This is a genomic window from Campylobacter concisus (genome assembly GCF_002092855.1).
Classification (GTDB): domain Bacteria; phylum Campylobacterota; class Campylobacteria; order Campylobacterales; family Campylobacteraceae; genus Campylobacter_A; species Campylobacter_A concisus_AI.
This window is the reverse complement of record NZ_LVLC01000030.1, coordinates 164,073-276,852: the sequence shown is the minus strand read 5'-3', so window position 1 is coordinate 276,852 and position 112,780 is coordinate 164,073. Positions and strand designations below refer to the sequence as shown.

The window sequence follows — 112,780 nt, the reverse complement described above, 5'->3', positions numbered from 1 at the left end:
TATATGTCTATTGTACCATGTGAAATATTTGTGTGACTATCTTTTATCGTAGCCCTAAAATTTAGCCTTTGCCTTTAAAATTCTTAGCATTAATTTTAGTAGAAATTGATTTTATTTAAAAATTTAAAGACCTACTAAAATAGAAAGTAAGTCTTTAAATATGATCTTATAAAGCCTTTATATCTCCACCGATAACTCTTAGCCCTCTACTATCAAATATTGCCTTTACGCCAGCTACTTCTATCACGACGCTTGATCCTTCTATCGTTACTTTTGTGCTACCTACTTGATGGATTATCTTATCTTTGGCATTTACCTCATAAGTCGTCTCTATATTGCTAAATTTTGAATCAGCAATCTCAGTGTACTGGGCAGCTGTTTTTGTTGTGAAATTTGACTTAGCATTTATATCAATGTAGCTATTTGCCTGAAGCACAATATGCTCGTTACTAAATTCATTTATGCCTTTTTGTGAATTTAGCTTATAGCCACCATCTATATTTTGCTCTTTTGTGCCTTTTACCTCTTTCATCTCATCATTATGTATGGTCGTATTAAGATTTGATTTTACTTCTACAAATTTATCATGTCCTACAAATTCATGACTATCTTGGCCTACTCTTGTATTGTTATCAACGGCTACATTTAGCGTATTTGAGACACCAACTACTGTATCTTTTGAAAGTCCAACTGTTGTTAGATACTCGCCTCCGACATTTACATTTTTTGCTAGATCTATCGTCTGAATGTGGGCTTTTTTTACTCGTTCAGTATAACTTCCATGCACTTGTGAGCTTTTGTCATTTAGTATTGTTTGAGAAAAGTCGTTATTTACAAGCTCGTCATAGTCCTTTTCTGCTTTTACATAAATTTGCTCTTTATTCTTTAAATTTGATAAAGTGATCTCGTTTATACCGGTCTCATTTGCGCCAATTGTTTTTGAGCTAAGAGATGTTTGGTGATAGTTACTATCTACATTTACAAGTGGCGTATTTGAAGCATTATATAGGCTGCCACTTACTACTGGGTTATCTATGTCATTTTGTAAAAAAGAGATGATAACCTCATCGCCGATCCTTGGTATGGCAAAAAATCCTGAGCTATTGCTAGCAATAGGCGTTATCACTCTTAGATAAGCACTCTTGTGATAGCTTGCGTTGATAGCGTCGTCTTTATCGATTATCTCTTGTGTGCTAAAAGCATTTAACCTCACCTTTACTCTACCATAGCTATCAGTATGGATCGTATTATTTTGGCTGTTTAGTCCATCTTGACCGACTACAAGACCTAGCGTAATATCTGGTGCTTTTGGCTTTTGCTTGTAGCTTGGGACAAATTTCACGCTACTTGGAATGATGCTTATCTCGTTTGTGTATGAGCTTATAAATTTTTTATCTTTAAATGGGACATTATCGCCCAAATTTAAGGTATTTTCTAAAACGCTCTCATCAATATAAGTATGCTTTAAAGCTATTATTTTAAACTCATATTCGCCCTTGCTAGCGTCAATGGCTACCGAGATATTGTCATTTAAATTTAGTGCAAATACATTTGAGCTAGCGGTAAATTCTTTTAAAAGCATATCGCTTCTTAGTTTCTTAAGGTAGGTGCTAACTTCAAGCAAGCTAGTATCACTAAATGAATACTCGTCCAAATTTATATGCTTATCATAGATATTTACCTGCTCGTCAAATATCTTTTCATTTTTACTCTCCAGCACATTTGGATAAGCTGTATTTTGAAAAGAGTGCGTAAAGCTATTTGCCTTTAGTGTTTCGCTCTTTGTTATTTTATTTATATGCTCGGTTGCTAGATTATTATTCAAATTTACATTAAAACTTACCTTTCTAGCTTCCTTGCCACTACTTGTATCGCTTGAAGTAAAATTTTCATTTTGATTGCTATAAGCTAGTATAAATGTATCATGAAAGTAAATTTTTTCATTATCTTCGTAAAAATATATACCGCTATCATGGCAAAGCCTTGTTATGAAAGCTAGATCACTCTCATTGTACTGGGCTATAAATTCTCTTTTGTTGTAGTTATTTTTGATATTTGAGAAGTCCAGCTCTTTGGTTAGTCTTTGTTTATTAAAAGCCAAAATATCCTTTACTACTTCTAAGATACTCTGGTCCGTATAAATTCTATTTGCTCTATTTATACTTAGCCTATATAGCGGTGAAGTTAGCTTAAATTTAAAGAAGTACTTTTTATCTATATTTGTACTAGTCTCATCATCTACGCCAAGATACTCTACATCGCTTACTATTCCACTAAAGTGCATATCGTTTGAGCTACCATCTGGAACGATGGTTTTATTTGTTGAAGAAGGCCTTTTTATGCTTAGCTTTATACTTTTATCAAGATATTTATATATGCTTGAGTAGCTTTTATCGTTATTGTAGATGGTGTCTAAATTTTCATAAAGCGGGTTTTTCACCAAATTTATATAGGCAAAGCACTCTATGCTAAATATACTTTCTAAATTTTCATAAATATCTGCACGTGTAACGATAAATTTATCGTTTGACTCGTTTGCTATCTGAAGAGTCGAGAAGGTATCGTTAGATACGCCGTAGTCCACAAAGCCGTCTGTTGCTACTGAATTACTAGATGCTAGCATGACAGGCTTGGCTAGTGATGATGTTGGTGATGTTAAATTTTTGTCCATTTGTTGCTCTTTCAATCTTTTTTCGTTTTCTTCTTCTTATTGTAATGCCTTTTCAAACATTTCAATATCGGTGTCAGTGAGATTACGCATAGTTTTTACACTTTCTTCTATTCCACCTCTTTTTGCTTCTTTGTATTCATTGTAAATTTTTTCTTTTTGGTTATCTATTCCAGTTTTTGCTACTTCAGCAACTGCTTCACATGTTTTGCAACCCAATACACCAAAAGTCTTACCAGTGCCATCAATGACTTCACTAAATTTTGTAAATGTATCTTGTTTTTCGTAATTCTTTATTTCTGAATTATTACTTTTTACATCTAGCTTTTTTTTATTCACGTTAAAGAAACCCACTATTTATTTCCACCATTTAATAATTTCTCTAAATCTTTTTCATCATTTATAATTTTCAAAATAACCTTTAAAACCTCATAGTCTTTTGGGTCTTGTCCGTGCAATAAAAGCTTTTTAATTAGCCTAAATTTATCGTCTTTAAATTCTTTATATTTTTGAGTTTTTATAAATTCCAATAGCTCAGGGCTAGCTTTTTTATTGTCTATACCGACACCATTTTCCCTAAAGAAAAATGCAAAGCTCATGCCTATGGATGTTGCTAAACTAGCATTAGCTGATGTTCCTTTTAACAAAAGAGTATCAAAAGTTTTTGTTTTATTTGCATCGTAAGCAAATTCCAATAAATTCGATCTAATCGTTAAATTATTTAATTTTACGCTAGCATTAGCATCGCATCCGAGATCATCTATGTAGTATTTTATATACTTAGCCGTTTCAGTGTCACTTAAATTTTTATTAAAAATAAGTCCAAACATATCCGTGCAGTTTGCTTCATGTGAATATAAAGATGTTATGAGAAATATGATTATTACCAATTGCTTCATTGCGCTAATTCCTTTTGAGTTCTGTTCTTTAATAAATTATCTAGATCTTTTTCATCATTTATGAGTGTCAAAATATATTTTAAATATTTGTAGTCTTTAGGATCTTGTCCGTATTGTAGTTGCTTTTTAATTAATTTAAATTTCTTTTCTTTAAATTCTTTATATTTTTGAGTTTTTATAAATTCTAGTAGCTCCTTGCTAGGTGTTTTACTCTCAAATCCAACTCCATTATCTTGAAAAAAGAATAAAAATTCTGATCCCATAGAAAAAGCTAATCTACCATTTGGCTTTGTGCCTTTATCTAAAAGGTCATCAAAAGTCTTAAATTTTTTCATTAGAAAGGCGATTTCTAATAAATTTGGCTCATATCTAAGTTCATTACTTTTAAAAGTTATATTCGCATCGCAATTAAACTTGTCTATATAGTAATCTATGATTTTAGTGGTATTTTCATCACTTACATTTTTATCAAATATAGCAGCGAACATATCCGTACAATTTGCTTCGTGTGAATATAAAGATGTTATGAGAAATATGACTATAACTAGGTGTTTCATATCGCATTTCACATATCATGTTAATTTAAAAGATAAAGATAAAAAGGGCTCATCTGTGTCCTTCTAGCTAGAAGATGATTTTATCAACCCTAGGGGTAACCCCTAGGTTGGTTTTAAGCTTTTTTAGTAGCTTCTCTCCAGTCGTCGCTTCCGCTTGTGCCTGCAGCTACGTGTTCCCAAACTATCTTTCTATAGTTCATTGAAACTTTGAAAAGCTCTGTTTTATCACTGTTTAGCTTGTCTTGAGCATTTGGACTTACTAGAGTAATATCTGTTATAGTTGCATCTTCTAGTTTTGTAGTAAAGAAATGCTCTGCACCACCACTAGTTGATGTTCTATACCAATAGATCTCAACCTCTGGAAGTCTTTCACCTTGTGTTAAAGCATTGTAAAGAAGTGGAACAGCTTTATTTAGTGATGTAGTAAAGCTAAATGGTTTATGAACTCTTTGGCCTGATGGTTGACCACTTTGTGGATCAGTTGGAACTGTTACTATATGAGAAACCTCTTGAGCCATGATCTCATCTTCGTGACCTGACTGATAGCGATTGCCTATACTAGCTTCTGTTGAAGCACCACTTGAAATAAGTCCTTGTGTAGAACCTTTCACTTTAATATACACTGGTTGTGACATATTTACTCCTATTAAAAAGTTTGGATTATTCTATCTTTTATTTACTTTCTGTTTTATTAAAAACATTACTTTTTTAACATATAGCTTTGAAGAGCTTTATGTAATAGATAATTAAACGCTTCCTTGTCTTCCTTAGTGCTTTTTAGTACGGCTCCTGAAAGATATTTAAAAAATGAGTTATTCTCGACTATATCATACATTTGGCTATATAGCTCTTTGCATATAAGCTTAACCAAAACAGTATTTATTAGTTCTGTCGAGTCACTAAGAGGAAGAGTTTTCATGATTGTTTCCATATCTTTTGTATTTAAAGTCCTAGTCTGCTCACTTATAGGGCTCATATTTGGTTGCAATTTTATACTCTCAACTATCTTTGTCAAAAGCTCATCCATGCTTTTTGCAGTTAGCATATTTTGATTATTTGCATTTTCTTCTTCATCAAAATTTTGAGCTATCTCATTTAAATTTAAAACTGCATCGTGCGCATTTTCATTTAAAGTGATATCTTTTTTATCATTTATTAATGAGTTTATCTTTGGCTCTTCTTTAAAATCAACATTTGAAATTTTACCAACTGGCTCAAAATGTTTATCATCGAGTTTGTCAAAATTTTTCGTATTTTCTATTATTTTATGGGCTTTCCCTATATATTCATCAATCCTAGAAGGGTCTATAAATATAAATTTTAACTCCCCTATTCTAAAGACATCGCCCAAATTTATGACGCTCTCATAGTCATCTGGAAGCTTTGAATATGAATCACTATAAAAAATTTCACAATCTTTATAGCCACAAATTGTGAAAACCCCCTCTTCAAATCCAACATGAGCGTGTTTTGGTGCGATTGAATCGCTCATATCATTACAAGAAAATTTTGTAGTGTCTAGTGAGCCTATATCACCACCATTTTCATCAAAAATGATAAATTGAGCTGAAAAGCTTGACGCTTTATCGTAATTTTGTATAACTGCTGCTATTTGTTGCATATTTTATCCTTAATAAAGCATCTTCTTTGGTAAATTTATCGTTGGTATGATATCCATAAGCTCTAAAAGCTCTCCTCCATTTGGCGTTACTTCAAAGCCAAAATAAGAATCTCTTCTACCATCAAAATTAAGCGTACTAACGCCAATGCTACTAAAATTTGAAGCTTTTAATATCTTATACCAGCCCCACTCTCCATCAAAGCTTAACTCTTTTCTCTCGCTTCCAGTACTTGAAACTGCATTGAATTTAAACTGCGTTGATATATCAAAATTTTTACTTGAAACTATCAAATTTGAGGCAATTGTATGATCATAAGTCAAAGAGTTATTAGAATAACCAATATTTATATGACTGAAATTTGCTGATAAGTCGACAGCTTTTAAATTATAATTTAATTTTAGCTCATCATTTGAATCAAGCATTAAATTTGAAATTCTGTCTATATAGGCAATATTTTTAAGGAAATCTCTGCTAAATCTTAGCTCTTTTGCATATTTTGGTCTTATTTTATAACCATCAGCGGTTTTACTCAAGATTTGTTTTAGATATCTATCATAAAAGCTATTCCAAGTTCCGTTTTTGCCAAAGAATCTTTTAAATTCTTCTATACTGACAGCCTTTGGAGATTGTTCGTTAAATGGATAAAATGGCTTGATAAGACTTTCAAAATCATCAAAAACATCATCTCTATATGCTGTTGATAAAAGCGCTGAAGCGCCATTTTCTACTTGTTTCCACGCAAGTGTCGATAACTTTTGATAATATTCATTTAACTCATCTGGAAGCTTCTTAGCATCATTATTTAAGACAACGAATGGGTCGTTTTCATTTTTTATACCATTTATTGCATAAACTATTTTATCATCGTTACTTTGAAGCATTTCGAAGTTATAGTCACTAACTTTTTTATAAACGCTTGTTACATCGTTGCTTATAATATCTAGCAAGTCATTAGAATTTAACGTATGGTAATTAGTAAATTTAGCACTAAAATCACTGAAAACACGTTTTATCTCACTTGAAGCAAATCCTAGAGAATAGATATATTTTAGTAAATTCTCATCATTTAAATTTGTATTTTGATTAGTTAATTTTATTAAAGAATTTAAAGGATTTTCTCTCTTTGACAAGATGTCGAGCTCTTCTATGACCTCTTTTTTTGTGGTAAATTCATTTGGTTCTATTTCTCTTAAAATTTGGCTCCACTTATCAGCATAATTTTGCAAATAAAGCTCTATTACAGCAATACTTAACTCTTTCTTATCATTTGAGCTAATATCTTTTAAAGAAGAATTTGTCTCCATTAGCCAAGATTCTATTCCAGCTGTTTGATCTATGTTTGAGCTAAGCTTTGATAAGAAATCTCTTAAATTTTCTTTTGTATAAATTTTATTAAATGGCTTAAATGCTTCTTTCTCTTGGACTACTGTGTATAAATTTTCAACATCTTTTTTAATATCATAAAAAGATTTATCGTCCTTGAACGAAATGAACTCAAGTATGTAGTAGAGTCTTTGTGCTCTTTGAACAGGTGATAGCCTCGTATTTGCTATACTTTGAGCAACTGTATCTGCAGTTATGTTTAAATTTTCTGCCTTTAAAATAGCCTCAATATGAGCTAAAAATTCATCTTTTGCAACGCCATATTTTTCAAATTTATCCCAGTTTGTACTAATCCAAATTTTAAATAAATCCACATTTGTGTAATCTTTGTCAAAGAGCGAATCATACATATAAAATGCTTTTATTAGCTTATCTGGATCGCTTTCATTTTTTAGTATATTTTCCATTTCAGTTAAAACTGTATTTTTGAAAAAATCAGCATTCAAATCATAGTAAAGCGCTTTAACTGGAGTGAAGCCTTTATACGAAGTATCTAGTGTTATATACTCAAATTTAGTATCGCCGCTAAAGATTCTTGGATAGTCATTTAGACTTTGTTTTAGTAAATTTAGAAGCTCAATCTTTTGTGTTGGAGAGAGATCCTTGTATTTTTTACCATCAAGGTATGAAGAAATTTTATTTGCATTATTTATAGCATTTTGCTCTTTTATGTTTTTGGTATCTAGAATAAAACTAGAACCCAAATATACTCCAGCACAAAGTATGGCTACTAAAACAAAATTTGCAAATTTTGTAAATCTATTTTGAGCACCAAATTTATTTAAGTTGGCTTTAAAAGCTATCTCTTTTAAAAATGATTTTACAAAATAGCTTTGTTTACTATAGTTATTTACTGCTCTTAAAAGTGGTTTTTTGATGTTATATCTATCGCAAATAGTATTTGTAAGGTAGTTTATAGGTATATTTTCTTGATAAGCACTGACGAAATAAATTCCATTTATGGTTGAGCTATTTTTAAGTGCATTTTGAGAGCTTAGCTTTGTTACAAAATCTTTCACTAAAGCAAAAAAATTATCAAGTTGTTTTAAAAATAGATATGAACGTTTTTTGTCTTCCAATAAATGCGAAATCGAGTTCTTACTCATGAGATGTTTAAATAATGACTCGCTTAGGCTTTTTAACTCAGTTTCTAGTGATTGTTTTGAGAAATTTGAATCCAGGTTTATTCCTAAAGCCTTATTTGCCACATCTTCATTGAAAAGCCTAAAATAATCTCCCATGCCATCTATTAAGTCAAGTTTGCTAAAAACAATATAAATAGGGAATTTAATGTTTAGATGCTTCTCACAGTCATTAACCCTTTTTACCATATATCTAATTAATTCATCAAAATATTCTTGAGTGCCTTCGAGAAATTTTTTAGTATCTATGATTAAAACTGCGCCACTTAATCTAGCGTTAAAATCATTTCGCTTTAAAAAGTGTAAAAATTCACTCCAGATACTTTTTTTAAGCAAGTAATCCCTATTTTTATCCACATCATCTTCAGGAAGCTCTTCAGTAGCTGTTGGCTGATACAAGCTCTCTTGTGCAAAATGTATACCCTCAGTATCTAAAAGTGCACCAAATTTTGAAATATAAAGATTAAAGTTTGTTGTACTTTTATGTATTTTTTTATAAGTATCTAAACTATCAGATAGTGGAAATTCGATATTTGAGTAGTTTATAAACGCGCTCTTTCCAGCACCCTCATTACCCATTATCATTATCAAAGGCAATTTTTTAAAATTTATATCTTTTTTCCATGTTGTTTTGGCATCTTTCAAAGAAAGCATAAAATTTCTTTTTGCCTTACCAAAGCTATCCATAGACTCTTTTTTTATCTCTTTTAGCTTATTATTTTTTTCATCTTTTTGAGATGCTAAATAGTGCATTAATGGTTTGATTAAAACAAAAAACAAAATAACTGCCCAAAATGCAATTAATATAGTGACTCTTGAACTTATACTAGCAAAGCTATATACATCGTTAAAAGCTATAAGTGGAGCGTAAAGCCAAAATAAGATGCTTAATGCAATAGAAGCTACCAAAATGGTACTGTGTTTAAATCTAAAAAAGACAAAAAACCTTCTTAGGTAATCGATAAATGCCATTGATGCACATCCTTTTACAAATAAATATATTTCTTTAATGTAATAATAACAAATATTTTAGATTTTATATCTAAAAATTTAAGAGCAAAGCCTAAATTTTATAAAATTTGACATATTTTTATTACTTTTGAGCCTTGCACCAAGGCCTATTTTACTATAATTTTCATCTGTCCCAAGCTTTAATTGCATCTTTGGAGAATAGTTTATTTTTATGTATAAATCGGCAACAAATTCATTGTTTGTAAAAAAAATAAGAGTATCTTGAAGCTCTTTAAATTTTCTTCTCTTTGGGAAAAAATCAATAGCTTCTTCATAATCTATGCCATTTATATAAACTGCTATCTTAGTTTGTTTCTCAAAAAGCTTTTTACCAAGTATAAAATTTCTGCCCAAAGTCCTATTTTTGATACCAAGCGAATTTAAATTTGAAGGCGCTATGAAAATTTGATTTGGTAGATTTTCTAGCAAAAATAGTTTATTTTTTAAATTAAAATGACGCTGCAAGGCAAACTCAATCTCTCTTTTAGGCCTTCTTTGGCTAATGATAAGCGGAGAAAATGGTAAGAATTTTTTTGCTAATTTTTTATTGCTTATGTTTAATATATCCAATAAAATCTTTGAAATTTTATCATCAAGCTCTTTTTCAAAGGATCTTGCATAATTTTTTAGGCTAATGCTATCAAAGAAAAGCCAAAGCAAGTAATTGTCAAAAAAATCAAAAAATTTCTCAAAATTATTATCGTTACTCTTTGAAATCTTCTCCAAAATATAACTTGTAAGATGCGAGCCACTTCCCAAAAGACCCATAAAATTTACGACGATTTTTATTGCATCCTCTTTATTTAAGCTCTCAAGCTCATTAATCGGATAGGCAAAACTTGGGCTATTTTTTAAAAAAATATCTCTTCTATCGTGATGTTTTAGGCAGTTCTTTACTAATTTAAAAAAAGAAGCTTGATTTAGTTCTTTGTTCATATTAATTTTTTTGTACCACCTAAAAAGTCATAATTAAGCAAAATTTTACTCTTTATACACTTTATTTTAAACTCGCAAAATGAATTAATTGAAGCAAATTTTGATAAAAATTTAGCCAAATTTATACCTAAAGCATAGACATTTCCAATACTCTCAAATTCACTTTCATCTATATAGAATATGCAGAGCAACCCTCTTTTTGCAAAGCCTTGATCAACTCTATAAATTTGCTTTGTTTTTATATCATAAAGCGAGTTAGCAAATTTTTTAAAAAACTCATCATCTGACGCGCTAAAGGTATTAAGAAGTGCTAAAAAAGAGCTCTTCTCTAGTATACTTTGATAGCTAAAAGATAATATGCTAACTAGTTTCCAAAGAAGATTTCCATCTATTTTTACTCGCTTTACACTAGTTGGAATGGTTAAATTTTTAGTTGTTACGCCTTGATGGGATAACACTCTATCTATCTCACCAAGTTTTAGTTTACGAGGCAAATCACCATTGCAACAAAGTGCATCTATGCTAATGGTTTGATCTTTAGAGTCACTTTTAAAAAAGGAAATTTCTTTATAAGAGTTTAGTTTTATATCTGTTTTATTGCTGACAAAATAATAATCTTTTGCTCGCTCATCATTTAAAAATTCGAATCTCTCAAAACTTTTATAGTTTTTTAACATCCTTTTTTCATTATTACTGCTATGGGCGACCACTTTATTGATTGAAACGATTTCATAAGCATCGATATTTGAGCGATCTAGAAAAATTCTATATTCGCTTCGTCTATTGTTATTCAAAATAGGCTCGGCACTCATTACAAATAAATTTATTGCAGGCGTAGCAAAAAGAGAAAAATACTCTAGCCTTGGCACATATCCACTTGGCATATCTTTTGAAAATATGAATTTAATATTAAAGCTTTTTGTAGAAAAATTTTTAAGAAAGCTAAGGCCGTTTAATCGCACAAAATTTAACTTTGAAGGAAAAAATGATAGCTCTTTTAAAAGCTCAAATGCTTCAAATCCAAACTCATCACTCTTTATCAAACGCTCATCAAACTCATCTAAACTCAGTTTATCAGGGCTTAACTTTATCTCTTGATCGCTATCTTCAAAACTTATTGTAATAAATTTTAAGTAATTTTTTAGCCACATTAAGAGCGTAGAAGAGAAGTAAACATTATCTCCAAGATATAAATTTAAAAAGTCTATATCAAGTTCTTTAGTGCTAAGCTCATCCTTTGTAACGCTTATATTTAAATTTAGAAGATAATCACTCTTATTGTTTGACATAAAAGCTTTTGTTATCTTTAATGGAAGCAAATTTATATCAAAGATTGTTTGAAATTTACACGTTATGCCGTTGATCTGCTTTGACTCAACTATACTTCCTTTTGGTATAAATTCTTTTGTCCCAGAGAAATCATCTCTTAAGGCAAATTCTTGCATACAAACTGATGGAAAAGGATTTGTATAGCTTGGCATTAATATATTTACTAAAGACTCAGCGATTAGCGGGATATTTTCATCTAGTTCTTGCCTGATCCTCGATGTTAAAATAGCCATATTTTCTATTATGCTCTCAACATCAGGATCTTTGCTTTTAGTATCTAAAAAGGGTGCTACTTTTGGAAAATTTTTAATAAAAAGGGCTCTTGTTTCATCAAGATATGCCATTTCTTTTTGAAAATAAGCTAGATTATTTTCATTATAATCCATTATAAAATCTCACAATATCTATTGTTTTTAAAAATAACTTTTAGCAAATACTCTTTGAAATTATCGTTTTTATGCTTGTAGTTTATATTAAAGATGATACGCCAAGGCTTTAGTGAGTCATCGTATCCGATAGATGTTACTTCTATTCTATTCTCATTTGAGCTGATTAGTTCATATATTGCCATGCCAAGTTTATGGCCAAGCTCATTTATTTCAACGCCCATCGACCAAAGATCAATAATACTATCATTTAATCGGCCGTAGTTACCAAGTCTAGAGTTTAAAATGGTATCAATGTGGTCTTTTATGTCGCTGTCTAGATCTTTAAAATATGGACGTAGCTTTGATTCATCACTAAATTCATATAAAATTTTATCTATCAGCGACATAGTAAGCTTACTCTTTGTCTAGTTTTCCGACCAAAGAAAGCTCGAAATTTGCTCCCATAAATTTAAAGTGAGGTCTAGCCAAAAGCTCTATTTTGTACCATCCAGGCTCGCCAGCTATATCACTGACGATTACTTTTGCGCTTCTAAATGGTCTTCTACTTCTAACATCTGCTGGTGGATTTTCCTGATCTGAGATGTATTGCCTTAGCCATTCATTTAAGCCGCGCTCAACATCACTACGCTCTTTCCATGTACCTATCTCTTCTCTTTGAAGTACTTTTAGATAATGAGCCAAACGAGAGATCAAGAACACATAAGGTAGTTGAGTTCCGAGCCTGAAATTTGTCTCAGCAGCTTTACCTTCTGGAGTATTTGGGAAAATTTTAGGCTTTAGTGCAGAGTTAGCAGAGAAAAATGCAGCGTTATTGCTATCTCTTCTTAAAGTAAGAGCGATAAATCCATTTTCTGAAAGTTCAAATTCTCTTCTATCTGTGATCAAAACTTCGGTTGGAATTTTTGTTTGAACGCTTCCATAATTTTCGTAAGTATAAGTTGGAAGATCCTTTACAGCACCGCCACCTTTTGGTCCAATGATATTGCCGCACCATCTATAATCAGCAAAACTATCTGTAAGCCTTGTAGCAAACGCATAAGCTCCATTGCCCCAAAGCATATCATCGTGATTATTTACAGTTTCTCTATAATTAAAGCTCTTTATAGGGTTATCTTCTGGCACATAAGGAGATCTTGTAAGAAATCTATTTACCATACATCCTGTGTATTTTGCATCTTCATTTTCTCTAAAAGTTCTCCACCTTGTATATTGTGGGCCTTCTAGCATGCTTTTTAGATCTTTTATATTTTCAAGCTCACCAAAATTATCAAGTCCGAAAAATTTAGCAGAAAGAGATGTAAGAAGCGGCGAATGGCTCATTGCAGCAATTGATGACATTTTATTTAAAAAAGTCATATCTTGATTTGATTTATCTAGCTCATAATCAGCCACTATCGCACCAACTGGCTCACCACCAAATTGTCCATATTCAGCTGAATAAATTTGTTTATAAAGTGTACTTTGAGTTATATCTAGATTATTTTCAAAATCATCTAAAATTTCTTCTTTTGTGGCGTCTAAAAGATCAATTTTTACATTTTCATTAAAATTTGTTCTCTCAACCAAAAATCTAATTCCACGCCAAGTTGATTCTAGCTCTTGAAAAGATTTATTGTGTAAAATTTCATCCATTTGAGCAGATAAAAGGGTATCAATGTGGGCTATCATCTCATCAAGTGCGAGCTTATTTATTTTATCTTCAGCATTATTTGTTGTTATTATATTTGAAATAAACTCAGCAACTCCTTGCTTTACAACACTATAACTCTCGTCATCTTTTGAATATTTACTCCTTTGCATTATGCTTTCAATGATAGGAGTTTTAACTTTAGTTTCAGACATTTTTATTCCTTATCTTGTTCGTCTTTAATCTCTAAAAGAAGTCGTTTTCTACTATCTTCATCTTTTATAGCTTCTAAAACCGCTTTTCTAAAATCAGGCATATTGCCCATAGGACCTTTTAGTGCAACTAAAGCTTTTCTAAGCTGTAAGAGTTTTTTTAGCTCAGGAATTTGATTTATAATATTGTCTGGATTAAAATCATGGATGCTCTCAAAATCAAGATCAATATTTAAATCTTCATTATTAGAATTTAGCTTATTTTTTACAGAGAAATTTGTATGAATATCTAAGCTTTTCATAACCTGATCAAAATTTATTTTATTGATAGAAATCACTTCACGATCTTCAAGTGGAGTTTGGTTTTCACCAGTTAAATTTGCAACTACCATAAGTTTTAATGGAAGCTCTACATCAGCCTCTTGGTCATTTGTCTTAGTTTTATAAACTATATTTATGCGTTCTTTTGGTGGGATTAGATTATCTGCCATAGTAACATCCTTTTTTTCGTAAATGATTTAAGAATTATATTTAAATAAAATTAAAGGTGATTTAAAAAAACATATTTTATCACACAAATGTTTTTGCCTTTATATATACGTCTGACAAATAATCTTTAAGCTCGGTATTTTCTATAAAATTAACTATTTGTGCATAGGTAGCTTTTGCATTATTATTCATACCTTGTGCGGTAAAAATTTTTGATAATTCAAGCATAAAATTAAGCTCACTTTGAGCGCTTGAAGCATGCTTGCTTTTGTCTAGTTCTTTTATTAGATCTTCAAAACTCATATCTTTTTTACTATCACTGCTGGAAGTAAATTCCAAAGAGTTACTTTTAATAAAAAATTTATTTATATCTTCACTAAAAAAAGCTTCTCCGCTTTGAAATTTGAGCTTTTTTATATCTGGAAATTTATCAATAAAATTTAAAACCATATCACAAATAAGATCGCTTTGCTTTACAAGCCCAGCACTATTTAAAAACTCGCAAAATATATTAATGCCTTCTATCCAAAATGGGTTAAGTGCTAAATTTCTTATAAATTTTTCTAAATTATCAAGATTTAGTTCGTTACTTTTTTTAAAAAGCATAATTAGATTTTCATCAGGATAACGTATCTGAGTTATTTGATCGCTACTTGATGGAAGCGCCTTTATTCTACCCCACATTGCTTCAAAAATTAAAGCATAAGCGTTAAAATTTTTAATATCACTCCTTAAAAGCATTAGTGATAAATTTATAAAATATTCTCTAAATTCTCTATCATTAAATGTACTAATATCATTACCACTAAATGAAATGCTTTGATGGTAAGTTGGCTCAGTTTTAGTAATGACTTTTGGCTCTTTAGCTTTTAAAATTTCTTCTTTTTTTTCTTCTATATGAAGCGTATCAAAATGTGTACTAAGCTCTTGCGAAAGCTCAGGTACAAGATCATTAAACGCTTTTGCGTCAGCTTGATCCAAAGCTTTATCATTAGCTTGCGTAAAAAGCTCTATTGTTTGAGCTATTATCTTTTTTTTAGCAGGTAGTTGTTTTTCATTTTTTGCAAGTAAATTTGGCTCTTTTTTCAAAATAGATAAAAAAAAGGCAAAAGCTTTTATAAGTGTTCTAAAAGCCTCTTTGTCGTTTAAATTTATAGCAGAAATCGCTAAAAAATTTAAAAGCTTGGCATCAAGACTAAACTCGCTTAAGGCTTTTAAAGATGAGCTAAATACATAATCCCACTTTATACTATCATGCATCAAAGTTTTATACTTTGACATTTCATCAGTTAAACTAATATAAAGCTCATTCTCTAAAAAATCTTCATTAAATTTATTACAAAAATTATCTTGCACTTACTTATTATCCATAAAATTCTCTATCTTATTATTTAGGATGCTATCGTTTCTGATATTGTTTTGATCCATAGAATATGTACTATATAAAAATGCAGCTGCAATCATGGCAATAGCTAGCAAAATGAAATAAAATTTTAAACGTTTTAGCGAAAATACCTCAAGAAAACTTTTCTTTGTCTGTTTTAAGTAACTCTTTTCAAATACATTTTCATCAGCTTTTATGAGCGGAGAAACAGCCGCAGCTATATTTTCGCAAAGATAAGAGATTTTTTCATTGCAATCTTCTTGGGTTTCATATTTTCCTTTATAACCAAGCACCAAACAAGCATATATAAATTCTAAGAAATCTTTATTTTTGCCAACATTTTCAAACCACTTATCCATAATGCCAAAGAATTTATTTCCACCTAGATTTTCATTAAAAAATCTTGTTGTCAGGGTATTATTAGCCCAAAAGCTGTTCATAAAAATTTCATTTTTTAGCAAGCTCTCATCTATAAAAACACAAAGGCAATATCTAAGTCTAATAATATCGTCTTCCTCGTAAATGCCTAGATTTGATATCTTTGAAGTAGTGCTTAAGATATCGTTTATCAATTTTTCACGTAAATTTGCCATTTCACTTTGTGAAAAATTTTGTAATTTTGAAACCCTATTTGCCAAAAGAAGCAATGGTAACACATGATCTAGTGCAAGATTTGTGCCAAGGCCTAAAAGATTTGTTTGACTTAAAACTGAGGTTTCATTTTGATTCTCGTTCATTTTTATCCTTATAATAAAGCCCACATTTTAATGTCAGCATTCGGTAAATTTGCCGTTATATAAACGCTAATCACATTTTGATTTGCAAAGCTTTTAAAAATTTCATCTTTTTTGTCTATCTTATAGTAGATATAATCGTTTAACTTCGGTAAAGTACTAGGAACAACAGAAATTTGCTCTACGTTTATACCTCTTAGCTGTGAAGATACTATTCCTTTTATATTTGATTGAGTATGGATCTTGCACTGCTCTTTAAAATTTTTAAGAAGATACTCATTTTTCGTATCACTGTGAATAGCAAAATAAATTTCTGAGTTTTCAATAATGCTTGGATTATCAAAAATACAGTCATAAAAGCCGTGATTATTTTTAACAATTTGCGCCATTATATATTTTGGAGATAAGATATGTGAGAATAAAAGTCTTAGATTATTTATCAAAGGTACAAAAGTTTGAGTTAGATTATTGTGATCGTAGGCGATAAATTCGCTAAAACTATTATCGTGACTAAGTGCCAACAGATCAGACTGAAAATCAACTAATTTTTCATACAAATACTCTGGGTGAAATTTATCTTTCTTTAGTAAATAAGAGAATATTAAATGCCATTTTTTTAGCATATTTAGTGTTAAATATGTTGAAAAATCAAGTCTATTTTTAGCTTGATCAACACCTCCTAGCAACCCAAAATAACTCTCTTGATGTTGCTTTGTAGCAAAGCTAAGCTCCTCTATAAAATTTGTTATGAAAGTGTTTTTACTGATGTCAATACAAGTTGGAATAAATTTTTCGTCAAGTGTTATTTGTTTATTTAGATCTATATTTTTTATTTTACAAATTGGTATGCTAAGCTCGTAAGGCATCTTTGAGCCAAATACCCCAAGAGACGATCTTTGGCTTGCTAGGATTAGATTTTCTTTATCTTGTGTAAAGGCCGAAGATAGTTCAAAATCATCTTTATCGTCTAGCTCGTTTAATATATCATTGCTAGCTTCATCATGCACTCTTGAGCTAATAAGTGCTTGCTTGGCTGTAAATTTTAAATTTGGTAAATTATTTTGCAAGCTAATATCGACCAAACCTGAGCTAATAGGTAGTTTTAACACTATAATGGCTGAGTTTAGTTCACTTGGGCTTATCTCAAGCGGTTCTGGTAATTCATCTTGATCTGGCGCGTTAAAAATCGTGCCATCTTGAGAGATACAAGAAATTTTAGTTAGCCCTATTTTGCCTTGAAGCAAAAGATCGCTTGAAATTTCTAAATCTAAAACACCGTATAAATTTGAAAAAGAAGAGATGGTTTTTAGGTTTAAATTTCTCTCAAAATATCTTTCTTGCTGCTCGAAATGAACCTTATCAACGTTCATTCCATTATACCAAACGACTTTTAGCTTTTCAGACATTTTATTTGCTTGCTTGTATTTTAGAGCTACTAGCGTCTAAAACATTTACGCCATTTTTTGTTATTTCAAAAACTATATTTTTTTCTTTTATCTCTTTTGTTGCTTTGTAAGCCTTGATATTTGTCTTGCTCTGATCAGCATAAAGTACCAAAATACCGACATACGGAACCTCGTCAGGATATACATTTGTAAAAGCATATCTATTTGTATTTGGCTGAATTTGTGTTTTTATAGAGTCAATCTTGTCATAACCTAGTATTTCACCATTTCTCTCGGCTAGATCGATAATGCTAGCTTCTTTAAATTTAGCCACATCTCTTAATTTATAAGCTATGATAGTTATAGGAACATTATCGCCATGATAGTTTAAATTTGAATTTGGCATATTGCTTATAATAAGATCTTTTGCACATCCTGTAAGAAATAGCATAAATACTAAAAAAGATAGAAATTTAAATATTTTTTTCATGAGTTCCTTTACCTGATTTTAATAATATTATTTTTGCGTAATTATATCTAAAAAATTTAGATGATGCTCATTTTAAAATTAATGTTCTTAAACAAAACTTTTATATCGGTTCTTATTCTTTTTTATCGTCTTTGTTGTTTTTATTATCTTTACTATTCATATTATCTGTAACTGCCTGTACTATTCCAGTAAATATACTTGCCCCAGCTTCAGCCCCAGTCCGTAAATCCTAATTGCCTGCTTTTTTATGTTTATCCTCTTGTGGCGTTGTAACCAATCCACATTATAAATACAAATATGGCCTGTATCAAAGAGACGCCGCCTATCGTGACGTCCATTTCTTTCAAATTCTTTTTCGAAAAGTCGCTCTTTTTTATGCCGTTTTTTATCATAAAATATACATTTGTAAGCATGATTAATGCGACTACGGCATCAACATAATATTCTCCGAAAAGAAGTTTTAGGATTATTATACAAATAGCACCTACTATAAAAAATGCTATTGACCCAAAAAATACAATCCAATTATTCTTCATTACTTATCTGCTTTTTTGTTTTATCTTTTTTACTTTCTACGCTATCTGCAATAGCTTGTCCGGCTGTAGTAATAAAATTTGTTCCTACTTCGGCCGCAGTCTTTAAATCCCCATTGCCTATTTTTATGTTTTTACCAAAATTTCATGCTATATTGCCGAATGCACCAAAAGTTCCACCGGCAAAACCTTTTCCAACCACTCTCTCTGCATCTAGATCTTTTGATCTATCTTTAAGCTGAGAGTATAGCTCGGTAGATGAGTTAACAAAAGCGCCTCTGACTATTGCTGAGAATAAACCGCTAGCAGCTCCACCATATGCACCGCCTAATGCATTTATTACTACTTCTGTATAGTCAATATTTTTAAAACTATAGCCGTTATTTTATACTGCGATCCAACATCTATACCTCCGCCTATGGTGGCGCCTGCTACTATACCCGGGGTTTTTGAGCTATCATAAAATTTAATATCTTTTGTTATATCTTTTATTAAAGTACTAGGACTGCTTTGCGAAGCAGATATCTTTGGCTTGCCGACTGCTACTAAATAACCTTTATCGTTAGTAATTTTATAAACCTCTACCGGTTTATTATTTTTATCTAATTGTTGATATATCACTTTATTTCCCGTTATATCCATACTATGAGCTACATACTCTTTGCCGTTATGTCTTAATATACCGTCGCTACCCAACTTTCCTCCTTTTGGAGTATTGGCTAATAGTTTTTCGTTTATTCTTGCTCGCATCTCTACAAATGGAGCTTTTATCGCATTCTTTGAGCCGGAGTATAGAGCCGACGATAGTTGCTTTGCGGCGCCGACGGCAGGTTTAGCAAACGGTACAAGTATATCGCTTGCATCTCCTAGTCCTATGGTATGGTCCGGGTCCCAATGCTGATCCTCATACTGCTCTTTAGTTGCGGTATATAAAGGATAACTCATCATACTCTCTTTATAAAAGTCGGTAAAGTATAGATTTCTATCTTTGGCAGCGGTTGTCAATATATTATACGCCTCATCTATTTTATCCCTATCAAACACCATACTATACCCGGGCGCCTCGCCTTCATCGGCGCTTTCTAGGGTAGATACGGTATGATCGAAGGCCTCTTTTTGAGATTTATCGACATTCGTTTTAGCTGCAAGCATAAAAAGGTTTATTGCCTGAGCATAAGGTACGTTATTTTCTTTACTATATCTATATGCTAATTCCATTGCAAGATCATGTTCATTGCTTGTTAGTATTCTATTCGCTCCCAAATTCTTATCTAGCTTTGCAAATTCTCTATTGTTATTTATCATGCTTGTTGTTACAGCTGTTGTTAAAGGTGTCTTAGAAAAACCTTTATCATTTAGCCATAGAGCGTGAGAGAAATATCTAGTTGTAAAGTTTGAGAAATTTGATGCGTATTTGGCATCATCGTCTCTATTCTTATTTATATCCCTATGATCTTGTATATCCATCGATCTTTGGTTTTCATGGGTTATGGTCTTTACTAGATCTTTCATATTGGTTATGTTTTTGAAATTTATATAGCTAGATCCGGTTTGTAAGCTTGTAAAACCTTGTATTTTTTCTTTATTATATCCTGTTTGATCTGTATATATAGACTTTATATCATTTGGTTGATATCCTAAATTCTTCATAACAGCAAGCATTATTAGTGTCATAGCAACTCTTTCTTTTTTGTATGTAAGACTCTTTGCATAGTCTTTTTCAAAGCTTCCTTGATAATCTTTAAGTAAATTTTTACAAAGGATCTATTTGTATAAATCATCATCTTTAGCATTAAAATTTGTAACGATTAGCAGTGATTGGGTGTTTAATGTATTTTATAGGCGACTTGAAATAAAAGCTAGAAGTAAAAATTTAAAACAAATCTATTTTTTATGGTATTAAAAGGGTTGTGGCTTTATAATCGTTGGAATTTTTTAAGAGGCTGTCCCACTTTAGTAACTAAGTGTTCCACTCTTAAAGGAAATTTTAAAGAAAGGGAAAGAACAAAAGCATCACTGCTAGTGCCTAAAATAGGGTGTTATGGTGTCACGGGGGAGACTTGAACTCCCGACCTCCGGCTTATGAGGGTTTAAAAATAAACTTTGTGTAAGCACCAAAAAGACGGCACACAGCCAGTTTCACACTAGGTATCTGCTACATTTTGCTACAAAGTTATATTGCATAGGTAACAAAGATGCAATATCTAGTCAAACGAAATGACATATACTACTTTAGAGTAGCTATCCCACTATATCTGAGGCCTTATTTTGGTAATAAAACCGAATATATAACCTCCTTCCTCACAAAACGCTTTGATACAGCAAAAAATCGTGCTAAGATCTACTCTATAATTTTTAACGCGATCAAAAAGGCATGGAAGATGAATTTGAGCAGCGAACTTATAGAGCACTTGGTGCTTATGCTTTTAAAAGCCAAGGAGGCCAAAAGTATCAAAGAGCATGATATGCTTGGCAGATATATAAATTTAGATGGACTACTATCACTAAATTTGTTTTTAAAACAGAGTTTAAAAGAAGATAGCTTGCCCAGTGTCATATCAAAAGAGGTTGATGATATCTGCAAAAAGCTATCTTGCGCCGATCCTCAAACCAAAAAGTTTCTTGGCAAAAGAGTGCTTGAGGCAACGATAGATAACATAAATCACATATCATATAAGATGTGCAAAAACCAAAAGCTACTAAATGATAAGCAACAAGCATTTGTGCCACTTAGCAAAAAGCATAAGAGCACAAATTTAGATGATGGCACCAAAGATGAGATAGCAAAGGGCATTAAAGAGGCTAACATAGATAGCTATCAAGACGACATAGAGGCTTTAAAAAAGCAGAATTTGGTGCTACCTTTTACTAAAAAGTCTTTAAAGCACTCTGTTTGTGAGCTAAGAGATGCTATAAATGAGCTAGCCAAGCAAAAAGGCGCACTCACACAAAACGATATCCTAAGAATATTTGGTTGTGAGCTATCGCCAGATGGAGATAACGAGCTAAGCGATGATCTAAAATTTGGATATGGAAATTTAAATGATCCTACCTTTGGTGGTCAGGTAAAGCTATATAAGGCAGATAAATATGAAGATAAAGGTATAGTTTTAAGTGATATTGAGGCTAAAGATCTTGCGATAGATGACACAAGTGATGCTAGTGGCATGACTTTCAATGAAGCTATAAATTTCTTTCAAAAGCTCTTCTCAAATAGAGCTAAAAGTCTTAGATACAAACTAGACTCTTCTACTAAAAATGAGAGTAAAGCTAACTTGGTCACGCTAAATAGCGCATTTAAAAACTATATATCAAACACAAGCATTTCAAATAACTGGAGTGATAGCACATTTGGCCTTGTTAGACATGTAGGGCGGTTAATGTCTATGAAATTTGGCGACGAGCTAGACATCAAAAAGATAAAAAGAGATGACTTACTAAATTTTAGAAATGTCTTACTACAACTACCAACCAAGCTCTCTCAAAATAGTCTCTATAAAGATAAAAGCTTAGATGAGATCATAGCTTTAGCAAAAGATAGACCAAAAATTTCTAAATCAACTATCAAGAAATATATTGTTAGAGTTAGTGAGTTTTTTAAATACTGCTACGATAGCGACTATATAGATAAGAATCCAGCTATAGATCTACAAATAAATTTAAACCAAGATGACGTTACAAATAAAAATCCTTACGAAGATAGTGACGTAAACGCACTTTTGGATATTGTGAACAAGATCAGATCAAGTGGTGATACTAAAAGTCAAAGAATTAGCAAAGATGAGCTATTTTTCGTTACCCATATAGCAGCTTATTCTGGCATGAGACTAAATGAGATAATCCAGTTAAACACAGATGACATAGTTGAAAAATATAACATAGTATGCTTTAGTTTAAATACAAAAATAGATGTAAAAACAGGCAAGAGCAAGACTTTAAAGACCAGAAACTCTGTAAGGATAGTTCCTATCCACTCTAAGTTAAGTAGCATTGGGCTATTTGAATTTATAGAGAATAAAAAGAAGCTAGCTAAGCAAAGTGGCAAAGCAGTTAGGCTATTTAGCTGTGACAATAAAGACTTTTCTGAGTATTTTAGAAAGAAGATCAATACTAAAGTTATAAAAGATGATGATAAGACAAGGACATTTCACTCATTTAGACACACTTTCATAAACAAGCTCATCCAAAGCGGCCAGAGGGTTGAACATATAGCTGCCCTTGTAGGGCATGAACAACAATACAAGATCACTATGAATACTTATGGCGAACCAATAACTCCTAAAATTTTAAAGGATCTAGTTGAAGAGGTAAATTTTGATCAAGAAGGAGAATAGTGAGTACTTTTTAATTGTAAATGCATATAGTCATTTACAATAAAATACGATTTTATTTAAAAAACAATCTTGTCTGTATCTTATTACACACATTTTTGTGCTATAATTGTATTGCATTACATAATTCAGGGATAAGCCATGTTAGATCAACTTTTTTTAAAGAGCAATGACCTTATAAGGTTAAATAATCATAAATTCAAAAGATATTTTATAGATTCCAAGGATTTATCTCATAGGCTTATTGTTATCCTTGGGCAAAGAGGTATAGGTAAAACAACTACTTTGGCTCAGCTTGCCAGTAAAAACAAAGATAGTCTTTACTTAAGCCTAGATGACATAGAGATATCAAACGATATAACCTCGATTATAAGAGAGTTTGTATTAAATGGTGGAAAGCATCTATACCTAGATGAAATTCATAAAAGCAAAGATATATCGGCCGTATTAAAATTTGCCTATGATAATTTTAAAGAGTTAAATATAGTAGCTACTGGCTCGTCTGCTCTTGAAGTGTTAAAAAGCTCTCATGATTTAAGTAGAAGAGCAATAGTGTATAAGATGAGCGGAATGAGCTTTAGGGAGTATCTAGGGCTAAGGTATGGTATAAATTTAGAAGCGGTTGAGCTTACAGATTTACTCGCAAATCATCAGGAGATAGCTGTTGATATTATTAATGCCTTAAAACAAAAAGATCTAGCAATCATTAAGCTTTTTAGAGAGTATCTGAAGGTAGGCTACTATCCATATTATAACGATATGCCAAATGATACTGCCTTTTATCAGACTCTAAAACAAAGTATAGAAGCTACGATAGATAGCGATCTTTTAAGCATATATCCAAATTTAAACGGCAACACGGCAAGAAAGCTAAAGATCTTAACTCATGCCATAAGCGCAAACGTCCCGTATCAGCCAAATTACTCAAGCCTAAAATCACTTGTAGACATAAGAGATGATAGGACACTAAAAGAGTACCTTGCTATGCTTGATAGTGCCGGGCTTATTAGGCTTCTCATGAAAAACGAGTTAGCTATAAAAAATATGGATAAGGCGGACAAAATTTACCTTGAAAATACAAATTTAATGTATCTAAATAATCCCGATATGGGCAATGTGAGAGAAACTTTCTTTGCCAATCAGCTTGGAAATATCACTGAAATTTACTCTGGTAAAAATGGAGATTTTATAGTGGGAGAGTTTGTCTTTGAAATAGGTGGAGCTAAAAAGAGCTTTGAACAGATAAAAGATATGCCAAATTCGTATATAGCAGCTGACGATATTGAAGTCGGGGTTGGAAATAAAATTCCACTTTGGCTGTTTGGGTTTTTATACTAGCACTACTTTGGCAATAAACTATTGCTAGTATAAAAAGCAATTGTGGAAAAATCACCTTGACTCAAGACAAATTAAGCGTTTAGTTATGACTTCATCTTACTGTTTGTTAAATCTCTTATTAATTTCAATTGCACAAACCTACAAGAGCAAAATCAAATTAACACTCCTGAAATAAGTTTAAAATAAGCTTTAATATAAAAAAATTATTAGTAATATATATTTTAATAGCATAAAAATATAACAAAAAAATATATTTATACTTGTAAAAATATATTTTTTAATGTATATTTAATAAATAAAAGCCTAATATTTTATGATATTAAATTTCAGCAAGAAAGGAGAAAACATGGAATTTTTAATGGTTCTTATGTTTTTCGTCGCAGCTCTTTTGCTGTGGCTCAAGCCTGAGAAAAAGCGCGCGGTTATGGGCTTTGGTATTGCAGGTGTCGCGATACTCGTCATCATGATGGCATGGGTAAATAAATTTGCCGTCGTGCCTATGGGAAATTTCTAGGAGCGAGCGATGGAAAGTATGCAAGATAAAATGTCTCAAAGCTTCACCCGCAGCACCGAAATTTCTGCGGGCTGGGGCGATGATGAGAAGCTATTTTTCAACCTTTTTGCCCTCGCGGCGCTCGCTCTCATCGCTTTGCCGGTAGGTATCGCATGCCTTGTTTTGGGCTTTGGTATGGGCGATAGTCCCTGCATTATGTGTTGGCATGAGAGATTTTGCATGGTAGCGATCTCGTTTATGGCGCTAGTTATCGTTAGATACGGCTTTAAGGTCAAATACCTCGCTGCAATCCTCTTTTTAGCGTGCCTTGGGCTTTACGACGGCTTTTTACACTATAGCCTTGACGGCACTGGCGGCGGCTACCTCGACATCAAGCAGGGCTTCGGGCTTGAAATTTTAGGCGCACACACGCAGTTTTGGGTCGTAGTGGTACATTTTTGCGTCATTATATTTTTGGGTGTGATTTTGCTGCTAGGCAAAAACGTAGGTAAAATAATGCAAAAAAGTGAAGAGGGCGCATACGGCGCGGTTTTACCCAAATTTGCGCTAGGCAAGATAGCCGTGGTGGCCTTTGCTATCATCATGGCTTTTAACTGCGTCCAGGCTTTCATCACGGCAGGCCCTCCGCCCTATCTAGCCTCCGCGACGCCTTCGCGCATGAGCATCGATCCGTCAAAGTGGTTTTGGGAGCTTGATCACTGGGAAGAAACCGAAATTGATTTTCGCGAAAGCTGGAATCCAAAACTACCGAATTTACCGAAGTGAGGTCGCGATATGAGAAAAATTTTAACCTTAACCCTTTTGTGCGCTGCACTGGCGCTGGGCGGCGAGTTTAATCTAAATCCTGCGGATGGCGCAGTGGTAAATTTAACGCCGCTACGCAAAATCGGCGAGATAACGCCAAATTTAAACAACAATAATCCCGTCACGGGGCTTGACTACGACGCAGCAAGCGGAAGCTTCTTGCTCGGTACGCTAAAATTCGAGCTCTACGAAATGGACGGCGAGCTAAAAACCGTAAAAAACTATCTACGAAGCACACCCGATTGGATAATCCAAATGGAGGAGACCGTCGCAGCAAGTTTTTTTAAAGGCTCGGTAGGGCTCATGAGCTATAATAAAACCTATGAGTTTTTCAAACCCGCACCGAATCAAAGTAAAGAGGAAGCGAACAAAGCGTGGCGCTATCTGCACGACGGATACGAAAATTTCACGCTCGATTTCAAGGACCGCTACTCCACTGTGCGCGCCAAACAACAGTTCATCCTTTCATGGGATCACTCGGATTTCTATGGTGAGTTTTTTGTCGCTAGCGTGCCCGATGACATCAAGCAAAGCTGGAGCGTGGCGAGCTTTAGTGACGCCGATAATCTGCTCTCGACCGAGTTCGTGCCGAGCTTCGATGAGGCTCTCGGCGTAAAGGACGGCAGGGATATAAACGACTACTATACCACGGGTATGGATGCGAGCGGCGAGTTTGTTTATCTACTCTCGAAGCAATACTCAAGCATCCTAAAGCTCGATCCGCGCAGCAGAAAGATCGTGGAGGTTTATAGCTTTGAAGGTACGAGCGATGCCCATGCACTCGCTATTAAAGAGGGCAAATTCTACGTCGCATCCAGAGAGAACGGCGTGAATAAAATTTTTATTTTCGAGAGATAAAATTTAAGCCGTCTTTTGGGCGGCTTATTTTAAAAATAATCTAGAACATAGTATTTAAGCTCTCGCTCATTGTCGAACTGATATCTGCCAAATAATTTTTACCAAGTTGCTTAAAGTCCATTTTGTTATAATGTTATTACCAGAAGGAGCAAAAATGAAAGAGTAAATTCTAAAACTGCCAGCATATTCTACACCGATTAAAGCAGGTAAGGTAGCCTAGTCGCAAAATGCAGACATAAAGAGACCGAAAAGGTTATAAAAACGATGATAAAATAAACTCATCAAAAAGACATCGGCACTCGGCATCGTAAATTTAGCAGACTCCGCAAAGCCTGATCACTGGTGAAGATTCTCTGGACGCAGGTTGCTATGGAGCCAGACGGAGCAGTGTAATATGCGGTAAGCTATTTTTCGGGGAAGAATTGGTATAAATTAATTAATATCTTCTTTAAAATGGACTGAATATGAAAATATCAAAGGTAAATATAAAAGATTTTAAAAGATTTAAGGATCTAACCTTAGATTTAGGCGATAAGCCAGCGAAAATAATCGCATTGGTTGGTACTAATGGATGCGGTAAAAGTAGTGTTTTGGATGCTTTTATTGCATGTGGAGGAGATTATAGCGGGCAAATTGGAAATGGTAATATACCGGAAATATTTTACAGAACAGGTAACAAATGGGCGCATAAACTAATATCGATTGAATATTTAGATGATGAGGGCAATATCATTGACAATAGCAAATTATATCATGATCATGATTTCTATAAGAACAATAGGAAAATTATTTTTTCATTCAGAAGTCCATATCGTTACAACACTAGTTTAAATATTAGCGAGATTAGAGCAACAGATCCTATTGAAAACAATTCTGATGGAGCGAGCTGTTCATTAAATTTAGACAGCAAAGTAGAGAATAATTATAGAAGATTATTGGGATTTTATAACAAAGTTATGGAAGAGGAAGATATTAAGCCATCTGAAGCTAAAATCAAAGTCATAGGCTTATTAAACCAATCTATAAAAAACTGTTTAGATTTAGAAATTGTTAGTTTGGGAAATGTGGCACAAAATGATGGTACGCTAAATTTTAAAAAATCAGATTCAGATATAACATTCTCATTTGATAGTCTCTCTGCCGGAGAAAAGGAAGTTGTTGATATTTTATTAGATTTATTTTTAAGAAGAGAGAAATATAAAAACTCTATCTTTCTATTAGATGAGCCTGAGTTACATATTAATACATCGATTCAAAAAAAATTAATGATTGAGATAGAAAAACTAATAGGCGATGAAGGGCAAATTTGGATTGCGACTCACAGTATCGGTTTTTTACGGGCATTTCAAGAAGAGCTATCTGGGAAATGCCAAGTTGTTCAATTTGAAGATAATATGAAATTTGCTTCAGAAGCTATAACATTGACCCCTGTTGCAAACAATAGAACAACATGGAAATCTATTTTCAGTACAGCTCTAGATGACTTAACTGGATTAATAGCTCCTAATAGAATTATTTATTGCGAAGGACGAGATGAACCCAGACCAGATGGCTCTGAAAGAGGGCTTGACGCTCAAGTTTTAAATAATATTTTTAATGCAGAGTATCCAGATACTGTTTTCGTCTCTAGCGGTGGAAATACAGAGTTGGATCAAAGAAGCAGCATTGCATTAGCGATATTAGGCAAGGTGTTTCCCAATATGGAAATTTGGGTTTTTAAAGATAGAGATATGGCATCAGGAAAGCTAGTATCAGAAAAAGAGAGGCAAGAGTATTTAGCTAATCAGGATGCAAGATTTAGAGTAATGAAAAGGTGGGAAATCGAAAACTACCTATTTGATGAAGAGGTATTGAGAAAATATTGTGCAGTAAATCAAAAAAACTTTGATGAAGTTAAATATAAACAAAATTTTACAGATTTAATAAACTCAGATGTTAAATCACAATTTTCGCTGATCAAAAGTATTTGCTCAATTTCAACTCATATAAATCCCGAGAATTTTAAAATAAATTTATCAAAGCTAGTGGCTTCAGATATGAATATTTATCAAGAATTAAAGTCTTGTATATTTGATAGAAAATAGCTATTTAACGAGCTATGATGTCTGCTACCAAATTTAATATCATAATCTATCAAATGTGGTTAAATTTTACCCACAATATTTAAAGTCAAGAGTTATGCAATGTTGTGTCTCTTTTGGTGGTCTATCGAAAAAATCACAATTTAAAGGTCGGACTTTCATCCGACCCAAGTATCAGAAAAAGGGAGAAACTAAAATATATATACCGCGCCGAGTACTATAAATGCTCTTAGGCAAAAGCCGCCTACAAGCACGCCGTATTCGTTATAAACACAGCTTTTTACCTCCTCGCCGCCGTGCGCACAGACGCTGCCGTCTGCGTTAACGCTGCAGCCGCGAAGCATAAATTTGCTTCCGCCTAACAGCGGCAGTGCAAGCCCAAACACGACAAAGCCTATCCAAAATATCGGCGCAAGCGAGCCGCTGACTATCTTAGTTACGCTAGCCATGCCTGCAGCCTCACTTCTCACGCTCGCAAACAGCGCTAGCACCGCAACAATCTCAAGCGCGACTAATACGACGTGAAATTTATGCGCGCAGTGGCTTAGCCCGTGCCCTGCATTTAGTGTAGCGGCGGCGTTTGCACTAAGCCCCGTAGAGATCGCGGAGATCGTAAATAAAATCGGCAGCCACACGCTAGCCCAAAGCGGGATCGCCTTTACGACGTAAAGTAGTAGCCCGGTATACCCCATCACTCCAAGCGCCAAAATAGCTCCGAGCGTGAGCATCATATCGCAAATTTTACCGCTCTTTTTGATCTGCAAAAGCACCAAAACGCTGACTACGATGAAAAACGTAAGTAGATACGTACCTATGCTCATCATCGAAACCGGGCGCGTATAGAGCTGTAAAATTTTAAGAGGATTTATCGCGGCGCTCGGTGCCAAGTCAAATAGCAAAAGCGCAGTTCCTATTATTACCGCAACGGGTGCTAGCAGAAAGCCGAATTTATAAAATCTCTCGTTTAACGAGCCCAAAAAGCCCTTATAAGCCAAAGCCGAGCACAAAAATGCCCCGGCGCCTAAACCGCCCAAAAATAGATAGATGACTATGAGCCATCCCCAAGTTGTTTGTTCCATTATCTATCCTTTAACTCTTAAAAGTTAGAAGAGCTCTTGATTGCTCTATCTCGTTTTCAAGATATAAATTTAAAAAATCAGCAAAGCTCACATAAGCTTCTAAATTTGTAGCTTCCTTACAGCGAGAGCTAAATTTATAAAACCACTCAAACGGATGAGTGCGGATGAAGTCATATTTTTTATGTAAAATTTCATCCATTTTCTCTTTTTCGTCTGCTTGTAAGGCATTGAAACTTAGAAAGTAAAGGTATTGCAGCTCGTATCCGATGAAGTCATCTGGAAATTTATCAAACTGCTCTTTACTAAGCTTTAGTCCAGAGCTTTCATAAAAGCTTCGCACCTGCATAGTCTTCTCGCCAAACATCGTTTTATAATCAAAATAAACCGACTCATATGGCTCAGCTTTTGGGTGTCTTGGCCCTACAAAAAGCCTGTTAAATTCATATCTTAGATCGTCTAGCAAATTTAGATCATCTTTGCACTTATTTAGCCAAAGTATGAAGTTGTGATTTTTAAATTTATCACTAAAATTAAGGCTTAGGCTTATGAGCTCATCTAAATTTTGCTCTCTAAGCTCTACTAAGAAAAATCGCCTTAAAAAGTCTTCAACACTAAGGCTAACGCTAAGCTTTTCTTTGATCTTACCCATCTTTTACTCTTTAGTGTATGAATTCGTTTCGCTTCATTCTTGGATAAAAGCGGATGTTTGGCTTGGTAAAGAAGTGCTTAAAGCCTGGCATCTCTTTTTGCATACCAGCGCTGTCGCTGACGTTGCTATCAACAAGTTTTAGTACTCCACACGGACAGCCTGCTACACAAGCTGGCTCTTCGCCACGCTCAAGTTTTTCAGCGCAGAGATTGCACTTTTGAGCTTTACCGTCCTTGCCTTTTGTGATAGAGCCATAAGGGCAAGCCATCAAGCAGTATCCACAGCCTATGCACTTATCATGAAGTGGCTGTACGACACCATTTTCTAGCTTGATATATGCTCCAACTGGGCAGACATCCATACAGGCTGGCTCATCGCAGTGATGGCAAGAGTGAGTTATAAAGATCTCTTTTTCTATGCCATCTTCGTGTATCATAAGGCCATCAACATGTCTCCAGTTGATATCTGGATCTTGGTTGTGATAGACTTGACATGAAATTTCACAAGCCTTGCAGCCTATACAAAAGTTATAATCAAATAAAAAACCTTGTTTTCTTTTCATCTTAGACCCCTTTACATCTCTTGTTTAGCTGCTTTTTTTACTTCACAAAAGCTAGCTGTATAGGTTGAGCCATTTCCTAGGTCACTAACGCCATCAGAGCAAAGTATATTTGCCCCAGTTCTTGATTTAGTCACTTTTACCCAGATGTTGTTCCACGCATAGACTATGCCTGGGTTCATTTGATTTGTCTCGACTGCTGTAAAGACGGCTGTTCCCTTTTCATTTGTTGCCTCAACTGTGTCTCCGTTTTTGATACCGCGAGCCTCCATATCTTCACGTGTCATAAATAACTCAGCATTGCCTTTAACGATAACCCTTTTTAGGATATAAGGCATATTGCCCCAGTTTGAGTTGTCTTGGAGCTGAGTACCTGGCGTCATGAAATAAAGCGGATATTTTTTGAGATAGTCTTTTCCAAATTTATTGCTCTTTTCATAGTAGTCCCAGTCAGTTTCAAGGTCTATTACTGGATGATATCCTGCGTCTTTAAAGGTTTGTGAGTAAAGCTCGCATTTTCCACTCTTTGTACCAAATATTAGTTTGTCTTTTGGCGTATAAGGGTAGTACGGGAACTGATCTTTCATCGTTTCAGGCGTTCTAAATGGCTTGATCCAGCCGACTGATTTTAGTTTTTCATAGGTGATGTTTTGTTTTTTGGCAAATTCTGTATCCAAAAAGCGTCTGCAAACTGTTTCGCTATCCCAGTTAAAGCACTCTTCTGTATAGCCCATCGCTTTTGCAAGAGCGTTGAAGAACTCTAAATTTGTCTTAGCTTCGCCAAGAGGTTTTACACTTTGAGCGTTATAACAAACATATCCAGAAATTTGGTCGTTTTGGATATCCTCACTCTCCATAAATGTAACACCAGGTAGCACATAGTCAGCATAGTCGCAAGTATCGATATCATATGGATCAAGGACAACTAAGAAGAAGTCATCGTCCATTATGCGTTTTTTGATCAAATTTGTATTTGGCGCTGTTACCATTAAATTTGAGTTGTAGTTGATACATGCTCTAATGACCGTGTTTATAGGCTTGTCAAGATATGTTGGATTTTCTTTTTGTATGCCTTTACCAAATTCTATATAGCTTACTTGCTGTCTTTCTATCTTTTTGCCATCTTTATCTTTTGGAGATAGGTCTGGCATACAGTTGTCGAAATTAAAGCAGCCTTTTACATGCACATATGCCCAAAATAGTCCGCCACCAAGCTTTGTCAAGGCGCCAGTTAAAACTGGTAAAAATGTAACCGCACGAACAAGTCTTGCTCCGTTAAAGTGTCTTTGTCCGCCGTCGCCGTGCATGATAGCTGGTGCTTTTGCGTGAGCGTACTCTCTAGCAAAGACTTTTATCTGATCCACACTTGCTCCGCACATCTCAGATAGCTCGCCATAGGTATAGAGTGAGCACTCGTGCACTAGATCTTCAAAGCCTGTTGTGTATTTTTCTACAAATTCATGATCATATAGATCTTCTTCTATTAAAAATTTACAGACCGCTAGACAAAATGCAGGGTCACTAGATGGTTTTAGCTGGATAAACATATCAGCTTGGTTTGCAAGAGGAATTCTTATCGTATTTATAACGATGATCTTTCCGCCTCTTTTTTTAACGCGGTGAGCAAATCTTATCCAGTGTACGGCTGTGTAAGCTTCGTTTGATCCCCAGCTAATGTACATATCACTCTCATCGATCTCAAGTGCATCTTTTGAGAAGTCAGTACCTATAACGCTAGGAGTACCCGCGTATCTTGGCCAGTCACAAGGGTTTCTAACAAGCCTTGTGGCTCCATATTTTTCAAAGAAATTTCCCGGTGCGATAGTTTTCGAGATATGTCCTTCGTTGCCAGAGTAGACAAACTCAGTCAAAGCCTCGCCGCCAAATTTCTCTTTTATCTCAGTTAGCTTTGCAGCTATCTCTTTTAAGGCTTGATCCCAGCTTATCTTTTCCCATTTTCCTTCGCCCTTTTTGCCGACTCTTTTCATAGGGTGCATGATGCGGTCGGCGTTATATAGGTGCATGGCGTAGGTGTGGCCCTTGACGCAGACTGTGCCTTGCGTTAGAGGGTGTTTTGGATCGCCTTTTATGCTTACCATTTTGCCGTCTTTGATCTCAGCGATCATCGAACAGGCATCACGGCAGTTTCTAGGACAGGTTAGGTAGTGGTACTCTACATTTTCCTCGTTCTTATAGGATTTTGGGTTAAAATCCACCTCAAATTGCTCCATACCAAATAGACTAGGAGCTGTTCCAGCTGCTGCTAGAGCTGCTCCGGTGCCTTTTAGGAAAGAACGTCTTTGCATGTTTTCTCCTTAAATTTGATGGCTATTTCATCTCAAAGATAAAAACTTTATTCTCTTTGCCTTCTCGTGAGAAGATGTAAAATTTATTATCTTTGATCGCTAATGCTCTTGGGTTATTTACCCCACTAAAACTAAATGCCTCGTCTATCTCTTTGGTGGTCAAATTTAACTTTAAAATAGTTGAGAAATTTTTGCTTAAAAGATAGAGCGCATCGGGCTCTACGTCGATGCCAGTAATGTAGTAGTTGTTTAAATTTCTACCCTCTTTTAGCTGTAAATTTGCTCCAGCTTTTGGTACAAATTCTTCTAAGATCATCTTATCGTCGCCGTCAAATATAGCGACACTCCAGTAGTCTCTAACGTCATTTGGCACGCTAGCTGTGAAAAATTTATTCTCACTTTCTAGGTAGTCCCAGCCTAAGATGTACTGCTGTTTTGATCTAATGGTAGAAAATCTGCCCTTGTTACCAAGGTCATTTAGCTTCCACGCGTCATATCCAGCCAATAGGTGCCTCCACTGGCTATTTTGCTCATCTTTACTAAGGTTGCTAGCTGGCTCATAGAAGACAAAAGTCTTGTTGTAACTTATCATGCCAAGCTCTTTTTTGTACCAAGTAGCTCCGACTGTTGCTTCCATCTCCATTATAAAATGGCGGTCGTGCTTAGCATAACTTAGAGGCTTTAAATTCTCATCTGCGATGTAAAATTCATTGTCGTTTGAGACAAGAGCGAACTGCTTTTTGCCTTCATCGTAGTCAGCTCCAGTTATTGCATTATCATTTTGCAAATTTAGAGTGAGCGTATCTTTAAGACCTAGCTCTTTTATGTTTTGGATAGCTCCATTTTTGCTATCCATGTCAAAGCTAAAACCAAAAGCAAGGCTTGCTAATGCGATAAAAAATATTATCTTTTTCATCTTTTACTCCTTACTTTACTAGGTCTGGAAGCTCAGGGTTCCAGTCAAATCTAAAGTCAAGTGAGCTATCCCAGTGGTCTTTTTCCCAGAACCATTTTGAAGGATCGATGCTCATTCTAGGTGGTGTGCTAGATCCTAGATATGGTGGTGGACCAGAAGCTATAAAGGCTTGAACACAGTTTGCAAGTATGATCACGATAAAGACCAAATTTGCAAATTTGCCAAGTGGCAAGTAGCTTAGAAAGTCGCCGTATTCGCCATTTGAGCTTTTTTGCATTATAAGGCCTAAGTTTTTGCTAAACAAAAATATAAGAGCCAAAAATATGATCACACAAAAATCAACAACCATAACCCAAAACTGAGTGTGGGCACCTAAAATTTCAAGGCCAAAACCTTGTTTGATGTCAAGATAGCCACCAAATGTTCCATCTAGGCTGTAGTGGATAAAGCCGTTAAATATGCCCCAGCAAGCCATTAGTAAAAGTGCTGCTAGATAGCCAGGCTTTAGTCCGTACCTGATGATGAAAAGCGCTATTAGGCTGATAGCTATCATCGTGATCCTCTCGGCCCAGCACATTATGCAAGGGTTATCACCTAGTCCAAAGCCAAGCACCAAGCAGGCGATACCAACTGGAAGTGCCACAAGAGCGGTGATGGCTAGTGACATAAGGTTGAAAAAGCCTTGTTCGTTTGCTGGGATTTCATTTTGTTTCGTTTGCATCTTGCCCTCCTAAAAGTTGCCTATTGGCAAGACTACCCATAAATTTACGTAAAACTCTAGTGCAACCAGTATTACGCACCCCAAAGCCAAGCAGGACGTTGCTATTTTTTTCATCTGCGGCTTTATATATAAGATAAGACCACTGATCAGAAATAGCGTCAAAATTAGAAATTCCATTTTGAGCTCCCAATTTGTAAATTTTAAAATCTAAGCATGCTTATCTGAGAAAAATAATATAACTATATTTATTAAATTTAGTTTAAAAAATATATTTTTATAGCTAATTTCTACTTTATAAAATAAAAATTTGTAAATAAAAATAGATTTATACAAAAATATTTTATATAATTAATCTATATTTAATTAAATTAATATTAATTTTTATAGAATTATTTTTATTAATTAGTTTGTAAATTCAAATTGGCTTAAAGAATAGTTATGTAATATTTTTGCATAAGGTAAAAAGGGGCGGTAATGGAAAATATATTTTTGGAATCATATGATGTTTTTAAGGTATGTAAATCCCCAAGCAAATTAAAAATTTATGATAAATTTTTGCAAAATAATAAAAGGTACTCTATAACACGTTGCTACTACGTCATCGTGGTGGATAATACATTTTTAACCTACTCACATCTCATGGTCTATGAGCAGCTACTCTATCTTTTGTACTCACAAAATAAACTAAAAAATGGCGACTTTTCACTTACCCTTAAAAAAGCAGAGCTTGCTAAGAAATTTAAAACAGATATCACAAAAAGTGCCACCGATACGATAAAGTGCTTTTATGAGATGCAGGACGTGAAAATTTCGATCTTTGTTAAAGACAAGATCGAAAAGCAGATGAATATAATCGAATTTATAGATGCAGAGCAAACCGACAAATATGGCGAGCTACAAGATGAGATAAATGTTAGGCTAAATCCAGAATTTGTAAAGCTTTACCGCTGCATCTATCTTGATAAGATCGAGTATTTAAATAGCTTTGATATAGAGCAAGGTAGCTTCATAAGATACTTCATGCAGCACGAGCTAGATGGTGGCGTAAGAAGCTCAGCTATTATCGATAAAATGGGCGTTTTAAACTATCTCTCTTTTGCTTATAAAAAGCGCTTTGAGCAAGAAGTGGCAAATGTTAGCTTTTATTATAAAAATGAAAAATACGAGATAAAAGATGGCTTTGTAGTAGTCACAAATCACGAAAATAGAGTGATGGATAATCAAAATGCCTCTATTGAGCTTTTTGGTCTTATTTACGAGCAGATCACTAAAAACTGCATCAAAAACATCGTACTAAATGACGCAAATTTGCAAAATTATTATGCTAGATTTGGTAAATTTGAGACAAATCAAACAATCTTTAAAATTTTTAGCAACATGGAGCTCATGCTAAATCACTCAATGCAAAAGGAAAATACCAAAATTTCTTTCTTCTCTCACTTTTTTGAAAGCATAGTCTGCAAAAGAGATACGGAGCTTGAAATTTTGATCGAGCTAAATCAAAAAGGCTTTGAATATATCATCTCACGAAGTGCAAATTTGGACTTTTATAACGTGGAGTCGGCTGACTACGGACTTACTTCATATCCAGCTAGCTCTTGTGCTGTGGGTGGAAATTTCTAAATTTAGTTGATTTTATCTTTTAGTTTAGCAATAATTTCGTCAAGCTTGCCGCCATCTTGAGCGTTTTTTAGGCACTCATTTATCTCGGTCATCTTTTTGGTAAATTCGTTTTTTATAATGCCAGCTACAAATTCCTCGCTGTTAGTCTCGTCTAAGATAGGATACATATCTCGCCAGATATCTTTGATCCACCAGCCGCATTTTGATATGCAAGGAAACTCTTTAAGCTCGCCAAGCTTTAGGGCCATCATAACTTCATCAGAGTGCTTGATATCGTCTGTGACAAAGTCTTTATGTATGCTATCAAAGCTCGTAAACATGCGGTAGCCAAGGCTTGATACGTTGTTTTCAGAGCAAATTCTAAACTGAAAAACATTATCTTCATAGTCTAAATTCGATATGCAAATTTGATGTTTTTGGGTGAAATTTGGAAACGAGTCAAACCTCTTGTCATCTATACTAAGCTGCCATTTGGAGCTGTTGTCGTTAGCTAAGAACTCTTCAAAGCTTAGTTTTACAAATTCTTTATGGCTCATCTCATCGGCTGTGAAAAAGTCATAGTTGCTACTGTTTTTTTCTTTAAAATCTTTAAATTTCATATTGTTTCCTATTAAATATCACCTCGAACTTATCCAAAACGATATTTCACTATTCTATGATAATTTATCTTATTGATCTTTAAAATTTTAATCAGATTTTCTAAAACTTATTCTATATTCTTTATCCTTTTTTGAGTGCTATAACGACCTTTGAGTCTATTTTAGTATATTAGAAACCACACGATTTATTAGTTACCTTATAATTAATAAGAGAATTGTTCACTGTGGATAAAAAAGTTAAAATTAATCTTGCTAATATGGATTATAAAACATGTAAGATAGAACTTAGAATTTAGAGATATCACCTGCTTTGAAAAAAATATTCATAGAGCAAGTAGATAAAATTATTTGGAGCAATAAAATCGCGTCCTCTACTACCAATCTTGCAGCTGGCGATCTCGCAAAAGAGTTCGAAGTCTTTGAGGTATCTTTAAAGAGCCCAAGCCTAGATGGTGAGCTATTGCGCCACATAGATAGGCTGGTGCCGTATCATATAGTTTTATCTTAGAGTACCAAGACAGATATAAAGTTTGCATTAGCTACAAAGAGGCCACTATATCTGGAAATATGGCTTTTAAAGTAAATTCTTACTACTATACCGACTGGAAAAACAAGCAAGATTTGCATTTAAAGCTAGAAAGCTTAAATCTTGACACAGCCTATGAAAATTTTATTCGTCAAATAGCTGGCGATAAATTACAAAATTTGATTTTAGGCGAAAGCCTCAAAGAGTCTGTAGCTAGGTTGGAGCAAAAGGAGCTTTTACAAAGACAAATTTTAGCGTTAGAGTCTAAAATTCTCAAAGAAAAGCAGCTGCTCTTAAGAATGATGAAAAAGCGACGGCGATTATACAGCATATTACTTATAATGCGCTAGATGAAAAATACGATACCGCGGTTTTTACGGATCCTACGATAAAAGGTCAGCTTGAAAAAAATGCGGTTAAAATAAAAAAACATCTTTACGATCATGTCGTATATGACTCGACGAATGAGAAGAATTTTGCAATGGAACTAGATGCAAGCAAGGACGTTGCGGTTTATGTTAAGCTTCCAAGTGGCTTTATATAAGCACGCCTGTGGGAAAATATAATCCAGACTGGGCGATTGCATTTTATGAGGGAGATATTAAGCATATTTATTTTGTCGCGGAGACTAAAGGGTCTATGAACTCTATGCAGCTTCGCCAAGTCGAAGAGTCCAAAATCCACTGCGCAAAGGAGCATTTTAAGGCTATAAGCAACGATAGCGTGGTCTATGACGTAGTGGATAGCTATAAATCACTACTGGATAAAGTTATGAGGTAAAAATTTATTGGGAAGTTAGGTCGCAGTATAAAAGAGCCTGTGCAATATTCCAAAAATGGTTATTGTGCTGCTCCTTTTGAGGGAAAATTTAACTGCCATTTGTCAATATTAAGATCTGAGGTGATATTGCTTAAAACCCTACCAATAAAATACTCAGTGTGATAAAAAATAACAGTGGCTGACTTAATCTTACCAGTTTTAGTTCGAATTAAATTTAAATATACAATTATCTTAACCAAACCATCCTTGTAAAATTTTATATATTATAGTATTATACTCCTAAATATTTAAGGATAAAATACTATGTACATCAAACGAGCCATAAGCGACGAAATAAAAGAGTATATGAAAAGCTTTCCTGTGCTTTTGATAAGCGGAGCTAGACAAGTTGGCAAATCAACCCTTGCTTTAAATTTAGATATACCAAATTACGTAACGCTTGACGATATTAATATATATGAATCCGCAAGAAACGATCCAAAAGGCTTTATAGAGCATTGCGAGAAGCCTATCGTGATAGATGAGATACAAAGAGTGCCTATACTGCTTTTAGCAATAAAAGAATTTGTAGATAAGGATAGAACAAATGGGCAGTTTATATTAACTGGCTCTGCAAATTTAAAGGGCTTTAAAGATATATCAGACTCTCTTGCTGGCAGGATAGGCATAGTAGAGCTTTATCCGCTTTCTCAAAAAGAGCTAAGCCATAGTGATGAAAATTTGATAGATATTTTAAGCGGCGATATAAGCCATCTTGTGCTAAAGAAGTATGACAACGACGGCTTATCTGAAAAGATCATAAACGGCGGCTACCCGGAGATCACAAAGATAGACTCAGAGAAATCAAAATATCTCTGGTTTAGCTCATATATAAGAACATATATAGAATCAGATGCCAAAGAGATAGGCAACATCAGAAATATGGATAAATTTATCACTATGTACCGCCTATGTATGCTAAGAAGCGGCAACATCTTTAACAAAAATGAGCTATGCCTAGAGTCTGGGCTTGATAATAAGACGTTTGACAGCTATTTTAGCGTGCTTGAGCATACTTATCAGATCCAAAAGCTTCAGCCGTATTTTAATAACGCTCTAAAAAGACTTATAAAAACTCCTAAAATTTTTGCTACTGACACAGGTGTGCTGGCACACTTACTTCAAATTTCATCAGTACAAGATCTTGCAAATTCTCCTTATAAAGGCGCCATATATGAGACATTTGTATTTGATGAGCTACTAAAGGCAAATACAAATAGCAAAAAAAGAGCAAACATATACTACTACAGAACTAGCGATCAAAAAGAGATAGACTTTATCCTTGAGATATCAGGCAAACTCATAGCCATAGAGGTCAAGTCCTCAAAAACTATCAGTAAAGATGACTTTAAGCATATCTACCATCTAAAAGAAAATTTACAAAGCAAATTTGATAAAGGCATAGTTTTTTATGCTGGAGATACGGCTATGAAGCTAGATGATGATATGTTTGCATTGCCGTTTGGTTTTATGGGATGAGAGAAGGACAAGAAGATACAATGCTAATAATTTGTCTTCTATAACAGCTTACGATAATCTACCTTCCCAAACCATCATACTCTGACTTCACATTTTGCTCTTTGCCCTCTATCTCATTTGATTGTTGTTTTGATTGCTCTACTCCAAAATTCTTATCAAGTCCTTGATCGTATAGCTCTTGCTTTGTTATTTTTAGTGAACCAAATAATATATGATCTTCTGTTAGATATATCTTATCTGTTCTATAACGCTCCTTTAGCTTATTAAAACCTTGCATATCTTGCCAATCTTTCATATATGTTTTTATATTATAAATTAAGCCTTTATAGTTAGTCTTAGCTATATTCGATAGATATTTTTTAAAGTTTTCAGTTCTATTTATAAAAGCTAAATAGTATCTATTTATATCTAGATGATCATCGATACCTTTTACAAAGCCTTTATATTCATTTTGTTTAAGTCCTATCTTTTTAATGAGATCATCATCATAAAATCCAGTTTTTATCTTTCTAGTTGCTTCATAAAATTTATCTCTAATGTAGATATATGGAGTATAGTGTCTATTTTGGTTAAAAGAGTAGGCTGTATTTTCTTCTGGCAAGTATAGGTATCTACTGTTATTATTAAAAAGCATTTGATAATCTTTATATTTTTTAACCATAGTACTCTCGTCAAAGTATTCTATTAACTCTTTTATCGGAATTTTTGATGATATAGCTTGGTAGCTTGTTCTTTTAATATGTGAGTTGGTATCTTTTGTTTCATAACCAAGCTCATATTTTCTTAGATTTTGTAAATCTTCATATATGGCTTTAATATCCATATTATTAATATCTGTTTTTAAGCCAGCATCTTCAATGGCTCTTGTATTATCAAAAGTTTTTCCACTAATGCTTACAAATTCAGATCCTGGCACTGGAGTGTAGTGAAATTTACTAGGATGCAAGCTGGAGTTATTTACTATGTTATATAACCCAAGCTCTCTTGTTATCTCTTTTATGTATTCATCATATTCATTTAAACTTGGAGCTCTTGTTGTGGGTATGATGAGTTTAAATTTCTCTACTTTTGTGTCTGGCGCTTGATAGGTGGTTGGGTATATGAAGCCTTTTATCCCTTTACTTTGTAGTAAATTTTGAGCATCATTTGCAGTAAATTTAGAGTTATCTATATCATATATAAGCGTAGGAGTTATGCTGTCAATACTGCTAGCTTCTTCACTTTTATCTTTAAAACCTGCCACTGATATAGCTGAATAGTTTTTAAGTATTGATTTTAGATTGTATGGCTCTATTTGTATCGTTTTCCAGCTATTTAACACTTGAGCCTTTGGGTCTTTATTTGGCGTGCCAAAGTCACTACTTACACTTAATGTTATCTTTGGCTCATTTTTATTAGCTTGAAGTTCTATAAGCATTTGCTCTAGCTCATTAACTACGTGAAATAACACTCCTTTTCTGCCATTATAGACTATCTTACACATTAGATCAGTTAGATTATAAGTTCCATTAAAACCATCCACTCTTACTTTATATTTGTCATTTACCATTTCAGGTTTTGCGGTGATGTTAAATTTTGCATTGATCATAGGCAAAAATTCTCTTATATCCACTGCGTTAAGTCTCTTTGCCCTATCATAATAGTCTTTTTTGAAACCCTCATCTTCTTCTATCATTCTTAATAGATAATCAGCTGTAGAATTTTTAGCATCGGCTAGTAGTTCTTCAACACTTATATTTTGCTCTTTTATATTGGCTTTTGGCTCGATCACAACATCTGTTTCTATCTTTATTAGCGTATCTTTTTCTTTGCCTTTCTTAACCTTTTGTGCTGCACTTTTAAAGCTTTCATATTGCTTTTCTAGTTGGTCTTCATCCATGCTTAAGGGCTCTATATTATTTAATCCATACTTGTTAGATAAGATGTCATTAACTACTCTTTTAAATTTCTCTGCTGATTTAGCCATAATAGCTTTTACTTGTTGCTTGGCTGCACCTTTTGTATATATTACTCCACCAGTTTTTACACTATGAGTAAATTTCATATTTTCAAAAGAGACTATTAGATGAATATGAGGCTCTCTTTTTAGCGGTTCGCCATTTTTATGTTTTTTATTTAATACTCTGTTTTCTAGCGTCCCTTCTGGACGAGGAATATATGGCTCTTCTTTTATTATAGGCAGATGAGCTTCAGCATAAAAAAGTAGCTCATCTATGTCGTGATTTGGGAAAGTGAGCCTCAAAAAATCTATTATAAGCTCATCTATATTGCCACTTTCATATAGCCTGCTCCACTCCTCTGAAGTAAATGACAAGGATATATGATAGTAGTTATGTTTCTTATTCTTTTTCTTGCTCTGGTACTTTTCAGACATCTCTATAAGATCTAAATTTCCAGCCAGTGGCAATCTATCATCTTTTTCATCTCTAGTTAGCTTTGAATCTCTTTTCTTGCCAGTTTTTAGATAATCAGCTATGCCCTTTTCTCCTTTTGAGATCTTAACTATCATATCTACTCCTTATTAGGCTTAAAATTTCAGTTAGCACTGATTGGATTTTGTACAAATCTTCTTGTGCTCGCAGTATCACTTCTAAAGCTATATTACCACTGGTCTTATAAGCTATATTTAGTTTCTTTGCTATTTGATTAATGTTATTAAAAGGTCTAGCAAAATTTGCAATGATTGCTGGATATAGCTCTTTCTTTTTTATGGATTCAGAATTTACAGTGCCATTATCTATAAGGTAGGAAATGATTTCTGATCTTGACATATCTAACTCTAGGGCTATTTTAGATAGCTTATCGTATTGTTGATAAGTGATCCTTGCGGAGAGCACCTTATCCTTGACATTTTTTGACATATGATATCCTTTCATAAAATGTGATAGCGAGAAGAAGCGTTTTAACGCTTCTTATATCTAGCATTGTAGCCCTCGGCAGAGCAAGATTATACAAAGTATGAAAACGAAGTGTCATACATTGTATGTGTCTTGCTATTAGAAAAATTTGCTTACTACTGAACACTGCTGTCACCATTTGTGTTTAGCCATTTAGTAAAATCTTCGCTAGCTTTTTGGCTATCTTGGTTGTAGATATGGATGATAAAGTCTTTAAGATTAGACACATCATAAAGTGCTTTATCTAGATTGCTTTGTAGTGCAGATTTGGTTTCATTCGTCTTATGACTATCATAAAACAAGTAGCCAAAAAAGAAGATTGCTTCTATAAATACAAAGGCAATTAATGCAGATACTATCTTCTTCATCAAAGAGCTAAAAGATGAGTTAATCTTTGATATAGTTTTATCTGCACTCTTTAGAGTATTTTGAAAGTTGTTTTGAATCTCTTTTGTTGCATTTATAAGTTCAATACCTCCTTGCTCTATAAGTTCTATTTTTTCTTTAAAGCTTTTATCAAAGCTATCTGCAGCTTGATTAAAAAGTTCAATATTATTTCTAATATTTTCACTAGCCTTATTGCTCATTTCGATATGTTCTTGTAGTGCAATTACGGCATTTGCCGCAACTGCTGTATCACTACTCTTGATTGTTAGTGCCATTACTTAGCTCCTCATCGTTGTTTTCGTCTTCTTTAACCTCAGGAATTTGATCTGTATAAGAGGTTTGATGTGTGTCTTTTGCATCATACTCTTTCCTCCATTTGGAAAACTCTTTATTTGATAGCTTTACGCTATAACGATTTTCGATTAGTAACTTGCATTCTTTGAATGTTACCTTTTCTGGAAAAAAGACATCCAAGCATGCTTTTTTAATCTCCTGTTTTGTTTTATTTTTTCTGATAGCCTTTAAATCATTTAAAAGCATTTTTTTATTCGCCATATTTTTCTCCTATAGCTTTTTAAAATTTTATAAAGACAGCAATAGCCATCTCACCAAATAGACATACCTATAGTGTGCCCATTGCTTTAATATAGTAGTTGTTGATAAGGTTTTTATTTAAGTAGTTTAAAAGTAGAGAACGGTTACAATAAAAACGCTAAAATTTATCGTAGAGGTTCTTTTCTAACACTTAAACAGAACCTCTGCTTCTAACTAATTTTGATCATCTTAACCTCCTTTGGTTAAAAATATTTTATTTTTAAAAATTGTGAGCATTATAATCTTTTTTTATAGTCGAGTCAATGAATTTGATAGTAAGTAGAATAAAAAAATGATTTTATGTTTTAAAAAGCACGATATATCAAGGGGTTTTTGCTTATAATTGATTGTATAGCATAAAAATACTTATGAATTACTTAATGCTAGTATTTATATGAGGAATCGAAACAAATATCTTAAAATTACCAAATAAAAATTATTGCATCATCATCAATTGCGCACCAAATACTCTCCAAACAAATTCTCAAATTTTGCCTTTAAATACTCTGACTCTTTTATCTTTATAAATGGTAGCCAGTATTTGACATACGCAGGATCTCGTGATGCTTATGCAGCCTATCTCTATTTTGTGTTTTATCGCTAGGGGTATGAATGTATAATAATCATCAAAAATATTTTTTAGCCAATATTCAATAGCTACAAACGCCATTTCTACTATACATCTATACTTATTTTATTTAAACTATGATAAAAATTTAACCCGGCAAAGTGACAGATTATATTATAGTAGATTATTCGTTAAAAAATTTTACTTGTTTTTTAAAAATTTTACAAAAACGTGTTAAAATTACTGCAAGCTTAAGAATTTGCTACATAAAATTTTATTTTGCTACAAACATTAAGCTATATTTCATGAAAGGTGACTGCAATATAATATTGTAGAAACATCGTAGTTTAGGTATTTATGGTGTCACGGGGGAGACTTGAACTCCCGACCTCCGGCTTATGAGATAAATTTTAAAATATCGCTTAAAGCCCTGCTACATCGCCACTACAAACAACTTTTTCCAATAAGCATTAGTCGAGTGTCCCACTTTTGTTCCACTACAGAAGCATGGTGCATTTAAAAAATCGTAATGGAATTTATTACTACCGAAGTGTCATCACCCCAAAAGCAAGAAAAGTTTTTAATTGTTCAAGAGAGCTAAGTTTCTCCTTGGGGACTTGTTCCATATTAAAAGCCAGAAAATCTGCTAGAATTTATGATAGATATATTTATCTCATAACAAAGGCAGTGGACATGAAATTGAATCAAGGAATTATAGATTCATTAGTTGATAGTTTTATGCAGGCAAAGGTAGACAAGAGCATAAAAGAGCATTCGTTTTATGATAAAAAGATAGATATTGACTTTGCAGATGCACTAAATCGGCACTTCAAAGAAGCCTTAAAAAATGACAGCTTTCCTGAATTGCTCAAGCAAAGCAATGAGGCCTTGATAAATAAAGCCAAAATTTTATCTAATAACTTAGATGAAGCAATAGATCAAGATGATAAAGCCAGTATAGCTCAAACCTTGCTTGAAAAACATATATTGTCACTAAACTATCTTATATCAAAGCTTGATAAGAGTGCAAATCTTGTTTCTAAAAAGCTTAAATTTTTAAACAAACAAGATGAAAACCATAGATTTGAATCAAACAATATAGATAGCTTTCAGGATAATATTGAAACCCTTGATAAGACACATGGACTACCTCTCAATAAAGAAGGTATGAAAAATTTAATTAAAAATTTCTCACATGCCATAATGACAACTGCCAAGCAACAATATGGACTCAACACGCCCATTAAGCTAGTAAAAACTAAAGATGATGAGAGGAGCGTAGAGCAGATACTAACTAGCGATAGTCACATCATAGGCAAACGCATAAAAGTAGGTGATAAAAGCTTTAGTGTAGGTATTTTAAATGATGAAATAAGACAAGAATATGAGATAGTACCATGTTCTCCTAGTCAAAGAAAGGTAGAGAGTAGGGAGATCATCACATTAAAAATAGCATTTGAAAATTTTACAGCTAATACTAGCGTTAGTCAAAAGTGGTCAAGTAGCACTATGGATCTGGTAAATATTGTAGGCAATATATTGTTTAAATTTTTTCATCCGAACAAGGATATCACAACCATATCGCGAGATGATCTACTTAAATTTAGAAATACTTTATCTCTCATACCAACCAAGCTAAATCAAAAAGCCAAATATAAAGACAAAAGCTTAGAGCAGATAATAAGTTTAGGCAAAAACGATCCCAAGCTATCACAAGTAACCATACAAAAATATATGATAAGAGTTATTCAGTTCTTTAAGTATTGCTATAACAGTGACTATATAAGTAAGAGCATCGTAAATGATCTAAATATAAAAGTAGAGATCAATCCAATGGAGCGCAAGGTGCTACCTTACAGCAAAGATGAAGCTAATACTATCTTTAAAATAGTCCAAAATTTTAAAGAAACTAACACAACACCGAGTAAACGCATAAGTGCAAATGATCTATACTATATAACCATGATAGCAGCATATAGTGGCATGAGGATAAATGAGATAGTTCAGCTAAGAGCACGTGACATTGTGCAGCACAATAATGTGCTTTGCTTTAGCATAAATAGAGATGATGGCAAGAGTACCAAAAACATAAATTCCATAAGGCTTGTACCAGTGCATAGTAAGTTAATAGAGCTTGGTCTAATGGAGTTTGTAAAACAAAGAGCTAGTACAAACAAAAGCATCTTTAAAGTAAGCAATAAAGACTTTTCTGAAATTTTTAGATCCCAAATACAACGAAAACTAATAAGTAGCGATAAGCAAAAGACTTTTTACTCTTTTAGGCACTATTTTATAGATACGCTTGTCCAACAAGAAGTAGAGCCAAATATCATAGCTCAAATAGTAGGACATGAGAAACAGTATAAAATTTTATTAGGAACCTATGCCACAAATATAAATGCCAGTGTTTTAAAATCAAAAGTTGAAATGGTAAGTTACTAATATATCTAATAATAATTTTATTACGTAACTTTACTTCATCACTATACATGTTTTACATAGTTTTACTTAGGTATACGTGTTTTACTTCACTATACCTTACTATACTTAACCTAACTTCACTTAACTATACTTCACGTGACTTTACTATACGTAAAATACGTATACTTACTTTACTATACGTAATTTACATTACTATACTTAAGTATACCTATTTTACATAGTTTTACTTTAGTATACGTGTTTTACCTTACCGTACTTCACTATACGTGTTTTACGTGGTTTTACCTTATGTAACATTGCGTAAAATTATGCTACCATACACTTTAATTATCTAGATTCACCCCTATTAAGCATCAACATTTTTATATGTTGATAAACTTACTTAGCAAGCTCAGTTTGAGCTTGCTGTAAGGTCTTGGCCAGACGGGCAAAAATTTTTATTTGAAAAGATACAGCTTAAACAAAACTTTTTTACTAAAGATGATCTTTATTGATAAAATATTTAAGTTTTTTTAGAAGCTTTTAACTATCGTTCGTTAAAAGCTTATATGAGGTTGATAATTTTAATATATAAAGCGTGTATTGATTATTTAGCCTGCTCTTACCTCTTCCGCCTTTTTAATCAAATTTTCGTATTCATCCTGGCCTAGGTGCTCCAGCCACGTTGCGCTTTTACCCTCCTTTTCAAAGGTTACCGCGATATGCTCGCCGTCTTCGCGCAGTCCAGCTCCGTGCCAGTGTTTGACGCCAGGCGGACAGAGCACTGCATCGCCAGCACGGGCGATTTGTACGACTCCGTCCGCCGTGCCGGTGTAAATTTTACCTTGCGTTACGATTAAATTTTGCCCTGCGGGATGCGTGTGCCACGCCGTGCGTACTCCGCGCGGAAAATGCACTAGCGATGCTCCTGCGTTTGCATAAGGCGTTGCACCGAAAAGTAGCGTGACCTTAGGCAGTCCGCCTGCAAAAATTTTATCGCTCACCTTGTCATAGACGGCGAGATTTTCCTTTTTAACTAAAACTTGCTTTTCCTGCATCCTTTCTCCTTTGTTTATATTTTCCGCAATGTTTTCCCGTGTGTTTAATTTAACGCACGCAGAATCGCTGCCATATTTAAAATTTTAAGAAATCTTCATTATGTTGGCTTTAAATTTAATCACAAATTTAAAGCCAAAGTGCAAAAGTCGCCTAAAATTTCGCAAGCCACTCTTTTATCTCTTTTTCGCTCGGCCTCTCGCCGAAGCACTTCCCCGCTAGCCACTCGCCGCCGTTTGCTTTCTTGGCTAAATTTTTATCGCTATTTTCAAGCCCTGAGCTATAAACGGTGCAAAACGGGATCAACTTTTTGCCGCTAAAATCGTTATTTTTTATAAACTCGTCGATCGGCCACGCAGCATCGTGCCACCAGATCGGATAGCCTACGAAAACGACATCATAGCTCTCCCAGCCTTCGATTTTAGCGTTAGCCAAAGGCACTTTCCTAAGCGACGTATCATCATGCTCTCGGCTAACGCGACTTCTTGGATCGTTGTAGTTTAGATCCGCGTTCGTGTAGGGCTGCACCGGTTTTAGCTCGACTATCTCGGCCCCTAAATTTTGTGCTATTAAATTTGCCGCTCTAGCCGTATTGCCGCCTGCTGAAAAATAGACTACGAGCGTCTTTTGGGGCTCAAATTTTATATTTCCTGCTGTACTTTCGACCGCCGCGAATGAACACATAGCAAGCGCTCCAGCCATTATTTTGCTTAATTTTTTCATTTTATTTTCTTTCCTTTATCTCATCTGTTCTTGCCAAAATTTGACCGCCTCATCCAGCCAGCCCTGTGCTGCCGTGCCGGTGCCTAAGCCAAATCCGTGACCTAAATTTGCGTAGCTACGAAACTGCGTTTTAACGCCCGTAGCGGCTAAATTTCGTATCCGTCTCTCCATCACGCCGGGGCTTGCGATCCAGTCGTTTTCGCCAACGACGGCAAAGGTCGGCGGATCGTTTCGCGTAAAATCCGAATAGCCCGTATATTGCATTATCACGGCTGCAGGTCGCGGATGCGAGCCCTGCTCAAAAGCCTGCGTGCCGTAGCTTCCCAGCATCGCCGCAAGCCTAGCTCCGGCCGAGCCGCCCCACAGCGAATAAAACTCCGCTCTCACCTCAAGCTCCTTTGCGTGCTCAAAAATAAAGCTAATCGCACGAGCAAGGTCTTGCGTCCCGCTCCTAGCGCCCGGGCGGTAGATCAACGCAAAGGCGTTGTAGCCCTTTTTAGAAAGCTCAAGCGCGTGCGGGAAACTATCATGCATCGCGCCCACATAGGCAAAGCCGCCTCCGGCGACCACCACTGCAAACGGCTTGCCCCGCTCGCCTTTAAAATAAAAAAGCCCAGTATCATTTTTACGTGGATCGGCGGCTTTTTCGGTATTTGAGTAAATATCGTAAAATACCTGCTTGCCGGCTTTGGCGCGATCTTTTAGATAGTTTAAAATTTCAACCGTTTTATCGGCATCGATATGCTCGTACCACGTCAAATTTAGCTCGCCGAGCTTACCGCCGCTAAAGTAACCAGCATCTGTAGGAAAAAGCAGCCTGCCGTAGTCACCAAATGCCGCATCATGGACGACGTCTGAAATTTTGCTCTCTTTTGTAAAATTATCGTTCATTTGCCCTCCCGCTAACGCTGCCGCAAATAGCGCCGAAATCAAAAACTTTTTCAAATTTAACCCCTAGAACCAAAAACCGCTAAAGACTTTTTAGGGCATCTCTTGCGTTTTGCAGCGCGACTTTTAGTTTGTCCGCATCGCCAGCCGCCGCATAAGTAGCCAAGCTAACGAGCGCTAGCTGTTTGTTGCTAAGCGCCCCGCTAAGCTTTGCCGCGTGCGGAAGCTCGTTAAAATTTATCATCGCTTGCTTCTTTGCCGAGCTTAAATTTAAAGCGAATAAAATAGCTAAAACAATTCTAAAAATTTTTACCGCATACCCTTTGTTTTTATTCGTTTTTACAAATTTTCTCCGTAAAACTGGGCTAGTTTTTTCATCGCGACGTCCACGTATTCGGGCTTATAGTAAGTGTCAATATGTAGCGCTCCGTCTATCTTAAAGTACTCCTTCTTCTGCGTACCGCTAGCGCCCGCGAAAGCTCGCTCGCTCATATAGGCGCTGTCGGCTTTGGAGCCTACCATCATCAAAAGCGGCTGATTGATTAGATCCATATTGCTCGCAGCGTCGAAGTTCATGAGATCTAGCAGACTGCTTTTGGTGTAGGCGAAGGTGGAGTTTGGATGCACGTGCGTGCGGTGGTAGTATTTTAGCCCCTCGCGGTAAAGATCGTTGGTGATTTTGGCTATCTCCTCGTCGGTTAAATTTGGATCCGGCACGTATTCAACCTCGCCCGTTAGCACCTCTTTGGCGCGTGCGTCGCTAGCGTCTTTTAGTCGTTGCTGGATAGTCGAAATTTGCGCATCCAAAAAGCCGTTTCGCCTAGCTAGTCCGCTATCAAAAGCACTTAGCGTCGCCACGGCTTTGAAAATTTTATCAGTCTGCGCGGCTTTTAGCGTATATCCGCCGCCTCCGCAGATGCCTAGCACTCCGATACGGTCGCTATCTACGCCTTTAAATTTAAGCAAAAAATCGGCTGCCGCGCGGATATCCTCGATCCTGTTTGCAGGCGTATCGACGTTGCGCGGCATACCCCCGCTAGCGCCCTGATAAGCCGCGTCAAAGGCGATCGCGACGTAGCCAAGCTCCGCTAGGCGCTGCGCATAGAGACCCGCTACCTGCTCCTTCACACCGCCGTTTGGATGCGCCACGACGACGGCCGCGTAACTCTTGTTAGGATCAAAATTTGCGGGCGTATAGACGTTGGCCGCGATATCTAAGCCGCGAGATTTATAGCTTACCGGCGTCAAATTTACCTTGCCCGCCTCGTTTTTGCTTATCGCGTCGCCGTAAACCAGGCCGAACGGATTTTTAGCCGCATTTGCGGCAGCCTCTTTGCTCGGGTTGGCGAATGGGACTTTGAGTTTTTCTACCCTCTCGCCAGCATTGTTTTCTTTTGCGTTTAAACTGCTCATAGCTACTGCTCCTCCTACTGAAATTTTCATAAAATCGCGTTTTTTCATTGCTTGCTCCTTATTTATAGTTATTTAGTCTTTTGACCCATTGCGGGTCGCGGTGATCGAAAAATAGGCCTGCTTTTATTGTTTTGGCGTATTATCCTTCATCCAGTTTATAATCCGTTTTACCATGCTGTCATCTCTGTGGTCGGAAAATAGCGTCTTGCCTGTATCCAGCGCAGCGATAGCAGCCATATCATCAGGCGCAAGCGCGAAATCAAAAATATCGAAATTCTGCCTCATTCGCTCGATTTTTACGCTTTTTGGAATGACGGCGATACCGCGCTGAATTAGCCAGCGCAAAATAACCTGAGCCGCGCTTTTGCCATATTTTTCACCGATACCACTTAGCACGGCATTTTTAAATATATCGTTTTTACCCTCGGCGAAGCTAGCCCACGATTCAAATGCTATGCCGTAGCCATCAAGTACGCGTTTTAACGCTTCACGCTGATAAAACGGATGGCACTCAAGCTGATTTACCGCAGGGATGACGACGCTGTTTTCGCACAGATCGACGATCCGATCAGCGTAGAAGTTGCTAACGCCGATAGAGCGGATGCGACCCTCTTTTTTAAGCCTACTCATCGCTCGCCACGCGCCGTAGGTGTCGCTATATGGCTGATGGATGAGATACAGATCGAGATAATCAAGCCCTAGCTTTTTCATCGACGCATCAAAGGCTTTTAGCGCTCTATCCTCGCTTACGTCGCTCACCCAAAGCTTTGTGGTGATAAAAAGCTCCTCACGTTTCACGCCGCCGGCTATCGCCGTTTTAACCGCCGCGCCAACGCCCTCTTCGTTGCGATAAGCCTGCGCGGTGTCGATGAGACGGTAACCCACGCCAATCGCATCCTCAACACATCTTTGAGCCTCCGCAGACTCCACCTGATAGACTCCGTAGCCTAAAATCGGCATTTTGTTGCCGTCGTTTAAGGTTAAATACTGCATTTTTGCTCCTTGTAATTTTGATTTTTAAACTGAAATGATTATAACGGTTTTTAAAAAAAGGAGGTAGAACGATCCTACAAAATCATTGCCTATTTCTGCAAATTTTATAAAAAATGCAAAATTTAGATCAAAATTTGTAGTTATGGTGGGTCAAAAATGTAAATTTAGATAAAAGAGGCTTAGAAGATAAAATCAACGAAAGAGACAGAAGGTCTGCTCGCACTAAATTTAAGCGCCCGTTATGGCTAAGACGTGCGCCTTAGGAGGCATGCCAAACATCTTGGAGTATTCCCTATTAAACTGCGAAGGGCTCGCGTAACCGACGGCAAATGCAGCCTCTGCGGCGTCTAAATTTTGATTTATCAAGAGATTTTTTGCCTTTTCGAGACGGATCTTTTTTTGAAACTGAAGCGGACTAAGCGCCGTAATACGCTTGAAGTTATGATATAGCGACGATGCGCTGATGCCAAGCTTTTTGGCTAAATTTTCGATATTTATCGCCTCGGTGTAGTTTGATTTTATCTCTTTGGCAGCGCGCGTAACGCGGTTTTCTATGGTTTCTAGCATTGCGTATTGGCGCAGGAAATCGCCGTTTTCACCCTTTAAGAGTATGTATAAAATTTCCTTTATCGCGAGCTTTGCTAAAAATTTAGCATCGTTTGGACGCTCTAGCAAACGGATGAATTTAAATACGGCTTCAAGCAGCTCATCGTCTACCACCCCAAGAGCTAGCCCTGCAAACTCACCCTTTTTGCTCTCGGCGCCGCCTATACTCTCGATCACGCCCAAGATATCTTCTAGCTCAAAGTTGATCTTTATGGCTAGATACGGGCAGCCTTTGATCTTTGCAACGGCGGGGATATGCGTAGCGGCTAGCAGATAGCGCTGCTCATCGTACTCGTAAAAATCATTACCGACTTTGGCCAGTTTTGAGCCTTTAAAAACCATGCAAAGCGCCGGCTCGTAAACGCCGGTTAAAAACTCGGTCGGCACGCTTGCTCGGTAGACAAATAGCTCCTTTATATCGCTTTGTATCTTGCCGTCTGAGCTAAATTTAGCGTCCAAATACTTGCAAATTTCATCTATCTTGCTCATTGTGCCTCCTTAGTTTTTTGGAATTTTAGCTAAATTTTGCCACTTTTTACATGTGGATAAACAAGCATAATAGCTGATGTAAAATTTGGATGAGGTTGTTCTACCCCATCTCCATCCCAGCATCATCTTTTGTAAATTTACCTCTTAGCTCTGGCATCTCATTTACTATCATATCTTTTAGCTCTGGGTTGATATTTGCTATTTCAAGTAAAAGGCCTTTAAAGTTTTTCAATGTAGAATTTTCCTTTTCTAGGCTTTCGCTTTTACGTGCTAGAGATTGGTTTTCTTTATCCTTGCTCTTTAACAATGCATTTTGTTCATCTATCTTTGTTTGCTGATTAGTATATGCTTTTAGTCTGTTTTTAAGATACGTTATCTCATTATCTTGCTCAGCTTTGGTTTCTTTTAAATCATCTAGCTCTTTTTCTAGCTGTTCTTTTTCTTTTAAGACTTCTAAGCTTTTCTTTTTATCTTCCTCTATGATCTTGTTTTGTTCTGTTACTTGCCCAGCAAGAAGCTCTACCTTTTCTTTTAGCTGCTCATCAGATGTGATGGTTATGCTTTCTTGCATTTGTTCAAAAACAGAATTTCTAAGACCTACTATTAAAGCTCTTTTTTCATTTGGCTCTAACCTAAAGTACTCGTCGCCCAACAAAGGCTCTTTCTTTTGCATATACTTATTTGCTTCCGCTTCTATAAGCTTTTGAATTTTCTCTTTTAACTCTTTCTCGCTCTTATATTCACTTGCTATTTGGTGCATTTGGGTTAAATTCTTATGTCTATTTTTACTTGGTTTACCACGAAGTACCTGACCTTCAAATGCCTCTGCTCCCATATCTTGTAGCTCTTTACCAAATTTTGCTGTTTGTGCCTTACCGCTAAATCTCAAATTTGCATGCTTCTCAAAGTTATAGTTTGTAAAGATGATGTGATAGTGTTTGGTCTTTTCGTCATTATGCTCAGCCACAAGCAGACACTTTGCGCCATACTTCGCGCAGTAGGCGTTTATAAATCTCATTACTCTATCCATGTGTATGTTTTCATTTATAAATTTTGACTCTTCTTTGTTTAATCCTTCTTTTGGCTCTTTCTTTCTATCTGTGCCAAACGTGATGATAATCTCACAAAAGCTACTCATATCTTTACGCCAAGACTTATTTATAGGAGTTTCTTTGCCTTTTCGTTTTTGTGTATAAGACTGCTTGGTATAGTCCTCTTTAAAGCTTTCTTGATAACCTTTAAGTAAATTCTTTACAAAAGATATATTATGTAGCTCATCATCTTTACTATTGGCATCTCTCATGTTACCATTGCCATTAAACTCGCTTAGAAGTTTGTAACGATTAAGAGTGGTTTGGTTTTTGTTGAGATACTTTATATGCTCGGTTTGATTTTTCTCACGACATGCATGTGCAAATCTACCTATAGCTCTACCATATGTTAAAAAATCTGACCTTACGTTTATAACTAGATTGTGGTCTTTTATTTTATATGCATTAGCCATGGCAAATCACCTCACTACATAAACTTTCTCTCGTGCTAGCGGTGTTAATTGCTATTAATGAAAATTTTTTCATTTTCTTCCTTTTTAAAAAAAGTATTTATAGTAATTACACCAATTTTGGAAAAAATTTCAGCTAGAAATGCAAAATTTTGTAAAAAGTTTATTTTTTAAGAAAGAAAAGTTAGAAATATTAAAATGATAGATGTTGAAAGTGCGTATTTAAAGGAGTTTGAGATAAAAAGCCAGGAGTAGAAATTTAAAACAAATCTGTTTTTATGATATTAAAAGGGTGATGACTTTATAATCGTTGGAATTTTTAAGAGACTGTCCCACTTTAGTAACTAAGTGTTCCACTCTTAAAGGAAATTTTAAAGAAAGGGAAAGAACAAAAGCATCACTGCTAGTGCCTAAAATAGGATGTTATGGTGTCACGGGGGAGACTTGAACTCCCGACCTCCGGCTTATGAGACCAGCGCTCTAACCAGCTGAGCTACCGTGACACTTTAAAATAAGTTTCGGATTATATAATTTTTAAACTTATTTGTAGATAAAAACCATCTTTATCTACAAACACAAAGTAAAAGCACCAAGAATCAATAAAATGTCTATTTCACGAAATAATTTTGAGCTAGAGATTTATCCTCAGGTGTGATGCTAAATTTCTCGCCAGCGACGCTAACTTCAAATTTATTTTCTCTGCTTGCTTTTGTATAAGCTAGTGCGAGCCTTGCGGCCAGCTCTTTATCAGCTTTACTAGCATTTTTATTTATAAAACTAACAGCTCCCACGATGTCATCGCTCTCTTTAAAATTTACTTGGTCAAATTTATCATTTGGATGAGCCAAAAGTGCGTTATTATCGCTCTCATCACGCCCTATTATCATTTTTGCACCATCTGGTAAGCGCAGATGCCTACCAAGCTTTAGCCACGTTACATCGATATCTCGCATCTCTTTATCAAATTTCAAGTAGTCTTTTATCTTAACTGCAAAGCTCTCAATAGTGAGCAAACATCCACCTCCAGGCGTTGCAAAGTCCTCAAAGCCAAATTCCTTTGCCAAAGCAAGTTGCGGCTTTCTATCGCGCCCACTTATATCAAGTAACTTCTCTCTATCGACCCAACCCTCGCGCTCTGGCTTAGTTGGTGGCAAGAGCTTAGCGCACATCGGACGAAGCACTAGATCATCCTCGTCATCAGCTAGGCGCTTAACCTGAAAGAGTGCGTCTCTGCGCTGGCTCATAGGTCTTTGCCCCAGAACTTCGCCCGTGATAATAAAATTTGCATTTTCACTTTTTAGCATATTTAGAGCTGTTTTAAACATATATCCGTGGCAGTCGATGCAAGGGTTAAACTGCTTGCCGTAGCCGTATTTTGGGTTAAAAAGCACATCACGAAGATACTCATTTCTCATATCAACTACTTTTAAACTAGCTCCAGCCAAAGCTGCGCGGCGTCTTAAAATTTCATGTTTTTCTTCATCTACGCCAAATCCAGTATCCATATAAAGTGCGACCACTTCGACGTTTTGATCGCTTATTAATTTCATTGAGAGCATGCTATCAAGCCCTCCGCTAAACAAAGCTAAAGCCTTCATTTTTATCCTGAAAGTAAAATTTAAAGCCTAAATTTACTAAATCTAGGCTTTTATGAAGTTTATTTAGCAGCGTTAATTACGATTTTTTTAATCACTTCGCTTGCGGCTTTTAGACTGCTAACTGGCAAATACTCGAAGACGGAATGAAAGTTATTTGCCCCTGTGAATAAATTTAGCGTTGGCACACCTTTTGCGGATATCACAGCGCCATCATATCCGCCACGCATCGGCTTTATATTTGGCGTGATATTTAGCTCGCTAAAGGAATCTTTTGCTAGTTTTATCGGAAGTGAGTTTTCATCTTTTAAAAATTTAAAGACGTTTTCATAGCGTGTTTTTAGCGTGATTTCGCAACGCTCTCCATAAATTTTGTTAAAAGAATTTGCCATATCACTTAAAAACTCAAGCCTCTTTTGAAATTTCACCTCATCAAATTCTCTTATGTCGATCTTGAGCGTCGTTTTTGCGCTATTTCCGCTAAGCTCTTTTACCCAAAAATAGCCCTCCTTACCCTCGGTACACTCTGGCACTTCGCCGCCTGGCAAAAGTGAGATAAATTTATGCGCAAGAAGTAGCGAATTTACAAGCTTGCCCTTTGCATTCATCGGATGAGCCGAAACGCCTTTAAAGAACATCGTGCAGTCAGCCGCGTTCCAGTTTTCATATATTAGCTCGCCTATCTCGCAGCAGTCTAAGCAGTAACCAAAATCAGCTCCAAGCAAATTTACATCAAGTGCTTTTGCCCCAAGTAAGCCCTGCTCCTCATCTGGCACGAAGCAGATCACGATTTTACCGTGCTTTACATCAGGATTTTGCATAAAGTAGCTAGCCATATTTACAATGCTAGCGATCGCAGCCTTATCATCAGCCCCAAGCAAGCTAGTGCCGTCAGTCACGACTATGTCATCACCAACGTACTTTTTAAGCTCTGGGTTATCGCTAAATTTTAGATAAATTCCCTGCTCTTCGTTTAGGCAGATGTCGCCACCTGTGTATTTTACGATTTTAGCTTTGGTATCATTTTTTTGCTCACTACTTGTATCTAAGTGCCCAAAAAAGGCGATGCTTGGAGCATTTTCACAGTTTGCAGGAATTTTTGCTATCAAGATAGCATTGTCTTGCAAGATGATATCTTTTATGCCTAGCGAGCTAAGCTCTTCTTTTAAAAACTTAGCCAGCTCGTACTCGGTTGGATTAGAAGGCATGACACCTTTTAGTCCATTCTCTTTATTTGTTGTGGTGTTAAATTTTGTATAGTTTAAAAATCTCTCTACGATATCCATTTTTCATCCTTTTAGATGACAAAAAATGCAATCGCTACAACAGAGACAAACATCCCTAAAAATGTTCTTTTAGCGATTTCAACTGGACTAACCATCGCAATGCCTGCACAAACGATAGCAGCACCGGCAATCGGGGAAGCCGATCTACCTAAAGCACCAGCAATAGCTGCTGCCATACCAAGCTTATCTTGTTCAAAGCCAAGTGCAGCGGCATTTGTTGTGACAGCTTCGTTAAATGCAAATGTAGCAGCGTCGCCTGAACCTGTAACTATACCCATGATAAATGGCACAAATGTTCCGCCAAATTTAACGTAACTTTGATCTGTTTTTAGCCATGCGATGACCACATCAACGGCTCCACATGCCTTTAAACCAGCGACAAAGACACCAGCTGCGATGATGATACCCATAACATCGGCATAAGCGTGGCCCATTCCGTTAAAAAATTCTTTTGTGATCTTTTGCGGATTTGTAAGTGTAGCAAAGATAGCTATGATGGCACCTAGTATCATCGCCTCAGCAACGCCCATCTTTGTCCACGCAAGAAAGCTATAATCTTTTGCAAGGCTTGTTCCGCCAATAACCAAGATAACAAGTGGAACTAGAGGCATAATAGCGTAGATGAAATTTACTTTAAATAGTGGCTTCTCTTCGCTAGCAGCACTACTTTCAAGAGTGAAATTTGTATTTTTTTGATAGTCTTTAAGCAGTATCGCAACAATAACTAACGCGATCACTACGATAACAAGAGCAGTAAATGCACTTGGAATTTGTACTTTTATGACATCTTGAACTGTGTAGCCCTCAACCGTTTTTTTAACAAGATCAGCTACATAGACGTTGTGAGCCGATCCTGGGCTTAAAACTCCACCAAATGTCCCTGCAAAAACAGCAGCACCAGCCATAGCTGGGCGGATACCTGAAGCCATTAGAAGTGGTATAAGCGTCGCACCAACAGCAGCGGAGCATCCTGCAGCTGAAGGGATAGCGATATTTATAAAATAAGTTAGCACGGTTGTTGCAGGGATTAGTATAAAGCCCACATTTTTAAGCGGCTTTGTAAGAAGTGCGACAAGGTGTTTATCACACATTGTGTATTTCATAACAAATGCAAAACCCATACTTGCACAAATCGCCTTTATAAGCCCTGCTTTAGTCATATAGTCAGTAAAAGCGCTTAGTGCCCCCATCGGTTTTAGTGCGATTAAACAAAGCACCAAACCAACACCTATTAGCACCGTTCTTGTCTCTTTTTTTAAGATAAGAAGTGCTACAACAGCTGCGATGCCAAGAATGGCAGCAATTAGCTTAAATGTTTCCATACCTCTCTCCTTGTTTAGATTTTAAATTTAGTTCCAACTTCTATTTTTTCTATCTCTTTTTGATACTCAAATTTTAAAATTTCACTGTGTCCTATGACCTGGGCCTCGCTATCCTCTATGAGTAAAGCCGTACCTTCAGGCAGTGCGTAAATGGTCTCTTTTGGATTAGCTATCAAAAATTCCTCTAGTCTCTCTTCTCTACTCTCACCGTTATGACCTGCTAGCTTGCCACTTATGAAGTGCGGATTGATCTGATATGGGAAGATATTTAGACTATCAAATGACTTTGGCATGATAATAGGCATATCATTTGTCGTCATCATCGTCTTGCCAGCTATGTTTGCACCAGCCGACCAGCCAAAATACTTTGCGCCATTTGCCACAGCTTCTTTTATAGGCTCAACTAAATTTAGCTTATAAAGAGTGTAAAGCAGCATAAAGGTATTTCCTCCGCCAACTGCGATACTGCTAGCATTTTTAATAGCTGAAATTTTATCCTCGTAGTGGTGGATTGATTTTATATTGCTATTTTTTAATCTATCAATTACTTTTTGCTCATACTCGTCATTTGTTCGCCTAACTCCAGCGTAAGGGATAAATAAAATTTCTTCCTTGCCGCATTCACCTAAAAATTCCTTAACCCAGTTTTTGCAGTGCCTTAAATAGCCAGTATCTTGATAGCTTGAAGCACTGATTAGTAAAGCATTTTTCATTTTTTTACTCCATTTAGTTTGTAAGCAGATCTTAGATAGACATCAACTCCAGCCACCAAGCACTCCTCATCAAAGTCAAATTTGCAGTTGTGATGGCCTGCTTTTAAATTTGTGCCGATCATCATATAGCCACTCTTTGCGCCCCTATCTTGCAAGGCTCTCATAAAATGAGCAAAATCTTCACAAGCACCAAAATCAAGCTCTTTTACGATCTTATCATCATCTATAAATGGACTTTGCTTTGCTGCTTCATAGAAAATTTCAGTTACTTCTTTGTCGCTATCGGCTCCGTTTGTGCCACCAGTTTTTACGACTTTGCTCTCTACGCCATAAATTTGGCTAACGCCTTTAACAATATCCATGCATTTTTCATACATGAAATCATTTAAATTTGTATCCTCGCCTCTTGTTTCGCAAGCTAGATAACCATTTGGCGCGATGACGTTTCTGCCTTCACCTGCTTTTAAAACGCCTACGTTTATCCTGGTCACGCCTTTTGCATGTCTTGTGATACCATGCATGCTTAGTGCCATTTGAGATGCTGCTAAAAGGGCATTTGCACCATCTTGAGGTGCTCCTGCTGCGTGAGCTGAACGACCGGTGATATGTACGTCAAATTTTGAAGTTGCAAGTAGCTTATTTGTTCCACAGATGATGCCTCTATTGGTTTTTGCTTGAAAGCCGATATGTCCGCCTAATAGATACTCTACACCATCAAGCACACCAGCAGCTTCCATAGCCACAGCTCCTCTTGTGCCCTCTTCTGCTGTTTGGAATATAAATTTAAATTTACCGTTAAACTCATCTAAATTTTCAGCTATAAGTTTTGCTACACCAAGACCTATCGATATGTGTCCGTCATGCCCACAAGCATGCGTGATACCAGCGATATCTGTACCAAAGCCATCTTTGTAAGGTCTGTGATCAGCGTCTGCGCTCTCTGTCACATCAACACTATCAATGTCAAATCTAAATGCTGTAAATTTACCAGGCCTTTTTGTATCTATAAAGGCTGTTAGGCCAGTTAGTCCATCTTTCATATAAGGAAGATATTTTGCCTCTTCAGGACTTAGGAGCTTTTTGGCTCTTTCTATTGCTTTTTCGCATTGCTCTTTTGAGCCAAGACCAAGCCTTGCATCAGCTTTAACCACCTTGTCACCAAGGCTTATTTCATAACCAAGATCACTAAGCCTCTTTGCTAGCACAGCGGTTGTAAAAAATGTAAACCAACCAGTCTCTGGATGTGAGTGAAAATACCTGCGATCCTTGATCAGCTCATCTTTTAAAGAAAGAGCCAAATTTGCTATCTTATCCATAGATTTCTCCTTATTCATTTGATAGTTTAATTAGTGCATTTGTTAAAATTTGTGTAGCTTTGAAAGCATCATCAAAATTTATAGCTTCTGCTATATTGTGACTGATGCCACCAACGCAAGGTATAAAAAGCATGCCAACGCTACTTGCAAGTTTTGTTAGATTCATCGCATCGTGTCCAGCTCCGCTTGGCAAAGTAAGCGTTTTTATGCCAAGTTTAGCAGCCTCTTCGCTTAGTAAATTTATAGCATGCTCGCTTAGTTTTACTGGCTCGTCACTACTTAATTCTCTTATCTCATAACTAAAATTTAGCTCACCGCTTAGCTTTTTTATAAAATTTCTAAGCTCTAAATTTAGCTCTTCTAGGCTTGCCTTATCAATATCTCTTAGATCAACTCCAAGCCTCGCCTCGCCTGGCACGACGTTTAAAACGCCTGGCTTTGCATGTGCGTAACCAACAGTAGCCACAGCTGTTTTTTTGTTTTTAGCAAATTTATTGGCAGCGATTATGATGTGTGAAGCAGCTAGTAGCGCGTCACTACGCATATTCATCGGAGTTGCACCGCTGTGGTCTGCCTTACCATGAATAATAATTTCAAATCTTATAGGAGCGGCGATACCGCTTACTACGCCAACGCTTATGCCGCTTCGCTCAAGCACTGGGCCTTGTTCAATGTGAAGTTCTAAATATGAATGAAGTGAGTGTTCTTTTAAAATAGAATCATTTAAATTTTGCGGTTCAAGTCCAAATTTACTCATCGCTTCAAAAAGCGAAATGCCATCTTCGTCTTTTAATTCATGAAGCCTTTGTAGGCCAAGTTTGCCGCTTATTATCTTGCTGCCAATGGTCGCTGTCTTGAAACGACTTGACTCTTCACAGCAAAAATTTATCAGCCAAAGCGGACGCTTTAGTTTAATGCCAGCTTCTTTTATCGAGGTTAATGCTTCAAGTCCAGCCATAACGCCGAGTGTGCCGTCATAAAAGCCACCATTTGGCACGCTATCTATGTGAGAGCCCACACAAACTGGCTTCTCGCCTGGCTCACAGCCATCATCATATATGGCAAAAATATTGCCAACATTGTCAATTTTAAGTTTAAAGCCATTTTCTTCTATTAAATTTATAAGAAAATTTCTGGCTTCCAAGTCTTCTTTGCTAAATGCAAGCCTTGTTAGCCCTCCACCTTTTAATGCTCCAAATCTGCTTATAGCATTAAAATTCGCCTCAAATCTTTTAAAATTTATCATAATAAATCCTTAAAAATAAAACCAATCTTAAAAACATTTATTACTTTGAACATTTTACATTTAGTTTTATGATTTAAAGCTGAATAAGTGTTAAATTTTGAAATCTAATTTTTTTGTAGCTTGTTGTGTAAGCCTTTAATGATCTCTGAAATTTTTTGCATTATTTCGATTTTATTTGGTTTTTGTGATTTTCTAGTATCTTCGCGAAACTTCTCATAGTATTTTAGTTTTAGCTTTAAAATGGCCTCTTTAAGGCTATCTTCGCTCGAAGCTACATCTGAGCTCTCATCAACATAAATTTCTCTAACAAGCACTGCGTTATCTTCAATATTTGGCAATAAAACAGCTTGAAAATAATCTTTATGATGCAAGAAGAATTTCTCCTCAAGCTCGTTTAAAACAATAGTTTCGTAATTTTTATTTGCAAGCATGCTCTTTAAAACGCTAAATTCTAAAATATCAGTTTTATCTTTTTTTTGAGCCACTTGTTTATTTGTCGTTGCAGCATTTGTAAAATTTTGATCTTGTCTGTTTATATATCTTTGTCCATGAAGGCTAAAAGTATTTAGCTCTATTTTGAGTAAATTTGATACCAGTAATTCGTAGCTTTTTGCAATTATTGGCTTTAGAGAATTTGTAAATTCCACTATCTCTTCTAAGCATTTTTGCTTTTGTACTGGGCGTGTAATATCATATTTTTTTACAACTTGCTCGATATAAAACTCGCCAAGCTCAGTCCCAGAACCAAACATCTCTTTTAGCTCGTCGCTTCTACCTGCAAAAACCATATCTGCGGGGTCTGCACCATTTTTTATAATGACAACACTTCCATCTATTTCGTTTTGCACTAAAAGACGAGATGATTTTATAGCGGCATTTATACCGGCCGAGTCACCATCAAAACAAAGCACTACGCTTATCTCGCCTCTTTTTAAAAGCGGTAAGTGATTAGTCGTAAGCGCAGTCCCAAGCACGGCAACAGCGTTTGTAAAGCCTGCAAAGTGCAGCATGATGACATCTAAATAACCCTCTGTGATGATAATCTGCTTTTTTTCAAAAATGCTTTGCCTAGCTAAATGATAGCCGTAAAGCAGCTTTGACTTGTCAAAAACCATGCTTTGTGGAGAATTTACATATTTTGCAGGATGATCTGAGATCGTTCTACCGCCAAAGCCAACTAGTTTTGCCGTGTGTGCATATATGGGAAATGTGATACGCTCGATAAAACTAGCATAAATTCCCTTCTCGTTTTGCTTTACTATGCCAACTTCAAGCGCCTCTTTTGGCTCGATATTTTCATTTTGTAAAAGCCTGATAGTACTAGCGCTCTCCCCTGCCCAGCCAAGCTCAAATTTCTCGATCATCGCATCATTTATACCGCGAGAATAGATATATCTCACAGCGGCTTCATGCTTAAAAAATTCGCTCCTATAAAAGGCGTTTGCTTTTTCTAAAATGTGTTTATTTTCTTTTTGTGTTGGGGCTTTATCGCTTGTGTATTCGAGGCTAAAATTTACAAGGCTAGCTATTCTTTCGATAGCTTCTGGATAGGTTAATTTCTCATAATCCATTACAAATTTGATCGCATCTCCACCAGCCTTGCAAGCAAAACAGTGAAAAATTTGCTTGCTTTGGCTTATGCTCATGCTAGGATTTTTGTCGTCGTGAAATGGGCAGACGCATTTATAGTTTGCACCCATCTTTTTGACTGGCAAATAGTGTTCTATAATGTCAACGATATCGATTTGATTTTTGAGTTTTTCTATGGATTTTGGATCTATCATAAGCAAAATTATACAACCGCTTTGTTATAATTAAAGTAAAATTTTATTACAAAGTATGAGCGTGGATATTTTTTTCATTGGGCACAGAGATCCGATATTTAGCCTTATTATTTTATTTAGCATTATTTTGATGATAGCCGCATTAAGCTATGCTTGGGGTATCTTTTCAAGCAAAGATGAGAAAAAACGCATTGAAAAATTTATAAGAAAATTTGATAGCAAAGATGGCATAAGTAGCGAGCATAAACAGATGCTACAAAGCCCAGAGATAGACGCTCAAAGCCTTTGCATGCTAGGGCAAACTTTTGCTAAAAATGGTGATTTTGAAAAATCAATTAGTGTTTATCTCATCGCACTTGGCAAAGTTAGAGATAAAAATGAAAAAGAATTTATCCTAAACGAGCTTGGAGAGGTCTATTTTAAGGCTGGATTTTTGAAAAAAGCTAGCGAAGTCTTTGAAAAAGTGCTTGAACTAAGCCCAAGAAATGTGCTTGCACTTCGCTTTTTAACGATGATAGATGAAAAACTTAAAAACTACAAAGAAGCTCTTTATGCGCTAAATTCTCTTGAAGAGCTTGGTGTAAATGTAAAAGATCAAAAGGCCTATATAAAGGCGATCAGCACGCTTGATGATAGAAATTTAAGCTTTAGTGAAAAGGTAGAAATTCTCTCCCACCTTAGCCAAAATTTTGAGCTTTTAAAACGCATGATCTTAGCCCTTTTCATAAGACACAATGAAAATTTAGAAAATTTAAAAGATTTTGCTCGTTTTGAAGATGTGATCGATCTGCTTTACAACCTAAAAACGCCTATAAATTTAAACGATCCAAAGTACAAATCACTCTTTTATGCAAAGGGCGATATAGATGAGCCATGTGAAATTTATGGCTTTGAGCTAAACGTCATCAAAAAACTAAAAGACGCTAAATTTGACGCGGCTGGGCTAAGCTTTAACTATGTTTGCAAAAACTGCAAAAACTCATTTCCTATGCATTTTTACCGATGTCCGGTCTGTCACGAGCTAGGAAGTGTCAAAATTTTATCCCACATCACAGAAAAACCAAGTGAAGATAGTAACACTTTTTAGTGACGGCTCATGCCTTGGAAACCCTGGAGCTGGCGGCTGGGCGTATATATTGAGATTTAACGAGGCACAGAAAAAAGCAAGCGGCGGCGAGGCATATACGACAAATAACCAAATGGAGCTAAAAGCTGCGATAATGGGGTTAAAAGCGCTAAAAGAGCCCTGCGAAGTGAGACTATTTACCGATAGCTCATACGTAGTAAATAGCATAAACGAGTGGCTTTCCAACTGGCAAAAGAGAAATTTTAAAAATGTAAAAAATGTCGAGCTTTGGCAGGAGTATTTAGAAATTTCAAAGCCTCACAAAGTCGTGGCAAGCTGGGTTAAGGGGCACGCTGGACACCCTGAAAACGAGGAATGCGACCAGATGGCAAGAGATGAGGCATTAAAAATAAAAGATGAGAATGAAAGATGAAAATTTTAGAAGAATTTGAAAAGAGTCTTGGATATAAATTTAAAAAAACTGAGCTTTTAGAAGAGGCCCTAACGCACAAGAGCACCAAGCAAGCGCTAAATAACGAAAGGCTTGAGTTTTTAGGCGATGCGGTGATGGATCTGGTTGTGGCTGAGTATCTTTTTAAGAAATTTAGCAAGATCGCAGAGGGCGACATGAGTAAACTAAGAGCTGCACTTGTCAATGAAAAAAGCTTTGCAAATATGGCAAGGCATCTAAAAATGGGTAAATTTTTAAGGCTAAGCACGGCTGAAGAGAATAATGGCGGACGTGAGAAAGATAGCATTTTAAGCGATGCGTTTGAGGCAGTGATGGGCGCTATCTACCTTGAGGCCGGACTTGATAAAGTGCGAGAAATTTCGATCGCTCTGCTTGAGCTTTGCTATCCACAGATCGACTTTGCACACCTCGAAAAGGACTACAAAACCGCTCTTCAAGAGGTTACTCAGGCCAGTCTTGGCGTAATACCATCGTACGAGCTCATCGGCACGTCAGGTCCTGATCATAAGAAAGAATTTGAGATAGCCTTGCTACTAAACGGTAAAGAAATTTCACGTGCCGTTGGCAGCTCCAAAAAGCAAGCCCAACAGCTAGCTGCAAAAATCGCACTAGAAAAAATCAAAAAATAGGAAAAATTTTGAATACATTTGGCAAAAAACTAACATTAACAACCTTTGGCGAGAGCCATGGAGTGGCGATCGGTGGTGTGATAGATGGACTTCCAGCTGGGCTAAAGATCGATACAGATTTCATCCAAAGTGAGCTTGACAAGCGTCGCCCTGGACAAAGCAACTTTACAACCGCAAGAGATGAAGCCGATAAGATAGAAATTTTTAGCGGCATCTTTGATGGCATAAGCACTGGGGCACCGATAGGTTTTGCTATTTTTAATAACAACCAAAAGTCAAACGACTATGAAAATTTACGTGAAATTTTCCGCCCCGGGCATGCTGATTTTACCTATTTTAAAAAATACGGCTTTAGAGATCACAGAGGAGGCGGACGCTCAAGCGCAAGAGAAACGGCCGTTAGAGTAGCTGGTGGGGCTTTTGCACAGCTACTTTTAAACGAGTTTAATATAGAAATTTTAAGTGGAGTACTTGGTATAGGCAAAATTTTTAGTGACAAAATAGACTTTAACTTTGCTAAAAATTCTCAAATTTACGCCCTTGGCAATGAAGAAGCTATGAAAGAAGTGGTAAATAAAGCTAGAAGCGAGCACGATAGCGTAGGAGCTGTGATTTTAAGCGTGGCTAGAGGAGTGCCAGCTGGTCTTGGTGAGCCACTTTATGATAAGCTAGATAGCGCTCTAGCAGCGGCTTTGATGGGCATAAACGGCGTAAAAGCCGTTGAGATAGGTGCTGGTGTAAATGTAAGCTCTATGCTTGGCTCAGCAAACAACGACGAGATGGACGAGCTTGGCTTTTTGAGCAATAACGCTGGTGGCATACTTGGGGGCATAAGTAGCGGCGCTGAAATCGTACTAAAGAGCCATTTTAAGCCTACGCCTTCGATATTTAAAGAGCAAAAGACACTAAATTTAGCTGGCGAAGTGATAGACTTTGAACTAAGAGGTAGGCATGATCCTTGTATAGGCATACGAGGAAGTGTCGTTGCAACCGCGATGATAAGGCTAGTTATCGCCGATATGTTAATACTAAATGCTAGTACAAAGCTTGAAAATTTAAAGAAAATTTACGGCTAAAATCTATAAAAATAAGTAAATTTAGTGGCCCAAAAAGCCACTAAATTTTTAGAATCTATAAGCAAACTGAAGTTTTGCGCTGCTTTGATCTTTTTTACCAAAAGATTGTGCTATGTCAAAATTTATGAGTGTTGCATAAGTTGGTGTATATCTTAGACCAACCTCAACCTATGAGCTTGTGCCTTTTTGAGTTAGGCTTATCTCCTCGTCTTCTTGGATCACTGCTATTTTTGATTTTGTATTAAATTTATACTCAGCGCTAATTTTTCCATAAGGATTAAATTTACCAGCATCATAGGCTATTTTTGAGTAAATTTTGGCTCTACTTGATGTAACGCTGCTAAATTTTAATGTGCTTTGTCCGATATCTGCCTCATCGCTACCGACATAAGAGAGTGCGTAGTTTAGCCCGCTATCAAATTTTATCTTTTTGCCGATGCCAAAGCTAGCATTGTAGTATGGCATCGAGATTTTATAATCCACATCTTTCGCATCAATCTTCTTAGTCTGGCTCCTACCAGCTTTTGCCATGAGATCGATATAAAAATCACGCAGCAAATTTAGTCTTGAAAAAACACCAAGTCCATAATTTCTAACTCTGCCATCTATTTTAGCATTTTCATTGCTGTTATCAAATGTTGGCATAGCAAAAGCTCCAAGCATAGACTCGCCATTTTTATTTTTACTTTTTGATACGAGAGTTGCTTTTACTTTGTTAAAATTTACATCACTTCTATCTGTTAAATCAATATAAACACCTGATTGTCTACTTTTTTCGATAGTAGAACCAATTATATTAACTTCGTTGTGCGTTGCATTTGCTCTGGCTCCACTATTAAAATTTATCCATTTTACTTATTTTGTTTCTAAAAAATTTTTATTAGAAATTTTAGCTTTAGATCGATTTTTCAAAAACGAACTTTTACTAATTTTCATCTATAATCACTCCATGAAAAACGAAGCACAAAAATTTTATGCCGTCATTGATCTAAAGTCATTTTACGCCTCAGTTGAGTGCGTAGAGCGAGGACTTGATCCGTTTAAAGCCGATCTAGTCGTGGCTGACGATAGTCGTGGCAATGGAAGTGTTTGCCTAGCCGTTAGCCCGGCTCTTAGAGCCAAAGGTGTGAAAAATAGATGCAGACTTTTTGAGATACCAAAGGTTATAAAATTTATCATCGCACCGCCTAGAATGCAGTTTTACATCGACTATGCGGCTAAAATTTATGAGATATACTTAAAATATGTCTCAAAAGATGATATCTATGTCTATTCCATCGATGAGGCCTTTATCGATCTTACTTCTTATGTTAAATTTTATAATACCGATGCAAAATCCATAGCCAAAAAGATAATGGATGAAATTTTAAAAACTACTGGCGTGACGGCCACCTGTGGCATGGGCACAAATTTATACCTTGCAAAAATCGCCCTTGATATCCTGGCTAAGCACAGTGATGATGGGATTGCATTTTTAGACGAGCAGCTTTATAAAGAGCGTCTTTGGACGCATCAACCCTTGGATGACTTTTGGCGTATCGGTAAGCAAACTAGGCTAAAGCTGGAAAAACATGGAATTTTTTGTATGAAAGATATAGCAAATGCTCCGCGAAGCTTGCTTGAGAAATTTTTTGGAGTTGATGCCTATATAACGATAGATCACGCAAATGGCATAGAGCCAACGACAATAGCTGACATAAAAGCATATAAACCAAGCACAAAATCCTACTTTAGCTCTGAAATTTTACCAAGAGACTACGAGCGTTGCGAGGCGGTAGTCGTACTAAAAGAGATGGCTGATAGGCTAGCGCTTAGGATGATAAACAAAGAAGTAATGGCAAGCGGAATAACGATAAATATAAAATTTGCCGATAAGCTTGAGCCACTACAGCGTGCAAGCGTTCGGTTTAAGACACCAACAAATGTCTCAAGTGTGCTGATGAGTTTGGCCGAAGAGCTACTTTTAAACAAGATAAAAAATGTTGGACTGATTAGGCAAATTAGCATCAGTGCAAACGACGTAGTAAAAGAGAGTCTAGTTCACTCTAGTCTTTTTGAGGATGATACTAAAGAAAAGGCGGTTTTAAAATCCCTAAATCTCATAAAAGAAAAATTTGGTAAAAACTCGGTTTTAAGAGCGATCGATCTACTGCCAGAAGCCACTGGGCAAGACCGAAATAAAAAGATCGGAGGGCACAAAAGTGGCGAGTAAAGATAGAGCGAAAATTTTTAGCTCGTTTAATCCTCTCTCAACCTTAGAGCGAGCCTTACGACAAAAAGAGCGAGAAAAATGCGAAAAACTAGAGCTTGATGAGAGCAAAGTCGATGAAATTTTAAAAAAGATAAGCGAGCTAAGACCAGCTGATGAAGTATATGTGAGCTATCATGACGACTACACTTATACAAGTGCTAGCGGACTAATCTCTGACGTAAATTTCAAAAATAAAACTCTTATGGTTGTAAAAACTAGGATCAAATTTGAAGATATAAATGACCTAAAAATAATTTAGCCCCCAAACGAGGGCTAAATTTATATAAATTCTACAAAGATTGTAAAATTTTTGGTTTAGAAAAGGCAGTTATTGGTTTGATCTCGCCTTTATATTTTTCAAGATCAGCTAGTATCGTATGCCCGCAGTTGCTTTGAGCGATACTAGATGTGCCTTTGTCGCGTGTTAAGACATTGATGCAGCCGTGCTTACAAAGGCTTCTTTCGCCAGGCACTTCAGGATCATACCATGCACCTTCGCAAATAGCGATGACACGCTCTGGGATGATGTCAGTGACAAGCGCTCCTACTAAAATTTCGCCCCTGTCATTAAAGACTCTCACTACATCGCCAGTTGCGATGCCTTTTTTCTTAGCGTCGTTTGTGTTTATTAGCATCGGTTCTCTTGCGCTCACTTCAGCATAGTTTCTGATTATTGAGTTATTTAGCTGAGAGTGGAGGCGATATCTTGAGTGTGGGGTTGTGATGCTAAATGGATATTTTTTAGCTTTTTCACTACCAAGCCACTCAAACGGCTCGATCCAAGCGAAGTGTGGGGCAAAGTCTTTGTAGCCAAATTTAGCAATAGTTGGAGAGTATATCTCTATCTTGCCTGATGGTGTGCCAAGACGATTTTTGTGTGGATTTTCTCTAAATGCACTAAGTCTTGTGTAGTATTTTGTCTCTTCATTGTCTTTGTCAAATTTGACATATCCCTCTTTCCAAAACTCATCAAAGTTTGGCATTTTAAGATCTAGTGCTTTGGCTTGTTCCACTGCATCTGCGTAAAATTCTTTTGCCCAGCCAAGCTCATCTTTACCCTCAGTAAAGACCTCTTCTCTGCCCCAGCGTTTGCAAATTTGTGAGCAGATCCAGTAGTCGCTTCTGCTTTCACCCATTGGCTCAACTACTGGCTTATAAGCCACGATGTATTCGCTTGATGGGACACTTTGGTTGATGTCATTTCTCTCGACTTCTAGTGCCACTGGTAAGACGATGTCACTTAGTTTAGCTGTACTTGTCCAGTATGGCTCAGCTGTGATAACAGTATCAAATTTACGCCACGCTTTAACTGCATTGTTTACATCCTGGTGTCTTGTAAACATCGAACCAGAAGCCATATAAGCCACTCTCATATGTGGAAGTTTGATCTTAGAGCCATCATAGTCTATCTCTTTGCCAGGATTTTGCAAGGCTTCGATTGATCTTGAAGATGGGATGGTTACGTTTTTAAATTTCTTCCACGGAGCACCATCTACGTTTTCGTATTTCTCGCTTATCCTAGTGCTGATACCTTTTAGAGCAGGTGCTATCTTATCAGTGCTGCCGTTTCCGTAGTAGAGGTTAAACTCAAATCCAAGACCCTCTTTACCGATGTGGCCAAGCATCGCACTAAGTGTTACGATACCCCAAAAGCCCATCTCGCCGTGATCTTGTCTTTGAAGAGATCTGCCAGCGATGATAGTGCTTGGCTCTTTTGCAAGCACTGTTGCAAATTTAGCGATATCTTCGGCTTTTACACCACAAATTTTACTAGCCCAGTTTATATCTTTTACCACTTTGTCGGTGGTGCCAAGCAGATAGTCTTTAAATTTATTAAAACCAACTGTGTATTTTTTTATAAATTCCTCATCATAAAACTTGTTTTCATATAGATAGTGGCACATGCCAAGCATCATTGCTACGTCGGTATTTGGACGAACAATGATAGTTTCAGAGCCAAGGTATCTTGTGGTGTCGTTTTTAAAGACGCAAACGCTATAAGTTTTAATGCCGGCATCTTTTATCTTTTTTATGCCAAGATAACCATCATGTGTTGGTGGCTGCCATGAAATTTGACCAGTTACAAGTGGATCAGTGCCCCAAAATACAATGTTCTTAGCATTTTTAACCATAGCTTCCCATTTTGTAGGAGCGTCATAAACCGCACTATTTCCAAGGACGTGAGGCATGATGACAAGACCAGCTCCAGTTGAATAGTCACCGCTCTCTTCAACATATCCGCCTAAAACCTTAAGCATCCTGTGACCAACAGTCCTGCCCCAGCTGATCTTGCCGCTGCCGCCCCACCAGTAGCATTCGCCATAAATGCTTTCAGGGCCATATTTATCAAAATTTTCTTTTAAGGCTTTTGCAGCAAGGTCAAGTGCTGTGTCCCAGCTAACACGTACAAATTCTTCCTTGCCACGAAGCTCGCTTTTTGCTGCACCTTTTGCCTTTAAGTAGCTTTTTCTTACGTATGGATAGAGCACACGACTTTCATTTTGGATGAGATCTGGCAAGCTATTATTCATTGTATTTGGGAATTTATCACCATCAAATGGATCAACAGAGACGATTTGATTTGAGTTGGTATTTGCCCAAAATAGACCAAATCTATTTGCTCCAAAAGTTTTCTTTTGGTCAAAAATGGTTTTTGTTACACCTTCAATCCTATTCGCTTGTGCCGCAGTGGCTGCAAGTGCAGAAAATTTTATAAAATCTCGTCTTTTCATATTTTCTCCCTTATGAAAAATTTATTTTACTTTTTTGGCATTGTGTTGTAAGTATTTGAGCACTAAATTTAGGTCAGTTTCGTCTAGTGCTACAAATTTTGCATCGACCATTCCAGCTAAATTTGCTGGCCACTGAGCCGCTGTAAAGCTATTTGGCTCATGAAGTCTATGACATGCGGAACAAGTCTCTTCGTAAATTTGTTGTGCTTTTACGTAAAGCTTTTTTGTATCGCCGCCAAGTGCGTCATTTGGCACTTCGTAAACGCCCTCTGCTTGGTACCATACTTCGCCATACTCATCTTCAATATCTTTTACTTTTTTAAAATTTGTCCCACTTTCATCATTAAAAGCAATAAAAACTTCCGGATCTTCTATGCTTCTTTGAAGCTGGGCTAAATAGTTCGTTGAAACTACACCATTAACCTTTATCTTGCTCGTCTTTTCACCTTTTTCTATAACCTCAACTGGCGTTAAAACCTCGATCTTTCCGATCATCTTGCCATCTAGCGTTATATTGGCATCTTTTGCGATGACATCGGCACTAAAAGCAAGACTACATGCTAAGACAGGGGCTAAAAATAGCATTTTCATGTTGCAATCCTTAAAAATAAAATTTAAAAAAATTTTATAACCTAATAACTTAAAATTACATTGTTATATTTAGCTTTATTTAAGAAATTTAATATTTGCTTTTGTTAAAAATAAGATTTAGAAGAAAATTTATCAATGAGTTTTATTGATTGTCTTAATGATTAAAAGTATAAGCAAACACAAGCTCTGTAAAAATTTTACTTTTGAGTCTAGTGAAGCAAAAATTTAACTTTACTTCACTAGCTACTATAAAAAGTATGGCAAAGTTTTTATAAACTTAAAAATATAAATTAGTAAACTTCTTACAGAATTTAAAAATATGCTAAAAACTACTACTCTACATTGCTGGCTATGCTAAGACTTTCTAGCATTTTATCGTTTTAAAATTTTTATCAAAATGCCTTACTATCAATCTAGCAGCTTTGCTTATCGCCTAGCTCGCACGCCTTTTTTCGCATTTGCTTTGCCTTTTTCGCGTCTTTTTTTACTTGCTCGTATCTGTTTTCGTTGAAATTTCCCTCATACAGCCACGCCGCTCTTACGCAGCCGCCTACGTAGCCTAGCTTACACGAGCGCTCGTAATACTCCATCATCTCGCCTATATCGCCTCCCGTTCGCTCTATCATCCAGCCCACGTTGTAGCATCCGGGAGCGTATTTTTTGTTGCATAGAGTGTTGTTTATCGCAAGCGACTGTACCTCGTCGCCCAGCTCTTCTTGCATGAAATTTGCTAGTGCCAAGCAACCTGGCAAATAATCGTAAAGGACGCAGCTAGCCTTGTAATACGCGCTAATCTTAGTCTCGCGCTCGCTCTTATCCGCGGCTTTTACTAGATTATTTTTATAAAGTTCGCCCAGATAAAAGCAGTCCTCGCCGTCTCCTTTGGCGCAGGCTAGGCTAAATAGCCCCTCCGCCGCGCCGTAGTCTTGCTTTAAGTTTGCCGCTACCATGCCTGCTTGCACGCACTCTTTGGTAGCGTTTAGGTCGGGATTTTTGCATTTTTTGAGCTTTTCTAGCGTATCTGCGGCTAACAAGGGCGAAAGGCCCGGCTCGCTAGCGAATAAATTTAACGCCGCAAGTAGCGCAAATAATAAATTTTTCATTTTTATCCTTTAAATTTATCTAACTCCGCGTCTTGGCGATGCAAGCGGCGACGGCATCCATCAAAGCTCCGCGAAATCCACCGTTTTCAAGCGCGGCGAGTCCCTCGATCGTGGTTCCGCCCGGTGAGCAGACCTCGTCTTTTAGCGCGGCCGGGTGCTTGCCGCTTTGGATCATGCGCGCCGCCCCCTCTACGGCTGTCGCAACTGCGTCGTAGCAAAGCTGCCTAGGCAGTCCGCCTCGCACGCCCGCATCGGCCGCAGCCTCGATAAAGGCGCACGCATACGCAGGCAGGCTTCCCGCGATGCCCGTAAATGCGGCAAAACCGGCCTCGTCTATCTCGTAAATTTTACCGATTTTAGCGATTATCTCGCGCACGGTCTCTTTCTTAGCCTCGCTAAATCCCGCGTCAAAGCAAAGAGCCGTGGCCGACGCGCCGATGCAAGCTGCGATATTTGGCATCGCGCGAGCGATATAAACGCCCTCGCCGGCGATTTGCCTAGCGCGCTTTATGTCAAAACCCGGCGCCAAAAGGAGCAAAATTTTGCCCGCAAGCTCGGGTGCGATCAGGCGCAAGATAGCCTCGTAACTAGCGGGCTTAGTAGCCAGTACGACCGCGTCCGCTTCGCGCGCTAGATCCGTTTCGCTCGCGGCTATTTTTACGCTAAATCTCTGCCGTAAAGCCTCGTTTTTGCTTCTGGCGCAGACTATGATTTCAAATTTCGTCTTTTTTTCGCATTCGCGCGGGCTCGCATTTTTATCCATTTGCGCTAAATTTTCCGCCCCGTGCGCCTCGCTACCGCCGTCAAATTTTCGCTCGTCCTCGGCCAAGTTTCGCCCCGAGTTAGCCTCACCGCACTGCGCTCGCCAAAGCGCCTCTATCATCGCGCCGCCCATATTTCCGCCGCCGATAAAGCCGATTTTTACGCTTTTCATTTCGCCGCCTTTTTTAGAGTGCCGATTTTGACCGCCTTGCTCGCGATCGCCTCGCGTACCGCTACGCTATCCGCCCAGATCGCGCCCGTGACCTGCCCCGGCGCCAAGGTATAAACTCTGCCCGTCTGCGCCTCGTCGCTAGCCTTAAAGTCGTTACCCGCGACCAGCTCATAAACGACGTTCGTGTCGTTTTCAAATTTGATCGCCGCTTTTAGCGTCGGCTCCATTTTCTGCTTCGCCGCGCCCGCGTACTGCTCGAGCATGTTTTTACTAAGCTTGCCGTAGACGTCGCCGTCTTGGCTTAGATATATTCGCACGGCGCGCTTATCCGAGTTTTTGCCGCCCTTTTCGCCCTTACCGGCGCTAACGCTCATCTCATAGGCGGTTTCTCCCGTCGGGAAGTCCTTAAATTTAGCGTCCGGGACGAAAACCCGCACGTTGTCCGTTACCGTTTTCGTAACGTACGTCTGCGGCGTTATATCCGTTAGCACGATCGTGGATTTCACGTCCGAGCTTTTATCCGAAATAAGCGCGGAGATCGGCACCCGCGTAAGTAGCGTCGTCTTGTAGCAGCCGCCAAAAATAAACGCCGCGGCGAGAGCAAAGATAAATTTTAGTTTTTTCATCAGTTTCCTTTAAATTTTCGCCGATTTTAGCATAAACTAGGCATTTTCATATTGATTATATTAAAAGTAAAAATAGAAAAGTAAGTATGGTATTTTAAAGTATAAATAGTTTTAAGATTGATAAATTTTAATCGTCTTAAGCAAAGCCAACTTAAATAAATAATGCAAAAAAGATATGAGAAATTTATATAAATTTATTTGCTGTTTTTAGAGTTTAATTATTAGCCCCTTTACAAAGGGGCTAGATGACAAATTTTGATTAGAGTTTTGCTTTTCTTTTGCGCTCTGTTGGGTCTAAATAGCGCTTGCGAACACGGATATTTATAGGTGTAACCTCAACTAGCTCATCATCCTCTATCCACTCTAGTGCACGCTCAAGGCTTAGCTTTCTAGGCGGCACTAGTTTGATCGCATCGTCGCTACCGCTTGCACGCACGTTTGTTAGGTTTTTGCCCTTGATAGGATTTACGTCAAGGTCGTTTGGACGGCTGTGTTCGCCGATGATCATACCCACATAGACTTTTGCTTGCGGATCAAGGAAAAGCACACCACGATCTTGCAAGTTAAATAGCGAATAAGCAAGCGTTACGCCGTTTTCCATCGAAACTAGCGCGCCATTTGTTCTGTGCTCGACGGTGCCACTAAGTGGTCTAAACTCCAAAAAGCTGTGGTTCATAACGCCCTCGCCTTTTGTATCAGTCAAAAACTGGCTTCTAAAGCCGATAAGGCCGCGCGCTGGGATCTCAAACTCGATCCTTGTTTGTCCGTCGCCTGTTGGGTTCATAGAGACCATTTCAGCTTTTCTTTTGCCTAGTTTTTCGATGACTGTGCCTGTCGTATCATCAGGTGCGTCGATCACTAAAAGCTCGTATGGCTCGCATTTTACTCCGTTTATCTCTTTTACGATGACCTCAGGTCTGCCAAGTAAAAACTCATAGCCCTCGCGGCGCATATTTTCAGCCAAGATAGTGATCTGAAGCTCGCCACGGCCGCTTACTTTAAATTTGCCCTCGCCGATGTTTTCATACTTCATCGCGATATTTGTCTTCATCTCGTTTGCAAGGCGCTCATCGATCTTGTTTGATGTGACGTGTTTGCCCTCAGTGCCTGCTAGTGGGCCGTCATTTACAGAAAATACAACGCTAAGGGTTGGCTCTTCGATGTGGAGAGGATCAAGCGGATGAGGATTATTTGGATCAACGACACTATCGCCAACGTCAAGCGCATCAAAGCCAGCGATCGCTACGATGTCGCCAGTACCAGCTTCGTTAATATCGGTTCTTTCAAGACCCATAAAACCAATTAACTTTGAAATTCTACCAGTTGTCTTTGTGCCATCAGCCTTTGCAAGCATAACATTTTGGTTTTTAGATATCTTGCCATTAAAAATTCTCGCAATACCGATCTTACCGACGTAGTTATCATAATCAAGCGTGAAAACTTGAAGCTGAAGTGGGTTCTCGTCGCTGCCGCTTGGAGCTGGTACGTGAGCTAGGATAGTCTCAAAAAGTGGCTGCATATTTACATTTTCATCACTTAGTTTTAGCTTTGCATAGCCATTTTTAGCAGCGGCATAAACGACTGGAAATTCTAGCTGCTCATCATTTGCATCAAGTGCGACAAAAAGATCAAAAATTTCATTTATAACGCGGTCTGGATCACCTGCTGGCTTATCTATCTTATTTACAACAACGATTGGACGAAGTCCTAGTGAGAGTGCCTTTTTGACGACGAATTTAGTTTGTGGCATAACGCCTTCTTGCGCATCGACAAGCAACAAAACGCCATCAACCATCTTAAGAACGCGCTCAACCTCACCACCAAAGTCAGCGTGACCCGGAGTATCGATGATGTTGATCTTTGTATCTTTATAGCGAATAGCAGTATTTTTAGAAAGGATCGTGATACCACGCTCTCTTTCGATGTCGTTGCTATCCATTACACGCTCGCCAAGGTTTTGATGCTCATTAAATGTTCCTGACTGTTTCAAAAGCTCATCAACCATTGTTGTTTTACCGTGGTCGACGTGTGCGATAACGGCTATATTTCGTATCTTTTCCAAATTTTTCTCCGTTTATTAGTTTGCTATTTTTCGTTTGTCAGTTTTAAAATAGGGGCAGATTATAGCCAAATTTTTATAAATTTTAAGCTGATATCAAGAAATTAATTTTTGGAATAGATTTTGCATGTTTGGCATTAAGTTTAAAAATTTGAAAGGTTTAAATGCAAGCTTATACAGCGAAAAACAACGTAGATTTGCTGGCTCCTGCTGGGAATAAAAAGCCCTCTGTTTCTAAAAAATCTCAAAACAACGGCGAATTTTTGTCGATGGTTTTAGATGCAGCTGCGAGCAAGGCAAATAGCGGCCAAAAAATCACTGAAAAAGATGTCAAAGAGATAGTAAAAACGATTACCACTCAAAAAGAGACACTGCAAAAAGCACAAAGCGAAAGTGCGGCAAAAATTTCAACTGCACTTGAAGAAAATTTAGATGAAAATACAAAAAATGAGCTCTATGAAAATGCAAATTTTATGCAGCTTTTACAAGTTTTAGAAATTTTAAACGGCAATGAAAAAGTAAGTAAATTTCCAAATTTCAGCGACAAAATAGCAAATTTCTTAAGTGTGCCTGAAAACGTTGAAGAGCTTAGCAATGTTAAAAGCGTTAGTGATCTTATCGACCTTGCTAAGAAATTTGACCTTGGCCTTGAAAATATAGAAATTTCAAATGAAGACGTGCCAAAACTAAACGAGATGTTTAAAAATTTAGGCAAGAAAGAATTTTTCACACCGATAAAGACCGAAGAGAAGCCTTTTTACCTAAAAGAGCTAAAAAATGAGGTCGAGCAAACCATCATAAAAAACGAGCCAAAAGAGGTCGTAAAGCTTGATACTTTGTTAAAAGAGGTAGTGGCAAATCCAACTAATGAAACTAAAAATTTAGTAAAAGAAGAGCCTAAAAAGCTAGATAGTGAAGTAAAGCTTGATGATGAGATAGTGGATGTTGAGCCAGAGGAGCAACCAAAAGAGCCAAAAGTAAAGGTAAATTTACACGAGCAAAAGGCGCAAAAAGCTCCAACTCTCGAGTCGCTACTCTTCCCAGAAAGAGAGCAGATGAGCGAGCCTGAGCCAAGCGAGGAGACATTTAACAGCGATAATAAATCAGAACTAAATCAAATGGTAAAAGATATCGCAAACAGCGCCAAACACCAGCTTCAAACAAAGGCTGAGATAAAAGAGACGCTTAGTAACTTCTCTTCTACACTAAAAGAGCAGGTTCAAAACTACAAAGCTCCAATCACTCGTTTTAACATAACGCTTAATCCTCTAAATTTAGGTGAGGTCGAGATCACAATGGTAAATCGAGGCAACAACTTACATGTAAATTTTAACTCAACCACGGCTACGATGAATCTCTTTTTGCAAAATCAAGCCGAGTTTAAAAATAGCCTTGTAAATATGGGATTTACCGAGCTTGAGATGAATTTCTCAGATCAAAATCAAAGACAAGATAAAAAAGAACAAGCAAAGAATAAATATAGCTCAAATCAAAGTGATGAGAGCGAAAACGCTCAAGCGGAACAAAGCTTGCTTGAACTAGTAATACCAAGATATATTTAGGAGAGATTATGGCTTCAGTTTCAGATATAACTACACAAACAACACAGCAAAAAAATGCCGAGAAAAAGGCAAAAGCAAAGCAAGATGCGGCAGCTGGCACAGGAACTAACCCAAATGCACAGCTAGATAAAGATGCATTTATGAAGCTACTTTTAACAGAGCTTCAGTATCAAGACCCAACAAGTCCTATGGATACTGAAAAGATGCTTACGCAAACTAGCCAGCTAGCATCACTAGAGATGCAACAAAATACAAACTCAGCTATGAAAGAGCTTGTAAATCAGTTAAAATCAAATGCAAATGCCTACGCTATCTCAGCTCTTGGAAAAATGGTCTCAACTGGTTCAAACTCAGTTTTACTAACAGATGAGCAAAAAACTGTAAATTTTGCACTTTATTTTAAATCAGATCTTGCAAATGGTAAGCTTGAAATTAAAAATGCAAATGGAGAGGTCGTTCGTTCAATCGATATAAAAGATCTAAAGTCAGGAGTCCGCAGAATATCTTGGGATGGTAAAGATGATTCTGGAAAACAGTTACCAAACGGCGCATATACAGTCTCTGTTAATTACACTGGAAAAGATGGTAATTCATACAAGACTCAAGTAGGTAGCTATCCAGTCGAGGCAGTAAAATTTGTAGATGGCAAAGCTATGATAAAAATCGCAGGCGAATATGTCCCAATGGATAAAATATCTGAATTTTACGAAGGATAAAAGCCATGATGAGAGGTTTTTACAACGGAATTAGTGGCATTAAAACACAAAGCTTTGGCATGGATGTTTGGGCAAATAATATCTCAAATATCAACAACGTAGGTTTTAAAGCTTCAATCCCTGAGTTTAAAAATTTAATCAATCAACATATGGCTTCCGCTGGAAGTGGTCCAACTAACAATCAAGTAGGTCTTGGAGCTACAAAACAAACGACAGCTTTAAAGATGACAAATGGTAGTTTTCAAAATACTGATAATAACTTTGACCTAGCCATAGGCGGTAAAGGCTTTTTTGGCGTCGTTGATAAAAATGGTAGAAACTACTACACAAGAACAGGTAGCTTCGATATAGATGGGGCTGGAAATTTAGTAGATAATAAAGGCAACTTGCTTCTTGGTACGTTAACAAGCTTTACTCCAGTCACTCCAAGTGCTAATGCTCTTAGAAAATATGGTCAGACAAAAGGTACCACGCAGGCATTTACAGCAAAAGAAGAAGATCTAAAACTAGGCGATACTGGCTCACAAAAAGGTATAAATTTACCTCATTTTTTATATATGCCAGCCAAGCAAACAAAAAATATAAATTTAAAAGGCAACCTAGACTCAAGCCTTATAACAGATAAGCGAACAACAGCCATTGATGCGGCAAATTTTAACTATACACTCGATAATACAAACAAAACTATCTCACTAAATGGGCAAATCCCGCTAAGTCAGACGAACTTTGGTGCAAAAGCAGGCGATAGCGTAGTGGTAAAAGTAAAAGACGGCGATGGTAAATTTAGTGAGTTTTCAACCACGCTAGAGAGTGATGGCAGCTGGCATATAAACAATAAAAGCCTAAAATTTATGAATTTTGCTAGCTTAGATGTAAAAGCTGAAGTTACATCACTAGTTGAAGTAGCTAATAAAGAAAAACTAAGCTCAGAGATATATAACAGTGATGGTACAAAGAGCTTAGTAACTATAAATTTTACAAAGCAAATCCCTCAAGGTGGCAACCAAACTACATGGAATGCCACAGCTACGATAACTGATGCTAATGGTGTTGTACAAAATACAGCTATGGGAACACTTACTTTTGATGGTAGCGGCAGGCTTGTTACAAATACATTAACAAGTGTTGGAAACGTGGCTTTAAATTTTCTTGGCGATGGAGATGCAAACGTCTATAATGGCATAACAAGCTCGGCCAATTCAAAAAAAGACTTTGTCATAAAAGCAGATGGCTACGCCGAAGGAAATCTCACAAAATATAGCGTCGATGATCGTGGAAATATTATGGCAAATTTTGACAATTCTCGCTCATTTATAGTTGCAAAAATAGCTCTATATCACTTCCAAAATGAACAGGGCGTATCAAAAGTGGGCGATAATCTCTATGAAGCAACTCCAAATTCAGGTGAAGCATTTTTTTATAAAAATAAAGCTGGTGAGACTATTTATGGCTCACAAATCCTTGCAAATAAACTTGAAATGAGTAATGTCGATCTTGGTCAAGCGCTAAGTGAGGTTATAGTCACACAAAAGGCTTATGAGGCTAGTGCAAAAAGTATCACAACAAGTGATGAGATGATCCAGACTGCTATTCAGATGAAGAAATAATTTTATGCTAGTTGATGATTAAAAATTTAAAATGAATGATAATTTTAAGAATAGAGTTTAACTTCGTTTATTAAAAACTCATAAACTCTTTGCTGAACTAAAATTTCTTCCTCACAGCCACTCATCAAGCGACGAAGGTGAGAAAAATCTATCTTTTTGGCGTATCTTTTGTGATCTTTTAGGTCTTTATCAATGCTTAAAAGTAGTGCATCAAGTGTGATTCTATCGTTTCTTTTAACTCTTGCTACATACTCTTTAACAGTTTGGATCAAAAAGTCTTTTCTGGTTTGGTCATTTTCATAAATTTCATTTGTAATGTCATTTAAAACAAAAAAATCATCTTCATCTGGGTCAAATTTAGCAGAGATCATTGCGGCAAAAATTTTGGCACGAAACTCTAAAGATTTGTGATGATAGATAAAAAAATCTCTAAAAGCTGATAAAAAACGAAGTTTAAACTTTCCAGACATTACTCTACTTTTTATGAAATTTGGGCTGATTATATACTTTTAAAGCTAAATTTTTAAAAATGTAACTATAAAACAAAATTTAAGTATAGTTTCTGTATGATTGCGAAGCTCCTTCTTAGACCTGTGCAATGCTTTTTATGAGCACCGCTTCAGGGTGGGAACACAGCAGAGCACTTGTATTAAGTGTGTGCCGCAGTCATCTGAGAGGGGGTCTTTCTAAACCAAAGTGTTCATTAAAATCATCGCAAATTTCTAAAAAATCAACTCCGTCGATCTTAGGTTTTTCGCTAAAAAATTTATACATATTATTAAAGCCATCAGTTAGCTCTTTTGACTTGACGCCGTAGCTTATAGAAATTCCAGCTTCGATGTAGGCTGAGAGCTTGTCGCAGTATTTTAGCGCTTTGCCATCGATTGGGTTAAATTTATCCTCATTTACGTTCTCCATCGTCCCTTCGTGGCAGATGATCTTGCGCTCATAAGTTCTATTTTCAAACTCATCTTTTATAAACTTCTCGCCATCTTTTCTGATGCCAAGGATGTAGCTAAACTCATCTTTGATCTTTTCAGGCACAAATGGCAAAATCCTCTCATCAATAAGCCTCATCTCATACTCGCTGATGATCTCATTTAGCCCTTTTACGCCGTATTTTACAGGGCTTATGATATCTCTTGTGAGGCTCTCTGGTAGGTCGTGAAATAGCGCACAAAAGAAGTTATTTTCTAGACGCTTTTTGCAAGCTTTTGCTTTTAGTGAATAAAAATAGCTAAGTATTGCAACAACTAACATATGTCCTAAGACTGCAGTTTCAGGGATACGAGGCGTTTGTGCCCAGCGCTTTTGAAACCTTAGCCTACCACTTAGATCAACAAGGCGGGCTAATTTTTGATTCATAGCGATCTTTCTAACGCCAATTAACTCGTAATAATCCTCCATCTCCTCTTCAACCTTGGCTTTAAGCTCTTCTATATCGCTTAAAAACTGGCTCGTTTGATAGACGATAGAAAATTCCCATCTAGTGGCAAGATAGCTAGCTGCTTTTAGAATGAGACGCTCTTTTTCATGCTTTTTGTCACTTTTAAAATAACTTTTAAATCTCTCTAAAAACTCGCCATCTTCAATATCTGAAATAAGGCTATCAAGATTACTTAAAACCCAGCTATTTATCTGCTCTTTTTTTGTCTTTTGGATGTGGTGAAAGACGTCTGGACGTATGTCTGTGACTACGACCCTACTTAAAAACTCAAAAATTCCAGCCTCAATGATATAGTTCATATCGGCGTCTTGCTCTTGTTTTGCTATGAAATAAGCGATGATAAATTTATGAGCCTGCTTATCAAGCTCGACTAAATTTGTCATCTTTGGATAGTCATTCCAACGTGATATAGATGCTGCTTTAAAGATATGTTCTATAAGCTTAGCACTTATCATTATTTATCCTTTTTGACTACTTTTGGCTTTTTATCATCGGCATAGCTTATCTTTCTAAAGCCCTCTTTATTTAAGCTTCTTCTTGGCTTGTCATCTTTTTTAAATTTATCATCTCTGCTGCCCCTGCTGCTGCCACGATCACTTGTACTTCGTCTCTCACGTGGCTTATCACTAAAACTTCTCTCCCTACTTTTTGGAGTAAATTCTTTCTCTTCAGCTGGCTTTTTCACCACTAGATCAGAGCTGATCTCAATAACTGTATGAACATTTCCACGTGGGTTAAAGTCACCCACTATCTTCATAAATTTTGGCTCAAGTTTTTTTTCTAAAACAGAGTAAATTTCATTTATACTATCTTCGTGGCTGATGTTTCGGTTCATAAAGCTATTTATATAAAGCTTTATCGCTTTTAGCTCGACAACTAGCTTGTTTGGGATGTATTCAAGATATATCGTCGCAAAGTCAGGATAACCAGAGCGAGGGCAAAGGCAGCAAAACTCAGGCAGAGTGATCTTTATGACATAGTCCCTTGTTTGCTTATTTTCCCAGACCTCAAGGTCACTCTCTACGTCAAATTCTTTCAAAATTTTTTCGCCATATTTCATATCTAGCTCTTCGCTCATCTTTTATCCTTTATTTTTTGCTAATTAGATCAAAATTAATTTTGATCACCTTTTAAATATCTAAGTGTTTAACGTCTTTTGCGTGGTCTTGGATGTAGTTTCTTCTTGGCTCGACCTCATCGCCCATGAAGAGATTAAACGTGTCAGAGGCGCTTATAGCATCGTTTATATTGATCTTTAAAAGTCTTCTGTTCTCAGGGTTCATCGTAGTTTCCCAAAGTTGCTCAGGGTTCATCTCACCAAGACCTTTGTAGCGCTGAATATATGCGCCTTTTTTCGCATTTTTCTCTACTTCATCAAGCACATCTATAACGTCACTATGCAAGTCTAGGCCGCGCTCTTTTATCTTTTGGCTGATGTAAAGCGCCTCTTCGTAAAGTGGATTTGTGAATAAATTTTCATTTACTACAAGCTCTTCTAGGCCGCTTTCAGTTTGCACATAAATTCTAACCTCATCTTCGCTAACGTAGTGGTTTAGTATATTGTGACCCTCAGCTTTTAAGAAATTCTTTAAAATTTCAAAAATTTCATTGTAGCTTTTTGAGACAATGTCTGGATTTTCTATCATATAGCGGATCGCTGAAAAGACGTTAAAGCGTTTTTCAAGCTCTTTTAAGACGCTTCTATAAGCTGCAACGATCTTTAAGAAATCAATCAAATCAGCACTGCCTATACCCTCTATATCAACACCTTCGATACCAGTTTCGATGAGAAATTCATTTAGCGCCTTTTCATCTTTTAGATAAATTTCTTTCTTACCTTTTTTATATCGGTAAAGTGGCGGCTGAGCTAGGTAGATGTGGCCATTTTCTACAACTTTATTTAAAAATCTAAAGAAGAAAGTTAAAAGTAGCGTCTGAATGTGGCTACCATCGACGTCGGCATCGGTCATGATGATGATCTTATGATATCTAAGCTTCTCAGCGTCAAATTCATCTCCGATGCCACACCCTAGCGCTGTTATCATATTTTTTATCTCATCAGACTTTAAAATTTTATCTAGTCTTGCCTTTTCAACGTTTAGAATTTTACCTTTAAGCGGCAATATCGCTTGAAAAACCCTATCACGTCCTTGCTTTGCAGAACCGCCCGCAGAGTCGCCCTCCACTAGATATAGCTCGCTAATTACTGGATCTTTGCTTTGACAGTCAGCTAATTTGCCAGGTAATGTGCCTACGCTCATGCTCTCTTTTTTGCGAGTTAGATCCCTAGCTTTTTTAGCGGCTTCTCTACCACGAGCTGCCATTAGAGCTTTATCCATTATCGCTCTTGCTTCGATAGGATTTTCTTCAAAATACTTTGTAAGCACATCAAAAACCATCTTTTGAACGATAGGTTTTACATAGCTTGAGCCTAGTTTACCCTTTGTTTGTCCTTCAAACTGCGGCTCTGGCACCTTTACACTTACAACTGCGATTAATCCCTCGCGGATATCTTCGCCAGTTATCTTTGTATCTTTTTCACGTGCAGCAGCGTTTGCTTGAACGTAGTTTGTGATAACTCTTGTAAGGCCTGCTCTAAATCCAGCCTCGTGTGTACCACCATCTGGAGTTTTGATGTTATTTACAAAGCTTAATAAATTTTCACTATAAGTATCGTTATAAAGCAGCGCAAAATCAACAAGCACGTCATCTTCGCCGCCACTAAATGATACTGCTTTACTGACAGCATTTGCCTTGTTCATATCAGTTACAAAGCTCTCAAGTCCACCCTCAAAATGAAAGCTCTCGCTTCTGCCATTTCTTTGATCTTTAAAATTTATAGTTATCTTTGGGTTTAGATATGCTAGCTCGCGAAATCTTTTTACTAAAATTTCATCATCAAATTCAGTCACTTCAAATATGCTATCATCTGGCCAAAACTCGACTTGTGTGCCTGTGCGGTTTGTAGTTTTTATAACTTCAAGATCGCTTTGCGGGATACCTTTTGCAAATTCTTGTCTGTGAAGTTTGCCATCACGTTTGATATTTACGACTAGCTTTTTAGAAAGAGCATTTACAACAGATACACCAACGCCGTGAAGACCGCCAGATACTTTATAAGTGTCCTTGTCAAATTTACCACCAGCGTGAAGCACTGTCAAAACAACAGTCGCAGCCGAAATTTTTTCAGTTGGGTGCATATCCACTGGGATACCACGGCCATTATCGCTGATGATCGCTGAGCCCTCACGTGTAAGCTCAACATCTATCGTATCGCAGTATCCGGCCATCGCTTCGTCAATAGAGTTATCAACTACTTCATAGATCATATGGTGAAGACCGCTTATGTTAGTATCACCTATATACATGCCCGGGCGCTTCCTGACCGCCTCAAGCCCTTTTAGTACTTTAATATTTTCTGCGCCGTAATTATTTTCCATAATCTTGCCTTATCTTATAAATTTATCGGCATTATTACTGTTGTTAATTCTTTTGAATTTACAACAAATGCTAGTGAGCTTTCATTAAATCCAAGCTCAAAATTTTCATCCTCGATACTACTTAAAAAGTCAAGTAAATATCTATTTTTTATACCTATGAAAAATTCATCTCCAAGCTCTAAACCAGTTTGATAATCTATCGTAGTTTTTGCTTCAGAATTATCTTCTATAACACTTTCAAATGTTATATTGTCTTTCGTAAAGGATATTTTCATTGTATCACTTAGCATTGAGATAGTTTTTATACCCTCTATCATCTTATCTCTACTTAGCTGAAGTCTTTTTCTTACCTCTTTTGGTATTACACGCTCGTAATCTGGAAATTTACCATTTATAAGTTTTGTGAAAAATTCAAAATTTTGGCTTTGAGCGATTAAGATATTTTCATCATAGTAAATTTCTATCTTGTCAAAAAATAATTTTTGTATTTCATTGATAGCTTTTTTAGGGATTATTAGTGAAAATTCTTTTTCAGTTGGTGTTTGAAATCTAAATACACTAAGTCTTCTTGTATCAGTACCAACGATGTTTATAAAGTCTTTTTTAATATCAAGAAAAGCTCCGTTTAGTTCAAATTTTGGGTTATTGCTATCAATACTTGGTAAAATTTTCTTTAAACTTCTTCCTAACATAACAGCGTCAACATCAAATTTTGATTTGCCCTCAATCGTTGGAAACTCTGGGAAATCTTCAAATTTATACATTGGAAGTTTGTATTTTGAGTTTTTTTGTTTTATATAAAGATAGTTGTTTACAGTTTCTAACATCACTTCTTCGTCTTTTAGACTTTTTATAATGTCAAGTAGTTTTTTACCATTTGCAGTTGCATAACCTTCATCTACGATTTTTACGTTACTTAGCTTATATGCTAGACCTATTTCATGATCAGTTGCTTTTATGTTTAAAACACCATCTTTTGCTGAGATATAAATGTGAGAAGTTATAGCACTAAGATCTCTTTTTTCAAGATATGGATTTGTATTTGTTACTATGCTTTCAAGCATATTTTTGTTTATTAAAACCTTCATTAAAAACTTCCTTCTATTTTTAAATTTAATTTTTTTGTTTTAGTAGGTGATGTTAAAAAGTGAAAAGTACTTTTAAACACCGAAATACAGCTATTTGAAATGTGAAAAATTATATTTTCTTTTTCACATTTATTCACAAATTTCATATTGTATTTTATCCTTTTGTCAAAATTTTATTTTTTAATTCAGTAACTTTTAGACTAAAAATTTCATTAGTTTGTATTAGCTCATTTATCTTTTTAATATTATGACTAACGGCACTGTGATCTTTCATACCAAAATAGTTTGCAATTTGTGGCATTGAGTTTGTTGTAAGCATCTTTGCAAGATATATGATGATTCGTCTTGCTTCTACGATATTTGTAACTCTTGATTTGCTTTTTATATCACTTTGTTTGATATTTAGTTCTTTACTAACTATTTCAACGATAGTATCGAAATTTATATTTTCACGTTTTTCTTTGATCAAATCTTTTAATATACTTTTTGCAAGATCGAGTGTGATCTCTTCTTTCATAAGAGTTTTAAATACGTTTAAATTTATGATAGCTCCCTCGATCTCACGGATATTATCCCCCATGTTTGTAGCTATGTAGTTTATGACCTCTTTATTTAGATCGATTTTATCAAATTCGCATTTTTTGATGATGATGGCTATTTTTGTATCAAGTTCAGGCGGCGTAATATCAGCCATAAAAGCCTTATCAAATCTTGAAATCATCCTATCCTCAAAGCCTTTTAGTGTCTTTGGAGGTCGATCTGAAGTCATAACTATTTGACCATTTTTTGCTAAAAGTTCATTATATGTGTTGAAAAATTCCTCTTGGATTTTATCAGTTTTACCAAGAAACTGCACATCGTCTATTAGTAAAACATCGCAGTTTCTATATTTTTCACGAAATTTTGGCATTGAGTGGTTATTTATGTGACTGGTAAAATCTATCATAAATTGTTCGCTAGTTACGCAAATAACGGTTTTTCCTTTATTTAGGCAGTGATTTCCGACTGACTGGAGTAAGTGAGTCTTGCCAAGTCCCGTCGTTCCATATATAAAAAGTGGATTATAAAGTACGCCAGGTTTTTCAGCGGCTGCTTTTGCGCTTAAAAATGCGTATTGATTTGAAGCTCCACAGACAAAATTTTCAAATGTGTAGCTTGGATTTAAAATGCTACTTTGCGTTTTTATCTGCTTAACATTTATTTGATTTTGTTTTGATACCTTGCTACTTTTAGTAGATGAAATTTCTATATTTGGTTTTATGCCTGTTCTAACTTCATATAGATGAGCGATTTTATCAGCATATCTTGTATTTATAAATTTAGCCATTAACTCATTTGGTGCAGTGAATACTATAATATGATCGTCTGAAGCCTTTTCGTTAAATTTTAATTGCTTGATATAGCTTTGGTATTCTTCAGGTGAAATTTGTGTTGAAAGATTTTCTAAAATTTCGTCTGCTATCAAATTTTTATGCCTTAAATTTCGAGAATTTTTATAGTGATACTATCTTAAATTTAATAAAACCTTTGTTAAACTCTGACAAACTTTTTCACATCGTGAAAAAGTCGTGAAAAAGTATTGAAAAGATAGTGATGAAAATTTTAGGAATCGATCCAGGTACGAAGAATTGTGGTTATGCAATACTTGAAAAAAATAAATTTAAAACTACTCTTCTTGAAGCAGGACTCATAAAAATAAAACCAAACACACTTCAGTATCAGATTACCGAGCTTTGCGAGGGGCTTGATCTCATCTTTAAAAACCATAAATTTGACGAGGTCGCAATTGAAGATATATTTTTTGCCTACAATCCAAAAACGGTTTTAAAGCTTGCTCAGTTTCGAGGGGCACTTAGCCTTAAAATTTTACAGCTTCATGGTGATTTTGCCGAGTATACACCGCTTCAGGTGAAAAAGACGGTCACTGGCAAGGCTAAAGCTGATAAAGAGCAAGTGGCATTTATGGTGAAGAAAATTTTAGGAATAAATAAAGAGATAAAACCGCTTGATATTACCGATGCAATCGCGATCGCGCTAACTCATGCAAATAATTTAAGAATAAGCTAAATTTTGATAGGAAAAAGATGGCAATAGTAAAAGCATTACTAATTGGTGAGGTGAAAAACTACGGCTCGCAAAGTGCTACTAATAAGCTAAATACACCATGGAGTTCAGCTATATTTAAAGTAGCTCAAAATGGCGAAATTTTCGCAAATGAACTTGGCTTTGTGGGTGATAGTGTCGCTGATACAAAGCACCATGGCGGCCCTGAAAAGGCAGTTTTTGCAAATTCATTTGCAAATTACGCCGATTGGGAGAGTTTTTTAGGATTAAAAAATATGGCTTATGGAGCTATGGGTGAGAATTTATGCATTGATGGACTCGATGAGAGTAGTGTCTGTGTAGGTGATATACATAAAATCGGCTCACTTGTGCTTCAAGTATCGCAGCCTAGAAAGCCTTGCTTTAAGCTCTCAAAAAGATGGGGCAATGAAAATATGGCTACTCACATCTTTGAAACTGGCCTTACTGGCTGGTATTACCGCGTCATAACACCAGGATCGTGCAAAGTGGGCGACGTGATAGAAGTTATAGAAAAAGATCCAGTTTATATGAGCATTTTAGAAGTAAATAGACTTTTTTACGCTCCAAATAAAAATTTAAATTTACTAGAGAAATTTAACTCTCTCACCACTATTCCAAAAAGTTGGTATAGTGACATGGAAAGACGTATTCAAGGTATTTATAGCACAGAATATATGAGAAATTTATAATAGTAAGTAAAATTTTTATTATTTTAATACCCACAAACATTCAAATATTGCAAGGCTTATGTGAAATTTTGCATGAGCCTTTAAATTTTAAATATTTTTTACGCTAGAATTACCAAAAATTTAAAGGAGAAGATATGCCATTACTTGATAGTTTTTGTGTAGATCACGTAAAAATGCAAGCCCCAGGAGTAAGACTAGCAAAAAGTATGAAAACGCCAAAGGGTGATGATATAAGTGTTTTTGACTTGAGATTTTGCAAGCCAAATGAAGAAATTTTGCCAGAAAAAGGTACTCATACATTAGAGCATTTGTTTGCTGGCTTTATGAGAAACCATCTAAACGGCAATGGAGTAGAGATCATTGACATCTCACCGATGGGCTGTAGAACTGGTTTTTATATGAGTGTCATTGGCACACCTAACGAAGAAGCCGTAAAAAAGGCATGGTTAGCCTCTATGAAAGATATTTTAGAAGTCAAAGACCAAGATAAAATCCCAGAGCTAAATAAATTTCAATGCGGCACTTACAAGATGCACTCGCTTGATGAGGCACACGCCATAGCAAACAAAATTTTAGCACAAGGTCTAGTCATCATAAATAACGATGAGATCAAGCTTGACGTTGATGCTATGGGACTAAAAAAGCACTGATTTGAAGCCAGCTAAACAAGAAAATCAAGCCTATCTAAAAGAGCAAATTTTAACCTATCTTGGTAATAAACGCTCTCTTTTAGGCTTTATAGATCTAGGCGTAAAATATGCAAAAGACGAGCTTAAAAAAGAAAAGCTTAGCTGCTGCGACCTCTTTAGCGGAAGTGGCGTGGTGGCTAGGTTTTTAAAGCAAAATAGCGAATTTTTAGTCGCAAACGACTTGGAGCTTTATAGCTTTATCACAAACTCATGCTATCTGCAAAACGCCACAAATGATCTAAAAAATGAGATAAATTTTTGGCAAAAAAAGCTTGAAAAAGAGATAAAAAATAGTTTTTCTGAAGGCTTTATAACAAAACTTTACGCCCCACAAGATGATAAAAATATTACCGAGGGCGAGCGGGTCTTTTACACAAGAAAAAATGCTATCTTCATCGACACTACAAGAAGGCTCATAGATGAGCTAATGCCAGAGGAGATGAGAAAATTTTTCATAGCCCCACTACTTTATAATGCAAGCGTACATGCAAATACGAGTGGAATTTTTAAAGGTTTTCATAAAAATAAAGAGGGCATCGGTCAGTTTGGCGGTAGGGGGCAAAACGCCATCTCAAGAATCACTTCTGATATAAATTTGACTAAGCCAATTTTCTCAAATTTTAAAGTGCCTTTTGAGGTCTATCAAAAGGATGCAAATTTGCTCGCAAAAGAGCTTGATGGGCTTGATCTAGTCTATCTTGATCCGCCATATAACCAGCACCCATACGGCTCAAACTACTTCATGCTAAATCTCATCGCAAGCTACGAAGAGCCAAGTAAAATTTCAAAAATTTCTGGTATCGCAAAGGATTGGAACAGATCAGTTTTTAATAAAAAATCGTCAGCAAGCGAGGCATTTTTCGAGTTGATAGCAAATTTAAAAGCAAAATTTATACTCATTTCATTTAACTCAGAGGGCTTTATCAACCAAGATGAATTTGATAAAAATTTAAAGCAGATGGGCAAGGTTCATCTGCTTCGTCAAAAATACAATGCCTACCGCGGCAGCAGAAATTTAAAAGCTAGAAACATCCACGTAGACGAGCTACTTTACATTTTACAAAAGTAAATTTACTGACATTTCATCACTTCTAAATCACAAATCATACTAACGTAAATGTTAGTTTGACTCATCATCTGGCAAACACTTCTCAAATATAAATTTATGCTTATCAGGCAAGGCATCGTAGATGGCATTTGCTAAATTTCTTATCTCCCAAAGGGCTGATTTTGAGCTTCTTAAAGAGATGAAATTTTGTAAGCTTCTAGCATTTATGCTCCATGTAAGCTCAGTTTTGTAGCACTCTGGCAAGCAGTATTTAACTATGTCAAGACTCTTTGTCGTTGTAGCTAAAATTTCACGTAAATTTTCAAGTGCTTTTATGCTTGCGTTATCGACTAGTTCGTCATTTGTTAGTACGATAAATTTAGCCGCACGCTCAAACTGCCCTGCTTCAAATTTCTCCTCTTTTTTTAGCTCTTTTAGTGTGTAGCGAGTTGATTTGACGCTTAAGCTCGCTAAGCGGTGACGAGCTAGCTCTTGAAGCAGCGCACGAGAGATACCTTGGATGTAGAAGTTATAGTATAGGTGCTCTAAGGTGGAGGCGTGTTTAAATTTATTGCCTACTCTATCTATTAGCTCAACATCTTTTTCGCCGCCGTTATCGCCTTTATCAAAGCTTTGCCAGCATGTGCGGATAGCGTGAGAGCAAATATTTAGTGGAGTGTGATTTAGTAGTGTTACTTGCATTTTTTCTCTTTTGTAAAATTTTTTAACATTTTACAAAAAGAAGGCTGATTTTATTTGTAAATTTAAAGCATAAATTTTAAAGGGAGACAAACGCTCCCTTTTGTAAAAGTCTTAGTTATTATTGTTTTAATTGAAGAAGTGTATTTAACATCTCATCACTTGTTGTGATCGTTTTTGAGTTTGCTTGGAAACCTCTTTGAATAACGATAAGATCTGTTAGCGCACGGCTTAGATCGACGTTACTAGCTTCAAGTTTTGAAGCTGCGATCGTTCCTTTATCGCCTGTACCAGCTGCACCGATAACTGCTTCGCCTGAGTTTGCGGTTTGTGAAAAGACATTTCCGCCCTCGCTTTGAAGACCTTCGTTATTTGTAAAGGTAGCAAGTGCTACTTTAGCTAGGCCAAAGCTTTGGCCATTTGAAAATGAGCCTATTATCGTTCCAGTCTCATCTATTTTTATGCCGTTTAATGTGCCACCTGTGTAGCCATCTTGCGAGATTGACTCAGTTGATGAGTCTTTATCAAAGCTTGTTAAGCCGTTAAAGTCAGTTCCAAGACCAAAATTTAAACTAATGTTTTGGCCACTTTGTGAGCCGTTGTTAGCTGAAAATGTTATCGTTGCTGGATGGAAACTTGCAAGTGAGCCATTTGCGTTAAATCTAGCTGTACCAGTTATAACGTTATCTGGGCCCTCGCCTGTGTAGTTTATCTTAGCTGGCTCTGGCACTTGTATAACCATGCTCCACTCAGTTCCACCATCTGTTGTAGTGCCCGTTTTCGTCCATTTGATACTAACTGTGTGTTTTGAGCCAAGTGAGTCAAAAATTTCTGCCGTTGAGCCGTGGCTTGACATCATCATCTTTCCACTTGCTCTTAGAGCTTGGCCTGGGCTTAGTGCGCCATCAAGTGCTTTCATAATAGTTGTAAGTCTAACATTTTCATTTACAGCTGAATTATTTGTACCTTGAGCTGGCTTTGTAAGGCCAGTTGTTGTCATGTAAAGTGCATGATCTGCTACTTCATTTGATGGATTTTCTAGTTGAAATTGACCTAGTTTATTTACAGTAATCTTTACACCATCATTTGTATCATCACCTGCAAGTGCTTGAAGTGCCGCGATACCAGCTGCATGCTTTTGATCTGGAGTACCAGCTGCAGCGGTATATGCTGTATTATAAGCTGTTTGATATGCAGTGTTAGTTATGGCTGCTCCACCAGTTCCAGGTGCTATTCTATGTGCTGCGGTTGCTAGTTTTGCAGCATCTAGTGCATCTGAGTTTGCTCTTATTTGGCCGTCACCGTTGTAGTCAACGTGGTTTCTAGCATCTTCTTGCATAGCAGCGCGAAGATCTTCTGTTGTTGTTACTTGTCTTGCGATTTTATCGTTATTTGGATGAACAGCTGTTGTTTGTGAGCTTGTATAGACATATTGATAAGCTGTGATGATATCTTTATCAGCTAAACCAGTAACAGTATTTCCGCCATTTACTTTTAGATGGATATTTTTTGTCTCTTCAGTAGTGCCTGAGTTATTTCTATTTATAAGTGTTAGTTTATTACCTTCTGAAATTTCAGCTCTAACGCCAGTTTTATTGTATTGAGCATTGATCGCAGCTGCAACATCACTGATACTTGTTATTGTGTTAGCTTGAGATTTGATGTTTGTGCCATTGATTGTGATATCAAGTGTTGCTGCTGGGTTTATCTGTCCGATACTTTGTGGCAATCCACTTCCTACTGTAAATTTTTCGGTTTTAGCATTTGCATAGCTCACCCAAATACCTTGTCCATCTCTTAACGCAAGACCATTTCCAAGCTCATCAAATGTAACACCAAGATCGACGCCACGCTCTGTTAAATTTTGCTCTTTTTTCGAGTTTGTATAAAACTGATCATTATTTACATCATTCTCGTTATGGACTTCGTTTGCATTTAAAATTCCGTCATTGTTATAGTCACGTCCACCAGCAACAGAGTCTAGTGAATAAATAGGCGTACTTCTTTGTCCTATGGTGTTGCCTGAGTCAAGGTTGCCTTTTATCTTTACTTCTGTTGTTGCTCTTGCTGGAGTAGTAAGACCTTCTTTGATCACAATATTTTTTATCGGTCCAGTTGAGTCGATAGTGCCAGTCTCTTCATCTCTTGTCCAACCTTGAACGACATAGCCACTATTGTTTACAAAATTTCCAGCTTTATCACGGACAAAGTCACCATTTCTTGTATAGTATCTTGTAGTTCCACCATCTGGAGATACGACGAAGAAACCATTTCCTTGAAGTGCAAGGTCTGTTTGCTTATCAGTAGATGTCAGTGTGCCTTGTGAGAAAATTCTCGTAGTTGAGTTTATAGTCGTTCCTAGACCTATTTGCATAGCGTTTTGACCGCCTAGCTGACCTTGTGGAGCAGTAGCGACTCTTGGAGTTTGGCTTAGTATATCAGCAAAATTTGCACGGTTGTATTTATAACCATAAGTATTGACATTTGCGATATTATTGCCTTCTACGTCCATGGCTATCTGGTGGGCTTGCAGGCCTGAAACACCAGACCAAAGTGATCTCATCATTGACTTATCCTTTTTGCATTTTAAATTTTTATATTTTTCAAAAGCAAAAGATGTTCCAAAATTTATATTGATAAAAAGTAGAAGAAATAAAAAGAAATTTGGCGTAATTAACGCCAAATTTTATCCAAGTATCATAGCTCCAACTATGCCACCGATGATGAGTGGGATATTGAAAAATACAAATGTAGGCACACAAGTATCATATATGTGGTTGTGCTCACCATCAGCATTTAGACCGCTTGTCGGCCCAAGTGTGCTATCGCTTGCTGGGCTTCCAGCATCTCCTAGAGCTGCAGCGATACCAACTAACAAGATGATGGCTGGTATGCCAAAACCAAGGCTAACGCATAGTGGAACATAGATAGAAGCTAAGATAGGTATCGTACCAAAGCTAGTGCCTATACCCATCGTAACGAGAAGACCAATAAGAAGCATCAAAAATGCTCCGCCTATCTTGCCGCCAGATACCAAGCTAGCGTATTTTACAAGCTCGTCTATGCCGCCACTCTCTCTTAAGATAGTGCCATAACCTGCAGCAACTAGCATGATAAAAGCGATAAATCCCATCATAGCAAGGCCGTTATCCATGATTTTATCTACTTTTTTGTATTCGATGCCGCCAAAAACGACCATAACCAAAAGTCCAAGTAGTGCGCCAAGAGGTAGCAGCTCAGTATAAATTTGCACACCAAAAGCCACAACTGCACCAGCTAAAACCGCCCACTCTTTTTTAGTCATCTCAAGGCTTTTTGCGCGCTCGATCTCATCAAGCTCTTCTTTTTCAAATTTTGAAGTTTTATAAACTCTTTTTTTACCGTAAAAAAGTATGGCAAGGATAAGTCCAATAAGCATAGAAGCGCCACCTATCCACATAACAGAAGATATATCAGAAATAGATGTGGTTATGCCGTTATTTGCTAGCTCTTTTTTTAGGATATTGTGAAAAAGCAGACCAAAGCCAACGCTAAGGCTTACATAAGGTGCTTGAAGACCAAATGTCAAAGCACAAGCCACGGCACGTCTATCTATTCCCATTTTATTCATAATAGCAAGAAGTGGTGGAATCAAAATAGGTATAAAAGCTATGTGAACTGGGATTAAATTTTGAGATAAGCACGCTATAAATGCAATAGTTAGTATAAAAATCACTTTATTTGAACTAAGGAATTTACTCAAAGCATTTATCAAGATAGCAGTTAAATTTGTATTTGCGATGGCGGCTGCTAAAGCACCAAGTAAAATATAACTAAGCGATGTTTCAAGATTGCCTTGCATACCGCTTATAAGGCTTTGTGTAGTCTCTTTTAGGGCTGTAAAGAGGCTATCTATTCCACCTGCAATGCCACTTTCAAATCCACTAAATCCATGCTTATACATTACTCCCGCAACAAGAGCAGAGATAAGGATAGAAAGCAAGATGTTAAAACGCAATAGACAAAGTATCGTCATCACTAAAATGCTAAAAACAACTGGGTTAAATATAAGCATGAGCGTCCTTTTTGTGAGTGTTGAGAGATTATACAAATGTGTGGCTTATTAAATTTTAAAAAGAGTGGCTTAAGTGGGCTTGTGTTAAGATTTTGAGTAAATTTTAAAAGGAAAAAACGATGGATTTAGAGAAAATTTATAAAGAGGCTGGGGCATATTTAGAGGGACATTTTTTACTAAGCAGTGGCAATCACTCGCAGTTTTATCTCCAAAGTGCAAAGGTACTTGAAGACCCAGCTTTGGCTGGAAAGCTAGCTGATGAGCTCGCCTGTGTGATAGAGAAATTTGGCATTAAATTTGATAGCGTTTGCTCGCCTGCACTTGGAGGAATTTTAGCTGGCTATGAGCTAGCTCGTGCGGCAAAGAAGCGTTTTATCTTTACAGAGCGAGTTGAAAAGATAATGAGTCTTAGACGTGGTTTTGAGGTGAAAAAAGGTGAGAAATTTATCGTTTGTGAAGACATCATCACGACTGGCGGCTCGGCACTTGAAGCAGCACACGTAATAGAGAGCCTTGGCGGCGAGGTAGTTGGCTTTGCAGCGCTTGCAAATCGCGGCTTTTGTAAGGTCGCAAATTTAGACAATGAGGCTAAGCCAAATGCTAAACTGCCAAGCGATAAGCCATTTTTTGCTTTAGGAAATTTTGAGTTTGAAATTTATGAGCCTGAGCATTGCCCACTTTGTAAAAATGGAAGCAAAGCGATCAAACCTGGAAGCAGAGGCAATTAAAATTTAATACTATAAATATAGCTATCTTTCTTTTTTAAAATTGATCGATAGCTAAAATTTTTAGAAAGATCCAAAAATAGTACTCATAGAAAATTTTTAATAAAGATTTTACACCACTTCAACAAAAATTTATAGTTTAATTTTTAAAAGTAATCTGTCTTTTATATTGGTATGAATTATTTTTTAGATAATCTTATTTTTTAAGCTACCAAGTGATAATATCTGCTCAAAAAGCGAGATGAAGCTATGCAAGAATATGATATTTTAGACGTTTTATCAAACAAAAAGGTCCTTTGTCTTGAAGATGAAGAGGCGATTTTAAAAAATATTTGTGCTTCTTTGGAGCTATTTTTTGCCGAGGTAAATGGCGTAACAGATGGCTATGATGCACTTGAGCTAGCGATGAGCGATGCTTATGATGTTTTGGTGCTTGATATAAGTGTGCCAAATATCGATGGCCTAGAGATCGCTAAAAAAGTAAGAACCATAAATCAAAAAATTCCTATCGTGATCTTATCAAGCCACGTCGAGCAAGAGTATTTGTGGAGAGCGGTTGAGCTAAAGATCACAAGATATCTTGCAAAGCCATATGATAAAAAATCATTTATAAAGGCCCTAGAAGACGTTGCTTTAGAGCTTGTTGGACGTAAGCCGACTCTTAGGCTAAATGATGAAGTAGAATACGATTTTGGTAAAAAAGTACTTTATATAAATGGTGAAATTTCTCATCTAAGCAAGAGTGAAAGTAGGCTTTTAGAGTATTTTTTAAACAACAAAAATCAAACTATAACTTATGAACAAATTTTTGATTATATTTGGGAGTATGAGCAGCCAAGCAAAGAGGCGATAAAGACGATTGTAAAAGAGCTTAGAAGGAAGCTTGGCAAAGATGTGATTAAAAATTTATATGGTGTAGGTTATCTTTGTGAAATATAAATTTCAGCTAATCGTAAGTGTTTTTATCTTTGTTTATCTCTTAATATCCGCACTTGTTTTAAATTTTTATAATAATCTTGCAATGAAAGATGCCAAAAAAGAGGCGTATTATGTGCTTGAGAGCATAAATTCTGTAAGAGAGTACATTGCAGGCGTTCAGCGTCCGCTAATAGAGCAGCTAAAACATGATGGCATTATAAAAGAGGATTTTTTTGACGAGAGATTACTTTCATCTTCATATATAAGCCGTGAAATTTATAATATCCAAAAGAAAAAATACAATCTTGACTTTGACTACAAACTAGTCGCCATGGCACCTTTAAATAAAGCTCATAAACCAAATGAATTTGAAGCGCAGGTGTTAAGAGGCTTTAAAGAGAATAAATTTAGTGAGTTTTCAAAGATTATAAAAGATGAAAATGGCTCACAATTTTTTGTAGGGCTTCCTATAAAAAGTCAAAATACATCTTGCCTAGCCTGTCATAATAGCGAAAGTGCTCCAAAACAGATGTTGGATCGTTATGAAATTTCAAATGGAAAAATTTCTGAAGCAAGTGAGATGATGGCAATGCTATCTTTTAAAATCCCACTACGTGCCATTTTTTCTTACCATTTAAAAGAGGTTGTCATCATAATGAGCGCGATAGCCTTTGTATTTGGGATATTTTTGCTACTTGTTTATAAGATGCATAGGCGTGGCGAAGAGAGTAAAAGACAGACTGAGCAGCTAATGATACATCAAAGCCGCCTAGCCTCAATGGGCGAGATGATAGGCAATATCTCACATCAGTGGAAGCAACCTTTAGCTCAAATCAGCTCAGCTTTAATAAATTTAGAACTCTATCAGGAGCGAAAAAAACTTGATGAAGCAAAAATTTATGAGTTTATAGAAGAGACTAGCAAACAGATAAATTTCATGTCTGAAACGGTTGATGATTTTAAAAACTTTTTTAAGCCAAATACTTTAAAAAGGGAGTTTAGCGTAGAGGAAGTGGTAAATCAGACTATAAAAATTCTAAACGCCTCACTTAAGAAATATCAAATTGAAATAGAGATCGATATAAGAGAAAATTTTACGATTTTTGCAAATTTTAATGAAATAATCCAAATTTTAATAAATATTATAAATAACGCAAAAGATGCATTTAAACAAAGCTATGTAAAGCCAAGAGTAATAAAAATTTATACTTTCATAAAAGATAATCGTAAAAATTTATGCGTGCAAAATAATGCAGGAGCGATAAAAAATTCATTTTTAAAGGTTATCTTTGAGCCACACTTTAGCACAAAAGAGTCTGGCAGTGGGCTTGGTCTATATATGAGCCGGCTAATCGCTAGCAAAAATAACGCCCTAATCTTTGCTAGAAATGTAGATGAAAATAGTATTACATTTACAATTAGTTTCGAAAATTTATAATTTATTAAAATTCCCCCTTTTCTGCCCTTTTTTGGTGTTAGTATTATCAGTATGAAATCATTTTGATTTTAGGATAAAAATTTAAAGGAGGGCACATGAGAAATCTACAAAAAGCCTTAGCTGGTTTGCTCATGGGTGTTAGCATCTTCGCTTCACAAGCCTGTTGCGAAGAGCATAATATGCAGATGTCCGATAAAGCACGTGATGTTATCGCAAATCCTAAAGGCACACTGCAAAGTAGAGGTGTTATCTCCTTGCAAGACTACGTTGTAGAAGAGCAAGAGATGTATAACTGGTTATTTAAAAACCACCCTATTTTTACAAAATATGGTGGTAAAACCGTCGGTAAAATGGTCGTTCACGACCGTGGCTTAGAGTGGCTTGCCGAGGGACATGGCTTTGATATGTCAAAGCTTAGTAAAAGAGATGGCGGTAAGGGCTATAGTTCTATGATGTATAGAATTCCAGCCACTTCATCACTTCAGTTTCCTAACAAATTTGTAGGACCAGAAAAGTGTGGTGAGTGTCACCCAGCTCAGTATGAAGTGTGGAGCAGATCTCGCCACGCAACTACTATGCGCTTCCCTGGCGAGCACCCAGAGGTTAATAACAACCTAACTGAGCCAGTATTTGACAAAGATACCGCTTCTATCCTTCCAAAAGGTATCACTCCAGATGTTATCTACGCAACTGTTGGTCACTTAAGAACAAAAATGGGCTACGTTGATGCGTGGCTACTTCGTGGTACTTACTACGTTGAGGGTGGTTTGCTAAGAGATGGCACAGGTCAGATCGTAGCTGGTGGTAACCAATGGCAAAGAACATGGGCGTTAAATTTAGACGACGCAACTGTTAAAAAGATAAAAGAGCTTGTCCCAGAATTTCCTGGCACTCTTGAAGAGTATGGCGACAATGGCGGATATGTTAGAGGTCTAGCTTCATACGCCGCAAAACACAAAAAGTCGATGTTTTTCCAAGCGAACTCATCATATTGTGAAGTTTGTCACCCAGTTAAATTTGATTTCAAATCAAAAGCAGAATTTTACGCAGCACTTGGTAATGCCAAAGAGCTTCAAAAACACACTATCTCAAAAGGCGTAAGCTGTGAGGAGTGCCACGGAGCTGGCGGTCACCTTGATGGAGCTACAAATTTTAGAACATCAAACTGTGAACGCTGCCACCAAAGATTTAACTTTAGCCCAGATCTAGCTCGTGCTAATCCTCTTAATAACGGCAAGCTTGATCTCTCGCTTAGCTCTAAATTTAAATCAATGGGACCAGGATGTGGTTCTGAAGGTTCACAATCATACTTTACAGCTCACTACGACAAAGGTATGAGATGTGTTACTTGCCACGATCCACACGATAACACAGGTCCAGTTGTAGGTGATAAGAGTGTAACAGGTATGAACTATAACTCAGAGCAAGGCTATCTAAGCTCATTCTATACTAAACCAAAGATTAGAAAAGAGTGTAAAGATTGCCACGAGACTCAAGCATATATCGCATCTAAAGCAGATACTCACAAAGATAACACTTGTGCATCTTGCCACATGCCATTTATGATGAGTTGTGAGAATTTCTACGCTGTTCAGTTCCAAGACAACGCTGGCTTTGATACTCAAAGAAGATCTCACATCTGGAAGATCATGGTTGATCCAAAAGAGAAATCTCTAGTACCAGGCGATGCTGCTAAAGGTCCAAGAGATGCTAAAGATTGGCACTTTGAAAGAGATAAAAATGGCCATAACTACGTTGACTTGATGTGGGCTTGCGCTAGAACATCTTGGGCTGATAAAGATATGAAAGATACCAAAGGCTGCCACAGCCCAGTATTATCTGAGCTAAAACCAACACTTCACTTCAAAAACCAAAAACAAGTTTATGATGAAGTCATGGGATGGCAAACTCCAGTTAAGAATGAATTCTCTGAAGTTAAGATTGGTATTGAAGGACTTTACTCACTACTTGAGACTAAAAAACTTGATGCAAGTGATAAAGTAAGAGTTTATGAGCTTATCCAAAATGCTCAAGAGATCATCGATATGGTTGAAAAAGATGGTTCATGGGGTATGCACGGATTTAAATTTACTAAACAAAAACTCGATGCATCAAAAGAGTATATAAAAGAAGCTCAAAGAATTTTGAATAAAAATTTATAGCATTTAGGGGCTAGTTTTAGCCCCTTTAATCTTAAGGGTTTGATATGAAAAATAAGGTTTTAAAATTTACGCTACTTCTTAGCTTAAGTGCTTCTAGTTTGCTTGCAAATGTAGATTCAAATGAGTCTTATGCTATGGGAGCAACAAGTGGTGGATATGTTTTAAAAGGGTTACTTGAACAAAAACAAATAGGCATTAGCTACGATGCTGAGGCCGTTATCAAAGGTTTTAGTGATGCACTAAAAGGAGAGCTAAAACTAAGCGATGATGAGATAGCAAAGCTACTAAACAAAAGAGCTGAAAATTTAGACAAGATAGTAAAAGAAAAAGAAGCCGCCATACTTAAAGAGAATTTAAAGCAAGGCAAGGCTTTTATGGATAAAAATGCAAAAAATAAAAATGTAAAAACAACAAAATCAAAATTGCAATATGAAATTTTAAAATCAAGCAAAAAGGGAGCGACTCCAAAACAAGAGAGTATCATCATAGCAAACTACAAAGCTAGTTTTATCGATGGTAAGGTCTTTGATGAGACAAAAGAGGCTCCAGCTCATCTTTCTATGCTAAATTTGATCCCAGGTCTTGAAGAGGGCTTAATGCTCATGAAAGAGGGCGATAAGTTTAAATTTGTTATCCCGCCAGAACTTGCGTACGGCGATAGCGGCATGGAGGGCATACCTGGAGGCGAGACTATCGTTTTTGAGATAGAGCTTGTTAAGGTCTTAAAGCCAGGTGAGTTAGCCGAGGCTGCAAAGAAAATTCACGAAAAAGAACTAAATAAGGGCATTAAAAAGCCTCATTAAGATATAAAATGGAGTTAAAAATGCAAAATCAAAAAAATAGAAGAGCCTTTTTAAAAAGCATGGTAGCTGTGGCTGCTGGTGCTGGTGCGGCAAGTAGTGGTTTTGCTTTTAAGAGTGAAGAAAGTGTAAAAAAACCACACTTTGGTATGATATTTGACCAAAATAAATGTGTTGGCTGTACAGACTGCGAGATAGCTTGCAGAAAGGTAAATTTAGTCCCAAAAGGGCAGATGAGACTTTTTATAGAAGATAAGACTAATCCTAAAAATTTACTCGATAAAAGATTTGTAAGAATATCTTGTCAGCAGTGCGTCGATGCACCTTGTGTAGCTGTTTGTCCAACCAAGGCTTGTCATAAAGACGAAAAAACTGGTATACAAACTACAAATATAGATGATTGTATCGCCTGTAAATACTGCATCGTAGCCTGTCCATATGATGTGAGATATATCGATAAGGTTACGCACTCAGCTCAAAGCTGTAACTTTTGCGTAGATACAAATTTAAAGGACGACAAAGAGCCAGCTTGCGTAGAAGCTTGTAGATATGAGGCGATCGTCTTTGGTGATCTTAACGATGAAAATTCGCACATCAGTAAGCTACTAGCCGTAAAAGATAGCATAAGGCTAAGAGCAGAGCTTGGCACAAAACCAAGCCTTAGATATATTCCTAAAGTAAAAATGGGGGTGTAAGATGGATGGTGCATTAAATTTTACTGCAACATTTTCGCATGGAGTAGAGTGGGGCTGGCCGATCGCTGTTTATCTTTTGCTAGCTGGTATGAGTGGTGGAGCGCTAATCGCTGCTATACTTTTAAAACACTATAAAAAGCAAGAGAGCTTTAGCCCATTTTTTAAGGCTGCTTCGCTTTTAGCATTTGTTAGCATCATGCTTGGTATGGTTTGCTTGATAGCTGATCTTGAAAAGCCGCTTTTATTTTGGAAAATTTTGATTAATTATAATTTCACATCAGTTATGTCTATCGGTGTTGCTGGACTTTGTGTATTTATACCGCTTAGCTTTTTGATGTGCCTTTATGCATTTAATGATGAGATTTCAAATTTCTTAGCCAAAAGTTTAAAATCCTTTAGTGCTCTTTTTGCACTAATAATGAAAATTTTAATACCGCTTTATCCATTTTTAAGTCGTATTTGTCTTATTTTTGCTGTAATAATTTGTGCTTATACTGGATTTTTGATCTCAGTTTTGATTAGATTCCCACTCTTAAACACAGCTGTGCTTCCAGCTTTATTTATAGCTTCAGGACTAAGTGCTGGTATAAGTGGCAGTAGCTTGGTCGCAGCAGCTTTATTTAAAGAAGATCCACATTCAAGCGACCTTCATTCGCTTCATAGCGTAGAATTTAGCGTTTTGGGAGCTGAAATTTTACTCATTTTAATGCTTTTTGTATCGCTTTTACTTGGTTCAAGTTATCAGCAAAATGCAGCTGTTGCTTTTTATAGTGGCGTTTGGGCAAATTTCTTTTGGCTTGGCGTTGTGCTAGTTGGCTTTATTGTGCCTTTTGTTTTAAATTTTGCATTTGGCAAAAAAGTAGCTAGTCTAAAATTTAGCTTTTATATCAGTTCATTAGCGGCTGTTATCGGTGTTTTACTGCTTAGGGTGTTTATACTTTATGCGGGACAAACTTATAGCATCTAAGGCAAAGGCGAGCGATGAGAATTTTAAATATCTACCGCTTGTCTTTGATATTATTATTTATTCTTGCTTTTGGTGCAGGGCTTGCGACTTTTTTAGAAGATTTTTATGACACACAAACGGCTAGAGTGCTTGTTTATGAAGCGCTTTGGTACGAGTGTGTTATGCTTGCTTGCACTATTTGTTTAGCCATTAGTATCGTAAAAACCAAGATGCATAAAAAATTTGGCGCATTTTTAATACATCTTGCTTTTATCGTTATCTTCATCGGGGCTGCGCTTACAAGGTATTTTGGCGAAGAGGGCGTTATGCATCTTAGAACCTTGCAAAGCTCAAATGTAATGCAAAGTGTCAAGCCTTATCTTAGAGTCGAAATACTTGGAGAAAATTTTAGTTATCCATTAAAATTAAGCTTATTTGGTAAAAACGACATTGAGTTTAAAAATTTTATAGATGGCAAAGAAATTATAATTAACTTGCTTGGATATAAAAAAGATGAGAAAAATACTCCAGCTACGCTTATTTTAGAAATAAGCTTTAACGGCGAAAAAAAGAGTATTAAACTAAAAGGCGGAGCTGGATATGAGCTGGAGCCTAGTGTGCTAAGTTTTGGTGGGCAAGAGGTGAAATTTTACTTTAGCTCAAAGGCTTTAAATTTACCATTTTCATTAAAGCTTGACGAGTTTATTTTAGAGCGATATGCGGGGCTAAATAGTCCATCATCTTATACAAGTAAAGTAAGTATCGCTGGCAACAAGTACGACATCTCGCTAAATAATCCACTAACGATTGATGGCTATAAAATTTTTCAGTCTTCATACGATCCTGACGAGCTTGGAAGCGCTTTTGAGATCAGCCGCGATCCTGGCAAAATCCCAACTTACATAGGATATTTTTTGCTTTGCCTTGGCTTTGTGGCAAATTTATTTAGCAAAAAGAGCCGTTTTTTTAGGCTGCTAAATTTTATAAAAGGTTCGCAAATCGCATTTTTGGCTATTTTGCTTTTAAATGCTACTCCAAATTTTGCTAATGAAAATAATAAAAATTTAGACGCTCATGCAAGTAAATTTGCCAAAATTTTGACTCAAGCTGATAGCAGAATCGCTCCAGCTGGTTCTTACTCAAGAGCTGTGATAAGTAAAATTTCGACCAAAACTACGCTATTTGGGCTTAGTAGCGAGGAGCTAATGCTATCTTTTGCCATCTCGCCAAAAGAGTGGATGGACAAAAGGATAGTAAAGATCACAAGTGAGCGTGTGGGCGAGCTTTTGGGGGTTAATGAAAAATTTGCTAGTTTTAACGATGTTTTTAACGAAAATGGCGAGTATAAGCTGGCTAAATTTGTAGAAGCTGCAAATGAAAAATCCGCCTCAAAAAGAGATAAATTTGACAACGATGTCATTAAATTTGACGAGAGATTAAATGTCTTATATCTTGCACTAAAGGGAGAAATTTTAAAATTTATACCAGCTAAAAATGGCGATAAATTAACATGGCTAGGCGTAAATGAAGCCTTTGGCTCAAGTGAAATTTCAAGCGAGCTTAAAAGCGTTTTAGGCGCTTATATAGAAAATTTAAGCCTTTGTGTAAAAAATGGCGAGTGTACTGGGGCTGATAAGAGCTTGGAGAAAATTTCAAGCTATCAAAGAAGCACTCTAGGCTCCCTTGCGCCAAGCGAGGCAAAGGTGGAGCTTGAAGTGCTTTATAACCAAATGGAAATTTTTAAATTTCTTATATATTTTTACATGATCCTTGGGCTAGTTTCGCTCGCTCTTGGCTTTTATAGGCTATTTTCTGGAAAGAAATTTAGATTTGAAAAAGCGCTTAGCCTTGCATTTTATTTTGGCTTTGCGGTGCATTTGTTAAATTTAGCTCTTCGTGCTTATATCTCAGGGCATGCACCTTGGAGTGATGCCTATGAGAGCTTAGTGTATATCTCGCTTGCAAGTGTACTAGCTGGAGTTTTATTTTTTAAACATCAAAGCTTTGCTCTTGGAGCTGCTTCACTTTTTGCAAGTGTTAGTTTGCTTGTAGCTCATCTAAATTTTATAAATCCACAAATAACAAATCTAGTCCCAGTTTTAAAGTCATTTTGGCTTAGTGTGCATGTAAGTGTCATTACGGCAAGCTATGGCTTTTTAGGTTTTAGCTTTGTGCTCGGGCTTCTTGGGCTTCTTTTAATGGCTATAAAAAATCAAAAAAACGAGCAAAAGCTTAGCGAGCAGATAAGATACCTCACCGCAACTAATGAGCTAAGCCTCATCATAGGACTTAGCTTGCTAACCATTGGAAATTTCCTTGGCGGCGTCTGGGCAAACGAGAGCTGGGGTAGATACTGGGGCTGGGACAGCAAAGAGAGCTGGTCGTACATTACGATAATTATTTATGCCATTGTGCTTCATTTAAGATTTATTCCAAGATTAAAAAATATTTTTGCCTTTTTAGTAGCTAGCGTGCTCTCTTTTGGTTCAGTTATTTTTACCTATTTTGGTGTAAATTTCTATCTAAGCGGACTTCACTCATACGCAAATAGTGATGGATTTAGCGTTTCAAATTTACTTTATTTGATTTTAATGCTCTTAGCTTTGCTAATCGCCTTTGCTTATAGAGGTAAGGATATAAAAGAGATTTAGGAGATATGATGAAAAAGAGTTTGGTTTTATTGTTTGCTTGTTTGGGGCTATTAAATGCTGGCTATATCAAAGAGGCTTTAAACGCAAAAGAAGATCACAACAAGCTAGCACAAATTTATGAAGATGCTTGCGATAAAGAGAAAAAGGCATCAGGCTGCTACAATCTAGCTGTGCTTTACAGCAGAGGTGATGGCAACGTCAAAAAGGACGAAGCAAAGGCGGCGATGCTTTATGAAAAAGCTTGTGATCAAAACTTCTCTATGGCTTGCAGCAACCTTGGCTACGTCTATGAAAAAGGCAAAGGTGTGGAAAAAGACCTAGCAAAAGCAGTTAAATTTTATGAAAAAGCATGTAGCGACAACGAGGGTTGCACGGAGCTTGGCTTGCTTTATGCAAATGGCGCCGGCGTGACAAAGGATCTTAAAAAGGCAAAAGAGCTTTACGAAAAGGCTTGCAAGGCAGGTGATGGCATAGGATGTAGCAATCTCGGCTATCTATATGCGCAAGGTGAAGGTGTCGAGAAAGACTATGCAAAAGCCAAAGTAAACTACGAAATGGCTTGCGCAAACGAAGCTGGCATAGGGTGTGATAATCTTGGCTTTTTATATGTTTATGCACAAGGCGTTGATCAAAACCTCACAAAAGCCACAAAACTTTATGAGCAAGCGTGTATATATGGATATGAAAAGGGCTGCAATAATTACGCTATCATGCTAGCTGAAGGTAAAGGTGTGAAAGAAGATGTAGAAAAAGCGCGTGAAATTTTTACTAGAAGCTGCAAAAATGGCTTAAAAGAAGCGTGCGAGAATTTAGAAATTTTAGGAAAGCATTGATGCTTGATAAAGTTAGCCCAGTGGCATTTAAAGCTTATAAATATAAAAATAAAAAATACTAAAGGAGATAATTATGATTTTACGTTCTATCTTGAGTTCAGCACTACTAGCAACCATACTTTTTAGTGCTTCTACAAATGAACAAGCCGTCAAAATGAAACCGATGTTTCAAAGCGTGGATCCTAGCAAGGCTACACTAGTAGGAAATGGCGAGGGCAAGGAGTACTGCGCCGTTTGTGGAATGAATTTGGTTAAATTTTATAAGACCAATCACGTATATAACGGCAAGCAAGTAGCATCACTCCACTGCCTATACGAGCTAACAGAAGGCAAGATCCCAAGCGACGCACAAGTCGTTGATACTAAAAATTTAAATTTGATCGACGTAAACAAGGCATTTTACGTAGTTGGTAGTAGCGTCAAAGGCACAATGACTAGAAATAGCAAATATGCCTTCTCAACCGAGGCTGACGCAAAAGAATTTCAAGCAGAAAATGGCGGCGAAATAATGAACTTTGCTAAAGCTTACGAGATCGCTGGACAGGATTTCGAGGGTGATAATAAAATGATAAAAGCTAAACGTGAGGACGGCGTTTACGCACATGGTAAGGAATTTTACGAGGCAAACTGCGATAAAACTGATCCAAAAAGCTTTAAAGCTATCTCTGAGCTAAAAGCTCATCTTAAACAAGTATGTGACTCAAAAGAGGCCAGCAAAGCTCCAGAGTACGACAAACACCTACAAGCTGCCGCTTTGTATCTATGGGACGCTCCGGCAAATTTAGGTACTAGCAACCAAGCCTCAAAAGCTAAACAAGAAATAAAAAAACCTGAGAGAATAGTCGTACCAAAGGGCACAAGATGTGCGGTATGTGGCATGCTTGTCAAAAATTCTCCATGGGCGACACTCATCAAAGCAGATGGCAAGGATTATTATTTTGATGGTGTAAAAGATATGGCGCAATTTTACTTTGCGGATGGCAAAATGAAAGATGCTTATGTGAGCGATTATTACACGCTAGAAAAGCTTGATGCAAAAGATGCGTTTTATGTTCACGGCTCAAACGTTTATGGACCAATGGGCGATGAGTTTATTCCATTTAAAGACGAAGCAAAGGCAGAGAGCTTTTTAAAAGATCATGCTGGCAAAGGTGTCATAAGATTTGACGAGATAAAGAATTTTATCGGTAAATAATGTGAAATTTCTAGTTTTTTTGGCGTTATTTTTTGGACTTTCTTATACGCTTTTAGCGGCACACTATCTTAGCTTTGATCATAAAGCAAAGCAAGATGAGCTAAGAGAAATTTCTAAGATAACAAGAGCAAATGCTGCTTTTAGTTTTAACCAAAAGGAGCAAAAAGGCTTTGTCTATGATAGGTAAAAATTTTATAAACTACGCCGTGGTTCTGCTTTTTAAAGATAGGAAGGATCACCTTTTTAGCTTTTGCCTCTTTGCACTCATTATCTTTGTGCTAAGCTCGGTACTTTTCATCTCTGGATCGATCCAACATGATCTTATAAATTTAGTAAAAGATAGATCAAGTATAGTAGTGAGTGCATTTCGTGCTGGCAAAAATGATCTCATGCACCCTGGCTATATCTACGATATCTCGAAGATTGATGGCGTAAGTGATGTAAAGGGTGTAGTTGATGGAGAGTACTACTTCGTGCAAAAGCGTGTTTGGTTTCATCTATATGAAGATGATAGCTTAAAAGAGGATGAGATGATCGTCGGAGAAGGTGTCAAGGCAGCGATGAATGAACTTTACTACGATGAGAGCTTTAATTTTCTAACTGAAGAGCGCATGATACCAGTAAAGATATTAAAGACTATGCCGGTACAAAGTGGTTTAATCTCAAATAACGCTATATTTTTGCATCCAAATACGCTAAGAGCTATCTTAAATTTAAAAAATGAAGAGTATACAAAGCTCTACGTTGAGGTACCAAACACAGATGAGATCAGTGAAGTAGCTTTAAAGATAGAGAATTTATATCCAAATTCTTTCGCTCTTAGTATAGAAGATGAAGTGGCTAAGGTTAGGCACCTTTATTATTATAAGGGTGGAATTTTTATGAGCATTTACGTTAGTGTTATGCTTATATTCTTTGTCTTGCTTAAAAACCAAATTTCACTCGCCTATGGTAGTAAAAAGCGTGAAATAGCTATTTTAAGAAGCATTGGTTTTTGTATAAAAGACATTATATTTTTAAAATTTATACAAAATTTTATCGTTAGTGTTAGCGCTTTTTTACTCGGTGTTATGCTGGCTTATCTCTTTGTTTTTGTATTAAATGCTCCACTTTTAAAAGGGATATTTTTAGGTGATGAGCTTTTAAATTTTACAAATTTCACGCCTATTTTAGAGTTTGACAAGCTCTTTTTGATCTTTGTTTTTGGTGTGATACCATTTTTGGCGTTTGTACTCATACCTTCATGGAGAGTAGCAAGTAGTGACATAAATGAGGGGCTAAAATGATAAATATAAGAGGTGTTAGCCTAGTTTATAACCAAAACAAACAAAATGAGTTTTGTGCTTTAAGAAATATAAATTTAGATATTAATGACGGCGAGCTAGTAATACTAAAAGGCATTAGTGGAAGCGGTAAAAGCACCCTACTTTCTCTTATCGCCCTACTTCAAAAGCCAACTAGTGGAGAAATTTTGATAGATGGCACTAACATTGCAAAGCTACCTGATGCTTTTTGCTCTGAGCTTAGACACAAAAGACTTGGACTTATCTTTCAAAATTTTAACCTCATTGAGGGGCTAAGTGTATATGAAAATTTACTAGCTCCATTTGCTCTAACAAATTTCAAGGCAAATGTGCGAGACGAGATGATAAAAAAGGCTCTAAGCCTCGCAAATATCGCTCATAAAAAAGATGAGAACGTATCAAATTTAAGTGGTGGTGAGCGTCAAAGATGTGCGGTAGCTAGGGCTTTATCTATGGATGCTGACATCATCTTGGCTGATGAGCCAACGGCAAATTTAGATAGACAAAATGCACGTGCATTTTTAGACTTGCTAGAGTCTTTTAAAGCTCTAAAAAAAAGTGTTATTGTCGCTACTCACGATAGCATTTTTGATGAGCTAAGTGCAACAGATAGGGTTGTCAGCTTACAAAATGGAGAGATAGTATGAGTGTCTTTTTATCAAACGCCGTTATTGCCTTTTTGTTAGCGGAGTTTGTACTGTTGGTTTTGATGAGTATTTCGCTCTTTTACGTCGTTAGGATCGTGAGGTCGTGGGACTATAATGCACTAACATCGCTTCAATACTCGCTTGAAAAGCAAAACTATCTTGTAAATACGATCTTACTTTTTTGCGTCTGTATCAAGATCGTATTGTTTATATTTTTTGCACTTTGCCTAAATGAACTCTCTGATATTGTGCCCGGTGCCATGTGCTCAGCTGGCGTGATTGGCTCAAATAAATTTGGTGGCATATTGATGCTCACTAAAATTTTGCTGATCTTTGGGCTTGGTATTTGGCTGGTTATAAATAAGCTTGACTTGCAGGCTCTAAATTTCCCTTATCTAAAGAAAAAATACGCCATTTTTATCTGCCTTTTTGTCATGATACTACTTGAGCTTGGTATAGAAATTTCGTTTTTTTACAATATTCCACTAAAAGTGCCGGTCTTTTGCTGCTCTGTCACTTTTCAAGCTCCAAAGCTACCATTTGGCTATACAAATTTTGGCTTAGTAAGCGTCTTTTTTGTGCTATTTTTTGTCATTTTGGTGCTAAATTTCTTAAAGCAAAGTATGGCGAGCTTTGTGGCAAATCTGTTGTTTTTGGTGCTTAGCTACTATGCCATCACCTATTTTTTTGGCCTTTACGTTTACGAGCAGCCGAACCATAAATGCCCATACTGCATGCTAAAAGGTGACTATTTTTATATTGGCTACCTCATCTGGGGCAGTTTGTTTCTGGGCGTTTTTTACGGTCTTATGCCATATCTTGTTGAGATCATCACAAAGACAAACTACTCACATAAGCTTAAATTTTCATCGATCTGGCTAGGCGTTTGCGTGCTGATATGCTCGCTTTATGTACTCAAATACTATTTGTTAAGAGGATTTTTATTTTGATAAAACAAATTTTTTCTTTGTGTTTGTTGGCTCTAGTTTTAGCCGTGCTTGCCTATAATGCCGACATAAGTGATGATAAAATTTTAGTTTTAAATAATGGCAAATCAGAGCCGATTGAGCAACTTACGCCAAATAAATTTATATGTTATGAGAGTAGGACGCTTATCGCTGATAACAACGACACAGCCCAGGCAATCATGCCAAATGGCGACATCTACTTTTTTAACGACATCACAAATTCTTTCATCTGGTATATGGCGCAAAAGAGCAAAGATAAGATCAAGCTATATGTCTATTCAAGAGATACGAATCGCTATATTCTAGCGCAAGATGCCTGGTACTCAAGGGTTGATATAACGCCGATGGGATACGGCATAGGGGCGTACGAGTTTCACACATATGGCATAAACGACAACTATTTTAAAGAAGTCTTGTTATACGCAGCACGTGGCGAAACGCTGCTAAATCCATATATAAACATCTTGCTTTCAGAAAATAAGATATAAATTTATGTAGCTCTAAATTTGCTAGAACCCTGTTGGATTATTTTTAGTATTAAAGGCCTTTTTTTTGTTTAACTTTTTATAAACGTCACACCCTGGTTGAAGCCCTAATTCGCAAGCCTTACCAAAATATTCTTTTTCGGTGCGATATTTTGTCTTAATCCTTGTTTATTTTCATATATAACTCCTAAATTAAAGCAACAATCAATATTTCAACTATCATAAGCATTTTGCTATTGCTTAGTTGCTTTATCATAAGTCACCTTTATTGTGCTTCAAGTCTAAGCTCAAAAAGATCCTCGCAAAAGCCAGTGGTTAGCAATATCACAGATAAAAGAACAGCCTTTTTCATTTTTTCTCTATTTTGCAAATTCGTAGTTATTGTGGTTTGGCTTGCCTCTTTGTTGGAGAAATAAGCCTGATGTTAGTATCTAATGTTATTAACCTTTAAAAAGTCTCTTAGGTCTTCGTATTCGCTGTTTTCGAAGTAGCGCCATTTGCCAGGCTTTAGCATATCAAGGCTAACACGTCCAAAGCTAACCCTTTTTAGATCCATTACT

At 36.5% G+C, this 112,780-nt stretch carries 99 protein-coding genes, 1 tRNA gene, 1 other RNA gene and 2 pseudogenes (1 of these 103 running past the window's edge); 40 read left to right on the top strand and 63 right to left on the bottom strand.

Going from position 1 to position 112,780, the window contains the following annotated elements; translation table 11 throughout:
• Positions 1 to 166: 166 nt before the first annotated feature.
• From A3223_RS09075 to A3223_RS08990, 18 genes are all read right to left on the bottom strand, one after another.
• The gene (locus A3223_RS09075) at positions 167 to 2,686 is read right to left on the bottom strand and encodes a type VI secretion system Vgr family protein (protein WP_180378727.1); all 2,520 of its coding nucleotides are present in this window, start codon (positions 2,684 to 2,686) and stop codon (positions 167 to 169) included.
• 21 nt (positions 2,687 to 2,707) lie between these two features.
• Entirely contained in the window at positions 2,708 to 3,022 is a 315-nt protein-coding gene (locus A3223_RS09070; RefSeq protein WP_084110021.1) for a hypothetical protein, read from the bottom strand.
• Positions 3,022 to 3,567, bottom strand: a complete 546-nt coding sequence (locus A3223_RS09065) for a hypothetical protein (protein WP_103644497.1) — start codon at positions 3,565 to 3,567, stop codon at positions 3,022 to 3,024. Before A3223_RS09065 ends, A3223_RS09070 begins: the two co-directional genes overlap by 1 nt.
• Complete coding sequence (locus A3223_RS09060; protein WP_084110020.1) at positions 3,564 to 4,055, bottom strand: hypothetical protein; 492 nt, start codon at positions 4,053 to 4,055, stop codon at positions 3,564 to 3,566. The genes A3223_RS09065 and A3223_RS09060 overlap by 4 nt, the downstream gene beginning before the upstream one ends.
• A gap of 182 nt (positions 4,056 to 4,237) precedes the next feature.
• Entirely contained in the window at positions 4,238 to 4,759 is a 522-nt protein-coding gene (locus A3223_RS09055; RefSeq protein ID WP_054195925.1) for an Hcp family type VI secretion system effector, read from the bottom strand.
• A gap of 65 nt (positions 4,760 to 4,824) precedes the next feature.
• Positions 4,825 to 5,745: a hypothetical protein gene (locus A3223_RS09050; protein ID WP_084110019.1), complete on the bottom strand. Its 921-nt coding sequence runs from the start codon at positions 5,743 to 5,745 to the stop codon at positions 4,825 to 4,827.
• A gap of 9 nt (positions 5,746 to 5,754) precedes the next feature.
• Positions 5,755 to 9,243 carry a type VI secretion system membrane subunit TssM gene (gene tssM, locus A3223_RS09045; RefSeq protein ID WP_084110018.1) on the bottom strand — a complete coding sequence of 1,163 codons (3,489 nt, stop codon included), beginning with the start codon at positions 9,241 to 9,243 and terminating at the stop codon, positions 5,755 to 5,757.
• Positions 9,244 to 9,321: 78 nt separating this feature from the next.
• On the bottom strand, positions 9,322 to 10,218 hold the full coding sequence (locus tag A3223_RS09040) for a type VI secretion system baseplate subunit TssG (protein ID WP_084110017.1): 897 nt from the start codon (positions 10,216 to 10,218) through the stop codon (positions 9,322 to 9,324).
• Complete coding sequence (gene tssF / locus A3223_RS09035; RefSeq protein WP_084110016.1) at positions 10,215 to 11,933, bottom strand: type VI secretion system baseplate subunit TssF; 1,719 nt, start codon at positions 11,931 to 11,933, stop codon at positions 10,215 to 10,217. Before tssF ends, A3223_RS09040 begins: the two co-directional genes overlap by 4 nt.
• Complete coding sequence (locus A3223_RS09030) at positions 11,933 to 12,322, bottom strand: hypothetical protein (protein WP_054195920.1); 390 nt, start codon at positions 12,320 to 12,322, stop codon at positions 11,933 to 11,935. Before A3223_RS09030 ends, tssF begins: the two co-directional genes overlap by 1 nt.
• A 7-nt stretch (positions 12,323 to 12,329) precedes the next feature.
• Positions 12,330 to 13,778 carry a type VI secretion system contractile sheath large subunit gene (tssC, locus tag A3223_RS09025; protein ID WP_054195919.1) on the bottom strand — a complete coding sequence of 483 codons (1,449 nt, stop codon included), beginning with the start codon at positions 13,776 to 13,778 and terminating at the stop codon, positions 12,330 to 12,332.
• Positions 13,779 to 13,780: 2 nt separating this feature from the next.
• On the bottom strand, positions 13,781 to 14,266 hold the full coding sequence (gene tssB / locus A3223_RS09020) for a type VI secretion system contractile sheath small subunit (protein ID WP_084110015.1): 486 nt from the start codon (positions 14,264 to 14,266) through the stop codon (positions 13,781 to 13,783).
• A gap of 79 nt (positions 14,267 to 14,345) precedes the next feature.
• A complete protein-coding gene (locus A3223_RS09015) occupies positions 14,346 to 15,620 on the bottom strand; it encodes a type VI secretion system domain-containing protein (RefSeq protein WP_084110014.1) in 1,275 nt (424 codons plus the stop codon).
• Positions 15,621 to 16,385, bottom strand: coding sequence for a type IVB secretion system protein IcmH/DotU (icmH, locus tag A3223_RS09010; protein WP_084110013.1), 765 nt, complete (start codon positions 16,383 to 16,385; stop codon positions 15,621 to 15,623).
• Between the two features lie 8 nt (positions 16,386 to 16,393).
• Entirely contained in the window at positions 16,394 to 17,788 is a 1,395-nt protein-coding gene (gene tssK, locus A3223_RS09005) for a type VI secretion system baseplate subunit TssK (protein WP_084110012.1), read from the bottom strand.
• 1 nt (position 17,789) lies between these two features.
• The gene (gene tssJ, locus A3223_RS09000) at positions 17,790 to 18,257 is read right to left on the bottom strand and encodes a type VI secretion system lipoprotein TssJ (RefSeq protein WP_054195914.1); all 468 of its coding nucleotides are present in this window, start codon (positions 18,255 to 18,257) and stop codon (positions 17,790 to 17,792) included.
• A gap of 251 nt (positions 18,258 to 18,508) precedes the next feature.
• Positions 18,509 to 18,793, bottom strand: coding sequence for a hypothetical protein (locus A3223_RS08995; protein ID WP_084042025.1), 285 nt, complete (start codon positions 18,791 to 18,793; stop codon positions 18,509 to 18,511).
• A gap of 339 nt (positions 18,794 to 19,132) precedes the next feature.
• On the bottom strand, positions 19,133 to 20,464 hold the full coding sequence (locus A3223_RS08990; RefSeq protein ID WP_084110011.1) for a hypothetical protein: 1,332 nt from the start codon (positions 20,462 to 20,464) through the stop codon (positions 19,133 to 19,135).
• Between the two features lie 521 nt (positions 20,465 to 20,985).
• Between A3223_RS08990 and A3223_RS08985 the strand changes: the two genes are divergently transcribed.
• The 6 genes from A3223_RS08985 to A3223_RS08965 all read left to right on the top strand — a co-directional run bounded on the left by A3223_RS08985 (position 20,986) and on the right by A3223_RS08965 (position 28,719).
• Positions 20,986 to 23,124, top strand: coding sequence for a site-specific integrase (locus tag A3223_RS08985; protein WP_084110010.1), 2,139 nt, complete (start codon positions 20,986 to 20,988; stop codon positions 23,122 to 23,124).
• A gap of 138 nt (positions 23,125 to 23,262) precedes the next feature.
• Entirely contained in the window at positions 23,263 to 24,459 is a 1,197-nt protein-coding gene (locus A3223_RS08980) for an ATP-binding protein (RefSeq protein ID WP_084110009.1), read from the top strand.
• A gap of 346 nt (positions 24,460 to 24,805) precedes the next feature.
• Positions 24,806 to 24,973, top strand: coding sequence for a hypothetical protein (locus A3223_RS09685; RefSeq protein WP_155463265.1), 168 nt, complete (start codon positions 24,806 to 24,808; stop codon positions 24,971 to 24,973).
• A gap of 9 nt (positions 24,974 to 24,982) precedes the next feature.
• On the top strand, positions 24,983 to 25,738 hold the full coding sequence (locus A3223_RS08975) for a disulfide bond formation protein B (protein ID WP_084110008.1): 756 nt from the start codon (positions 24,983 to 24,985) through the stop codon (positions 25,736 to 25,738).
• 9 nt (positions 25,739 to 25,747) lie between these two features.
• Entirely contained in the window at positions 25,748 to 26,635 is an 888-nt protein-coding gene (locus tag A3223_RS08970; RefSeq protein ID WP_084110007.1) for a hypothetical protein, read from the top strand.
• A gap of 464 nt (positions 26,636 to 27,099) precedes the next feature.
• A complete protein-coding gene (locus A3223_RS08965; protein ID WP_084110006.1) occupies positions 27,100 to 28,719 on the top strand; it encodes an AAA family ATPase in 1,620 nt (539 codons plus the stop codon).
• A gap of 188 nt (positions 28,720 to 28,907) precedes the next feature.
• Here A3223_RS08965 and nrfD (A3223_RS08960) read toward each other — a convergent pair whose 3' ends face one another.
• Genes nrfD (A3223_RS08960) through A3223_RS09680 form a run of 7 tightly spaced genes read right to left on the bottom strand, consistent with a single transcriptional unit; the run spans position 28,908 to position 35,123 of the window.
• Positions 28,908 to 29,795, bottom strand: a complete 888-nt coding sequence (gene nrfD, locus A3223_RS08960) for an NrfD/PsrC family molybdoenzyme membrane anchor subunit (RefSeq protein WP_084110005.1) — start codon at positions 29,793 to 29,795, stop codon at positions 28,908 to 28,910.
• A 10-nt stretch (positions 29,796 to 29,805) separates the two neighbouring features.
• Positions 29,806 to 30,444 (bottom strand): TorD/DmsD family molecular chaperone, encoded by a 639-nt coding sequence (locus A3223_RS08955; protein ID WP_084110004.1) that lies wholly within the window; start codon positions 30,442 to 30,444, stop codon positions 29,806 to 29,808.
• A 10-nt stretch (positions 30,445 to 30,454) separates the two neighbouring features.
• Entirely contained in the window at positions 30,455 to 31,006 is a 552-nt protein-coding gene (locus A3223_RS08950; protein WP_012140509.1) for a 4Fe-4S dicluster domain-containing protein, read from the bottom strand.
• Between the two features lie 11 nt (positions 31,007 to 31,017).
• Entirely contained in the window at positions 31,018 to 33,309 is a 2,292-nt protein-coding gene (locus tag A3223_RS08945) for a molybdopterin-containing oxidoreductase family protein (RefSeq protein ID WP_084110003.1), read from the bottom strand.
• Positions 33,310 to 33,331: 22 nt separating this feature from the next.
• The gene (locus tag A3223_RS08940; RefSeq protein ID WP_084110002.1) at positions 33,332 to 34,225 is read right to left on the bottom strand and encodes a hypothetical protein; all 894 of its coding nucleotides are present in this window, start codon (positions 34,223 to 34,225) and stop codon (positions 33,332 to 33,334) included.
• 10 nt (positions 34,226 to 34,235) lie between these two features.
• The gene (locus A3223_RS08935; protein ID WP_084110001.1) at positions 34,236 to 34,946 is read right to left on the bottom strand and encodes a disulfide bond formation protein B; all 711 of its coding nucleotides are present in this window, start codon (positions 34,944 to 34,946) and stop codon (positions 34,236 to 34,238) included.
• Positions 34,947 to 34,955: 9 nt separating this feature from the next.
• Entirely contained in the window at positions 34,956 to 35,123 is a 168-nt protein-coding gene (locus A3223_RS09680; protein WP_169748866.1) for a hypothetical protein, read from the bottom strand.
• 297 nt (positions 35,124 to 35,420) lie between these two features.
• On the opposite strand from A3223_RS09680, the gene A3223_RS08930 reads away from it, so the two are divergent.
• Positions 35,421 to 36,569, top strand: a complete 1,149-nt coding sequence (locus A3223_RS08930) for a hypothetical protein (RefSeq protein WP_084110000.1) — start codon at positions 35,421 to 35,423, stop codon at positions 36,567 to 36,569.
• 2 nt (positions 36,570 to 36,571) lie between these two features.
• Here the strand turns inward: A3223_RS08930 and A3223_RS08925 are convergent, their stop codons facing one another.
• Positions 36,572 to 37,168, bottom strand: a complete 597-nt coding sequence (locus tag A3223_RS08925) for an effector protein (RefSeq protein WP_084109999.1) — start codon at positions 37,166 to 37,168, stop codon at positions 36,572 to 36,574.
• 310 nt (positions 37,169 to 37,478) lie between these two features.
• On the opposite strand from A3223_RS08925, the pseudogene A3223_RS08915 reads away from it, so the two are divergent.
• The 3 genes and pseudogenes from A3223_RS08915 (at position 37,479) to A3223_RS08900 (ending at position 39,992) form a co-directional block, all read left to right on the top strand.
• A pseudogene (locus A3223_RS08915) lies at positions 37,479 to 38,044 on the top strand (DUF4391 domain-containing protein).
• A 131-nt stretch (positions 38,045 to 38,175) separates the two neighbouring features.
• Positions 38,176 to 38,474: pseudogene (locus tag A3223_RS08910) on the top strand (restriction endonuclease).
• Between the two features lie 303 nt (positions 38,475 to 38,777).
• Positions 38,778 to 39,992, top strand: coding sequence for an ATP-binding protein (locus A3223_RS08900; RefSeq protein ID WP_084109994.1), 1,215 nt, complete (start codon positions 38,778 to 38,780; stop codon positions 39,990 to 39,992).
• Between the two features lie 58 nt (positions 39,993 to 40,050).
• On the opposite strand, the gene A3223_RS08895 is transcribed toward A3223_RS08900, so the two are convergent.
• The 4 genes from A3223_RS08895 to A3223_RS08880 form a co-directional block, all read right to left on the bottom strand.
• Positions 40,051 to 42,501 (bottom strand): aminotransferase, encoded by a 2,451-nt coding sequence (locus A3223_RS08895; RefSeq protein ID WP_084109993.1) that lies wholly within the window; start codon positions 42,499 to 42,501, stop codon positions 40,051 to 40,053.
• Positions 42,491 to 42,853, bottom strand: coding sequence for a plasmid mobilization relaxosome protein MobC (gene mobC / locus A3223_RS08890; protein WP_084109992.1), 363 nt, complete (start codon positions 42,851 to 42,853; stop codon positions 42,491 to 42,493). The genes A3223_RS08895 and mobC overlap by 11 nt, the downstream gene beginning before the upstream one ends.
• Before the next feature lie 152 nt (positions 42,854 to 43,005).
• Positions 43,006 to 43,551 carry a hypothetical protein gene (locus tag A3223_RS08885; RefSeq protein WP_084109991.1) on the bottom strand — a complete coding sequence of 182 codons (546 nt, stop codon included), beginning with the start codon at positions 43,549 to 43,551 and terminating at the stop codon, positions 43,006 to 43,008.
• Positions 43,529 to 43,831: a hypothetical protein gene (locus A3223_RS08880; RefSeq protein ID WP_084109990.1), complete on the bottom strand. Its 303-nt coding sequence runs from the start codon at positions 43,829 to 43,831 to the stop codon at positions 43,529 to 43,531. Before A3223_RS08880 ends, A3223_RS08885 begins: the two co-directional genes overlap by 23 nt.
• 1,300 nt (positions 43,832 to 45,131) lie before the next feature.
• Between A3223_RS08880 and A3223_RS08875 the strand changes: the two genes are divergently transcribed.
• Positions 45,132 to 46,880 (top strand): site-specific integrase, encoded by a 1,749-nt coding sequence (locus tag A3223_RS08875; protein WP_084109989.1) that lies wholly within the window; start codon positions 45,132 to 45,134, stop codon positions 46,878 to 46,880.
• 590 nt (positions 46,881 to 47,470) lie between these two features.
• On the opposite strand, the gene A3223_RS08870 is transcribed toward A3223_RS08875, so the two are convergent.
• The 16 genes from A3223_RS08870 to dnaG all read right to left on the bottom strand — a co-directional run bounded on the left by A3223_RS08870 (position 47,471) and on the right by dnaG (position 63,790).
• A complete protein-coding gene (locus tag A3223_RS08870) occupies positions 47,471 to 47,917 on the bottom strand; it encodes a cupin domain-containing protein (RefSeq protein WP_084109988.1) in 447 nt (148 codons plus the stop codon).
• 151 nt (positions 47,918 to 48,068) lie between these two features.
• A complete protein-coding gene (locus tag A3223_RS08865; RefSeq protein WP_084109987.1) occupies positions 48,069 to 48,638 on the bottom strand; it encodes a flavodoxin in 570 nt (189 codons plus the stop codon).
• Between the two features lie 15 nt (positions 48,639 to 48,653).
• On the bottom strand, positions 48,654 to 49,529 hold the full coding sequence (locus A3223_RS08860; RefSeq protein ID WP_141081809.1) for an alpha/beta hydrolase: 876 nt from the start codon (positions 49,527 to 49,529) through the stop codon (positions 48,654 to 48,656).
• A gap of 79 nt (positions 49,530 to 49,608) precedes the next feature.
• Positions 49,609 to 49,770, bottom strand: coding sequence for a hypothetical protein (locus A3223_RS09675; protein ID WP_180378725.1), 162 nt, complete (start codon positions 49,768 to 49,770; stop codon positions 49,609 to 49,611).
• 95 nt (positions 49,771 to 49,865) lie between these two features.
• Positions 49,866 to 50,987: an alpha/beta hydrolase gene (locus tag A3223_RS08855; RefSeq protein ID WP_257639282.1), complete on the bottom strand. Its 1,122-nt coding sequence runs from the start codon at positions 50,985 to 50,987 to the stop codon at positions 49,866 to 49,868.
• Positions 50,988 to 51,062: 75 nt separating this feature from the next.
• On the bottom strand, positions 51,063 to 51,932 hold the full coding sequence (locus A3223_RS08850) for an aldo/keto reductase (RefSeq protein WP_084109985.1): 870 nt from the start codon (positions 51,930 to 51,932) through the stop codon (positions 51,063 to 51,065).
• A 228-nt stretch (positions 51,933 to 52,160) separates the two neighbouring features.
• Complete coding sequence (locus A3223_RS08845) at positions 52,161 to 53,027, bottom strand: AraC family transcriptional regulator (RefSeq protein WP_084109984.1); 867 nt, start codon at positions 53,025 to 53,027, stop codon at positions 52,161 to 52,163.
• Between the two features lie 100 nt (positions 53,028 to 53,127).
• The gene (locus A3223_RS08840; protein ID WP_084109983.1) at positions 53,128 to 54,531 is read right to left on the bottom strand and encodes a hypothetical protein; all 1,404 of its coding nucleotides are present in this window, start codon (positions 54,529 to 54,531) and stop codon (positions 53,128 to 53,130) included.
• 423 nt (positions 54,532 to 54,954) lie between these two features.
• Positions 54,955 to 55,031 (bottom strand) — tRNA-Met (locus A3223_RS08835).
• A 105-nt stretch (positions 55,032 to 55,136) separates the two neighbouring features.
• The gene (locus tag A3223_RS08830; protein WP_084109982.1) at positions 55,137 to 56,126 is read right to left on the bottom strand and encodes an argininosuccinate synthase domain-containing protein; all 990 of its coding nucleotides are present in this window, start codon (positions 56,124 to 56,126) and stop codon (positions 55,137 to 55,139) included.
• A gap of 59 nt (positions 56,127 to 56,185) precedes the next feature.
• Entirely contained in the window at positions 56,186 to 57,409 is a 1,224-nt protein-coding gene (gene pepT / locus A3223_RS08825) for a peptidase T (protein WP_084109981.1), read from the bottom strand.
• Between the two features lie 11 nt (positions 57,410 to 57,420).
• Positions 57,421 to 58,731 carry a C4-dicarboxylate transporter DcuC gene (dcuC, locus tag A3223_RS08820; RefSeq protein WP_084109980.1) on the bottom strand — a complete coding sequence of 437 codons (1,311 nt, stop codon included), beginning with the start codon at positions 58,729 to 58,731 and terminating at the stop codon, positions 57,421 to 57,423.
• 14 nt (positions 58,732 to 58,745) lie between these two features.
• Positions 58,746 to 59,444 (bottom strand): dipeptidase PepE, encoded by a 699-nt coding sequence (gene pepE / locus A3223_RS08815; protein WP_072594104.1) that lies wholly within the window; start codon positions 59,442 to 59,444, stop codon positions 58,746 to 58,748.
• Positions 59,441 to 60,760 (bottom strand): amidohydrolase, encoded by a 1,320-nt coding sequence (locus A3223_RS08810; protein WP_084109979.1) that lies wholly within the window; start codon positions 60,758 to 60,760, stop codon positions 59,441 to 59,443. The genes pepE and A3223_RS08810 overlap by 4 nt, the downstream gene beginning before the upstream one ends.
• A gap of 10 nt (positions 60,761 to 60,770) precedes the next feature.
• Positions 60,771 to 62,006 (bottom strand): M20 family metallo-hydrolase, encoded by a 1,236-nt coding sequence (locus A3223_RS08805; RefSeq protein WP_084109978.1) that lies wholly within the window; start codon positions 62,004 to 62,006, stop codon positions 60,771 to 60,773.
• A gap of 104 nt (positions 62,007 to 62,110) precedes the next feature.
• The gene (gene dnaG / locus A3223_RS08800) at positions 62,111 to 63,790 is read right to left on the bottom strand and encodes a DNA primase (protein WP_084110031.1); all 1,680 of its coding nucleotides are present in this window, start codon (positions 63,788 to 63,790) and stop codon (positions 62,111 to 62,113) included.
• Between the two features lie 55 nt (positions 63,791 to 63,845).
• Between dnaG and A3223_RS08795 the strand changes: the two genes are divergently transcribed.
• The 4 genes from A3223_RS08795 to aroC are packed head-to-tail and all read left to right on the top strand — an operon-like array spanning position 63,846 to position 67,033.
• Positions 63,846 to 64,877, top strand: coding sequence for a tetratricopeptide repeat protein (locus A3223_RS08795; protein WP_257639281.1), 1,032 nt, complete (start codon positions 63,846 to 63,848; stop codon positions 64,875 to 64,877).
• The gene (rnhA, locus tag A3223_RS08790; RefSeq protein WP_021090299.1) at positions 64,855 to 65,289 is read left to right on the top strand and encodes a ribonuclease HI; all 435 of its coding nucleotides are present in this window, start codon (positions 64,855 to 64,857) and stop codon (positions 65,287 to 65,289) included. Before A3223_RS08795 ends, rnhA begins: the two co-directional genes overlap by 23 nt.
• Positions 65,286 to 65,957, top strand: coding sequence for a ribonuclease III (gene rnc / locus A3223_RS08785; protein WP_084109976.1), 672 nt, complete (start codon positions 65,286 to 65,288; stop codon positions 65,955 to 65,957). Before rnhA ends, rnc begins: the two co-directional genes overlap by 4 nt.
• 8 nt (positions 65,958 to 65,965) lie before the next feature.
• Positions 65,966 to 67,033 (top strand): chorismate synthase, encoded by a 1,068-nt coding sequence (aroC, locus tag A3223_RS08780; RefSeq protein ID WP_084109975.1) that lies wholly within the window; start codon positions 65,966 to 65,968, stop codon positions 67,031 to 67,033.
• Positions 67,034 to 67,201: 168 nt separating this feature from the next.
• Here the strand turns inward: aroC and A3223_RS08775 are convergent, their stop codons facing one another.
• Positions 67,202 to 67,696 (bottom strand): autotransporter domain-containing protein, encoded by a 495-nt coding sequence (locus A3223_RS08775; RefSeq protein WP_084109974.1) that lies wholly within the window; start codon positions 67,694 to 67,696, stop codon positions 67,202 to 67,204.
• 286 nt (positions 67,697 to 67,982) lie between these two features.
• Here A3223_RS08775 and A3223_RS08770 point away from each other — a divergent pair, with 286 nt between their 5' ends.
• Together A3223_RS08770 and A3223_RS08765 are read left to right on the top strand one after the other, a co-directional pair.
• Entirely contained in the window at positions 67,983 to 69,245 is a 1,263-nt protein-coding gene (locus A3223_RS08770; RefSeq protein ID WP_084110030.1) for a Y-family DNA polymerase, read from the top strand.
• The gene (locus A3223_RS08765) at positions 69,235 to 69,543 is read left to right on the top strand and encodes a YolD-like family protein (RefSeq protein WP_084109973.1); all 309 of its coding nucleotides are present in this window, start codon (positions 69,235 to 69,237) and stop codon (positions 69,541 to 69,543) included. The genes A3223_RS08770 and A3223_RS08765 overlap by 11 nt, the downstream gene beginning before the upstream one ends.
• 31 nt (positions 69,544 to 69,574) lie before the next feature.
• Here the strand turns inward: A3223_RS08765 and A3223_RS08760 are convergent, their stop codons facing one another.
• The 6 genes from A3223_RS08760 to typA form a co-directional block, all read right to left on the bottom strand.
• Positions 69,575 to 72,016: a molybdopterin-dependent oxidoreductase gene (locus tag A3223_RS08760; protein WP_084109972.1), complete on the bottom strand. Its 2,442-nt coding sequence runs from the start codon at positions 72,014 to 72,016 to the stop codon at positions 69,575 to 69,577.
• A 21-nt stretch (positions 72,017 to 72,037) separates the two neighbouring features.
• Positions 72,038 to 72,607 (bottom strand): hypothetical protein, encoded by a 570-nt coding sequence (locus A3223_RS08755; RefSeq protein ID WP_084109971.1) that lies wholly within the window; start codon positions 72,605 to 72,607, stop codon positions 72,038 to 72,040.
• A gap of 413 nt (positions 72,608 to 73,020) precedes the next feature.
• Positions 73,021 to 73,710 carry a tetratricopeptide repeat protein gene (locus A3223_RS08750; protein ID WP_084109970.1) on the bottom strand — a complete coding sequence of 230 codons (690 nt, stop codon included), beginning with the start codon at positions 73,708 to 73,710 and terminating at the stop codon, positions 73,021 to 73,023.
• Positions 73,711 to 73,729: 19 nt separating this feature from the next.
• A complete protein-coding gene (gene proC, locus A3223_RS08745) occupies positions 73,730 to 74,644 on the bottom strand; it encodes a pyrroline-5-carboxylate reductase (protein WP_084109969.1) in 915 nt (304 codons plus the stop codon).
• Complete coding sequence (locus A3223_RS08740) at positions 74,641 to 75,270, bottom strand: hypothetical protein (protein WP_084109968.1); 630 nt, start codon at positions 75,268 to 75,270, stop codon at positions 74,641 to 74,643. The genes proC and A3223_RS08740 overlap by 4 nt, the downstream gene beginning before the upstream one ends.
• A gap of 259 nt (positions 75,271 to 75,529) precedes the next feature.
• Positions 75,530 to 77,332 (bottom strand): translational GTPase TypA, encoded by a 1,803-nt coding sequence (gene typA / locus A3223_RS08735; protein ID WP_084109967.1) that lies wholly within the window; start codon positions 77,330 to 77,332, stop codon positions 75,530 to 75,532.
• 161 nt (positions 77,333 to 77,493) lie between these two features.
• On the opposite strand from typA, the gene fliK reads away from it, so the two are divergent.
• Genes fliK through A3223_RS08720 form a run of 3 tightly spaced genes read left to right on the top strand, consistent with a single transcriptional unit; the run spans position 77,494 to position 81,214 of the window.
• Positions 77,494 to 78,891: a flagellar hook-length control protein FliK gene (gene fliK / locus A3223_RS08730; RefSeq protein ID WP_084109966.1), complete on the top strand. Its 1,398-nt coding sequence runs from the start codon at positions 77,494 to 77,496 to the stop codon at positions 78,889 to 78,891.
• 8 nt (positions 78,892 to 78,899) lie between these two features.
• Positions 78,900 to 79,607 (top strand): flagellar basal body rod modification protein, encoded by a 708-nt coding sequence (locus tag A3223_RS08725; RefSeq protein ID WP_021090228.1) that lies wholly within the window; start codon positions 78,900 to 78,902, stop codon positions 79,605 to 79,607.
• Between the two features lie 5 nt (positions 79,608 to 79,612).
• Positions 79,613 to 81,214: a flagellar hook protein FlgE gene (locus tag A3223_RS08720; protein ID WP_180378724.1), complete on the top strand. Its 1,602-nt coding sequence runs from the start codon at positions 79,613 to 79,615 to the stop codon at positions 81,212 to 81,214.
• 44 nt (positions 81,215 to 81,258) lie between these two features.
• On the opposite strand, the gene A3223_RS08715 is transcribed toward A3223_RS08720, so the two are convergent.
• On the bottom strand, positions 81,259 to 81,684 hold the full coding sequence (locus A3223_RS08715) for a hypothetical protein (protein WP_072595304.1): 426 nt from the start codon (positions 81,682 to 81,684) through the stop codon (positions 81,259 to 81,261).
• 112 nt (positions 81,685 to 81,796) lie between these two features.
• On the opposite strand from A3223_RS08715, the gene ffs reads away from it, so the two are divergent.
• An RNA gene (gene ffs, locus A3223_RS08710) (signal recognition particle sRNA small type) lies at positions 81,797 to 81,894 on the top strand.
• On the opposite strand, the gene A3223_RS08705 is transcribed toward ffs, so the two are convergent.
• From A3223_RS08705 to dnaA, 5 genes are all read right to left on the bottom strand, one after another.
• A complete protein-coding gene (locus A3223_RS08705) occupies positions 81,881 to 83,116 on the bottom strand; it encodes an HD domain-containing protein (protein WP_084109965.1) in 1,236 nt (411 codons plus the stop codon). The genes ffs and A3223_RS08705 overlap by 14 nt on opposite strands.
• On the bottom strand, positions 83,116 to 83,739 hold the full coding sequence (gene queF / locus A3223_RS08700; protein WP_257639280.1) for a preQ(1) synthase: 624 nt from the start codon (positions 83,737 to 83,739) through the stop codon (positions 83,116 to 83,118). Before queF ends, A3223_RS08705 begins: the two co-directional genes overlap by 1 nt.
• A gap of 52 nt (positions 83,740 to 83,791) precedes the next feature.
• Complete coding sequence (gene gyrB, locus A3223_RS08695; protein ID WP_084109964.1) at positions 83,792 to 86,101, bottom strand: DNA topoisomerase (ATP-hydrolyzing) subunit B; 2,310 nt, start codon at positions 86,099 to 86,101, stop codon at positions 83,792 to 83,794.
• Between the two features lie 14 nt (positions 86,102 to 86,115).
• Positions 86,116 to 87,189 carry a DNA polymerase III subunit beta gene (dnaN, locus tag A3223_RS08690; RefSeq protein WP_084109963.1) on the bottom strand — a complete coding sequence of 358 codons (1,074 nt, stop codon included), beginning with the start codon at positions 87,187 to 87,189 and terminating at the stop codon, positions 86,116 to 86,118.
• A 154-nt stretch (positions 87,190 to 87,343) separates the two neighbouring features.
• Positions 87,344 to 88,654 carry a chromosomal replication initiator protein DnaA gene (gene dnaA / locus A3223_RS08685; protein ID WP_054195855.1) on the bottom strand — a complete coding sequence of 437 codons (1,311 nt, stop codon included), beginning with the start codon at positions 88,652 to 88,654 and terminating at the stop codon, positions 87,344 to 87,346.
• Positions 88,655 to 88,776: 122 nt separating this feature from the next.
• On the opposite strand from dnaA, the gene ruvC reads away from it, so the two are divergent.
• From ruvC to A3223_RS08665, 4 genes are all read left to right on the top strand, one after another.
• Positions 88,777 to 89,256, top strand: a complete 480-nt coding sequence (ruvC, locus tag A3223_RS08680) for a crossover junction endodeoxyribonuclease RuvC (RefSeq protein ID WP_178140253.1) — start codon at positions 88,777 to 88,779, stop codon at positions 89,254 to 89,256.
• Between the two features lie 17 nt (positions 89,257 to 89,273).
• Positions 89,274 to 89,963, top strand: a complete 690-nt coding sequence (locus tag A3223_RS08675) for an MOSC domain-containing protein (protein WP_084109962.1) — start codon at positions 89,274 to 89,276, stop codon at positions 89,961 to 89,963.
• 134 nt (positions 89,964 to 90,097) lie between these two features.
• Positions 90,098 to 90,613, top strand: coding sequence for an S-ribosylhomocysteine lyase (gene luxS, locus A3223_RS08670; RefSeq protein WP_084109961.1), 516 nt, complete (start codon positions 90,098 to 90,100; stop codon positions 90,611 to 90,613).
• A gap of 1 nt (position 90,614) precedes the next feature.
• Positions 90,615 to 91,721: a DNA adenine methylase gene (locus tag A3223_RS08665; RefSeq protein WP_084109960.1), complete on the top strand. Its 1,107-nt coding sequence runs from the start codon at positions 90,615 to 90,617 to the stop codon at positions 91,719 to 91,721.
• A 51-nt stretch (positions 91,722 to 91,772) separates the two neighbouring features.
• Here A3223_RS08665 and thyX read toward each other — a convergent pair whose 3' ends face one another.
• From thyX to A3223_RS08650, 3 genes are all read right to left on the bottom strand, one after another.
• Entirely contained in the window at positions 91,773 to 92,402 is a 630-nt protein-coding gene (gene thyX / locus A3223_RS08660; RefSeq protein WP_084109959.1) for an FAD-dependent thymidylate synthase, read from the bottom strand.
• Between the two features lie 118 nt (positions 92,403 to 92,520).
• Entirely contained in the window at positions 92,521 to 94,965 is a 2,445-nt protein-coding gene (flgE, locus tag A3223_RS08655) for a flagellar hook protein FlgE (RefSeq protein WP_084110027.1), read from the bottom strand.
• A gap of 120 nt (positions 94,966 to 95,085) precedes the next feature.
• Entirely contained in the window at positions 95,086 to 96,453 is a 1,368-nt protein-coding gene (locus A3223_RS08650) for a Na+/H+ antiporter NhaC family protein (RefSeq protein WP_084109958.1), read from the bottom strand.
• 119 nt (positions 96,454 to 96,572) lie between these two features.
• Between A3223_RS08650 and pyrE the strand changes: the two genes are divergently transcribed.
• From pyrE to A3223_RS08575, 15 genes are all read left to right on the top strand, one after another.
• Complete coding sequence (gene pyrE, locus A3223_RS08645; RefSeq protein WP_084109957.1) at positions 96,573 to 97,181, top strand: orotate phosphoribosyltransferase; 609 nt, start codon at positions 96,573 to 96,575, stop codon at positions 97,179 to 97,181.
• A gap of 246 nt (positions 97,182 to 97,427) precedes the next feature.
• Complete coding sequence (locus A3223_RS08640; protein WP_084109956.1) at positions 97,428 to 98,117, top strand: response regulator transcription factor; 690 nt, start codon at positions 97,428 to 97,430, stop codon at positions 98,115 to 98,117.
• Positions 98,107 to 99,534 (top strand): ATP-binding protein, encoded by a 1,428-nt coding sequence (locus tag A3223_RS08635; protein WP_084109955.1) that lies wholly within the window; start codon positions 98,107 to 98,109, stop codon positions 99,532 to 99,534. The genes A3223_RS08640 and A3223_RS08635 overlap by 11 nt, the downstream gene beginning before the upstream one ends.
• A gap of 95 nt (positions 99,535 to 99,629) precedes the next feature.
• On the top strand, positions 99,630 to 101,696 hold the full coding sequence (locus A3223_RS08630; protein ID WP_021090404.1) for a multiheme c-type cytochrome: 2,067 nt from the start codon (positions 99,630 to 99,632) through the stop codon (positions 101,694 to 101,696).
• Positions 101,697 to 101,740: 44 nt separating this feature from the next.
• On the top strand, positions 101,741 to 102,499 hold the full coding sequence (locus A3223_RS08625) for an FKBP-type peptidyl-prolyl cis-trans isomerase (RefSeq protein ID WP_084109954.1): 759 nt from the start codon (positions 101,741 to 101,743) through the stop codon (positions 102,497 to 102,499).
• A 20-nt stretch (positions 102,500 to 102,519) separates the two neighbouring features.
• Entirely contained in the window at positions 102,520 to 103,191 is a 672-nt protein-coding gene (locus A3223_RS08620) for a 4Fe-4S dicluster domain-containing protein (protein ID WP_084109953.1), read from the top strand.
• Between the two features lies 1 nt (position 103,192).
• Positions 103,193 to 104,158 carry an NrfD/PsrC family molybdoenzyme membrane anchor subunit gene (nrfD, locus tag A3223_RS08615; RefSeq protein ID WP_084109952.1) on the top strand — a complete coding sequence of 322 codons (966 nt, stop codon included), beginning with the start codon at positions 103,193 to 103,195 and terminating at the stop codon, positions 104,156 to 104,158.
• A 14-nt stretch (positions 104,159 to 104,172) separates the two neighbouring features.
• Positions 104,173 to 106,788, top strand: coding sequence for a cytochrome c biogenesis protein (ccsA, locus tag A3223_RS08610; RefSeq protein WP_084109951.1), 2,616 nt, complete (start codon positions 104,173 to 104,175; stop codon positions 106,786 to 106,788).
• 8 nt (positions 106,789 to 106,796) lie between these two features.
• The gene (locus A3223_RS08605) at positions 106,797 to 107,621 is read left to right on the top strand and encodes an SEL1-like repeat protein (RefSeq protein ID WP_084109950.1); all 825 of its coding nucleotides are present in this window, start codon (positions 106,797 to 106,799) and stop codon (positions 107,619 to 107,621) included.
• A gap of 73 nt (positions 107,622 to 107,694) precedes the next feature.
• On the top strand, positions 107,695 to 108,816 hold the full coding sequence (locus A3223_RS08600; RefSeq protein ID WP_084109949.1) for a nitrous oxide reductase accessory protein NosL: 1,122 nt from the start codon (positions 107,695 to 107,697) through the stop codon (positions 108,814 to 108,816).
• A 1-nt stretch (position 108,817) separates the two neighbouring features.
• Entirely contained in the window at positions 108,818 to 109,003 is a 186-nt protein-coding gene (locus A3223_RS08595; RefSeq protein WP_084109948.1) for a hypothetical protein, read from the top strand.
• Positions 108,993 to 110,102 carry an ABC transporter permease gene (locus A3223_RS08590; RefSeq protein ID WP_084109947.1) on the top strand — a complete coding sequence of 370 codons (1,110 nt, stop codon included), beginning with the start codon at positions 108,993 to 108,995 and terminating at the stop codon, positions 110,100 to 110,102. The genes A3223_RS08595 and A3223_RS08590 overlap by 11 nt, the downstream gene beginning before the upstream one ends.
• Positions 110,099 to 110,767, top strand: coding sequence for an ABC transporter ATP-binding protein (locus tag A3223_RS08585; RefSeq protein WP_084109946.1), 669 nt, complete (start codon positions 110,099 to 110,101; stop codon positions 110,765 to 110,767). The genes A3223_RS08590 and A3223_RS08585 overlap by 4 nt, the downstream gene beginning before the upstream one ends.
• Positions 110,764 to 111,717 carry a hypothetical protein gene (locus A3223_RS08580; RefSeq protein ID WP_084109945.1) on the top strand — a complete coding sequence of 318 codons (954 nt, stop codon included), beginning with the start codon at positions 110,764 to 110,766 and terminating at the stop codon, positions 111,715 to 111,717. The genes A3223_RS08585 and A3223_RS08580 overlap by 4 nt, the downstream gene beginning before the upstream one ends.
• Entirely contained in the window at positions 111,714 to 112,223 is a 510-nt protein-coding gene (locus A3223_RS08575) for a hypothetical protein (protein ID WP_021090284.1), read from the top strand. Before A3223_RS08580 ends, A3223_RS08575 begins: the two co-directional genes overlap by 4 nt.
• A 421-nt stretch (positions 112,224 to 112,644) precedes the next feature.
• Here the strand turns inward: A3223_RS08575 and A3223_RS08570 are convergent, their stop codons facing one another.
• A protein-coding gene (locus tag A3223_RS08570) for a pseudouridine synthase (RefSeq protein ID WP_084109944.1) crosses the window boundary here: on the bottom strand, positions 112,645 to 112,780 show its 3' portion. Its footprint extends 638 nt past the window's final position; 136 of the gene's 774 nt are visible here — the last part of the coding sequence; the start codon falls outside the window, past its right edge; it ends in the stop codon at positions 112,645 to 112,647.

Coding starts and splice junctions, on each gene's coding strand:
- A3223_RS09065 (WP_103644497.1), bottom strand. CDS start 3,567: ATGAAGCAATTGGTAATAATCATATTTCTCATAACATCTTTATATTCA.
- A3223_RS09060 (WP_084110020.1), bottom strand. CDS start 4,055: ATGTTCGCTGCTATATTTGATAAAAATGTAAGTGATGAAAATACCACT.
- A3223_RS09055 (WP_054195925.1), bottom strand. CDS start 4,759: ATGTCACAACCAGTGTATATTAAAGTGAAAGGTTCTACACAAGGACTT.
- A3223_RS09050 (WP_084110019.1), bottom strand. CDS start 5,745: ATGCAACAAATAGCAGCAGTTATACAAAATTACGATAAAGCGTCAAGC.
- tssM (WP_084110018.1), bottom strand. CDS start 9,243: ATGGCATTTATCGATTACCTAAGAAGGTTTTTTGTCTTTTTTAGATTT.
- A3223_RS09040 (WP_084110017.1), bottom strand. CDS start 10,218: ATGAACAAAGAACTAAATCAAGCTTCTTTTTTTAAATTAGTAAAGAAC.
- tssF (WP_084110016.1), bottom strand. CDS start 11,933: ATGGATTATAATGAAAATAATCTAGCTTATTTTCAAAAAGAAATGGCA.
- A3223_RS09030 (WP_054195920.1), bottom strand. CDS start 12,322: ATGTCGCTGATAGATAAAATTTTATATGAATTTAGTGATGAATCAAAG.
- tssC (WP_054195919.1), bottom strand. CDS start 13,778: ATGTCTGAAACTAAAGTTAAAACTCCTATCATTGAAAGCATAATGCAA.
- tssB (WP_084110015.1), bottom strand. CDS start 14,266: ATGGCAGATAATCTAATCCCACCAAAAGAACGCATAAATATAGTTTAT.
- icmH (WP_084110013.1), bottom strand. CDS start 16,385: ATGAACGAGAATCAAAATGAAACCTCAGTTTTAAGTCAAACAAATCTT.
- tssK (WP_084110012.1), bottom strand. CDS start 17,788: ATGTCTGAAAAGCTAAAAGTCGTTTGGTATAATGGAATGAACGTTGAT.
- tssJ (WP_054195914.1), bottom strand. CDS start 18,257: ATGAAAAAAATATTTAAATTTCTATCTTTTTTAGTATTTATGCTATTT.
- A3223_RS08995 (WP_084042025.1), bottom strand. CDS start 18,793: ATGAAGAATAATTGGATTGTATTTTTTGGGTCAATAGCATTTTTTATA.
- A3223_RS08990 (WP_084110011.1), bottom strand. CDS start 20,464: ATGACACTAATAATGCTTGCTGTTATGAAGAATTTAGGATATCAACCA.
- A3223_RS08985 (WP_084110010.1), top strand. CDS start 20,986: ATGCAATATCTAGTCAAACGAAATGACATATACTACTTTAGAGTAGCT.
- A3223_RS08980 (WP_084110009.1), top strand. CDS start 23,263: ATGTTAGATCAACTTTTTTTAAAGAGCAATGACCTTATAAGGTTAAAT.
- A3223_RS09685 (WP_155463265.1), top strand. CDS start 24,806: ATGGAATTTTTAATGGTTCTTATGTTTTTCGTCGCAGCTCTTTTGCTG.
- A3223_RS08975 (WP_084110008.1), top strand. CDS start 24,983: ATGGAAAGTATGCAAGATAAAATGTCTCAAAGCTTCACCCGCAGCACC.
- A3223_RS08970 (WP_084110007.1), top strand. CDS start 25,748: ATGAGAAAAATTTTAACCTTAACCCTTTTGTGCGCTGCACTGGCGCTG.
- A3223_RS08965 (WP_084110006.1), top strand. CDS start 27,100: ATGAAAATATCAAAGGTAAATATAAAAGATTTTAAAAGATTTAAGGAT.
- nrfD (WP_084110005.1), bottom strand. CDS start 29,795: ATGGAACAAACAACTTGGGGATGGCTCATAGTCATCTATCTATTTTTG.
- A3223_RS08955 (WP_084110004.1), bottom strand. CDS start 30,444: ATGGGTAAGATCAAAGAAAAGCTTAGCGTTAGCCTTAGTGTTGAAGAC.
- A3223_RS08950 (WP_012140509.1), bottom strand. CDS start 31,006: ATGAAAAGAAAACAAGGTTTTTTATTTGATTATAACTTTTGTATAGGC.
- A3223_RS08945 (WP_084110003.1), bottom strand. CDS start 33,309: ATGCAAAGACGTTCTTTCCTAAAAGGCACCGGAGCAGCTCTAGCAGCA.
- A3223_RS08940 (WP_084110002.1), bottom strand. CDS start 34,225: ATGAAAAAGATAATATTTTTTATCGCATTAGCAAGCCTTGCTTTTGGT.
- A3223_RS08935 (WP_084110001.1), bottom strand. CDS start 34,946: ATGCAAACGAAACAAAATGAAATCCCAGCAAACGAACAAGGCTTTTTC.
- A3223_RS09680 (WP_169748866.1), bottom strand. CDS start 35,123: ATGGAATTTCTAATTTTGACGCTATTTCTGATCAGTGGTCTTATCTTA.
- A3223_RS08930 (WP_084110000.1), top strand. CDS start 35,421: ATGGAAAATATATTTTTGGAATCATATGATGTTTTTAAGGTATGTAAA.
- A3223_RS08925 (WP_084109999.1), bottom strand. CDS start 37,168: ATGAAATTTAAAGATTTTAAAGAAAAAAACAGTAGCAACTATGACTTT.
- A3223_RS08900 (WP_084109994.1), top strand. CDS start 38,778: ATGTACATCAAACGAGCCATAAGCGACGAAATAAAAGAGTATATGAAA.
- A3223_RS08895 (WP_084109993.1), bottom strand. CDS start 42,501: ATGATAGTTAAGATCTCAAAAGGAGAAAAGGGCATAGCTGATTATCTA.
- mobC (WP_084109992.1), bottom strand. CDS start 42,853: ATGTCAAAAAATGTCAAGGATAAGGTGCTCTCCGCAAGGATCACTTAT.
- A3223_RS08885 (WP_084109991.1), bottom strand. CDS start 43,551: ATGGCACTAACAATCAAGAGTAGTGATACAGCAGTTGCGGCAAATGCC.
- A3223_RS08880 (WP_084109990.1), bottom strand. CDS start 43,831: ATGGCGAATAAAAAAATGCTTTTAAATGATTTAAAGGCTATCAGAAAA.
- A3223_RS08875 (WP_084109989.1), top strand. CDS start 45,132: ATGAAATTGAATCAAGGAATTATAGATTCATTAGTTGATAGTTTTATG.
- A3223_RS08870 (WP_084109988.1), bottom strand. CDS start 47,917: ATGCAGGAAAAGCAAGTTTTAGTTAAAAAGGAAAATCTCGCCGTCTAT.
- A3223_RS08865 (WP_084109987.1), bottom strand. CDS start 48,638: ATGAAAAAATTAAGCAAAATAATGGCTGGAGCGCTTGCTATGTGTTCA.
- A3223_RS08860 (WP_141081809.1), bottom strand. CDS start 49,529: ATGAACGATAATTTTACAAAAGAGAGCAAAATTTCAGACGTCGTCCAT.
- A3223_RS09675 (WP_180378725.1), bottom strand. CDS start 49,770: ATGATAAATTTTAACGAGCTTCCGCACGCGGCAAAGCTTAGCGGGGCG.
- A3223_RS08855 (WP_257639282.1), bottom strand. CDS start 50,987: ATGAAAAAACGCGATTTTATGAAAATTTCAGTAGGAGGAGCAGTAGCT.
- A3223_RS08850 (WP_084109985.1), bottom strand. CDS start 51,932: ATGCAGTATTTAACCTTAAACGACGGCAACAAAATGCCGATTTTAGGC.
- A3223_RS08845 (WP_084109984.1), bottom strand. CDS start 53,027: ATGAGCAAGATAGATGAAATTTGCAAGTATTTGGACGCTAAATTTAGC.
- A3223_RS08840 (WP_084109983.1), bottom strand. CDS start 54,531: ATGGCTAATGCATATAAAATAAAAGACCACAATCTAGTTATAAACGTA.
- A3223_RS08830 (WP_084109982.1), bottom strand. CDS start 56,126: ATGAAGGCTTTAGCTTTGTTTAGCGGAGGGCTTGATAGCATGCTCTCA.
- pepT (WP_084109981.1), bottom strand. CDS start 57,409: ATGGATATCGTAGAGAGATTTTTAAACTATACAAAATTTAACACCACA.
- dcuC (WP_084109980.1), bottom strand. CDS start 58,731: ATGGAAACATTTAAGCTAATTGCTGCCATTCTTGGCATCGCAGCTGTT.
- pepE (WP_072594104.1), bottom strand. CDS start 59,444: ATGAAAAATGCTTTACTAATCAGTGCTTCAAGCTATCAAGATACTGGC.
- A3223_RS08810 (WP_084109979.1), bottom strand. CDS start 60,760: ATGGATAAGATAGCAAATTTGGCTCTTTCTTTAAAAGATGAGCTGATC.
- A3223_RS08805 (WP_084109978.1), bottom strand. CDS start 62,006: ATGATAAATTTTAAAAGATTTGAGGCGAATTTTAATGCTATAAGCAGA.
- dnaG (WP_084110031.1), bottom strand. CDS start 63,790: ATGATAGATCCAAAATCCATAGAAAAACTCAAAAATCAAATCGATATC.
- A3223_RS08795 (WP_257639281.1), top strand. CDS start 63,846: ATGAGCGTGGATATTTTTTTCATTGGGCACAGAGATCCGATATTTAGC.
- rnc (WP_084109976.1), top strand. CDS start 65,286: ATGAAAATTTTAGAAGAATTTGAAAAGAGTCTTGGATATAAATTTAAA.
- A3223_RS08775 (WP_084109974.1), bottom strand. CDS start 67,696: ATGCTTGGAGCTTTTGCTATGCCAACATTTGATAACAGCAATGAAAAT.
- A3223_RS08770 (WP_084110030.1), top strand. CDS start 67,983: ATGAAAAACGAAGCACAAAAATTTTATGCCGTCATTGATCTAAAGTCA.
- A3223_RS08760 (WP_084109972.1), bottom strand. CDS start 72,016: ATGAAAAGACGAGATTTTATAAAATTTTCTGCACTTGCAGCCACTGCG.
- A3223_RS08755 (WP_084109971.1), bottom strand. CDS start 72,607: ATGAAAATGCTATTTTTAGCCCCTGTCTTAGCATGTAGTCTTGCTTTT.
- A3223_RS08750 (WP_084109970.1), bottom strand. CDS start 73,710: ATGAAAAATTTATTATTTGCGCTACTTGCGGCGTTAAATTTATTCGCT.
- proC (WP_084109969.1), bottom strand. CDS start 74,644: ATGAAAAGCGTAAAAATCGGCTTTATCGGCGGCGGAAATATGGGCGGC.
- A3223_RS08740 (WP_084109968.1), bottom strand. CDS start 75,270: ATGAAAAAACTAAAATTTATCTTTGCTCTCGCCGCGGCGTTTATTTTT.
- fliK (WP_084109966.1), top strand. CDS start 77,494: ATGCAAGCTTATACAGCGAAAAACAACGTAGATTTGCTGGCTCCTGCT.
- A3223_RS08725 (WP_021090228.1), top strand. CDS start 78,900: ATGGCTTCAGTTTCAGATATAACTACACAAACAACACAGCAAAAAAAT.
- A3223_RS08720 (WP_180378724.1), top strand. CDS start 79,613: ATGATGAGAGGTTTTTACAACGGAATTAGTGGCATTAAAACACAAAGC.
- A3223_RS08715 (WP_072595304.1), bottom strand. CDS start 81,684: ATGTCTGGAAAGTTTAAACTTCGTTTTTTATCAGCTTTTAGAGATTTT.
- A3223_RS08705 (WP_084109965.1), bottom strand. CDS start 83,116: ATGATAAGTGCTAAGCTTATAGAACATATCTTTAAAGCAGCATCTATA.
- queF (WP_257639280.1), bottom strand. CDS start 83,739: ATGAGCGAAGAGCTAGATATGAAATATGGCGAAAAAATTTTGAAAGAA.
- gyrB (WP_084109964.1), bottom strand. CDS start 86,101: ATGGAAAATAATTACGGCGCAGAAAATATTAAAGTACTAAAAGGGCTT.
- dnaN (WP_084109963.1), bottom strand. CDS start 87,189: ATGAAGGTTTTAATAAACAAAAATATGCTTGAAAGCATAGTAACAAAT.
- A3223_RS08675 (WP_084109962.1), top strand. CDS start 89,274: ATGGCAATAGTAAAAGCATTACTAATTGGTGAGGTGAAAAACTACGGC.
- luxS (WP_084109961.1), top strand. CDS start 90,098: ATGCCATTACTTGATAGTTTTTGTGTAGATCACGTAAAAATGCAAGCC.
- thyX (WP_084109959.1), bottom strand. CDS start 92,402: ATGCAAGTAACACTACTAAATCACACTCCACTAAATATTTGCTCTCAC.
- flgE (WP_084110027.1), bottom strand. CDS start 94,965: ATGATGAGATCACTTTGGTCTGGTGTTTCAGGCCTGCAAGCCCACCAG.
- A3223_RS08650 (WP_084109958.1), bottom strand. CDS start 96,453: ATGCTTATATTTAACCCAGTTGTTTTTAGCATTTTAGTGATGACGATA.
- pyrE (WP_084109957.1), top strand. CDS start 96,573: ATGGATTTAGAGAAAATTTATAAAGAGGCTGGGGCATATTTAGAGGGA.
- A3223_RS08640 (WP_084109956.1), top strand. CDS start 97,428: ATGCAAGAATATGATATTTTAGACGTTTTATCAAACAAAAAGGTCCTT.
- A3223_RS08630 (WP_021090404.1), top strand. CDS start 99,630: ATGAGAAATCTACAAAAAGCCTTAGCTGGTTTGCTCATGGGTGTTAGC.
- A3223_RS08625 (WP_084109954.1), top strand. CDS start 101,741: ATGAAAAATAAGGTTTTAAAATTTACGCTACTTCTTAGCTTAAGTGCT.
- A3223_RS08620 (WP_084109953.1), top strand. CDS start 102,520: ATGCAAAATCAAAAAAATAGAAGAGCCTTTTTAAAAAGCATGGTAGCT.
- nrfD (WP_084109952.1), top strand. CDS start 103,193: ATGGATGGTGCATTAAATTTTACTGCAACATTTTCGCATGGAGTAGAG.
- ccsA (WP_084109951.1), top strand. CDS start 104,173: ATGAGAATTTTAAATATCTACCGCTTGTCTTTGATATTATTATTTATT.
- A3223_RS08605 (WP_084109950.1), top strand. CDS start 106,797: ATGAAAAAGAGTTTGGTTTTATTGTTTGCTTGTTTGGGGCTATTAAAT.
- A3223_RS08600 (WP_084109949.1), top strand. CDS start 107,695: ATGATTTTACGTTCTATCTTGAGTTCAGCACTACTAGCAACCATACTT.
- A3223_RS08590 (WP_084109947.1), top strand. CDS start 108,993: ATGATAGGTAAAAATTTTATAAACTACGCCGTGGTTCTGCTTTTTAAA.
- A3223_RS08585 (WP_084109946.1), top strand. CDS start 110,099: ATGATAAATATAAGAGGTGTTAGCCTAGTTTATAACCAAAACAAACAA.
- A3223_RS08580 (WP_084109945.1), top strand. CDS start 110,764: ATGAGTGTCTTTTTATCAAACGCCGTTATTGCCTTTTTGTTAGCGGAG.